This window comes from Thermogladius calderae 1633 (assembly GCF_000264495.1).
Classification (GTDB): domain Archaea; phylum Thermoproteota; class Thermoprotei_A; order Sulfolobales; family Desulfurococcaceae; genus Thermogladius; species Thermogladius calderae.
The window spans coordinates 228267-340381 of the sequence record NC_017954.1; the positions used below are offsets into that span (position 1 = coordinate 228267).

The window sequence follows — 112115 nt, forward strand, 5'->3', positions numbered from 1 at the left end:
ACAGTCCTCAACTCGAGGTACTCCTTCCACTCGTTGGGAGGGAGCCTGGTCTTCACCGTGTAGACCACGTACCTCGCCAGGTAACCCTGCTCAGCCAGCTCGCCGGGCGTCTTGTAGTACACTACTCCCCCGAGTAGCGGGAACAGCTCTTCGTGCCTCCCGTCCTCCCTGTATGGTGTAGCCGACAAGCCCATCCTGTAGGGCGCTACGGCGTGGACGGCGATGAACCTGAACTTGTCCGCGGGCAGGTGGTGCACCTCGTCTACTATTAAGAGGCTGTACTGCGGTGCTATCTCCTTGATCATCCTGAAGCCTGTTTGGTAGGTTGTTATCGTGATGGGTGCTATCCTCTTCTCCTCGCTGTAGAGCAGGCCTACCATGTGGCTGGGCGTGTTCGTGTACTTCAGTATCGTCTCTCTCCATTGGACAGCCTGCTCTTTCGTGTAGGTAACAATGAGGGTCCTCTCGGAGATCTTCGTGATGGCCGCCACCCCTATGACCGTCTTCCCGGACCCCGTCGGCAGGGCTATAATACCGGTGCCCTTGTTCTCGAGCCACTTCGCGAGAGCCTCTTCCTGGTAGTCTCTCAGCTTTACGTTGACGAGCTCGGGCTTGAAGGGTAGTTCCTTCTTGGCGGTCAAAGCTTGCCTGTCCTCGATGGATAAACCCGACGCCTCCACGACCATCCGGGCTGTATGTAGCATGTAGGGGGGTAGCCTGTACACGACAAGCCCGTTCTGCACGCCGAGTCTCCTAGCACCTATCTCCCTCAGCTTGTCCTTGATCCTGCCCACGACCCCCAGCGGTACTCGAAACAGGACGTAGCCGGACAACGAGTCGTAATCCACCGATACACGGAACTTATCGAACTCGCGTTTCAGCTCCTCTATGGATCCCTCGACCTCTAGCTGGAGGTCGTTGACCAGGTTGAGGACGTCCTCGAAAGTGTAGCCGTTCGATACCGCCTTGTCCACGTCGATCTCGAAGGAGACGCTGCCCCCCGTTCTACCGATATAGTTAGCTACCTTGAGTAGCTCCTGGAAGTCCTCTTCGCTGAGCCACTTGCTCGCTCTGACTAAGACCACTACTCCCTCCCGCCCTCGATAAATTCTCTCTCCTCAAATAACGCCTCTTCGACTCTTATATCAGAGGGCTCTTTGTCCCCGCAGAGCATGAGCCGCGCCGGCTTGGCGAATTCGGGGGTGAGGTAGAAGTACACTCTACTGCCCTTTTTCACGATGGTCCGCGAAAGCGCGAAGAGCCTCTCGACCAGCTTATCGAATGGGTGCTGTTCGCTCACCGAGACTCTAGCCCCCCTCACGCCGACCTCGAAGTAGTCGCCCTGGAAAGTTATCGAGGAGACCACGCAGTACTCCCACTCGCTACAGGAGCCGCAGACGAGGACGTAGTCCAGCCCTTCTAGTACGCTCTCAAGGAACTTCTCGTATACCGTCTCGACCCTGATACCGAGCTCTGTAAACGCCTCGTCGAACTTTAACTCGACCAGTTCAACCCACCGGTCGTAGCGTGGGTTTCTCCTCATCAAGGTCGGTACTTAAGACCCCACTCATCCCACTTTGAATAAGTTTTTATTTAGCCGTATTAAAGTTATCATAGACGAGAAGGTCGGTAGCATGGTCAGGAGTTCGATAACCTCGATAGTCGTGAGAAAACCCCTCGACAGCGAAGTATCTCAAATGATGAGCAACATTAACAGAGTCTACGGTACAACGAAGGCCAACAGGATGAAGATCAGGCTATTAGCTAACGAGATGCTACGACTCCTGAAGATCAACCTGTCCTACAAGGACCTCTCCATGCTCACGGGCATACCGGAATCCGTTCTCTGCAGGTACGTGAGAGGGAACATAATACCCAGCTACGAGCAGGCCGTCAACATACTCTCGAAGCTGACTCTCTCGATAGACATAAACCACCTACTACGAGAGCTGGTAGAACACGAGAAGAGCACCCTCATAGACTTGTCGAGGGTCCTCAAAGACCCCTACGTCATCAGGCTGCTCTCCATCGTCCTACTACTAGAGCTGGTCCCGACGAACATCACTAAGATCGTCGTGACGGCCGAGTCCGTGCTACCTCTAGGCACACTCCTGGGGATGGAGCTGGGGGCGCCCATTATACTGGTCAAAAGGAGGAGCTACCCGGGCGTCCAGTACTTCAGCTCTATAGTCGTGAGGAGCCCGAAGGAGGCCGAGGCCCTCTACCTGGACAAGGACATGCTGAGTAGGAAAGACTTCGTCCTCATACTGGCCGACGTCGTCTACTCGGGTAAGACCATGAGGGCTGTAATAGACATGCTCGAGAAGGCGAGGGTGACCATATCGGACATAATAGTGATACTAGGGCTAGGCGAGATGTGGAAAGAGAGGCTCAAAGACTACCCGGTTAAAACTCTCACTATAATACCTCCTCCCATCAGCTAGCCCCTGAGGCAACACTTTTATACCCAGCGTGAGGTAAGATCTCCGCAGGGACTTCCACAGTTGACGATCGAGATTCTGAACCTGCACAAGTCTTTTGGGCGCAAAAAGGTTCTCGAGGACGTGTCTTTCAAAGTATCCAATGGCGAAGTAGTCGGGTACGTCGGCCTCAATGGGGCCGGTAAGACGACCACTATTAGAATAGCTGTCGGGGTGCTGCCGCCCGACTCCGGGGACGTCGTTGTAGACGGCTACTCCGTGACCAAGGAGAAGAGGGCCGCCTCTAGGAGAGTCGGCTGGGTTCCCGAGCTACCTATCTTCGAGACGGATTTCAGGGCGCTAGACTACTTCGTCTACCTCGCGGGCTACTACGGGATTACTGGCACAGAGGCTAGGAAGCTCGGCAGAGAGCTCCTCGAGGAGTTCGGGTTGGGTAACGCCCTCTACACGAAGCTGTCCTCCTACTCCCAGGGGATGAAGAAGAGGTTTGCCCTAGCCGTGTCTATGATAAACGACCCACCTAACTTCATACTCGACGAGGTCTTGAACGGCCTAGACCCGCAGGGGATCGCCTTCTTCAGGGAGTTGACTAAGGAGTTCAGGAAGAAGGGTAAAGCAGTCCTCTTCTCATCCCACATACTGAGCGAGGTTGAAGACATAGCAGACCGAGTCGTCTTCATACACAAGGGTAGGATAATAGGCGTACACGCGATGGAGGAGATCAAGAGCAAGGCTAGCCCGGGAATCTACCTGGCCTTAAGTAGAGTGGACGAAAACACGCTCAGGATACTCGGCAGGTTCGGCGAGCCCGTCGTCCTGGAAGGGGGTAGGATCCTCGTTAGGAGGCCCTCGGGTAGCGTGGAAGAGGTCGTCGCCGAGCTCGTCAAGAACGGTGTCGGCGTTTTGGAGGTTAGGAGGGAGGAGAGGAGTCTCGAAGACTTCTTCTTCAGCTTGATTAAGGAGGCCGAGAGTCCGTGAACCCCGTGCTCTACGACTTCAAGAGAGGTCTTCTAAGACTATCCGTAGTAGTGGCACTATCATTGTTTGTCCTAGCCGGGGTAGGGCTCGCCTACTTAACCTCCAGCACCCTGGCCACTACGCCCGGGACTACTTACGTCGCGCTATATTCGTATGTAAGCCCCGCTAGAAATCAGTTCTACCTCGAGGCGCTACTGCTGACGCCCGATCTCAAATTGACGGAGGGGGGTATATTCTACGAGCTGGGTAATTTCACGTTTTCCAAGCCTAATACGCCACCCGAGACCACTGTCTTAGATAGCGGCGTGGTCACTGGGTACGGCAAGATCTCCGTGTTCAAAAACTTGACTAGCCCGATCGGCCAGTTTGACAAGCAGTCTAGCCTGTACTTAAAGGTAGATGTCACGACTAAGACGGGTAGCTACTCTTTCACCACATCGTATAGTAGACCATTCACTCTCGACAACGACACCGTCTACGTGGCGAGCTCAATCCCGTTCAGCCCCCCAGCCAACTGGGCGTTCTACTGCCTGAACGAGACTTCGATCCCTATTAAGGAGTTAATACCCCAAACGAGACCTCCTGGGGTAATAATTCTGACTCCACTACAAGGCAGGACGTTGTCGGACAAGTACCTTGATACAGCCTTCTTACTGGTGAGTCACGGACAGGGCAGGTACGAGCTTGTATCTGTGGTCCTTCTACTAGACAGGGACAACTTAACCTACGAGCTCTACCTGGTACCGAACTCCACAAGTCTCCCAGACAAAGTTGACTACGGCAACCTCGCCTCCTACCTGATACCCCTCGGCGAAGTCGCGCCAGGCCTGAACTTGGTCAGGTTTAATGTTGGGAACTCTAGCGAGCTCGAGAAAATAGTGTGGGATTTCCGGAGCGTCACGACGACTACTGGCGAGGACATAGTTGGGTCACTACACGTGTTGTTAGTGGCGCGTAACAGCAGCTGCGTCATAGTCGGCTACGTTAACCCGTTGGTGTCCACGGTGAGGAGTGCGTCTATGAGTAAGATCGTGGCGGGCGTCCTGGCCGGGACGGTAGGGTTGGCCCCGTTCTCGACGTTCTTCCCGATCCTGATGATATACCTAGCCTACGTATACCTGGCTAAGCCCAGGTCGTCGGGCTCCCTCGAGTTCCTCCTAGCGAGGCCTATTACCCGCCTGGACGTCTACATAACGAGGTTTGTAGCGGGCGTACTAGTGGCTCTGGCGTCGTCCCTGCTGTTCTTCGCATCAACAATGCTAACGCTGCACGCCCTGATTGGGGTTTACTTCGACCTGTACTCCTACCTCTTGCTCTTCGCCGGGCTGGCCGCTTCCCTGATAGCGTTCTACAGCCTTTGCTACGCTATCGCGAGCTCTACCAGGGGAGGAGCCTACATCGCGCTAGCCGTGGCAGCGTACTTGCTATTCACTATACTCTACCAGATCATAGTGTTCGTGGTGACCCAAATGCAGGGGATAGGGCCTGGCCTCTACGAGAGGCTCCGGGTGAACACGTACATATCGTACTACCTCTCGCCTCTGGGCCCGACATCTTTCTCCCAGTACTACTTCGGGATCCACAACGGTCTCAGCATCGAGCCTAAAAGCGTTGGGTCCGTCGTTAACCCGTTACTGGTCGTAGTCTCGGCAGTGTTGTGGATCGTTGTGCCCTTCGTAATAGGCTGGTTAAAGTTCAGGAAAGCCAATTTGCTCGGATGATTAACAGTCTTTTCATCGTTCTAAACAATAGCTCGACCGCTAGTCCGGTAGGAGGATGTGGAAGTCTGGGTGGCGAAACACCGACCAGTTTCCAAGGGCGTTAACCCTGTAGAAAGCCACAGCTCTGGATAGCAGTTTGTTTGCTATAGCTTATAAAAGGCGTTTACAAATTAAACAAGTAGCAAAGGGGGTCTCGTGAATGGTTAAGATAGAGGAGCTTGTCCGTGTAGACTCCAAAGGCAGGATCACGATACCCTTGACAATTAGAGAGGCGCTCGACATACGGGAGGGCATGTTCGTGGTGGTGGTCGGGGACAGAGACAAGAAGGAGATAGTCATAACACCCCTCCCGGTGTCGGCGAAACTGGTTAGACTAATGATGAGGATAGAGGACAGGCCTGGAGTGCTGGCCGAGATAACGAAGTACCTGGCGGACTACGGTGCCGATATTGTGATGACCAAGTGTGTCGTGATCAAGAGGGGCGATATCGCTGAGTGCGAGATCATAGTCGACGTCTCCAAGACGGACATAAAGCAGCCGAGCTTGATAGCGGATAAACTGAAGATGTTGGAGTCCGTCAAGAACATCGAGGCCGTGTGGTTCACAGGGTAAACCGTGATGGTAGTCAAGGTAGGCTGTTGCGGGTTCCCTAAAGCGAGGAAGAAGTACTACGAGTCCCTGAGCCTAGTCGAGCTCCAGAACACTTTCTACGACCTCCCCACCGTCGAGTGGGCGGAGAACCTCAGGAGCGAGGCTCCGAGAGACTTCGAGTTCACCGTGAAAGCCTGGCAGGCTATAACACACCCCCCGACCTCACCCACGTGGAAGAGGATGAAGAAGAAGCCGAGGGGCGACCTCGCGAACTACGGCTTGTTAAAGCCGACAAAGGAGAACCTCGAGGCGCTAGAGGAGACCCTGAGAGTCGCGGAGGCCCTTGGGGCCAAGGTCGTAGTTTTACAGACCCCGCCAAGCCTCCCCTTCAACGAGGAGTCCGTGAGGTGGGTCAAGGAGTTCTTCAGTGAAGCGAGCGAGGTCTCTCAGGGCTTCGTTTTAGGCTGGGAGCCGAGAGGAGAGTGGGTCCACTCGGACGAGCTACGCAGGATCTTCGAGGAGTTCGGTATAGTGCACGTGGTAGACCCCTTTAGAAACAGGCCGATTTCAGAGAATACAGACGTGGTCTACTTCAGGCTCCACGGTATCGGTCCTGGTGAAGTTAATTACAGGTACAAGTACACCGACAGCGACCTGGAGAAGCTGAAGAACATTGTATCCGAGTACAGAGACAGGGAGGTCTACGTACTATTCAACAACGTCTACATGTTCGACGACGCTCTCAGGTTCAAGAAGGTACTCCATGAAAGTGGGTTGTAGAGCTCTCAGCCACCGTTGTCAGACAGGGTTCGTTAGTCTTCATCCTGGCGCGTCGTTGGATAGGGCGCTCATCACTAGTTCATAGTCTCCGCCTACGCCTTAATAGAGATTACCTCTCACGCCAGGCTCCTAACGTAAGAAGATAGGACTTCAAGGCTCTTGCCTATCGAGGTTATTAGCTTGTCGAAGCCTTCTCTCTCAGTACACACGGTGAAAATAGAGGAGGGAGGGCTCACGAGGTCTCTCAACGACCCTCTCAAGGCAACTCTGACCAAGACTCCTTTAGGGCTACATCTAATGTAGAGCTGCGTCCCTTCTATGGTATCCGAACACGCGACCCAGTCTCCCACCTTAACGAGGGGTTTGTTACACGGGCACTTTGACGCCCTGGCCCAATACTCAAGGCACACACTCCTAACGTACTCGGTTGAGCCCGCGGACTTCACCTTGTATATCACGTCGTGAACCGCCCCGATCTCCGCGGACAGCAGTGCTATTAAAGAGACGGGTGGAAGTACTTCGACTCTAAAACCCTTCTCTCTCAGAGCACGGGCTAGCTTGGGGAGCGCGACCTCGCTTACAGCGTCCATGTAGAGTTTGACTAGAAGCGTCGCCCCCAAACGCTACACCCTATCAGGCAGGGATAACCTCCTCACCGATCAGGGCTCCCTTATCATCACCAAAGTTACTTTCACTAGTAGACCACTTAAATTGGTTACCGGGTTTCAGAAACACGAGCCGTCTTCACTAATCCGATAAGTGGCGACTCATCATCACAACCTAATATTACTATCCAAATTTATTAATCTACCAGCCAATAGTGTTCTTAGCGTGTCCGCGATGATGGGCCAGCCCAAGAGGCACGTCAGCATCCTGATCAACGCCGTCAGCATAATAGTCATAGCCCTCTTGACAACCCTGCTACCGGCGTACAGTCTACTGATATTCTTCGTCTTCTACATGTTCGTCTTATTCATCGTCTACAGGTTCACAATGAAAACTGGTAAAATGCCCCCGCCGAGCGAGCTTGGGACCCCCTTATACAAAGAGTCTAACGCCATGAAGGTCGCGGTCTCAGACCCGGGCCTAAACAAAGACCTAGGACAGCAATTCAAGTTCCTCATGGTAACTATCGCAATCTCTATACTGGCGATCTTCCTGTACTCGCTTTACAACGGGCTAGCCGGCGTAGAGTTGGTGAGCCTCCTTCTTACTGTGACGGGGAGTAGGTTGCTTTCCAATTTCCTGAACTATGTTACGATGTACGCCTTCATCTTCGTCATACTTTACTCGTTGAGGTGGGCCGTCACGAGGAAGATGACCTACGTGAACTTGATCATACCCTATAGCTTCGCAGTATATAGGAAGGGTATCGTGATAAACAACAAGAACTTTATAGCACTAGACCACAACCTCTGCCTTATTTTCAACAAGCAGAGGAGGTTCATCGAACTACTAGACCCTCGATCCAAGTCCTCTAGGATCAGGCTCTACACCGAGACTCCTACAACCTTATACGAGAGGCTAGTCGAGGTGGGTTTCAACGAGTGTAAAGCATAAGTGTGTCGTGTGTGGAAGGCCTTTCCCGGAAGGGCAGGGTATTGTAGTACAGTACGGCGACCTGAAACTCGAGTTCCACAGTAGCAAGTGTGCCAGTAAGTTCTTCAAGAGCTTGTTAGAGAGAGTAGAGCCGCGTGTCTTGTCTCCGTATATCAAGAGGCTAGTCGAGGAGTATACCGAGGTAGTCGAGTCGAAGGCCAGGAAAAGGATAAAAGTGATCTAGAGGCGTCAGATCGCGGTAATTTCGTCATCCATGCGTCGTCTGGGGGCAAGTGTCTTCATCCAGGCTATACCTTTGCAACCAAGCCTTTAAACGCGTCTTCACCTGTCGGCCAGGTATAGGATGACGTCGAGTAGGCTGAGGAAGTACAGCATTGCGTTCTCTCTGCACTTCGAGGGTATCTTAAGGTTCACAACCCTCTTCTCTCCAACCGACACTTCAAGCAACCTAACCCCGCCTGGTTCCGAGACTAGCCCTGGCTCGCCTGTGTATGGCTGGCCAGGTTTCACACCGGCGTAGTGGTATGGTGCCGTGTAGAAGCCTGTCGCGTATACTTCTTGGCAACCTTCTTCTACAACTCCTAGACGGATCTCGATGTTCTGGTCTAGGCTAATCCCCCCGCAGTTGTTCTCCAGTACGCACTCCTGGAGAGCCTCGGCGACTGCTAGTAGAGTCCTCGTGCTAACCCACTTCAGGTCCAGCCACGTGTCCCTGGCTGTGACGTAGGCTACAGGGGTCTTCGAGAGCGTCTCCGGTAGAGTTGCGGGGTCCACGCCGCTTATGACAATGGCGAAGGGGGGTATGGCTACATCGACTACCCTCTCGCCTAGGCGCGCTAGTATGACGCCTGGTCTAGTCGTAACGCCAACTCTACTCTGGTCATCTACACTCTTGAGAAGGGCCACCAGCTCTCGTACAGTTAGCCTCCAGGTCTCCAAGACCACGCTGCCCGCTAGTACACGTGGCAACATACCACCGTTGTTTTAATACAGGGTTGGCTAATCCCATGACTCGTGGGGTAATTATGGACGAGCAGAGAGTTAAATTCCTCAAAAAAAGAGACTTCTTGTCGTATATAGCCCTTTGCTTAGACCGCAGAGAGCCCCTGAACATAGGGGAGGCGGTCGATATACTGAAAGACAGGTTTTGCCTACCTAACAAGACCGCTTTGAGCATAGTGAGGAAGCTGGTTAAGAGGAACCTGCTCGTTAAAGCCGGGGACTTGGAGTACCGGTGTGTAGACCCCCTTGTTTACCTCAGGGGGCTCGTCGAGAAGTATTCGGCCATGAGGAGGAGGCGGTCGAAGATGGCCTGTTAATGGGCACTCGTTAAAAATAGTGTTTACTAACTATGTCGTATAACCGGTCCTTTACTCCTTTACCTTGATCTTGATCTCGATGATGCTGACCCTGCTCTCCTTGCCCTGAGGGTTGGTCACTGTCTGGCTGCCGATCTTTATCTCCTCTACGTCGACCTTGCCTGGCAGGAACCTGTTCCTCACTATCTCGACTGTGTCTACAGCCTTGCTAATGGCTCTACCGCGGGCTTTCACGTATATCTCTTTGATACCCTGGTGTACTAGGGTTAGTACGGCTATTACGTAGTTCATTACGGGCTTCTTACCTACCAACACGGTGTTGGCACTTTGTGGTTGGACTGCCATTTCCTTCACCCTTTTCTGACTTAGGTATATAGCTGAAATCTATAACATTATGAGAACCGTATAAAAGCTTTACTATCTACGCGGAGGAACCACAGTAATACGGCACCACGCCTCTTTAAACGAATCCTTCTAGCGGTATAACCACATAGGGGCATTAAAGCAAATGCTGAAGTTAAACCCACTGTACTCGTCTTCTTGCCCTGTTTGCGGCGGAGACGCTTATTCTGAGGAACTCGAGACTACTGGTGTTTGCAGGCTGTGCTCTAGGCGGGAAGGCCTGGAGGGTAGTCTAGAAGCCTTCTTGAGCAGCGAGTTAGAGGACTTCAACGGTTTCTTCGAAAAGGCAGTAGGGTCTCCGATGTGGGGTGGTCAAAGAGCGTGGGCGATGAGGCTACTGAGCGGAGAAAATACGGCGATAATAGCTCCAACAGGGCTAGGGAAAACGACCCTACTCGCCGTTTTCGCAGTGTACTCTTCCACCGTGTACAAGAAAAAAGTCTTGTTCTTGGTACCGACGAGGGCCCTAGTCAGCCAGGTGTACAATAAACTAGTGGAGGTTTCCGAGAAGTCGAAGACCGAACTGAGAGTAGTGGCCTACGACTCGAAAATGTCGAAGAAGGCGCGCGAGAGTTTATTAAGTGACATAGCGAACGGCTCCTTCGACATACTGGTAGCGACCAACAGCTTCTTCTCGAGGTACGAGAGCGTCCTACGTGGCTCTCGTGTAGACGTCGTGATAGTAGACGACGTCGACAGCCTCCTCAGAAGCCAGAAGAACATCGTGAGGCTCCTCAGGATCGTCGGCTTCGACGAGGACGTGGTGGCCTTAGTGAAAGCTAAGATGAGCCTTCTTTGGAAGCTCCTCGTCTCGAGGGCTCTTGGAGACGACGAGGGATACATGAAGCTAGCAGGCGAGCTGGTCGAGCTCGAGAAGAGAGTAAACGAAGCCTATAACAAGGTGGGTGGTAAGCAGGTCGTGTTCTCGTCTGCGACTGGGCGGATGAAGGGGTTGTACTCCAGGATCTTGAGAGAGCTACTGAGAGTTGACATATCGGGCGTGACTGTGTACGGGAGAGACGTAACCGACTCCTACCTCCCCGTGGTGTCGTGCAAGGAGATAGTTGACATCGTAAGTAGGCTGGGTAGAGGCGGTATCGTCTACGTCAGCCCCAGACACCCGCTCAGGGGCTTTTTCGACGAGTGCGTCGGGAACCTGAAGCAGGGGGCAGCCGCTGGTCTAAAGGTCGAGGAGGCCTCTCCCGCGTCGATCGAGAAGCTCAGGAGAGGAGAGGTCGACTTGATCTACGGTAGCGCGAACTACTACGGCGTCAGTGTTAGGGGCGTGGACGCCCCAGAGGCGATCAAGTACATAGTCTTCCTGGGCACGCCACTGTTCACGATGAAGCTGGAGGACTACGCCTCTAGTCTGAACGGCCTACTCCGGCTCGCCATACTTGCACGGGACAAAGGGGTAGATGCTGGAAGTGTGATACAGGAGTTGAGAGCCTACGTGTTAAAACTCTCCCCGAGCGAGCTGAGGCTGGTCTCCCAAGTACTCAAGGGTAAAGTTGACCCCGACTCGCTGAGCGACTACTTGAGAAACATAGTCTCGAGGCTCATCGAGATAAAGAAAAAGCTAGTAGAGGTTGTTCACGAGATTGTAGCCAAGAGCGGGGTGGTCGAAGCAGGTTCCCTCACTCTCACTTACACAGAAAACGGTGTCCTCGTACTCATACCAGACCTGATGACGTACATTCAAGCCACAGGTAGGGCTAGTAGGATGCTCAAAGGCCGCATGACACACGGCTTATCGGTGATATTCGAGCACGCCCAGCTGGTGAACGTGGTTAGAGGGCTGGAGGCACGCCTTAAAAGTATATCGAACGACGCTCTCTCGATCAAGAGGCTGGACCAGCTAGACCTAGGAAGAGAGCTCCAGTTGATTGACTCCTCGCGGAGAGGGGAGGGTGGGGAGTTCGGCTTCAAGAGCATACTGGTTGTTGTCGAGTCACCTACCAAGGCAAAGACGATAGCGAGCTTCTTCGGCAGGCCGTTGAAGAGAGTGGTGGGCAGGACGCCTGTGTACGAGATCCCGTTTATAAAAGATGGGCGTGTAACCCACTTAGTCATAATGGCTACCAGAGGACACCTGTACGACCTCACAACCAACCCAGAGCGAGGTCTACACGGTATCGTCTTTTACGGGGACGCCATATCCCCCGTCTACGAGACGATCAAGAAGTGTTTAATATGCGGGACCCAGTTCACCTACGGGGACTCTTGCCCTAAGTGCGGGAGCAGGGTGTATAGCGACGCCTCGGAGACCATAGCATCGCTGAGGAAAGTCGCACGGGAGGTGGATGAGGTGTACATAGCGACCGACCCAGATGAGGAGGGGGAGAAAATAGCGTACGACGTGTACCTGTCGATAAGGTATCTCGGGAAGAAGGTGTACAGGGTTGAGATGCACGAGATAACTCTAAGAGAGTTCTTCAGAGCCCTAGAAAACAAGAGGAGCGTCGAGAAGAGACTCGTCGAGGCTGAGATGTATAGGAGAGCCTTGGACAGACTCGTCGGCTTCAGCCTCAGCACTCACTTGTGGGAGAAGTACAACGCCAGGTATCTCGGGGCCGGGCGCGTACAGACACCTGTTCTTGGTTTCATCATACAGAGAATGAGGGAGTACAACGAGTCAAAGTGCTGGAAGGTGTCACTTCAACTAGACCTCCAAGGCGGACTGTGGGTCAACGCCTGTCTCGACGAAAGGGAGGTCGCTGAGAGAGTGGCCTCTGCTAGGTCTGCTACACTGGTAAGGAGGTCTAGTGCTGTACAGGTCTTCAACCCCCCACCACCTTTCACGACAGACGACTACCTGGCCGCAGTGTCGAAAATCGGTATAACTGCCGGGATCGCGATGAGAGTTGCCCAAGACCTGTTCGAGATGGGTTTGATCACATACCACAGGACCGACTCAACGCACGTGTCGTCGACTGGTATTGGCTTGGCCTTGAAGTACCTTGAGTCTAGGAACATGTCTCACCTGGCCAACCCGAGTAGCTGGGGCAGTAGTGGCGCCCACGAGGCGATAAGGCCGACAAGGCCTCTCGACGTCGACATGTTGGAGAGGTCGATCTCGGAGGGCGTCATTGTGTTGACGAGGCCCATCACGAGACTCCACCTAAGGATCTACGACCTCATATTCAGACGGTTTATCGCGAGCCAGATGAAGCCCTTCAAGGCTGTTGTGTCGGAGTACGCTGTTATCCTGGACGGTCTCACCTTGTCGGAGCTGAGACTCATAGAAGAGGTGGTAGAGGAAGGCTTCAACCTGATTCAACAGCCCAGGCTAGTCAAGGTCGGTGCCGACGTAGCCACTGTAGGGGTAGCCTCGTCGAGCGTTGTTAGGGGGAGTCGAGTCGCGCTGTATAGCGAGGGCGACGTCGTCTCCTTGATGAAGAAGACTGGGATTGGGAGACCCAGCACCTACGCGAAGATAATCGAGAGTATCAAGCGTCACGGCTACGTCGTAGAGACGAAGAAGAAAAAGAGGCTTGTGCCAACGAAGTTAGGCGTAGAGGTCTACGAGTACCTGTCATCGGAGTACCCGTCTCTGGTGAGCGTCGATATGACCAGGAGGATGGAGAGGACTATCGACGACATAGTCAAGGGGTCCACCTACGCCTCCCTCGAGATCAGTAGAGTTGTCGACGAGCTGGAGAAGCACAACCTGATACGACGCCAGCTAAAACCAGCATACGAGGCCGCCACCATAGCCTAACCTGGACAGGCGACCCAGTCGAAGCAATGGGGGCGAACCGCCGGTTCCCCCCTATTCTCCCCATACGTTCCATCATAAACACCTCAAACACCCAACACTGGAGGGCTGGATCATTGATAGCTAAACATTTACTTACTAGATTTCAGTCTCGACTGTACTATCGCTTCTTAATTTTCTTTTGTCTTACTTTATACAAACTTATAATACTGGTCGTTTCAAAGACAGCACTTCCTGCAGTTGAATTATAGGGGTGGGTGAGCTGGCCAGGTGATCCACTTGACACAGACCTGTAAAACCACAGGTTTCCACAGTGGATCGGCCGACGAGTACAGTGGTTGTAGTAGAAGAGGAGGGGTAGAACCACCGGTTCACAGCTACGACTATCCTTTCAGCAAAATATATAATACAGGGGTGTCTAAAGCTAACTCAAGATAAGGTGACCTGGCGTGTCTGCCGGCCAAGTTAACAAGGTTATCAATGTGAGGAGGGGTAGTATAGACGACTACGTTATAGAGGCTATAGTAGGCTTCCAGGAAGGGCCTGGCCTCGTTTTACTGAAAGGTAGGGGCCCATACATCTCGAAAGCCGTGGACGTGTACAACGAGCTGGTTCACAGGCTTGGAGACGGGCTCGAGCTGGTGAAGGTGGAGATAGGGAGCGAGAGGGTTAAGGGGAGGGTGTTCTCCTACATAACCATATCCTTAAAGAAGAAGTTCTAGTAGCATAAGCTTAAGGGGTCTAGAGCAAAGTAGAATTGTGGGGCCGGGGAGCCCGCTTCGCCCCGTGAGGGGTGAGGAAACACCGTCCACCGGGCGACACCGCGGCTCCGCAAGGAGCACGGGTAGAACCCGTGGCTACGGCACAGAAACGACACGGCCACCGCTCTCATGGCGATGGGGCCGCGTGAGGCCCCCGGCGACGGGGGTCTGGTAACCGGCCGAGGACGGCGGTGGATGCGTTGAAACGGCCGTCCCGCGGGGTGTAAGGCCTGGGGCCGGTGTGACCTGTCGCCGGACCGGTACAGGCCGCTTAGTCCAATGCGGGCGAGAGACAGAAGACGGGTTAATCCCCGGCCCCGTCAACAGGGGTTGACGCCCCAGTACTCGACGACGACTTTCCCTAGTTCGGCAGGTGTACTGGCCCTCGAGTACTCCTCTAGTAGCTCCTTGTTGAGCTCGTGGAACGTGTGCATCCACTTGAACAACCCCAGTAGCTTCACGTAGTCCTCCTTGAAACCCGTTATGTAGAGCGCTGCCGCGACTGCCTCTACACTGGATAGCACACAGGGCTTTCCGTAGTTTACGGGGTTTGCTGCCAGGAGAGGAGGTAGTTTCACGTGTATTCCACGTATCCCTCTGAAGACGTCCGGGTGTAGCTTCTTCCAGCTCGCGTCGACGACGACAACACCACCGGCCTCCACTTCACCCCTCAGCCAGGCCCCTAGTACATCCTTCGAGAACGGGTCTAGAACGACACCCCTCCTAACCGAGCCAGGTCTAACTCTCTCTGCGAGCCCTTTCCTCACCATTTTAATGGACGTATTCTTCCTCGGGTCGTCCTCTCTCTTGTAGATCACGAGTATTCTAGGCAAGGTTTTCAACGACAGATATTTATTTTACAACAGGATTTTTATAAAATGGGGGTGTGAAATGCCCAAGGCGACCGCGATAGTATTAATTCAGACCGAGATCGGAGCAGAGTCGCGTGTCCTAGACGAGCTTTACAAGATCCCGGAGGTTACTGAGGCTTACATTGTTTATGGGACTTACGACGTAGTGGTGAAGATTGAGTCGGAGTCCCTAGAGAAGATAAGGGAGATAGTCACAAACAAGATAAGGAAACTACCCGACATAAGGACCACAATTACAATGATCGTGGTCGAGGAGAGACTCAAGAGTAAGAGTAGCCAAGGTTAGCTCAAATAAGGCACTCTAACAGTTTTTCCCAGCCAAACCTGTATTTGTATACTGTTGTAAAGGACACGCCCACTTCCTGAACAGTTAAGTGGAGTGGACCGGCCGGGACTTGAACCCGGGACCTCCGCCTCTCCTGCGACCTCGGTTGAAGCTAAGGCCTTGCAAGGGCGGCGCTCTTCCAGGCTGAGCTACCGGCCCGCTATTATTTTAATGGATTTCTATATGGATTTTAAACTCTCACCTTGTCACCTTTGCGTGCCTCAACTCTTCGAGTAGAGCGACAGCCTCCCCGCTACTGAACAACCTCCTCCTAATGTCCTCTAAGAGCTTGTTGAGGCTCTGCGCGGTGGCCTTCTTTAAGTCCAGCGGGTGTAGCTTGCCCTCGACGTAGGCCCTCTCCAGCTCGTAATAGTCGTTGTAGACAACAGTCCCTCCGTACTTCTCCGGTCTTTCGACGACGAGTCTGAAGCCCTCCTGCTGGAATAGGAGGTACTTGTTCAACTCCATTACAGGGTTGAACTCGACCACCCTCGGTGGGCAGTAGGCTCTCATCACCTTTGACTCGACCTCCTCAGGACTGTCGTGGATGAATATGGCTGTCTCGGGTTTGCTCTTGCTCATTTTAGCGTCGGCTAACACGTCGTCTACTTCAAGCCCCTCCATTCTCCGCCCCGGCCCGCTGAGGCCGGTCAGAATCGGTGTGTGGACGGCTATCGGCTTCTTGAAACCCAGCTTCTCCGCGATGTCGCGTGCGAGCATGTGGGCCTTCCTCTGGTCCATCCCGCCCAGAGCTATGTCGACTCCCAGGTAGAAGATGTCTGTGACCTGCATTAACGGGTATATGACCTTGGAGGAGTCCAGCTCGGCCTCCTCGGCTCTACGCCCCATGATTGTGAGTGCCCTCTTCACCCTAGCGAGACTCGTCGCCTTAGCTGCCTTGAGCAACAACCCCCAGTAACTCTCGTTGGAGACCAGCTCCTCTGCGTCTACGAACCTGATATTGGACTCGACTCCAACAGCCCTCAGGACGTGCCGAACGAACCTGGCGGCCTTTCTTATCATGTCCATGTCTCCTCCCAACTTGTCGTTGATGTACGCGTGCCACGTGGCCTCTAGCACCGTGAAGTCCACGCCTATGCTCGTCAAGTCCCTTACTTTGAACATCCATATGAGCCACCCTACATGGACTAGCCCGCTCGGCTCGAAGCCCAGGTAGCCCGTCACCCTCTGCCCGCTTTCCAACTTCTGCGAAAGTTCCTCGGGCAAGACTACTTCGAGAGTGTTCCTGACGGCTATATCGAACCTGCTCTTGGACAAAGCTGTACACCACTATTCTATAACTCGACTATACTGCGTCAACTTAAATAAGCTAGCAAGGAGACAGTGTCCACTTGGTGATGACGAGACCTAGAAGCCGACTCGTGACGACCCACGCAGGATCTGATGAAAGCGAATGTACCCCGCCCCTGACACCCGTGCTCACTAGACCTCTACGGGTCTTTTACACGGGCTCTTTAGGCGGGGCTACTTAATAGTATTGCTGAAAACCTTTTTATCCGAGGCTCTCTACGGGTACTGTAACTCGTCGCCTGGCCTCAAGACTACTACTCTAGAGGGCGTCGTAGCCTCAACGAGCTCCTTGAACCTGGCGGGGTCTTCCTTTATGACGGGGAAGGTGTTGTAGTGCATAGGCACGACGACCCTGGGCCTTATTAGTTCGACTGCTTTAACAGCCTCCCTGACACCCATCGTGAAGTGACCGCCTATAGGTAGCATAGCTACATCCGGGCTGTACAACTCGCCGATGAGGCTCATCTCGCAGAACAACCCGGTGTCGCCTGCGTGGTAGAACGACACGTCCTGCCCTTTCACGACGAAGCCGACAGGTGTACCCTTGGAAGAGGAGTGCGTGGCGGGCGTCATGACTACGAGGAGGTCTCCGATTTTCAATGGGCCACCTATGTTCCCCCCTATCGACTTAAAACCCCTAGACTCTGCTTCCTCGGCCAGCTCGTAAACGCCGACTATAGTCGCCCCTGTAACCTCGGCGATCTCGAAGGCGTTCCCTAAGTGGTCGCCGTGGTCGTGCGTAACCAGGATGTAGTCGACCTTCTTGCCCTTGAAGTAGTCTAGCCTAACAGGGCTCAAGGGGTTGTCGATCCACGGGTCTACGAGCACGGTCTTCTCCTTACCGTCTAGGCCTTTCAAAACCACTTCAAAGGCGCTGTGGCCTAGGTACTTGATGCGGGCCATGAGAACCCCCATGTATAAAATATCTTCTGTTACGACATAAAATGTTCAAGGTGGTTAAATGGACGAAGAGGAAGTAAGGAGCTACATAAAGGCCGGGGAGATCGCCAGGAGAGTCAGAGAGAAGGCGGAGAAGATGGTGAGGCCAGGTATAGGGGTTCTCGAGCTGGCCCGAGAGCTCGAGAGGGAGATCGTCGAGCTGGGCGGCCAGCCGGCGTTCCCGGTGAACATAGGGATTAACGAGGTAGCGGCTCACTACACCCCTACTCCCGAGGACACGGGTGTCATACCAGACGGCTCCGTAGTCAAGGTGGACCTGGGGGTTCACGTCAACGGTTACATAGCCGACACGGCCACCACTGTGTGCTTTAACCCGGCTCTCGAGGGTCTTGTCGAGGCTACCAGGAGGGCCCTAGAGGAGGTGGTCAAAGTCTTCAAGCCGGGTGTGAGGGCGAGGGAGATAGGCAGAGTCGTGGAGAGGGTTGTGAAGTCCGCCGGCTATAAGCCGATAGTCAACTTGAGTGGTCACAGCATGGACCTCTACCTAATCCACAGTGGTAAGACCATCCCCAACTACGACGACTTGACAGCTCTGTGGAGGATAGGGGAAGGGGCTTTCGCGGTCGAGCCGTTCGCGACAGACGGCTCGGGCCTCGTGAGGGAGGGTAGCGAAGTCACTATCTACGCTCTGAGACCTGTTAGGCGCGTGGAGCTAACCGCCCCCGAGGGGGACTTCTACAGGCGAGTCTACGGGGAGAGGAGGACTCTCCCCTTCACCTTTAGGTGGTACCCGGACTATTACGGCCAGTCGCAGCGCATACTGGGCTCGCTGAGCGGTAGGGGGCTGCTCGTGAAGTATCCCGTCCTGGTCGAGAAGACGAACAGGCCGGTAGCGCAGTTCGAGCACACGTTCCTCGTCCTGGGAAAGGACGTCATTGTAACGACGATGTGACGCGCCCGGCTTAGTCGGCTTTATCTTAAAAACTCTCTTAAAGAATAGTGTTCTTAAGTCAGTTGATGCCGAATGAACGGAGACACGATTTCCCTGATAACCCAGATAATCTGGCTGATAATATTCATACTGTTGATCACCGGGCTAAACACGAAAATCCAGATGAGAATCTGGGCAATGGATATTAGGAACAAATTGAACCTGATCAAGAGGATCATTGACGAGGACAGGGTCCGAGTCGAGAAGATGATCTCGAACCTTGGTTACCAGACGCCCTCGGCCCTCGTAGGGAGGGTCCTGGACTTCTTCACGATAGAGCCCGTTAGTATCGAGCCAGTGGACATCATAAAGAGACTGGACCACATGATAAGAACCAGTGAGGCGACCGTAAGGAGGTTTGTCGAGAGCTCTCTACCAAACACTGGTAAATTCGAGAGGAGCCTTGTCGAGACCAGCATCGAGGTGTTAGCGGGTCTAAACCTTATATACAAGGTGATAAGGCACTACCTCTTAACTGGAGAGAAAGAGAACAACTGGGTTCTTCTAATGCAACTAGAACTCCTAATGCCTACGATTATGAGGTACGTTGAGACCTACCATATGGCCCTAGACCCGTTCATGTCCGGGAAGCCCGTTGGAGACTCTGTCGGCCCCCTCGTAGTCTACAATCTACTCGAGAAGTCGAAGGTCGTGTCGAAGAGGGTTATCGAAGACACCAGCGTGTTCGAGACTTGGCTAGAGGACAGGAGGGTCTTCTTCGTGAAGGCCGAGGGGCCGGGTAGCAACGTCGGCCACCCAGGGGCGGTAATAAGAAAACTGGTGGAGGAGCTCAAGGGCAACGTGGACTTGATCGTGACGATAGACGCCGCCCTAAAACTAGAGGGAGAGGAGACAGGCTCAATAGCGGAGGGTGTGGGTGCTGCCATCGGAGACCCCGGCCCCGAGAAGATCGCGATCGAGAGGGCCGCGGCAGAGTACGGGATACCCTTGAGAGCGCTAATCGTAAAGATGGACTACAGGGAGGCTCTCACCGTTATGAAGAAGGAGATATTCGAGGCTTCTAGGAAGGCCGTTGACTACGTCCTCAAGCTTATCAAGGAGGAGACCAAGCCGAATGCCACCGTTATAGTAGCGGGTATAGGCAACACCATAGGGGTGCCTATGTGATGAACACGCTGGATCCATACACTTTGTTCATGATCGTGCTCACAGTACTATTAATAGTCTACATGTACCTGGAGACCAGGAAGAGGCCTACTAGGACAGAGTACGTTACGCGTGAACTACTAGTCTGCGAGGGCTGCGGGTTCCAAGTAGAGAGGGACTTCGAGCCAGGCGACTTCATAGGGCTCGTTAAGGGTAAGTGCCCAAGGTGCGGGAGGGAGCTTAAGATTAAGGGGATTTACTCGGTCGATAAAAGTAAGGTTTTAAAAGCCAGCTAGCCATCAGAATTAGACAGCCCGACCCGGCCATAGCGGTTGGGCAACACCCGGTCTCATATCGAACCCGGAAGTTAAGCCAACCGCGTCAAGGTGGCCGTGAGGTCCGAGAGGCCTCGCAGCCACCTTGAGCCGGGATCGGGCCTCTCAGCCTTAACGCTTCTTCTAGAGGAGCGTGACACCGCGGCTAGGAGTCTCACCGACGTGGTAGGGGAGGGCCTTAGAGGCCTCTCCAGCTACCTAGTAGAAGTAAAATGTCGCCGCGTCAAACCCCCTCTCTCCGTGCGGGATTGAAGCCGCCCCGGGCCCCACGGGGTCTCGTCCAGCCACCGCAGAGCCTAGCTCGTCAATAAGAGCGTTTCTCCTGCCCTAGACGAACCAAGAACTCAGCAGACCTCGAAGAGCCGAGGGGCCTGGGCAAACCTATTCTAACGTGTTTCGAGGAAGTCTCATATAGCCGGGATGACTGGGAGGAGGGACTTGGCTGGGAGGCTCTACGGCTCGCTTGCCGCACCAGCCATAGCAGTCTTCAACAGCGCCTACACTGTGGGAACTCGCCACCCCTTCCAAACAGTGTACGTTGTAAGGGTCTCGTGGTTTATAGGAAGACCCTGGTACTTCAAGCCATGCGACTAGGCTCTACGGCTCGCTATCCCTGGAAGCGCTTCAACAATTCTCAGCGGCATCGCTACTGGGCCTACTACGAGCATAAGCCCGTCGAAAAGCGTCGACTCCCCCCTTCTTCAGCAAATACCACTATACCCTACCGTCTCCCCACATCGGGCTTAAGCAGAACGAGGATTGCTTAGAAAAAACGCTCCGCTACGCCCACTACTAGTGTTGGAATCGCCACTCAAACAGCTTGCCGAATAGTGCTGGACAGGCATTGCACTTGGCCGGGTTCACGTCTCTCGTGGCTACGTAGTGTATTCCACACGCGTACTTCTTGTACAAAACGTAAAAAGTGAGGTTTAAGAGCTCAGTGTAGGCGTCTAGGCCGCACTTTCGCCCCGAGGCTACCTCCTCGGCGAGCTTGTCCAGTCTCTCGTCGACGTCCTTAATTCTCGTGAAGTCGTGTAAGCCCCGCTCGCCCTTAATGTACCTCGTTAAGAGGGCTGGCGAAATGCCTAAGCACGTGCTCACCTTGCCCCGGTCGACTCCTCTGGCCAGGAGCTTGATTGCGAGGCTCCTCTTTAGCGAGGGCTCTACGTGCCTGGCGGCGAACTCTAGTATGCTCTTCATTCTATAGCACCAGGATCTTCTTCTTGACCTCCTCGGGGTTGTTCACGACGTCCGTCAAGTCTTCAACTATCTCTAGTGTCCCGAGTAGCTTTCCTTCCCAGTTCTTGACGGGCGCGATTAAGACCCTTATCATCCTGTCTCCCAGCCTCGTCCAGAACTCTCCGTACTTGAACTGCCCCTTCTTCAAGGCCTCGACGTTTGTCATGACGTACTTCTCGAGCCTCGGTGGGTGGCAGAACGGTATCCTCCTCCCCAGTATGGTCTTCGTCCTCACAAAGCCGCCGGCTATCTCGCTCTCCGAGAAGAACCTGACTCTGTCGTTTACGTCGCCGTACGTTACTTCGAGTGGTAGCGCCCTGAAAATGCCTTCAATCTCCTCCGGTGCCAAGAAGCCTGTTTCGAGCTCGAGGTCCCCCTCCCTCTTAACGATGTAAGTGTCTGGGTATTTCGCTATGACGAGTTCATAGTGACCGTTATGCTACCCTAGAAAGCAAGCGACGAATCGTCTTTTTGCTTTGTGTTACAGTACTCAATGCAAGCAAAGGGTTCTCGACCATAAACTCGCCCCAGTTACTGCGGGTTCGTAGAGGAGACGTAGCGGGGAAAAAGTAAATCAGACAAAGCTAAGATCCGAGCCGCCAGCTATAGCTATTGCTCCACAAAAGGACGGCCATCGTGACGTTCGTGCTGTCACCGGTGTTCAGCTCCATGTACATCGAGTGATATACCACCATTGGCGGGTATCCACCAGGCTTGTTGGGGTCTAAGTATCCAAAGCTGCTCGGCACGACCGTAAATAACACATCGTTCAGCCGGCCCTCAGGCCACCCCCCTCTTTCAACTATGTGTCTCACTCTGACCTTACCTAAAGGCGGGTCTGTTAAGTCCATCCACGTATAGTATGGCGCGTTTGGCTCTGTAAAACCTGTCGAGTATTCAATAGTAGCAGAGAAGCCTATAACTGATGAGACGGTGTAGGTTATTACCCTCTGCGAGCCGACGTTCTTGGGACCCCAGTCGTCCAGTACTTGACCGGATAGGCGTCAGTCTTCCAGTGTATTACGGTTTCAAATACTCTTGGGTAGTGGTTAATTGTAGACCGCCCACAAGTGGTCTGGTAACCCTTACCCGAGTGAACAGCATATGCGTAAAACACGTGGTACAGAGTGCCGGTGGCCGACGTAAAGTTCCCGTAGTAATATCGGATGTAAAATGACTGGTAGCCTGTGAGTTCTCCACACACTCTCCCCCTCGTGTAGCTTGCGATCCAGCCAACGGTGCCCAGCAAGACCATGCCGCTAGGCCCCTCCTTAATCGACGTTGATGGAACAAGGTCTCTAGGCAAGAGAGGCGCGAGCCTGGTGAACACGCTGTCGGGTAAGTGGGCTTTCAATACGAAGACCACCACGCTGGCTGCGTTGTTTTCGTCCAGGTTTTCGACTACTACAGTGCCCGGGGGCCTCGTGTAGTAGGCCACGGCATCCGCGCTAACTACTGCTGGGTGTAGTCTGCAACCACCGGGCTTCTCGCCTTCTCTAGGTTGCCATAGAGTCTCGTCGCTTGGGTCGCACACCATTACCGGTTGGTAGGTCTTGCCGTAGACCTGTGAGAGTACTTTGAAGACTGATGTGTGAGCGTCTAGCACTAAATGGTCCCGCGCCTTTGGATCCTTGTTGACGAGCACGATTATGTAGTTGGAGGCTTTGTCGAGCAACCTTGTAAGCACGTAGTAGTAGTTTAGGAGCTTGAGTCCCGCATCCCGCGTATTGATTACTACGACTGAGTTGTCCTCAAGCTTAGTCGCTCTTGCTAAGCCTTCTTCTAGCGGTATGTAGGTGAGCTGTATGCCCAATGACTCGAAGAGTCGCTGTACACTACTCGGGATGCTTCCAACAACGTAGAACTTAACTAGGCTGTTTATCCCCGACAAGTCGTAAGACCGCGACTCTCCAGCAACCACGCTACTAAACGTTTGAAAGTGGTACCCGTAAAGTACTGAGACGATTACGAGAACGGAGAGCAGCAACGCTACCGCTAGCGCTACGTGCTCGGCCGGCTTTTTCAAACGCGTACACCTCTCTTACACTTTATATACTATCTTTTTTCCTAGAAAAACTTTGTTCAACCTCTACCACAAATTTCCGCGCACCTATTACTAATTTTAGATTAAGGTGTCTCTAAGCGGCGCGCTGAAGAATAAGTCCTGTGGTGGGTAGTGCACTAGGGCGTTTCGTTCCTGCGTACTGGGGATGGGCCACTCAATCCGCAACGCCATTCACGGGCGGTTGAGCAGGAGGTACTCTGTGAGACTTGAGAATTTCGTGGCATTCCGCCTCATGGGTTTTTCGCTATAACGAGTTCATAGTGACTGTTAAGCTGTCTCAGAATACTAGTGACGGAAACGCTAGGGAGCCCACGCGAACTTGAAGAAAGAGCTAGAGAGCGTGAAGCCCGAGCTCGTGCCGAAGCTCGGCGAGGAAGAGCTGGCTGAGCCCATTTGGCCCGCTGGCATGCTTAGCCAGAGGGCGGCGAGGAGACGGGGGCTAGCAAGGGACTTTCACAGAATAGACGTCGCAGCTCTAAAGAGCCCCTGAGTAGCGGTAAGTTCGGAGAAGCCTGGAGCACGCTCGTGGAGGTGCCCAGCGCGGGGTCTACAACCGCTGATGTAGTGCTCTTGGTGTAATACAGCGCCCCCGCGTCCCCTGGGTACGCAAATAGCCTGGATAACGAGGATATTGGGCTACGGCTACGAGGCTGTGAGGAAGTCCTGGATCCTCTTTCTTAGCTCCTCAATTTTCTTGATCGTGTTGAAGAGGGGCCTGTGAGCTAGGATACTCACTGATGCGGCTACAGCTGTCGTCAGCGCGAGGAAGCCTATGACGAAGATGTAGCCGGTGCTCACGAGAGTTGAGGCTGCCTTGCTGGCTTGTGCTATGACAGGGTTTTCAACGGTGTTTGTCTGGGTCACCGTCATCGTCTGCGTGAGCGTTGAGTTGTGCCTGACCGTGATGGTCTGTGTCAGGGTGCTGTTCTGTAACACCGTTGTGGTCACTGTGCTTGTGAAGGTGTTGTTGACGTAGATGGTCTGCGTCAGGGTAGACGTCACCGTAGATGTCAGTGTGGTTGTGGCGGTCGTCGTCTTTGTGACCGTGACGTATACTGTAGTCGTAGTGTTAGTGCTAGTGACCGTGGACGTGGTAGTAGTCGGAGGGGGCGTGACGATGTTCCCGGTGGGCGGGTTTACTGTGACCCCTTGGTAGCACGTCCTCGGCGGGGGGTCTAGCATGACTTGGCGTATTGTACTGTTGTAACCCGTGTTCGACTGGGGGTCGTAGACAACGATCCAGATACTCGAGGTGTTGGTGACGACCGGGAGTGTTAGCGTGGTGTACAGGTCACCGTAGGCTCCAGTCCCTAATACTGCGAGGTGAAGGGGGTTGCCCGGTATGTTGGGGTATACGGCGAGTATCTCGTAGATCTTGAAGGGGGCGAGCCCCCTGGCGTACACGTATATCTGGGGTGGTGATGCCACCTGGTTGGTTATTATGCTCGGCATAACCGATACCGTCACGTTACCCACCGTGTTGTTGCTCCATAAGTCGACAGCCCAATTGTAGCCGCTTATAAAGACATTTCCCGACGCGAGTGTGCAGGCGTAGACGAGTTTATTGTCGCTCATGAGCGAGACTACTATGGAGTAGGTGTTGGTGGTGTATATAGTGTACCCGGACAAGTCTGACGACAAGTAAAAGGGTGCCGTGCTATTCGGGTATATGACCTTTGTGTCGCTGTAGACCGCAACGCCGTTGAAAACGAGCGTGACGTTTAGCAAGCCGCCGATGTCGTTGTAGTTGAGGACAACGCCTTCTATCGAGACGTAGGGTCTCCACAGGTATATGTCGGAGCCGTTGAAGAACCCTACAAGGCTACCCGTGATAGTGTATATACCCTCAAAGCACAGGCTCTGGGAGACCGCGTGCCAGGTGGAGCTGAGCGTGAAGGCTAGCGCTAAAGCTATGAAAACGATCGCGGGAAACCTCCCCATGCTACCACGTTTCAGCGCGGCAAACACTAGGTAATTAATGTATAAGGGGGTTACTTAAATAAGATTCCTACGTGTGGCGGGTTTGAAAACGAAGATCATTGTGACTCTTGGCCCGGCTACTAAGTCCTACGACATCATAAAAAGGCTGATTAAAGAGGGCGTGTCCGGGTTCAGAATTAACTTCAGCCACGGCGACACGAGCGAGTGGGATTTATTTGTCAAACTAGTCAGGGAGGCGGCGAGCGAGCTCGATCAGCCGACCTCGCTTATAGGGGACCTGAGAGGCCCGCAGATCAGGATAGGCGTCTTAGACCAGGGGGTTCTCAAAGTAGAGCGAGACCAGGTTTTGAGGTTTGTCTTCGGGGAGAAAGCCGGGGAGAAAGAAATCCCGGTAAGGTCTAAGAGCCTCTTCGAGACCGTAGAGGTTGGTGACACGATACTGGTTGGAGACGGCGAGTGCATCCTACGAGTCGTCGAGGTAGGAGACGACTATTTCCAGGCGAGAGCTCTCTACGACGGAGTTATAGGGTCGGGCAAGAAGATTGTTGCGAGAGGCAAGGAGCCCAACGTGCCTCTCCTGTCAAGCGAAGACGTCTCGTTGGTCAAGTATGCTGTGGACCGCGAGTTCACGTTCATAGGGGTTAGCTATGTTAGGAGCGGGCACGACATCAATGTCGTGAGGAACCTTATCGAGGGTATGAAGGGCTCTACGGGGATAATAGCGAAAATAGAGACTCCCACAGCGTATAGGAACCTAGCCGAGATCGTCAGCTCGAGCGACATGGTACTCATCGCGAGAGGAGACCTCGGCCTACACTTCGACCTAGAGAAGCTCCCCACTATACAGAAGGAGGTGATCATCTCCTCCGTCAGCTACGGGAGGCCCGTCATAGTAGCGACCCAGATCCTCGAGTCGATGGTAGAGCAACCTAGGCCGAGTAGGAGCGAGGTAGTAGACGTCTATAGCGCTGTCCAAGACATGGTCGACGCCCTTATGTTGACGAACGAGACGGCTGTCGGAAAGTACCCTCTCGAGACTGTTAGGTGGTTGAAGAAGATAATCGAGTCGGCCGAGGCCAACATCAAAGTAGAGCAGGCCAAGAGTATCAGGGATTCGCTGGCCAAGAGGTCTCTCAAGGACAAGTACGTCCACGGCCTGTTGTCTTTAGCTGAGAGCGTGGAGGGTAAAGTGCTCGTCTTCTCCAAAACCGGCTCTGTACCCCCGCTGATAGCCAGGATGAGGCCCCAAGTCCCCGTGATAGTCGGCACGCCCGACAGAAGACTGGCCGAGAGGCTAACGCTATTCTACGGTCTCAAAGTGTACGACATGAGCAAGAATGTTCAGGGCGATGTCAGTTATGAAGAGGGGATTAGGTTGCTGGAAAGTCTCGCCAGGAGTAGAGGAGAGCTCTCAATCGGGGACGTCGTGGCGGAGTCTTTCGCTAGGCCAGGCGAAGACATGCACGAGATCCTAATCAAAAGGATACTGTTTTAAGCCGCCGGCGGGATTTGAACCCGCGTCCACCGGCTCTCCCGACCTCGGCTACACCGTAGCCATACGAGGCCGGCGCTCTACCCGGCTGAGCTACGGCGGCTCCGCACCGGAATTAATAAATTCTCACGCGGATTTTATAGGTTTCACTACTGGCCGGTGACGGCTTTAAGAGCGCTTACAGCCATGTCCCTTATAACTGAGTAGGGGTCTTTCGCCTTCACGATCGCCGACGCGACTAGAACGCCGCTCGTCCCGTACCTTATAGCCGAGTACACGTCTTGCCCGTCCGTTATGCCGGCGCCCGTCAAGATCACTACTCTACTATTGACTCTCCTGATGAGTTCAACACTCCTAATAATGACTTCTGGTTTAGCCTTACTCACACTAATACCCGTGCCTATAAGCTCAGGTGGCTCGACAGCGACGTAGTTGGGTTCGAGAGCGGCCACGGCAGCGCCCGTCTCGGGCTCGTCGGCGCAGACAAGCGTCTCCAGCCCGAGCTTAGCGGCCTTCTTGACCAGTGAGTTGATGTCCGCAAGTTTGAGCCTGTGCTCGCTGTGGTTAAGTATGACTCCGCTCACACCCGCCTCTTTGAGACCCTCGAGCGGCATGAAACCCGTAACAGCTCCAGGCTCCACGGGGTCGGCGTGTTGTGCGAAGACCCTAACACCAGACCCTGTTACCTCTTCGACGACCCTCCGTATTTCAGTGTAGGGCGGGGCCAGAACGATCTCGACTCCACCGCCCAGTTCTTTCATTACTCTAACCGCGTCCCGAGCAATCCTTAAAGCATGCTCACCGAAGCTCTGGGGGTAGTAGGCCTTGTAGTTTACGACTATAATAGGCTTCAGACGCCCCCACCCCTAGGTGGAGTGATCAACGCCTAGAGGAGTAAAAAATTAGTCGTGTTCCCCGCTTAACATCTCGCTGTGTCTCTTCACGACCTTAACTTCCTCGGTCTTGACGAACCTGTTCTTGAGTCTCTCAAGCACCTCTGGTAGAGTAGTGTACTCCATCTCCTCCGGTCCGAGCCTGTGCGGCATGAAGGGCCCGTGCCTACGCATGTACTCGGCTATCTGTAGAGCCAGCCTCCTAGTCTCGTCGAACGCCACGTCGTCGAACAGGTCGGCCGGGCCTATCAACCTGCCTTTGCTGATGTTCCAACCGAGCGCTAGTACCCTGGGCGGCCCGTCGAACCTCGTCACCCTGGCGTACCTCATGGAAACCGGTACTAGGGGGCCGTGGTGGCTGCCCCTCATCCAGCCAGCGACCAGGTGAGGGAACGCGAACGCCTCGAGTATCTCGCCCACGGCTGGTAGCCCGGATTGCGCTCTAACGATCGCCACGGGGTCGTCCTTGCCAACGTACTGGCCCGCTACCAGGTTCAGCCTCTCGACACTTACAACGGCAGCGAGTAGGTTGTCTTCTTTCCTATAGACCCTCCTAACAATGTACCTGCCGGGGGTGCCTATCAGCGCGAGCAGGTCGTAGGACTCCTCAGGCGTCTTTAGCAGGACGCTCTTGCCCTCGTATACGTCGAACACCTCGAAGACGAAACCGGCATGCATCCTGGGGTCGATGACAAGCCCGGCGGTGTTGAAGGGGTCGGCGAAGATCCTGTACATGGGTAGGTTGAAGGCGCCGGGCTCCGTCTTGTCGGCGTGGAAAGTGATGACCGGCTCGGCTTTCCTCTCCTCCATCTCGAGCTCGGCAACACCCGGCCCAAGCCCTCTAACGTTGCCGCTGAAGGCGTCGCTCAGTAGGTCCTGGCCTGCGGCGTAGAGTTTGAGCTCCTTGGCCACCTTGGTAGCGGCCTGGAACGCGTCCCAGGCGAGCCCGTGTATGTCCGGGTGGTCTGGTCCCTTGGTGTGGGTCATAATTAGCTGTATGTCGTCTCCAACGTGGGTGACGTAGAAGTCTATTAGCAGCCCCTTCTGCTTGGCCTCCGACAGGACTTTGGTCGCAGCTGCGAGCTGGTCGGGGTGCGGCATGTAGTGACCAGATATGCTACCAACGTCCGCCTTTATAACAGATAGTGTAATCTTATCTGCCATGGTACCACCTTGTTTAATTGAGTGCGTCAGGTGGGTAATAAAAGTAATCTCCCTTTGCCACACCTAATTATTTAAACACTTGTTTAAATTAGTCTGGCAGGTAGTACTCGCCTCTGGTTTTCTGCTCCCTGTCGAGGTAGGAACCCGGCTTGTTTATCCTGGGCCTACCAGTCTCCGGGTCTCTTCTAACAGTTACATCAAGTTGCTTAAGGAGGTTGTTGAAGCCAGTCCTGATATCAGACGGCCTTAACGCGACGCCTTCAACGCTAGGCTTACCCGTGAATACCATAATCTTGTCGCTCACGTAGTTCTGGAACAGGAGGTCGTGTTCGACCACTATAGCGGCCTTCCTCTTCTCCTCGACCACCCTCCTTATCAGCCTAGCAACACTGACCCTCTCCTCGACGTCTAAGTACGCGGACGGCTCGTCTAGCAGGTAGACGTCGGCTTCTCTAGCCAGCGTAACGGCCACGGCCAGTTTTTGTAGTTCTCCCCCACTCAGCTCTGTCACCTTCCTGTCTAGCATCTTGTTCAAGCCCAATCTCCTTGTCAACTCGTCGTAGAGCCAGCTAGTGGGGTCTACAGCGTCCTTACTAGCGTCTGCCAGGTTCTCCTTAACGGTCTCAAAGCGGAATATAGAGGGAGAGACTTCCTGGGGCTTATAGCTAATCTTATCAGTACCTATGAGGATCTCCCCTTCGTCCGGTTTAACCACGTCCGCGAGCATGTTTATGAAAGTAGACTTACCTATCCCGTTCGGGCCGAGTATCCCTAGTACTTCTCCGGGGTGCATCTCGCCTTCCTCAACGCTGAGTCTGAAGCCGCTACTCGGGTAGACCTTGTAGAGGTTACTCCACTTGAGTATAGGATACTCCTCGGGCAGCTTACTTCTGTCAGCTACTGTTACCCTGAACCTGATCTGCTCCTTCCTGATCCTAACGTTCTCCGCTGGCAGGTAGCCCTCCAGGTAGAAGTTGATACCGTTCCTAACGCCGTACGGCTTGCTCACTATACCGTACACCCCGGGCTCACCGTACAAGACCGCTACGTAGTCGCTCACGTAGTCGAGTATCATGAGGTCGTGTTCGACCACCATGACGTAGACCTTCGACGGGTTTAGGAACTCCCTGATAGCAGAGGCCACTCTTACCCTCTCTCTGACGTCCAAGTACGAGAAGGGCTCGTCGAAGAAGTACGCGTCGGCGTTCTTGACCAGGACAGCCGAAATAAGGAACTTTTGTAGCTCGCCGCCGCTAAGGTCTCTAACGTTCCTGTCCATAACCCCAGAGAGCCCCATCTTATCGGCGAGCTCCCTGAACAAACCTCTCTCGTCGGCCTTCTCTAGGAGTTCCCTGACACTTCCCTTCAGTACCCTTCTCGCCGCCTCTATGTACTGTGGTTTAACGGCGGCTCTAAGATTGCCGTTGGCGAGTTTTTGGAGATAGGCGTTTATCTCAGTACCTCGAAACGTCCTCAGTATCTCGTTCCAGTCGGGGGGGTTGGAGTAGTTCCCCAGGTTAGGCTTCACCTGGCCGGACAGTATCTTAACGCTCGTCGTCTTCCCGCTACCGTTCCTCCCGATAACCCCGAGTATCCCGCCGAGTGTTAGTGGTGGTAGCCCGTACAACTTGAACATGTTCTCGCCGTACCTGTGTACAGTAAACTTCTCCAGCTCGTCGGGTAGGTTCACAATGGAGAGAGCGTTAAACGGGCACTTCCTCACACATATACCGCACCCTATACACGTTACCTCGTTTATTACAACGTGTTTACCGTCCTGGCTCAGCTCTATAGCCTTTACTTTCTTGCCCCTGTTAACCGGGCAAAACCTTATACACTCCAGCGTGCACTTGTCGGGTTTGCAGAAGGCCCTGTCTACTATTGCTACTCTGACCAACGGCTCTCACCCTAATCGCTTATTAGCGAGTTAAGCATGATCCAAGTCTGATAGTAAGGAACACGGGTTTAATATGATGAGTGGTGACGGCTCGGATAAGTGAAGAGTCGCGCTAGTCTGACTCCTCTTCCTCGACTTCCTCCTCCCTCATGCTCTCGAGTAAAACCTCGTAGTACTCCTGTAACATCTCCCTCTCATCGGGCGTCAGAGCCGTGGCCTTAGCCTCGGTAGCCTTAGCTGTAATCGTCCTCTTACTGGAATCCACGACGTACTTGATACCGTACTTCTCGAGGTCTTTCTGCGAAGCCCTCTCTTCGTAGCCGCACCTAGGGCACTTCAATACGTAGTACTCCTCTTTTCCCTCTCTCTTCTTAATAGGCATCATTGTTGCGCCGCATCTAGGACAGAACTTGACCAAGCCTTACACCTAACGTTAGTTAATCTTCTATCACTTACTTAAGGAACCTTATTAAATGCTATCACCGGCAGTTGCGTTGGACTCCATCGAGCTGTTGCACGTACAGCACGCCCTCATTTTTACGACTTTCTCGCCGAACCGTTTTACTTAAATATCCTTACTCCACAAATACTTCTAAGACGTAAGGTGGAAGACATGTTGTGGCTCGAGGAAGAGTGGGAAGAGTGGGAGGAAGAAGAAGAGGAGTGGGAAGAGGAGGAGTGGGAAGAGGAGTGGTGAGCCTACAAGAGATCTAGCACAACAGCAACGTTTTTTACAATGTTCGTGATGTCCTTTGCGAAATCGGTCTCATGGATCTCGTAGTCCGAGCAGTTTGGGGGCCTAGGGAAACCACCTGTAGCCGCAACTATGAAATAACGCTCTGACTGCGAGTAGGAGACTCTAAGGTTCTCTAGTAGGTCCTTCAACTGCTTAAAGCCTGTAACCAGTGTAGCGAGTAGTAGACCCTTGTGCCTTATACGTGTGAGCAGGTTTTTGTTCATGTAGTAGTGCGCTACCCCTTGAATCAACTGTACGTCGCTCTCGATTAGTTTAGAAGGGATTAGAGCCACAGGTAGGTCTGGTGCTAGACCTAAGTCTTGGAGCTCTGCGTCTACGTCCTTGTTTTTCTTCCAGCATTGGTAGATCCGCGCTTCAAACTCCTTACCGAAATACCTAACTAGCAGGATACCGGGCTTTGGGGAGTAGACCTCGAATACCATTAACACAACCTAGGCTGAGCAAATAATACCGAAGTCTCTAGCCTGCTTTACGAGACAGGCTCTTCGACGGTTTCTACCCTCTTTTCTCTACTCCTTACAGCCACGAGGTGAGTTATGTAGCCTGCGATCTGGTTTCTCAGCTTTTTGGACCTTGTAGAGATGAGCTTCGACACAACTTGCTTATTGGACTCGAAGTCCCGTGTGAACAACTGAGGGTAGCTGTCCAGAAGCTGCCTAGCCACCCTCTTCACCAGCCTTATCCTGACTTTCCCCACGCTGAGCACCTCTCCTCAGGTACTGTCTAACAGGGAATACGTTAGGGTGTTTTAAATTTTAAAGCAAGAGCCGATGACCCTTTGAAACCCCGGCCAACCAGGGTGTTATACGCGATTCATTAATATTCACCGGGTTGCATAATGAAGTCCCGGTGTTCCGGTTTGAAAGGCAGAGTCAAGGACTTGAGTCTAGCCGAGCAGGGCAGGCTAAAGCTCGAGTGGGCAATGAAGCACATGCCTGTCCTGATGAGACTCAGAGAGGAGGGTAGGGATAAGAGACCCCTAGCAGGTCTGAGGATAGGAGCGGTTCTCCACGTTACCAAGGAGACCGGGGTTTTAATGATGGCCTTGAAAGACTCCGGTGCCGAGGAGGTGGTCTTGGCCGCCAGCAACCCGTTGTCCACACAAGACGACGTGGCGGCCGCTCTCGTAGAGTACGGCATAAGAGTGTACGCCTGGAGAGGCCAGTCTAGTGAAGAGTACTACTGGTGTATAAGGCAGGTGGCCGAGAGCAGACCGGACATTGTTCTAGACGACGGCGGAGACCTCCACGCTATGCTCCACAGCGAGTACAAGAAGCTGGCGGGCGAGATAACGGGAGGCACCGAGGAGACGACTACCGGTGTTATAAGATTAAAGTCGCTCGAGAGAGAAGGGCTCTTACTATACCCCGTCGTGGCCGTGAACAACGCGTACACCAAGTTCTTGTTCGACAACCGCTATGGCACTGGTCAGAGCACTTTTGACGGGATAATGAGGGCGACCAACATCCTAGTGGCGGGGAAGAACGTCGTTGTCGCAGGCTATGGTTGGGTCGGTAAAGGGATCGCGCTGAGGGCGAGAGGGTTGGGGGCTAGGAGAGTCATAGTAACGGAGGTCGACCCTATTAGAGCGCTCGAGGCGGTGTTCGACGGCTTCGAGGTTATGCCCATGTCCGAGGCGGCTGGTATAGGGGACATATTCGTGACAGCCACAGGCAACAAGGCTGTTATAAGGAGAGAGCACTTCGAGAAGATGAAGGACGGAGCCATCTTGGCAAACGCCGGTCACTTCAACGTCGAAGTATGGATACCAGACCTGGAGAGCTTGTCGGTCAGGAAGAGAGTGATCAGGGAGAACGTGACAGAGTACACTCTACGAGACGGGCGTAAGCTGTACTTGTTGGCCGAGGGAAGGCTTGTCAATCTAGTAGCGGCAGAGGGGCACCCGAGCGAGGTGATGGACATGAGCTTCGCGAACCAATACCTCGCTGTGAAGTACCTACACGAGAACAAGGGGAGACTCGAGAAGAAGGTCTACAACCCGCCGAGAGAGCTAGACGAGATGGTGGCCAGGCTAAAACTAGAGACCATGGGTATCAAGATAGACGAGCTAACCCCCGAGCAAGCGGAGTACTTGAAGTCCTGGTCGTATGGAACCTAGAGAACGTGAAAGAGGTGGGCCCGGGGGGATTCGAACCCCCGACCACCCGGTTATGAGCCGGGCGCTCTACCGGGCTGAGCTACGGGCCCACGGTTCTAATCAATCAAAGTATTTATTCGGGGTTTAATAGCTTTAAATCCGTTGCCCTCTACTCACGTTTTCTTCACTGACAAGATGTACTTGAACGCAGCGTCAGCCGCTATAGCCCCGTCGGCGGCAGCGGTTATTATCTGCTCGAACCTGTACTTGTAGGGCCCACCAGCCGCGTCGCCGGCCACGAACACGCCTTCCAAGTTTGTCGACCTGTCAACTTTGACGACAGCATGCCCTGTTTCGTCTACCTCTAGCCCGATCTTCTCGAAGAACTCGCGTGGGGGCTTTAACCCTATCTCGACGAAGACCCCGTCTACCTCGATCACTTTCTCCTCTCCGGTAGCCCTGTTCTCTATTCTCACCGCGCGTACACGAGTGTCACCAATTATCTCTTTAACTACGCTGTTCTTCAAGATCTCTATCTTAGGGTTGTTCATGGCCTTCTCCACATAAACCTTGAAAGCCCTGAACTCGTCTCTCCTGTGGATTATGTATACCTTTGAGGCCAGCGAGGCGAGGTATATCGCTGACGTCAGCGCCGAGTTACCCCCACCAACCACTGCCACGACCTTGTCCTTGAACAAAGGGCCGTCGCACGTGGCGCAGTAGGACACTCCTCTACCACTGAACTCCTCCTCTCCCTTCACGTTAAGCTTCCTCTTCTCGCTACCCACCGCTATAATCACGGCGTACCCGCACAGCTCTTTCTCACTGACCGTCTTTACACACCATAGCTTGTCCTTCCTGTACATGTCTACGACTTCGTCTTGAATGATCGGGACGTTGTACTTCTTCACGTGGTTAACAAACTTGTTTACTAGCTCTTCTCCCGGTATGTCGGGTAGTCCGGGGTAGTCGTCGACGATAGTCGCCTCGGTAACGTATCCGCCCACTAGTTTTGTTACAACCACGGTCTTTAGTTCGTACCTAGCCGAGTAGAGAGCAGCCGTTAAACCGGCGGGGCCCCCGCCTACGACCACAACGTCGTACACCTCTTCTCTAGTGGGTGCTTTAATGGGCACGATCTTGAGCTTGAAGCTCATGTTAAGCACCTCTTTGTCTTAACATGAGAGAAGAGTGGTTTAAAGCTTGATTTAGGATTAATACGACATGGTGCTAGTCCTCATGGAGTACGTGGAACTCGGCTGGAGCGACCTTAAAATATCCAGGGTAGGCCTCGGCACGTGGCAGTTCAGCGAGACCTGGGGGCTCGTCGACTACGAGAAAGCAAAAGCGGTAGTAGCTAAGGCTATAGAGCTTGGCATAAACTTCTTCGACACGGCCATGGTATACGGGAGAGGCATGAGCGAGACGTTCCTAGGCAAGGCCCTTAAAGAACTTGGCGCTAAGAGGGACGACGTGGTGATAGCGACAAAAATTCCTGGAGAGTTTTTACAACCTGAAGACGTGTTTAAGGCTGTGGACAGGTCGCTTAAGAGACTAGAAGTCTCATACATCGACTTACTCCAGATACACCACCCGCCTACCCACCACAACTTCCCGACCTCAAAGTACGCTAAGGCCCTCGAGAGGCTCGTGGTACAGGGGGTTGTAAGGTACCTCGGTGTCAGCAACTACCCGTTAGCACTGATAGAGGACCTCAGGTCTAGCTTGTCGGTAACGGACATCGTGAGCATGCAGTATAGGTTCAACCTCGTCGAGAGGTGGTCCGAGGAGGAGCTGATACCCTACGCCGAGGCAAACGACCTGACATTCATCCCCTGGAGCCCGCTCGCTAAAGGCGCGCTCTCGGGCAAGTACAACTCGGAGAACATCAAGCAGTTCACAGACTTGAGGAAGAACGAGCCGGTCTTCTACGAGGAGAACTTCGTGAAGGTAATGCCTCTTGTCAACCTCTTAATCGAAATAGGTAAGAAGTACGGTAAAACACCATCCCAGGTAGCCCTGAACTGGTTGATCAACTACAGTCCGGTTATCGTGCCAATACCAGGCGCTAAGACCCCTGAACAGGTCGCAGAGAACGCGGGGGCTGTTGGCTGGAAGCTCAGTTACGAGGACTGGAGGACCATCGACGAGTTGAGTAGGAGTATAAAGATCACCTACGTGACCTGGTAGAATACTTTATACATGAATATAGACAGCAAGGCTAATGCTGGTAGTTGAGAAGGGACGTCCTTTAACCTGACGAGCTTCAGCCCGGTCAGCTCTTTTTTGCTCGGCTCGCTTTCACCCGACGGGAATACTATCAGCAGGTTTCCGTTCTGGACTTGGCGTATCTGGGGCGCGTCTAGTTCGGCTCCTTCATCGCTATAAAAGTACGCTTCGCTTGGTCTTAGGAGCTCTAGCGCGTCGCCGAGCTCGGGGAAGACCATGAAAGGCTTGTTAAGCTTAACCGATACCTTGAACGCCTCGGGAATCCCTATTTGGGCGGCTGCCCCAATAGGCTTGACTATAACGGGCGCTATCTGTGCTTTTTGCGAAAACGCGTAGACCGTCTTCACGAAGTCGACCACTCTCTGAACACTCGTGGGACTGTACAGTCCTACGTAGACCATCGCCAACCCCGAGCTACCTCCGCATCTCTTGTTTACCTGGAAAATCATGTGTTAGTTGTTTTTAATAATCTGCCGTGCTTCTTATAGCTCCCGGAGTATGTCATAGACGAACAGGGCGATCGCCCTGGATAACGGGATTGGTACGGCCTCGCCTACCTGGTTGTACTGCTCGTCTCTACCCCCGTAGAAGACGAAGTGGTCTGGAAACCCCATAAGCCTCGCCTGCTCTCTTACGGTCAACAGCCTGTTCTCGAAGGGGTGTATGAAGCGAGAAGAGCCGAGAACCGTCGGGGCGATCTCGTAGGGGTCGAGCCTGATTAAGTTGGGAATCTCTCCCACAGCGCCCTGAAAGTAGATGAGGGCCTTACCGTGCTTCAGTTTCGCCACTTTTTTAAGTTTCCTCCAGCTCAGCTCAGGGGGCGGGTCGTGGTTTGGGAGAGAACTTCCGGGCGGCGGCATCCCTCTCAGCGCGTCTATAACTCTCACCTTTTCGTTCGACTTCGGGGGTTTTATCTCGACGTTCGATATGAAGACCCTCCGCCTCCTACTCGGGTTAGAGTAGTCCTCGGCGTTCAGTACATTGAAATATAACTTGTGATAACCAATACGCTTAAACTCGCGAGTTAAGGCCTCTCTCAGACCGCCCTCCATTATCGCAGGCACGTTCTCCATTATGAAGACTCTCGGCTTCAACAACCCGACAATCCTTATGAAATGTAGAGTTAGTTGTCCCTGGGGGTCGACGTACAGTCGGTTAATCGGGTCTCTCTCCCTCCTCGGGTTGGCACCAGTGAATGGCTCACATGGCGGGCTACCAATGACGAGGGGGACTTCCAGATCCCCGAGCACGTTTTTCAGCGTTGGGTAGTCTACGTCTTTGATGTCCTCTACTAGGACCACAGGGTCCGGTATGTTAGCCTTGTAAGTTAGGGCTGCGGGCTTGAAGTTGTCTACTGCTAGAACTGGTTTGTAGAGCCCCGTCTCGTAGAAGCCCCAGGCGAACCCTCCCGCCCCAGAGAATAGGTCGACGAATTCTACTTTATGTCTCAAAATCCATCACTGTGTATGTAGTCCAGGAGTTTGTCGAGAGACTTTAGCTTCTCTCTCAGAAGGGCGAGCTCGCCTTCCTTGTCTACTTCCATTAACAGGGAGTTGTCGTTGGGACAGTGAAAGTCGTTTATGAGGGCCTCCTCGTATCTGAACCTCCTGTGGCATGTCGGGCAAATGAAAAAGGTGTTCTCCTCGAGCTCTCTTATTCTGGTCGTCAGCTTCTCCTTAGACTTTCTCAGCCTTGAGATTATGAAATTGGCTAGCGCCTCTCTGTTTAATACCCACCCGTGCAAAACCTTGTCTTTGTCTTTTACCTTGACCGGTACAACTACAGCCTCGTCTGACAGCTTCTGGAGTATCTTCCTCACTATGTTCGACTTTGTGTTCAGGTCTTTACCAGCCGTCTCCTCGATTATCAAGCCGTTGTTCGCCAGCATGAACTCCAGTATTTTCCTGCCCTCCTCGCCCATCATCTTCTCGACTATCAAAATCGTTATTTCAACGAGCTTGTCCTCCCTGGGCGCCCCGCTCACGGCTCTCTCTGTCGCCAATTCTTAACACCTTTTTGCCTCTAGGGGTCGGTACTACTGTTAGTTTTGCTCCACTAAATTTCCTATGTAGTTCTTCTCCCTTATAATACCTATCTAGGAACACGGCGAGTGCGGCGACCTCGGAGTGCGGCTGGTGACCTATAGCCACGTTGTAGTCGGCAAGCTCGTAGAATATTCTTGGGACTTTCTCGGCGCCTACCACGACCAACAGGTCTTTACCCGACCCCCTGATCTCGTCTATAACGTTGTCGACGTGTAAACCGTACATTGTCAAATGAACTACAATCCCCCGTGACTTCCACTTCTTAACGTACTCAACAGAGTTCACGCCCATGATGACTTCAAAAGGGCCGCCCCACAGATCCACTACTTTTCTAAGAGACCTCGCAACACTTTCGTCTACAACGTCACCAATAACTATCCCGTTAGCCCCGAAAGACCTCGCGACAAGACCCACGTGCGTAGTGACTCTTTTGTCTCTCCCGGGCCTGTGGCCTAGTCTCAGCACGTAGATCTCGACCATTTCTCACGTACCTTTAAAGACACCCACTATCTCGCGCTTAAGAGCGTCCAAGTTGATTCTTTTCTCGGCCGAGATAGGAACAATCCTGGTCGCATTCACCGCCGATTTAGACAGCTCTCTAACTAGCTCTTCAACCCCGTTTACGTTGATTAGGTCTATCTTGTTCAAAGCAATAATGATAGGCTTACCGTGGACGCCTATATCGTTGAATATTTTCAATGAGGAGTCAACTTCGCTAATAACTCTCTTTAAAGGCTTTGATGAGTCCACGACAAGGACGATCAAGTCGGCGGCTGTTACCTCTTCGAGTGTTGCGTAGAACGCCTCGGTGATCTCGGGCGGCAGATCCCTTATGAAACCGACGGTATCCGTCACAACCATGTGAACCCCGTCAATATCCAGTTTCGCGGTCTTCGGGCTCAGAGTGGTGAAAGGTTCGGGTCCTACGGGCATGTTCTTCCCGGTTAAGGCGTTGAATAGAGTGGTCTTACCAGCACACGTATAGCCTGCAATCGCTACGTGGGGGACTCCCTCTCTTACCCTCCTCTCTCTCCTGACCTCTCTCACCCTCCTGATCTCCTCGATCTCTCTTCTTATACGGCCCTCCCTTCTTCTGAGAAAAGTGTAATACTTCTCGTAGCCGTACCTGCCAGGTCCAAGATACCCGGCTAGCTCGCCCAGCTTGGACTTCCTGATGAAGTCTCTCACGAGTGGGAGCATGTGTTTGATCCTCGCGAGCTCTATCTGTAGGAGAGCCTCTCTACTGCCGGCGTGTTGAGCGAATACCTCGAGTATTAGTAGAACTCTGTCGACAACCTCCGTCTTCACCTCTCTAAGTATGTTCGTCACCTGGCTTGGCCTCAGTATGTCCATGACCACGAGCTTGTCGGGCGGGTTCTCTGCTAGTTCCTTGAGCTTGTCTTGTTGAATGTAAGTCCTAGGGTTGGGCCTCTTGACGAAGTGGACCTGGTCTACGACTCCATAGACAGTCTTGACGAGGCTCAGCTCTTCATCAACGAAGTCGCGGTATTTACTGGGTATAAAGACGGCTACTTTCCCCGTCTTCACTTCTTGCTCACTCTAATGAGGTCACCTACGGTAAAGTAGTCTTCATCCCCCTTTCCTGTTTGCAACGGCTCCTCGGCAGTTCTCTCGATCAATTTGATACCCAGCACCTTCTCCAGTCTCCTGGCTAGTTCTAAGCTGGGTTTAAGCCTGCCCGACTCTATTCTCTTAATAGTGTTCTCGCTCTCTTTTATCTTAGAGGCTAGCACAGCCTGCGTCCAGCCGAGTCTCTCGCGAGCCTCCCTGATCCTCTTGGCATAGTCCTCTACGATCTCGAACTCCTCTCCAAACCCTCTACTAGCCCCTGTCACAACTCTCTTACTCTGGGAAGTAACGACCAGCGGCTTCTTACTCTCTTCAACATAGGGTTTTGCCTTACCACTACTGACAAGCTTGCGGTAGCAGTCGGGGCAGACATGTAAGATAGAGCCCTCGATAACGACCTTTCTGCAGTCTCTCTCATTTAGTACTTCTCTCCCGCATATCTCGCAGTAACAAGGCATTTAGATAACCTTAAGACTTCTCTCCCTGAAGGCTCTTAAATACTATTGAGTCCGGGTTTTAAAGACCTTCTTAAAACCGATAAAAGGAAAGGGAATTTTCATGCTTAGTGAAGACGTTCGAGAAGACGCTACAGAAGCCAGGCTACCCGATGAAGACTATATTCGCTACCTAGAGAGCAGGTTAAAGCAACTGGAGAGCGAAGTCAAGAAGCTCAGTATGAAGGTCAATTACTACAAAGCTGAGATCGAGAGGCTATTGGCTCCCCCCCTGATAGAAGGCGTTCTCTTGTATTTGATCGATGGAAACAAAGCCGTCGTAAGGAGCACTACTGGCCCCAACCTTATCGTCCACATCTCGGAGAACGTGCCCCGTGAGAGGCTTGTTCCCGGCGCACGTGTTGCCTTAAACCAGAGAGGCTCGACGATAGTGGATGTCCTCCCCGAGTACGAGGACCCATACGTGCAGTCCTTCGAGGTAATCGAGAGACCAGAGGTGACCTACAACGACATAGGCGGTCTAAAAGAGCAGATCAGAGAGTTGAGAGAAGTCGTTGAGCTACCGTTGAAAAACCCTGACTTGTTTAGAGAAGTAGGAATAGAGCCCCCGAAAGGAGTCCTACTCTACGGTCCACCCGGGTGCGGTAAGACCCTCCTAGCTAAGGCCGTAGCTAGAGAGGCGGAGGCGGCATTCATCAGTATTGTAGGTAGCGAGCTCGTACAGAAGTTCATAGGGGAGGGAGCCAGGATCGTCAAAGAAGTATTCAGTATGGCTAGGAAAAAGGCTCCCGCTATAGTCTTCATAGACGAGATAGACGCGATTGCGGCTAAGAGAATAGACATCGGTACTAGCGGGGAGAGGGAGGTTCAGAGAACCCTGATGCAGTTGCTGGCAGAGATAGACGGCTTTAGGCCCCTAGACAGGGTCAAGGTGATAGCGGCAACGAACAGAATCGACGTACTAGACCCCGCTATACTCAGACCAGGCCGGCTAGACAGGCTTATAGAAATCCCGTTGCCCGACAAGCAGGGGAGATACGAGATTTTCAAAGTTCACACGAGAAGGATGAAACTAGCAGACGACGTCGACTTACACGAGCTGGCGAGCAAGACCGAGGGCTTGTCTGGAGCCGAGATCAAGGCGATCGTAACGGAGGCCGGCTACAACGCTATCAGGTCGGGTAGGAAGTTTGTAACGAGGGAAGACTTCGAACTCGCAGTGAAGAAGATCGCGGCGAAGAAGAACGTTAGGAGGGGTATTGTAGAGGAGAGGAACAACAGCATCCACGTTATCTTCTGAGAACCGTACAACTGAAGTTTTTAACAGGAACTAAAACGATCCTTAAATCATCATAGTACCTAACGTGACGGCTCATGATCAGAAGGAGGCTTAGCGACCAGGAACTAGAGGAGTTGAGGTACATAGCCGCCTTACAGTTCGGAGTGAGCGGCGAGTTCATTCCTGAGGAAGCCAAGGGCGAGTTTAGTAAAAACACCTTGAAGCTTAGGAGGGTGATCGTCGACGATAAACCTTACCTGTCCGTCAGAGCCTCGGACTACAGGTTTAACCTCCACATTCCTTCAGGACTGGTTTTAAACCGGCTACTCCCACACCCCCGCTTACGGGTTTACGTAATGGAGAGGTACTCGGAGTTTGTGGCCAGAGGTGGTAATGTGTTCTGTAAACACGTGATGATGGCCGATCCCGATATAAGGCCTGAGGATGAGGTCTTGGTCGTCGACGAGAAAGGCAATCTACTGGCAGTTGGTCGCGCGGTTAAGCCTGGCTGGGAGATGGTTTTTTATAAGTGGGGTGAAGCAGTTAGAATAAGGCAGGGTGTTCGGGAGTGAATATCGTACTGTTTGATAACATAGCCGACGAAGACCTGCAGGACTCGATATTCATAACGGGTTTCCAAGGGTTCGGCATGGTGGGTTATTTGACAAGCAGACACCTTGTTTTAGAGTTGAAGTTGAAGAGGATAGGCTTCGTTAAGACGAAGTACTACCCGGAGACCACCATATACACGAGGGAGATAGGTGTAATCTACCCGTTCGAGCTGTACTACGGCGTTGTGAATGGTAAAAAGCTCCTTGTGCTCTTGAACAACGGGACACCGATTATACGTGATAGGACTAACTACGCTGACCTGGTCGCCAGGTGGGTTAAGGAAAAGAAGGTATCGTCCGCAATACTCGTAGGAGGCTTGGACCCTAGCCTCAGAGAAAGCGAGGAAGAGAAGTACAGGTGGATCCCTGTAGGCGGCTACGAGGGTAAGCTAAACGCGCAACTACTCGAAAACAGGCATATTATCGGGCCTCTAGCCCTCTTGATAATGTTCATGGACGCTTACAAGGTACCTGGTGTAGCAATCTTCGCCTTTACAGAGCTCTACAGACCAGACCCGAGGGCTAGCGCGGCCGCTGTTGAGGTCATAGGCGAGATGCTAGGTTTCAAGATTGACACTACGAGGCTACTCGAAGAGGCTAAGATCATAGAGTCGATCGAGGCGGAGCGAGAGAGGATGTTAAAGACGATCGAGATGGAGGAGTCGGAGAGGAAGGGCCACCCAATATACCTGTAAACTCTAGTGTGCCGCCCCGGCTTCTCCTAACGCTAGTACGTTGATCTGTACTTCTACGCCAGAGCCTTTTAACAAGCCCTCTATTAACCTGGCGAGCCTGAGCTCTACGTTGCTCGAGTTCTCTAAAACACCTATTTCAACCCTGGCTATCTTCTTGCCTTTGACTAGTTCGAGGACTTTGGCTGAGACCTCCTCTAGTACCTTGTTACCTAAACCGTCCAACACTCCTTCCTCGTGTTGGAAGTAGGGGTACGTGTTGGCAAGTTGAATTGGGAATAGACCTAGGACAGGATGTACTATGAACACTTTATCGCGGCCCCACCTCTTCAACGAGTATTCTCTTAGACTTCCGAAATCTTTGCCAGCAGCCACCAATAGGACTATACTGTCGCTCACGAGTACCTTCTCAACTAGCTGCAAGCTCTTCGACTCGACAACTCTAATTCTCGGGTTGTAGTAGGAGTCCTCGTCTAGGATCAGAAGGGCTGGGGCGTCTGGTTTGGAGACAGGGTTGAACTTGAGTAGTACGTCGGCGTGTCTCTTGACTACTTCAAACGCTCTACGTAGGCTAGGGTGCGTCTTACTCCTCTCTTCCAGTAACTCCCAGAGCCTCCCCTCTCTAATGCTCTCCTTTACAGTGTTAAGCTCCTTCTTCAAAGTGTACAGGTTGTGGAGCGCGATAAGTCTCGTACGCTCTTCGCTAGGTAGCTCTAGAAGATCCTTGGGGGTGTACCTCGAGCAGACCGGGCAGTTGCAGGGCAGGTATGTCAGTTCCTCGACCCTCTTAGTCCCACCGGGTAGCATGTACCTTCCTTCCCGCGCGTAGAGGATGTAGCTTGCGGAGTCGAAGAGGTCTGCCCCCAGCGCGACGAGGAATGGTATGATCATCGGGTGTCCTACACCAAACACGTGTATTGGTTTACCTGGGGGTAGGACTCTCTTGGCTAGACCGACATACTCTAGGAGAGGGCTGTAATCGTACTTCTCTAGTAGTACTGTAGGCGAGCCGAAAGCGAATATATGGTAGGGTGTCCTCCAAGCTCTCACAGCGGACTTCTTGAGTAGGTCGGGGTAAGGCGAGCCTTGTATAGGTAGAGCCCATAACTGGTCACTGTCCATTATAAGGGGGAGTGCCTGGAGAGCTCTTCTCCAGGTCTCTTCCACAGCACTGTACGCTTCACTCCACGTCATTTTAGTCCCTGTCGGCACGTCGAGTATGACCGCTATGTCGCTACCAATACCCTTCTGATAGCTCACGATAGTCGGATTGTCTATCTCCACGTCGCCGTATACGAGTACTTGATAACCCCCGGAGTCGGTCATTATCGTGTTGCTCCACTTCAGCTCTTCGTGTATGTCCTTGACGACGCCTTTGTTCCTCTTGTAGAACAGGTAGGCGTTGGTTATGATCGCGTTGAAACCGATCCCCAGGATTGTGTCTAGGTCGACGTCCTGTCTCACCGGGTCTACAACAGGAAAAATATATGGTGTCTCGATAGTCCCGCGCCTTGTTCTCAGTCTACCGATTCTCCCCGCTAAGTCGTACTCTCTCACGTCGAAGTACTCCAATACTATTCTCCCTTTATCATCTTACGCCTCGTCTCGAGGTACTGCTCTAGCAGCCTGTACAAGGTCTCTGCTATGGGTCCAGTGCCCTCGACACCCCTCTCGCTCACCCTATAGCGTCCCTGGACTTCTACGACTCTGGCCTCGGGTATGATCTTCACGAGGTGTTCAGGCAGCTTCATCTCCTTGATGATGATGTTCTTAAACTCCTCTGGGTCGAACAAGGGTATCTCGAGCACTATTATCTCGCTCAACCTCTCGCCTCTCACGATCACCTTGGGGTACCTGTTCCCTTTGTCGTCCACCGCGTTCTGTAGAAGGATGTTCAGGGAAGGCGTGTCGAACCCCACGAGCCTACCCTCGTAGGACCTCCCGTCGGCCAGGACTATTTTAACTCTCTTGTCGATCAAGCTCGTCAGCTCGCTTGTAAGCCTCCTCGACGCGTCCAGCACGCTCATAAGACCACCTTCAGGCACTTTAACCTATGTCAAAGTGGTTATTTTGAATATTTCTCACCCTGACACCCTAATAAGCGTCCTTTCAGCGTTGACGCTGGGTTAATACTTAAAAATATCTCAACGACTTAAATAGAGCATGGTCTTAGTCCATTAGACCAAACCGTGGCCTGGTACTATGCTTCAGAGATATACTTGCTCAGTAGAGGACATCGAGAGGCTGAGGTATCCCGGCGTATACAGGGTCAAGTTCAGATGTGGGGATGTGTCGATAGAGCTAGAGTTCCACGAGAAAGTTATGCCACCTCTAAAGAAGGGGGGTAACGCCACAATAGTTCTGACAGACAGCAGAGAGGAGTGCCTACAGCACTACTTCTGCGGTAAAGGTAGCGTCGTGTCCTACAGAAGCATAGGTGAGACGTACAGAGCCGTCGTCTCGATAGGGGGCTTCCTACTCGTGTTGAAGTCGAGTCAACAACTAGACCTCAAACCCCTCGACGAGGTCTACACAGGGGTCTCTGTCAGTTAGCGGTTGTTCTTGAAACTTTCGGTTGTCACCCTCAGCCAATACATGCTCCTACTTCAAGGGGATGGTTTTTGAAGTACTACGTCTTGAGGCTATACAAGTATATGGGCTCCAAGGAAGAGCTTGTCGAAGACGAGCTGAGGAAGCTAGGCGAGCTCATAAGGAGTAGAGTTAGGAGGAATAGGTCAGCAAAGTATATAACAATGAGTGTACTCGGGAGGAACAGAGCTGACGGGATGTTGATCATAGGGGTGAACGAAGGCGAAGAAACGGAGATACAGTTCATAAGCGACTACATAAAGTCCAACTTCAAGCACATAACCGTAGGGGAGGTAAAGGAGTTCGGGCGGGGAGACTCACGTAGTGTACTTGAGATGCTCGTAAATTTTTGAAGAGGAGGGAGAGCGTAGGGGTAATATACCCCACGTCGCTAGGGGTGATCCCGAAATACCCGGTCCAGGAGCCCGTGAAGACTAGAGAAGTATCAAGTGAAGAGTGTATCGTCTTAGGAGAGGTAGTGAACTCTATCCCCCCAGTTGACGCGTGCGTCCCCGTAGAAGACTTGAACAAGCATATACTGGTAACCGGTGCGACGGGCTCGGGTAAGACGTTCACGGTCGCTACACTGGTCAACCGGCTAACTACTAGAGAATACCCGTTTAACTACAGGCCGCTCGTACTCGACTGGCATGGGGAGTACGGCCGCTTGCTGAAAAACCCCAAGGTCGTAGACCCGTTTCAGCTACCAGTCCCCCTCTTCGGAGACGAAGACCCTAACGCCTCCGTAGACTTCGCTAGTCAGGTGCTCGCCTTAACACCTGCTCAGGAGTACGTCTTGCTCAAGGCCTTCGAGAACCTTAGGGGTTGGGACCACCTAGACTTAACAGGCGTTATCGAGACGCTCGAGAAGATGGTAGACGAGTCTGGGTGGTTCAGGGAAAGCCGTCTCTCGCTCATGAGAAAGTTGAGGAGGCTCGTTGTAGGTAAGTACAGAGGCCTGTTTAAGGAGACGAGGATTGGGTTCCTCGATAACGCGAGGAGCCCCCTAGTAATAGACCTGTCCAGAGTGGGAGATCTGACCATCAGGAGGGTCTACGTGGCCGCTCTCCTCAAGAAGATCTTCGATTTGGCTGTCCGTGGCGAGTTCGGGGTCAGCAAGCTACTCGTAGTCGTGGAGGAGGCTAGGAACCTCCTAGGGAAGGAGAACCATGTGGACGTGTTGGTAAAAATGCTAGACGAAGTGCGAAAGTTCGGGGTTGGTCTTGTAGTGGTCTCTCAGTCACCCTCGTCACTTGTGGAGGACGTGATGGTGAACACCTCTACTAAGATCGTGCACTCGGTGAAGTCCGCAGTGGACTTGGAGGTGTTGGATAAAGCGACTAATATGCCGGTCGAACTGAGAGAGGTGATACCTTACCTGGACAAAGGAGAAGCGGTTTTATTCTCGGGTCTGTACAAAAAACCTCTATTGGTAAAAGTGGTTTAGTCTTCCTCTTTCTTCTCTTCCTCGCCGGGCTTCTTGCCGGTCTCGGCGCCCTTCTCTTTCGCCTTACTGGCAGCTATCACGTCGTCGATTCTCAGTATTATCGTAGCAGCCTCTGTACCCGCCTTTATCGCGTTGGCTATGACACTCAACGGCTCTATTACGCCTCTCTCCATCATGTTGACGAGGTCACCGCTGTTAAGGTCCACGCCAGTCCAGGTTCCCTCCTCCCTCTCGTGAGAGGCCCTCAGTTTCATAATTATGTCTACTGGGTCTAGACCCGCGTTCTCGACGAGCGTGACAACCAGCCCTTCTAGAGCCTTCGCGAAAGCCTCCACGGCAAGTTGCTCCTTACCGCCAACCTTTGTGGCGAACCTCCTAATGTGTTTCGCTAGTTCAGCCTCTACCGCTCCGCCTCCCGCAACGATCTTGCCGTCCCTTATAACGTCCGCAACCGCGGACAGGGCGTCCCTCATACTCCTCTCGGCTTCGTCTACGAGCCTCTCTAGACCTCCCCTTATCACGATGCTGACAGACCTCGGGTTCTTGCAGCCCTCTACGAACACCATCTTGTCCTCTCCGATCTTCCTCTCTTCTACGAGCGCGGCGTAGCCTAGGTCTTCGGGCTTCAGGTCGTCGATGTTACTAACTATCCTCCCACCAGTAGCTCTCTCGAGCTTCTCGAGGTCGCTCCTCTTCACCCTCCTGACTGCTAGTATACCCTTCTTAGCAAGGAAGTGCTGGGCAACCTCGTCAATACCCTTCTGAGTAATAACAACGTTAGCACCGGTAGTGGCGATCTTATCCACCATCTTCTGGAGGATGTTCTCCTCCTGCTCTAGGAAAGCCCTTAGCTGGTTGGGGTCGCTAATTCTTATCTCGGCGTCTATCTCGGGCTTCTCTATCTCGAGTGGGGCGTCTAGTAGCGCGATCTTCGCGTTCTCCACTCTCCTAGGCATACCAGGGTGTACGACCTCCTTGTCGAGGACAATACCGTAGACGAGCGTCGAGTCTAGTAGAGCCCCGCCGTACTTCTTGATTATCTGGACGTTGTCTAGGTCGATGTAGTACTTGTCACCCCTCTTCTCGACGATCTGCCTTACCGCTTTCACCGCCATCTCGGCGAAGTAGTCTCTGGCGTCGTGTACGGCTTTACTTGTTAGAGACGTCTTTGCCACTTTCTTCAGGAGCTCCTCGTTGTTTATGTCTATCGGGACTGCTATCTGGTCTAGTAGCTTCAAAGTCTCTTCCATGGCCTTCCTATAACCGCTCACGATCACCGTCGGGTGTATGTTCTTAGCCAACAACTCCTCAGCCTGTTTTAGTAGCTCGCCAGCGAAGACCACAGCCCTCTTAGTCCCGTCTCCGACCTCGTTGTCCTGGCTCTTAGCTACCTGGACGAGCATCTTGGCAGCGGGGTGCTGTATCTCGGCCTTGTCTAGGATCGTAGCGCCGTCGTTTGTGATCGTGACGTCTCCGAGAGCGTCGACGAGCATCTTGTCCATACCCTTGGGTCCATAGGTCGTCTTGACCATCTCGGCAACTGCCCTAGCAGCCATTATGTTTGTACGGAGCGCGTCTCTACCGGCTGTCCTCTGAGTTCCCTCCTTCAATATTAACACGGGTATACCGGTTGGCTCAATTGTCATCTACTCCACCTGCGAGGAACACGATCCTAGAGGAGATGATGATAAGACTTCTATATAAACTTAACTTCGGTCAGCGAGGAGTTAACGAGTACTGCCCAGCTAACGCCTCACTCTTGTACTCCTCCACGCTCCACGTCTGGACCCTGTAATACTCGTTTATCACCGGGTCTTCAACCACTACTTTAGGGTCTACATCGTCGTCTAGTAAGACGATAATATTCATCCCTACCACACGCGCTCCCTTGACCCCCCTAATCTTGAACAAGTGTATTAATGCCGTCGCTATACAGCCGGGGCATCCAACGCTTTTGATCCTCATTACAAGCCTCTTCATATCGTTCACCAGGGTGTATTCATGTCTTAAGACATTTGAAGCAACTGATTAAACTTACCCTATTTGCCTACAGTGAACTTGTCCTACCGCTCTCCAAACTCTCTCCTGTACTTGTCTGCCAGGGTCTGGCTCCAGTTACCCACGTCTCTTAGTCTGCCAAGGAAGAACCTGAGGACGGGCGGCTCGTAAACCCACTCGAGCCCCTTGACTACGTCTCTGTTCTCGTAGAGCCATACAAGCCTGTCCACGAGGTACTCTACGTGGCTTCTCAAGTAAGTCTTCCTCGGGAATGCTAGTCTCATTAGCTCGAGGGCTGGGTACTCCTCTCTCCCGTCAGGTAGCCTGTCGTTGGATATAGCACCTCGCTCCATCCCCCTGATGCCGGACGCTATGTAGAAGGCGGCCGTTAAAGCCCCCGCGGGGTACCTATTGCGGGGGACGTTCTCTAGGAACTTCAACGCGTCAACGTGGATGCCGAGACCGCCTGGTGGTTTAACAACGGGTACACCCGCCTTATCTAGCTCCCTTACACCGTATCTTATGAGCTCTATCTCGGACCCTATCAACTCTTCTTCGGTTAGCTGCCTTAGACCCATTGCGAGAGCTGCGATCTCCTTGACAGACATACCGCCGTAGGATAGGAAGCCCTCGAAAACCGGGAGTAGTACGGCTATTTTCTCGTAGAGCTCTCTATTGTTTGTAGCAAGTAGACCCCCTCTAACCGAGCCCGCTTTACGTGCACTCATGTAGAATACGTCGGCGTGACTGGCGAACTCTTTAATTATCTTGCCGAGAGGCCAAGACCCTAGTTCGCGTTCCTTTACGAAGTAGGAGTTCCAGTCTATCATACTACCGTCTATAACTAGTGGTACACCATACCTCTCGCAGATCTCTTTGACCAGCTTAATGTTCTCCATCGAAACAGGCTGACCGCCTAGGAGGTTCGCGAGCGCCTCGACTCTGACGAACGCCGTCCTCTCGTGGTTACGTGCCAGGAACTCCTCTAGCCTCACGGTATCCATGTTGCCCTTGAACGGGTGTTCGCTGGACGCGTCGAGCGCCTCCGGGATGGGCAGCTCCACTAGAACCCCTCCCGCGAGCTCGACGTGGGCTCTGGTCGTAGTGAAGTGGAAGTTGGTGACCACGAAACTACCCTGTCTTACGAGCGTCCTCGCTATCAAGTGCTCGGCGGCCCGGCCCTGGTGGACCGGTAGTGTGTACTTGAAGCCGAGCACTTCCTCCACCGCCCTCGCAAGCTCCTCGTAGGTGTTGCTACCGGCGTACGCGTCTTGGGCACTTACCATGCCGGCCAGCTGCTCAACGGTCATAGCGTTAACTCCGCTGTCTGTCAACATGTCTAGGAACACGTCGTCGGCTTTCAGTAAGAAGGTGTTAAACCCTGCTTCTCTAATAGCGAGCAGTCTTTCTTCCAAGGATGGGAACCTAATCTTCTCTACGACGCGTACTCTGAACCCTTCTACCCGAATGTAACCCCCGTTCCTCGATCTTACCTGTATAAATACGCATCACCGAAATATGGTACACTATTATGTTTGAGTATATAACTGTTACGCTACATATGGGGGAGGCAAGCCCTACGCGCTAAAGACGTCTTCCGGCGTTGGTAGCTCCTTCCTCACTTTCTCGAGTAACCTCAAGTAGTACCCAAGGTCTATGTCCTCGGCGCCGGCCTCCTCGTCGTAGACGGCGAGACCACTCTTCAGCGCGATTAACTGGTGTGCCGCGCCGTCTCCTTCCAGGACGTACCTGGGCGGCCTCTTGTAGGAGCCTCTCGCACGCCTAGACCTAGTCATGAGGAGGAGCCTAACGTCGACGTTCTCTAACAGCCTCCTCTCATAGTCCTTCACGACGTCGTAGGCGGCGCTAAGAGCCTCGGCCATGCTCGAGGGGTCTCTCGCCTCGGTCAACTTACTGAACGCTTCAAGCTCTGCCTGTCTCACGATCTCGGGGGTATCCCTCCTGACGGCTAGTACACCCTTTATCTTCAAGCCCCCCTCGTGGAGTAACCCGTAGTACCTGTTGGCTACGCCCCTGCTACCGTTTAGTTCTCTGGGGAGGTACAGCCACACGTAGTAGGCCTCTACCTTAGTCTTGTAACCAGTAGCCCTCTCTATGGCCGTGGCCAGCTCCGCGCAGTACTCCGCGTCGGCTACACCACCTATGAACAGGCTGTCTACAATGGCGTGCACTACTTTGTAGCCCCTCTTGGCGACTTCCTCCGAGGCTCTCTTCATTATCTCTCTACTCGTAGCCGTGACAGCTTCGTGCGCCATTATAGAGCCGAACAAGCTGTTCCTGTAGCCTAGATAGCCGAAGCTGGCCACAAGAAGCCACTTAACAGCACTCCTCCTTTCATAGTACAGTTCGTCGCCTGTAGCCTCGTAGAGCTGCTCGTAGAGCTCTTTCAGCTCTAGCAGTCTCTCCAGGCTCATAGGAACGACCCCTCTCCTGTCCACGCATACCTCTTTGGCGGCGTAGTCTAGGCTTATTCTGCTACCGCAACCAGGGTCGTTCACAGTCTCGCCCGAGATGTTCAGTTTGGCAATAATAGACGGGTAGAGACTCTTGAAATCGACCTGGCACACCCCCCAGTAAAGGCCCGGCCTAGGCTTAAACACCACGCCTCCGCGGTCGAGTAACATCAGGTCTGTTATCCGCCTAAAATACTCCGGCCTAGAGTGGTCTTTCCTGACAATGTACCTCAAGTCTCTAGACACGAGCACCTCGATGGTAGTGAGCAGTCTACCTATCGTAACGTTGTTCATGAGGCTTAGTGGTGTGAAAGACAGCCTAGACCACTCGAAGTACTCGTGGGGGCTGAAAGCGCCTCCTAGAACCCACTTCCCAACAGACTTATTCACCTCCGGGTACGTCGATACAAGCCTGAGATAAACACTGGGCTCCGTGAACACTAGTAGTGGCTGGTACTCGGCTATGTAGACAGCCAGGTCCCTCACAGTATGGAACTTAACGGGGGTCTTACCGCCGATTAGGTAGGCCCCGTTCCTGACGTCCACGACCAAACTCCTGAGACCAGGGTCTCTCTCGCTAGGCCTCCAAGCTGTGGTAAAACCCTTGCTGGTCTCGCAGACCCTGGTTAGAGGTCTAACACCCCTCTTGTACAGGGACTCGACCAACGGGTGAGGGTACTTGTTGACCGGTCTCAAGCCCCTCTTCTCGGCGGTACTCGTGATCCTTCTCAGCTCGTGTAAGCTCTTGACAGAGAAGACCACTATCTCCTCTCTATCCCTGTAGTAGGGTGGTGTAAACCACTCCTCGACCCACGCGTTCTCTACGATACCCTCGTAGACAAGCTCCCTGGATACAGCGTACGGGTCGGGTGCCTCTATGTAACCGTAGAAGCGCAGGCCGACTGGCAGCTCTCTGACCACGCCAGAGCTTTCGTCGAATAGCTCTAGGACGACGCCTCCACTAGGCGATGGTCTCGCGTCTAGGATCCATAGCCCTCTCTCTTTGTTGTTACACTCACTTACACTGTTTACCTTCATACTCCGCCTTTAGCTCCGCTATTACGAGTAAAAGATGGAAAACGAGAGGCTCTAGGGGGTCCACGACGCCCTTGTACGACAATAGGGAGGCCGAATAATCAGCCCTCTCGAGAACCTCCTTGACCGCGGCCCTAGTACAGGGGTCTAGTAGTGGTAGTAGGCTAGACCACCTCTCCAGGTACTTGTTGACGAGCTCCTTGAGAGAAGGGGTTGTCCTACCCAATCAGCCCACTCTCACCCAGTTCAGTAAGCTAACAGTGTCGACGGGGGCGGTCTTCTCCTTGAGTAGCTCGACTCTGAAAAGCCTCCTCAGGCCAGTGGGCTTCGCGGGGTGTTTTACGAGCTCTGCTACCACGCTCCTTCCCAGCCTCTCGACTCTGAGTATAACCTCGACTACATGGTGGTGCATACTACCGCCCTCCGGCATCCTCGATCCAAACCTCGTTGTAGTGTTAAAGATGAGAACGGTGTTCTCTGCCGATACCCTGTTTATAAGCCCCGATATCTCGGTAGCCTCGTAGTAGGTCGAGGGGTCGTCTCCTAGGAAGTTGTAGGGGTATAGAAGGATGACCGTAGAGTCTCTTACACCTGTCAGGCTCTCTAGTATGCGTACGACGTCTCTTGATTTGAAAGCCCTGCTAATACTTACAGCTGTCAGCCTACAGTCGAAGACCCTACAAAACGCCTCTACGAGGTCTGTCCTGATACCTCCGAACTCTAGAGAGACGACTACATAGACCTGGCCTCGCCTACTCTGTATTGCTATAGACCTGTGAAACAGGTAATCTAGAACGTAAGAGTCCCCGTAGAACTCTATACTCCAGTACCTGCCAACCGGGTTCAAGAGGTCGTCTACCGGCCTCAAGCCTGTTATAATCACTTTCGATGACCTCACTATACTCGGCTTTAATAAAGAGGGGTAGAGACGGCCGAAACTTTCACTCTGTCCGAAGCTAAACGTTATTTCTTAGCGTCTACAATACTGATAGTTGGTGGTCTTGTTGGAGGACCTCGTGAGGCTTTTCCAGGAGTACTCCGAGGTAGAGAAGAGGTACGCCGAGGAGCTCAAGTCCATAACGAGCAAGTTCAGGCACCCGCTTCTTAAGGCCTTGATAGAGAGCGTCGCGCAAGACTCCCTGAAACACTCGCTGATGTACCAGGCTCTAGCGGAGATAGCAAGGGGTGGGCTACCACTCTTAACGGAAGAGGAGCTGGAGTACATTAGGGAGGGCATCGTCAAGCACATACAAGCCGAGGCAGAGATGATCGCGAAGACTAAGAAGCTCCTGGAGGAGAGTAAGGAGCCCTACTCTAAGCTGATACTGGCGGCAATACTCGACGACGAGAAGAGGCACCATACACTCCTACTCGATATACACGACAAGGTGGCGGTGAAGGAGAAGTTCGGCGAAGAGGAGTTGTGGGACGCGGTATGGAAGGACAGCCCGTGGCACGGGACGCCGGGTGGGTGAAGTCTTAACTTAGAGGAGAAGTTACACCCGTGTTTTAGTCTATCCAGTCGCCACCCTCTATCTTACTCGGTATGTACGTATCCGCGAGGAATTTCAGACCCTTACTGGCCATCGCCTCTATCTCGAGCTTGTTAAGGGTCTTGAAGAATATACAGAGTTCTCTGACCCAGTCCGGAGTTCTAAACCACGGGTAGCCCGTAAGACCCTCCTTCTTTTTGAGCTTAGACCTGAGCTCGGAGCTTTCTACGCACTTGTCAGCTACATCGTACCCCACGAGCTCCACCGCGCGCTCGACGTCGCGTTGTTTCGCCTTTATAACGTAGTTCCTCCTCTCGCTCTCCGACAAGTAGGGCTTCTTCTTGAGCTTGCCCAGAGTAGTTCTAGTGAACCCGCCTACCTCCTTGACTTCGTCTAGAACCTTGCGGAAGACCTCGTCACCGAAGACGTCCGTCATAGAGACGCCTATAAACCTAGCATTAGGAGTAGCGAGCCTCTCGCTCTCGTAGGAGAGGGTTATAGAACCTATCTTGAAGACGCTGTAGATGTAGAAACCGTAGGGGTCGCTGTCCGTCAACACGTAGACAGGCAATTTTAGCTCCTCGTTGAGCCTCCTAACAAACCTCCTCGTGGCCCTGTCGGGTTGCCCGGCGCTCGTGACTAGTATGGCTCTGTACTTCCGCCAGAACCCGTACCTGTGGAGTTGCTGGAATACAGCGTCCTTCTCGACTACCAGCACGTACTCTGCGTCCACGTCTTTGAATTCCACCAGGTCGGGGGTGGGCTCGATCGAGTAGGCCCCGTGCCCCATTTTGCTCAAGTCTATCGTGTCATCGCCGCTCCTGATCACGAGGTTCCCTACTACCTTCCCTTTTTCCTTGCTTAGGATGAGCATCTCCTCTCTCAGGACGTTCATGAAGACCTCCAGGTCTCTTATGACGCTGTCGGACTCCTTCTGCTCGTCCCAGGTGTTCTCGTGCACCATCTTCCCGTCTACGTCTCTGTACCCTATACTGTGCTTACCCCTGTAGTACAAGTCACGTATAGTGGGGTACTCGTTGTTGACTAGTGCCTCGTATATTATGGAGGCCATTAAGAGGGTCTGCATGAACTTCCTAGCCTCGTTTACGTCGATGAGCGACCTCCTAAGCACGTCGGGGCCCAGGAGGAGCATTTTGTTCTTCTCGTCGTAGATCGTGTTGGACAGGACCCTCTTGGGCATGACTAGAATCGGCTTCTCGCCTCTCTGTATCTGGTCTAGTATGATCTTGAACTTCTCCTTCAACACACCTATAGCGTTCATCCTCGCCTTAACGTCTACACTCGACATAGATGCCCCTCCTAAGCACCTATCTCGACGCCCCTGATTACCTCGTTGATCTTGTTCTCTGGTATACCTGTTTTAGCCGATATAATCCCTACGAGCTTCTTTACGAGGGTGCCCTTGTCAAACCCGTCCCCGGAGAATATTACCTCGAGAGACCTAGCGATCTCCGGTATGTACTTGGCTAAGTGCACTACCTTCCTCTGCGTCTCCAGCTCTTTCTGCTTAGCCGTTAAGTACCCTCTGAGCCTCCTGGCGACCTCCGAGATGGCGAGCTTGATCTCCCTACGGACTTCGGGTACGTCTGCTATGCTCTCCTTGCCGACGCCCTTAAACGGCACTTTCGTGCTACAAACGTGTACCAGTAGCACTAGCTGGGCTGGGAAAGCCACCATGTAGTTGTCCCATGCGATGTCCTCCTTAACAACGCTAGTTATCACGTCGCTACCCTCGTCGTAGAGTAGCGGTATTTTGTTCGCGTACCTCAGTAGAATCGGTTTGTCGGCCTCGCTGAGCGGGACTTTACCGCCGTAGGCTATCCCCGCCTCTACTATGAACGGGTGTCCTTCGTAGGTCGACGGCTTCCTTGTTACAGCGTCCACGAACTCCGGCTCGAACATCCTTGTAAGCCCGGCTTTTATGACCTCAACACCCAGGGGTGATATAGCCGAGCTTGACGGGGGTTTAAACTGGTTGTACGACTTCATCGTGTTGATCAGCCTGAGGAGGTCGTCTTCCTTCAAGTTCCTCGGGTTCGAGGAAGGGTCTATGCCCGCCTTCGACAAGAGGTCTTTAGCAGTTACTTCACCAACGCTCTGAAAGTTCTCGACTAGCACTTCGAGTATCGTCGGCTCCTTGCCGGACTCTATGATCATCTTCAGCATCTCCAAGTCCACACCGTAGGGGTGCGGCTTGACCTCCTTCGGGGGTCTGGGCATGGTCTCTATGACCCTCTTATACAGGGTTACCTCGTTGTCGGGAGTGTACATGACTATGTTAGCGTAGGGCGTCACAGTAGCAGTCCTGTTGATGTACTCCTTTATCCTAGCCTTGGCCTTTCCCCAGTCCCCCTCGATCGTGAGGGACACTATCGTGCCGTGCCAGTCCCTCTGCTTCCTCCAACTACCTCTCTCCAGTACCACGGGCTCGTTCTTGTTGATGTCTATCCTTATCTTAAAGAAGTAGATCCTCCTGTACTCCCTCTTGCTCGTGATCACCTCGATCGGTCTGCCGGTAGTCATCTGCCCGTATAGGACGGCCATCTTGACGCCCAGTCCGTACATGCCTCTCGTTTGTCTCAGGACGTACTTCGAGCTGAACAGAACCCTGCCGAAAGCGTTTGGCACTATATCGGGCGGTATACCTATACCGTTGTCCTCGACGGTTACTCTGTAGAACTCCTGAACCGGGTCTGCCCTCTGGATCACGACCTTTATATCGGGCAGTATCCCGTGGGAGTCGGTGGCGTCGAGAGCGTTCTCGACCAGCTCCCTGACTGTCTGGTAGAGTGCTCTAGCAGGGTTGGCGAAGCCGGCTATCTCCTTGTACTTGTAGAAGAACTCCGCTGGGCTGATTGCCTTGTACTTCTCGACGGTCTCGCCCGACAAAACATCTCACCTTACTTCCTTTCCGTAAATCCACCAATAGACGTCTTTAAACTAGGGGACTAAGGGGGTTAGTTTCGCTGTACCCCGCGACCACCCGGTTATTTAAAACTATTCTTAACAACCTGTTTAAAGTCACCCCTTTTCGACTAGGGTGTACAGGCTTGAAGGGCGTAGAAGGTCTCGTAGCGGCGGCCCTACTACTAGTGATAACGGTGGCTGGGGGGCTACTAATATACAACTACGTAATGAACTACCTGTCGCTTCCTCAGCAATACGTTAGCTTGAAGGTGGTGTCCGCAAAGATAGTAGTGCTAGACTCGACATCTATGCTGACACTACAGGTTAGCAATCTAGGCAATATACCCGCGAACATAACAGGCGTTACTGTGTACACGAGTGGTGGCACCTACTCGGTCTCCCTATCGAACCAGGTGCCGGCTGGAAGCACGATCGCCATCAACGTCGGCTTAAACAGCACCGTTACAAGCGCTGTTGCGGCCTCCAGCCAGGTCTACATTTCCGTGAACTATACTTCTAATGGGAATAGTGGGGTAACAGACCTAGTTAAGGTGCCCGTGTACTACTAGGTGTTTTTTCCATGTTCAAAAACCTCCTCGCACTTGGTATGTTCTCGCAAGCGACCTACAAGCAGAAGAACTTCTTTTCTAAGCTTGTACAAGACTATCTTTCTAGTACCATATACGACAAAGTAGAAGTAAACAAGGTTTTCGAGGAGTACACTGTCGGCGGCGTGGTCAAGGTTCTGGTCGCGGAGGGGGGAGACGGGTTCCTCTACTACCTCGTGGAAGAGCCGCCTCTGGACGAGACTGAGGTTGAAGTACTCGGCCACGTGCTCTCCAAAGGCGTCGAGTGCGTAGACGTGGAGTGTTTGACGACAGAGGTCAACGGTAAACTAAAGGGGCTCTCGAAGGAGTCTGTGAGTAGAGTCTACTACCATTATGCGAAAATAGTAACGGGTTACGGACCCTTGTACCCTATACTCCTCGACCCCTTGGTTGAAGAGGTTGCTCTCAACTCTCTCGACAGGAGAGTCTGGGTGATTCACAGGACAATCAGCCACTACGGCTGGGTTAAGACGAACCTGCTTGTCAGAGAAGGCTTTGTCGACAAAGTCGCGTTAAGCCTGTCCAGGAAGGTCAAGAAGCACGTGAGCTTAGCGTCTCCGATCGCCGAGGGGCTGACCAAGGAAGGCTACAGGGTTAGCGTCATCTTCGGCGGGGACGTCTCTAGGAAGGGTAGTAGCGTCGTCATCAGGAAGAGGCCCGAGAAACCCTGGACATTGACACAGCTCATCAACCAAGGCGTGCTCAACAGCCTTATAGCGGCGTACCTCTGGCTTGTGATAGAGTTGAAGGGCTGGGTCATCGTAGCCGGAGGCGTGGGAGCAGGTAAAACCACCCTACTACAGGGCTTGCTCAACCTCATACCATACAACAGGAGAGTCGTCACTATCGAGGACACGCCTGAGCTATTCCTATCGAGCGAGCAGTGGGACCCGCTCGTAGAGAGAGTGTCGGTGATAGACCCTGGCACGAACATCGACATGTATGGTTTGCTAAAGGCGAGTCTGAGGAGGAGGCCTGACTACATAGTGGTGGGTGAGGTGAGGGGAGTGGAGGCCAGGGTCCTAGTCCAGGCGTCGAGGCTCGGGCACGGAGTCCTTAACACCATTCACGGCGACAGCCCAGACTCCGTCTTGAAGAGGCTCACAGCGTACCCTATATCGATACCGAAGAACCTCCTCGGCAACATATGGTCGATAGTCATAGTCGAACAGACAGGCTACGGGAGGAGAGTCACGAGGGTGTCCGAGATAACCGAGAAAGTCGACGTGGTCGACGTAGCGTGGTTTGAGAGGGGGGTGTTTAAGCCCCTCGATGTAGGGGAGATGGCATCCAGGTCCCTGAGACTCGAGGATAGGATGGGAGCAAGGGGTCTCGTGAAGGAGCTGACCGAGAGAAGTCTCTTTCTAGAGAGGCTCGTGTCGAACGGCGTCTTCGAGGAAACCAAGCTCGCGCGGATGATCAACGAGTTTTACCGTAGTAGGGGCCTACTCGGCGGGAACTAGCGTTATGAAAATCAGGAAAGCCAGGGCTCTCTTAACGACCACATCTAAAGTGTCCGAGCTAGAGTTCATGGAGTTCTTGACTCTCCTCCTCGCGTTTGAGACCAGCGGTCTTAGACTACCCAGGTTGCTAGTAGAGATTGCCGAGGGGAGAGTTGAGGCCAGTGGTTACATCAAGGAACTAGCGAACAAGTTCAAGGTCCTCGAAAAGACAATGATGGAGGACTACAGCGCTCTAAGGAAACTGGCAGAGCTAGCAGGCTCTCAAATGGTCGCGGACTTCCTGAGGGGCTACAGCGAGGTGGCTACAACGAGTGGCGAGACGTCGAGGTTCGTCGAGTCGTACCTGGAGAGAGTTTCGTCGTATCTAAAGTCTAGGCTTGAGGGCATGCTCAAGTTCATGGAGGGCGTATACGAGGGTTTAATGCTAGCGGTCTTCGGCTTGATAGCTCTATCGGTAGTACCGATATCGGGGATTGACCCGAAGCTGTTGACTTCCGCTATCATACTGGCTGCCCTGGCCTCGTACTTGATAGTATTGAAGGTCTCGGAGAACGTTCTAACACTCTCGAGAACAGAGCACATGGCCACGATAACTCTAATGGGCCTTACGCTCGTCACGGAACTAGGGGCCGTGTGGACTCTGGTTCACATGTTGTTGCTCGCCTCGGCGTTAGTCCTGGTGATCCCAGTTGCCAGGAGGGCGGTGGAGGTCGAGAAGAACGTCGTGGACTTCCTGGAAGAGGCGTTCTCAATGACGAGGCACGGGATACCCCTCGAGCATGTCTTCCACCATGTCGAGTTCAGGAGCGACCCTCTGAAGCTCCTCAAGAGAGTACTGTTACTTGGGTACGACTACGCTCAACTACTGGGAGCACTACCCGACTTGGCGCGGAGGGCGATGTACCAGTTACTGGCACCGTTGCAATACACCTCGAGACACGAGAGAATCTCGTCTTACGTGCTCAGGTTTGTAGAGCTAGTATCCGACGCTAGAGCACGGCTCGAGAGAAGGGGGTTGACCTACATGGTCTACTCTTACATTTTCCCCGCAGTAGTATACGTCTCCTACATACTCGTGCACTCGATGTCCAAGACTATCGGGGGAGTGTTGGACTTCGGCCAAGCGAAAGTCATCGCCTACTCCACTTTCTTCAACACTTTTACACTAGCAGTAAGCATATCGGGTATAGGCTTGTTCAGGAGCAGAAAAATCGGGTTGTTGCTCTTTGGAAGCCTTCTAGCGATCGTGTTGCTACCTAGCCCTTAACTACGCCGATAGGCCTCAGCCTGACAACAGGGCTAGCTATCCCTACCTTCTGGGCCACCAAGACCACGCGGTCGACGTCCTTGTAAGCCTCAGGCGCCTCCTCGCTGACAACGCGCTTGGTAGCAGCTCTGACAGCTATCCCCTTCTTCGCCAACTCGTTTATTACTCGGTCAGGGCTGTAAGACCTGATGGCCTCCCCTCTGCTCAGCCACCTCCCAGCCCCATGTGGGGCACTGTACCACGTCCTGTACCCCTCCGGCACGCCAACGAGTATATAGCTCGCCGTCCCCATGCTTCCAGGTATCAGGACTGGTTGTCCGATGTTCCTGTACTTGGCCGGTAGGTCAGGGTGTCCTGGAGGGAAAGCCCTCGTGGCCCCTTTCCTGTGAACGACCACCTTGTACCTCTTGTTGTTTATCACGTGCTCCTCTATTTTCGCGATGTTGTGTGCCACGTCGTAGACTATGTGCAGCCCGAGCTCTTCAGGGTCTTTCTTGAACACCTCCTTGAAACTCTCGCGTGTCCAGTGGGTTATCAACTGCCTGTTAGTCCAGGCGAAGTTCGCAGCAGCTGCCATTGCCTTGAAGTAGTCCTGCCCCTCGTTACTCTTGAACGGCACAGCTGCCAGTTCTCTGTCGGGGACAGAGATGCCGTACCGTCTCATGGCCCTCTCCATGATGATGAGGTAGTCGCTGGCCACCTGATGTCCAAGCCCTCTACTACCTGTGTGTATCATTACAGCAACTTGACCAACGTGGTCGAAACCGAGTACTTTGGCTATGTCGGGGTTGTAGATGTGGTCTACCACCTGTATCTCTAAGAAGTGGTTGCCAGCTCCAAGAGTGCCGAGTTGCTCGTGCCCTCTCTGTTTTGCTACATTGCTCACTTTACTTGAGTCTGCCATCCTCCAGCTCCCGTGCTCTTCAATGTACTCCATGTCCTCCTTCCAGCCGAATCCTTTCTCTACAGCCCACTCGACCCCGCGGTTCAGGACTTCGTCCAGCTCTCTCGTGCTAAGCCTTATTTTACCTGTGGAGCCAACACCGCTCGGTACGTTCCTGAATAGTGCGTCTACCAGCTCCTTGAGTCTACCCCTCACGTCCTCCTCGTCAAGGTCGGTTCTGAGTACCCTGACACCACAGTTAATGTCGTACCCGATACCACCAGGGCTAATCACGCCCTCTTCTAGGTCAAAGCCGGCCACGCCACCAATTGGGAAGCCGTAGCCTTGGTGGCCGTCGGGCATGACGTAGGCGTACTCCTGTATACCAGGAAGGCAAGCTACGTTAGCCGCCTGTTCCAGTGTTAAGTCCTCGTTCATCTTCTCTAGCAGAAACTCGTCAGCGAACACTATAGAGTCTGTTCTCATACAGGGCTTGTAAGACCTCGGTATCCTCCACTCGTAGTTGCTTATCTTCTCCACGTAAACTTTGGGCATGTAGAAACACCGTTACGAGACCTGCTTGATAGGATTCTAATTCGAACCTAATAAAGCTAGGTTGAACCAGGCTTGGTAGCGTAGGTGTCTATGTAGTCTTCGATCGACTTCAACGGTACTTCTTCCTGTCTCTTCTTGTTTAGATCTCTAACCGTCACCTTGCCATCCTTAAACTCCCTCTCGCCAATTATCAGAGCTAGGTCGACCCCCGTTCTACTAGACACTCTAAGCGCCTTGTCGAGGTTCTTTGTCGCCAGAACAGTGAGCGAGGCGAATTTGCTACCAAGCCTCTTGGCTAACCCGTACCCTACACTCAAAGGTATGTTCTCGGACAAGACCACTATAACACCTGATAGCCCTCTTTTCACGAGAAGTCTGTCTTTCAAGTCCATCAAGATTAGCGCGATCCTGTCCAGCCCTAGTGCCAGACCCGTGGAATACTCGTAGACATTGCTGTAAACACTCGTGAGCCCGTCGTATCTACCACCGCCCCCTATGCTCTGCTCTAAGCCTCTCGTCGCCTTGTACTCCCATATAAGACCAGTGTAGTACGCCAGCCCTCTCACGAGTCTGGGGCTGAACTCCACCTTGTAGCCTAGGTCTGACAGGGTCTTAGAGAAATCTTCAAGCCTCCTCGTTTCTTTCATCACCTTATTGTACTCGTCTCCCAGCTCCTTCTTGAACTCCTCCACGAGGCTTATTACGCTGTCGAGGGTACCCCTCATCAACTTGATCACGACCTCTCTCACCGTGCTACCATACCTATCTAGCAACTCCTTCTCCAACTGGTCGTCCATCTCTTTGTCTACCAAGTGGAGTATGTGGTCTTGTTCTTCACTGGGGATCTTGAACATGTTCATGAAGGCCCTGTATATCGCCACGTTCCCAACCAGGTATTTGTGGTCTAGACTCAACTTGTCGAGAAACCTTGAGGCGGTATAGGCCGCGGACACGTCTGCGTTGACGGTCTCGTCTCCTATGATCTCGAGGCCTCCCTGCCAGAACTCTCTGTACCTAGCTTTCTGCGGCTCCTCATACCTGAAGCATTGAGAGATATAGTACAGCTTGATGGGTTTAGGTCTAGCCCTCATCTCCTTGAGGTACACTCTTATCACGCTGGCGGTCACTTCTGGTCTTAGAGCTAGTAGTCTACCGGCTTTGTCTTCGAAGACGTACATGCTCTTCCTAATTTCTTCGCCGCTCTTGGCCTCAAACAACCTGTAGTACTCTACAGTCGGGGTTATTATGGGCTCGAAACCGTTCTCCGAGGCGGTCTCCGAGAAAAGGCTGAACAGGGTGTAGTACAGCTTGGCCTCGTCGCCGGTAATGTCCCTCATGCCTCTTGGGGGGTTTAGGGTCTCTGCCTCCATGTAGATCCCTGGTCTTCACATGTTAATTGGGATACTCACTGATAAAACTACGTCAAACAGCTTGACTCTGGTACAGCCCCCTCCTCTCTATACGGGCTCGATCTTATGGACCTCGTAGTACGTTACCTCCCCTTGGAGGCTCACCACGGCGACGATAGGGGACACGTTGTTCCTAGTGGACTTCTCTGCGAATTCGAGTATGTCCTTGACTCCTAGCCTGCTCTTCTCCTCTAGGACTAAGACTAGTCTAATGTCACCGTGCTTGTCTTTCATCATGAAAGTATTCTTGTCAACTATCCTGACTCTTCTACCTCTGTCTCTTAGGTCTTTGTAAACGACCAGGTTAGACCAAGAGTAGTCCTTAAAGCACTCCGCAGACGTCTTCATGAGGTCTTCGAGGCTCCTCACGACCTTACCTTCGACATCGGCGACGGCTCTCCCGGTGAGCAGCAGGTAGGATAGTTCAATAACGTTCAGGACTAGGACGTCACCGCTTTTCTCTCCAAACCACTTCTCCTCGAGCTCTTGAACGTTACTGTCCTCTACAATACCTGTACAAGAGCTCTTGTCTACCCTTACAACTACGCTCATTGAGCATACCTTAAAATAGTCTTCTTGAAATCACTTACACTTAACAAGGTGTTATAATGTATACGTACAAGTACCCTCTAACAGTCAAGGCTGTGTGGTGGGACGAGACCAAGCGTGAGGTTTGCTGGATAAACACTCTGAAACTCCCGTTCGAGGAAGAGGTTATATGTAGTAACGACCCCGTAAGAGTGGCCAAGGCTATCGTCGAGATGGAAGTAAGGGGTGCTCCAGCAATAGGCGTCATAGCCGCTCTCGCTGTAGCGGCGTACGCCAATAAGCTGGCCTCGGAAAACAGTCCTAATGTCGTGGAAAAGCTGAACGAGGCCATCGACCTGCTGTGGAGAACTAGGCCGACAGCTTACAACTTGTTCTGGGCTCTCGAGAGGATGAGGAAGAGGCTTGTGGCCTCGGCTGGGTTGAGCCCACGTAGTCTGGCGGGCGACCTCACGGAGGAGGCCTTGAGCATTCTAAACGAGGATATCGAGGCAAACATAAAAATCGGCGAGTACGGGGCGGATCTAGTGCCGGAAGGAGCAACTATACTCACACACTGTAACGCCGGCGCCCTAGCCACGTCGGCTTTCGGGACGGCAGAGGCGATAATGCGCGTTGCGTGGTATAGGGGGAAGAAGATAAAGGTGATAGCGACCGAGACAAGACCTCTACTCCAGGGAGCACGGCTGACCGTCTGGGAACTGGTGAAGGAGGGTATACCCGTTACGCTGATAACAGACAACATGGCCGGCTACGTTATACGAAAAGGGCTGGTAGACCTAGTGATAGTCGGGGCAGACAGGATAACTCGCGAGGGCTACGTGGTGAACAAAATAGGCACCTACATGATTGCTCTCGCCGCGAAGAGGAACAACGTGCCCTTCTACGTCGCCGCCCCGACTAGCACGATAGACTTGAAGTCGGGTATCAGAGATGTAGTGATCGAGGAGAGGAACCCCATGGAAGTGAAAACAGTTATGGGGAGACTCATAACACTCGAGAACGTCAAAGCGTTGAACTACGCCTTCGACGTAACGGACCCCGACCTCGTAACAGCTATTATAACCGAGAAGGGTGTTGTGTACCCGCCTTTCGAAGAGAACCTGAGGAAAACAGTAGAGAGGTAACTCCTAGAGGCATGTTCATAGCTAGACCCCCTAGGGCTTTACTACTACTGGCCACCGAGCTCTCCCTAGTGGCTTTCTACGTATACTACTTTTATAAAACAGGGTTATCGGGAGGGCACCTGGCTCTCCTCCAGGTCGTTACACTGGCCCCCGTTGTAGCCGTAGTTGTTGCTGTTGTATACGGCTTGATCGCCTCGATACTCTACACATCAGTAGTACTCGGCGCCCTCAATAGCGTTTGGCTCTACTTCCTAGTAGTGTACTCTACGAGCAGTGCCGAACACGCGTCATTAGATAACTTGGTGTACCTAGCGACCGGGGCGGGTATCTCCCTGTACTTCGTCTACTATAAGCTGCTACACGTTGACGTCTTGAAGTACCTTCCGGGCTCTCTAAGTGCTATCAGCTACGTTGGAAAGCGTGGTTGGGCTGTCTTCGTAGAACCTCTTCCTATGTACTTCTACTCGTTAGCCGTCTTCAACATAGTGAGCTTCTACGCTTCTGTTATCACAGGCCTCCCCCTGAATGTTCTGCCCATACTACCAGCTAATATCGTCCTAGGAGTTATCACGGCCTGCATCTATAACGCCGTCCACGCGGAAGGTTACGGGGGTGTTCAGCTGGCTAAATCGATGGAGCTAGCCGCTGTGTCGTCCTCGGGGCTATTGGCACCCCCAATTCTGTTAACCGACTTCCTCTACAGCCTCTCGGTTAACGTGGGCTACAGATTTAGGGGTGTGAGCGGACTGGTGAGCGAGAACGGCCTTAACCTAGGGACCGGGCTAGGCGTGGCACGTAGAGGCAGGAGGATATGCCCCGTGGAGCTAAAGGGGTTCGAAGAACCTGCAGAAGACTGGTACTGGGCCTGTTTAGGAGCCCCTCTCAAGCTGGATCCTGGAAAACTCGTTAACTCTCACATGATAGTGGTCGGGTCCTCGGGTATGGGTAAGACCACGTTTGTCAAAGGGTTCATAAAAGATATCGCTAGTCGAGGACACGTAGACGTGCTAATATTCGACCCTCACAACGAGTACGTAGACCTGCTCGAGACCCTGGGAGCTAGAAGTATTAATCCTAGGCAGATGGGGATAAACATCCTCTACCTGGGCCTTAGCCCCCCTAGAGAGAGGGCGCGTAGACTGGCGGACGTAGTTTCCAGCTTCTTTAATTTGGGCCCACTCCAGCGCAGAGCGCTCGAGGAATTGATAGTAAAGGCGTACGAGAGGAAGGGTATAGTTGACGAGGACGAGAGAACTTGGACAAGGGAGCCACCCTCGTTAAGAGACCTAGTCGAGATTTGCGAGTCCGAGTCCTTTGAAAAACCCTCCTGCTCATCTATACTCCCATACGTGAAGACCCTAGAGGAGGCCTTCTCCCGACCACACACAGCACGCGGGGGTTCGTGGACGCTTGAAGGGAGCGCGGTCATAAACTTATCAGATATACCAGACGATTACACTAGGTTCATCTACGTGGACACCATCCTCCAGCTTGTATTGAGCGAGATGTACTCTAGGTCTGTAAAACGAAGGCTAGCCATAGTTCTCGACGAGGCGGCTCTGTTAATGAGGAGCAGGGCCGTCGAAGACGTAATGTCGAGACTGTACATGGAGAGCAGGAAGTTTGGCTTCAGCGTGATATTGGTTGTTCAAAACCCATACTTGCTACCGGAGTCCATAATAGTCAACTCGGGTATAAGAGTGGTGTTTGGTCTCGGCGAGCCGAGGAGTGTTAGTTACGCTGCTAGAATCCTGTCACCTGGTGGGCCGCCAGGTAGGAGTAGGCTAGTCGAGAAGACTCTAGTCAATCTTAAGCCCGGATACTACCTGGTAGGGCTACTAGGGAGTGAAAATATATTCCTTGTATCTAGATATAAACCAACTTGCTGAGGTGTGGCTCATGATCTACGAGGAGGAGAGCGAAGAGCTTACCGAAGCAACGGAGCCGGCTACCGAAGAGTTAGCGGAAGAGGAGGCCGAGGAAGTCGAAGTAACGCCTAGTAAGATAGCAATGCTAGAGCAGTTAGTCGATATCACGCGTAAGTGGGAGCGAGTAATAGCCGGGGAGGAGAGCTTAGAGTCGTTGAAGTCAGTTGCTAGCCTACCGGTGGTTACGAAGACCGTGAGAAAGAAAAAAGCCAAGAAGAAGAAAGCAGCCACGCCCAAGAAAAGCAGAAAAGTGGAGAGCAAGAAGAAAAAGACGAGGACTAAGCGTAAGGGTAAGAAAGGAGAGTCTAGTTCTTAGATGCTCTGTCTTTCTATAGTTACGTCAACGTAGCCTATCTTCCCTAGTGCCTCTTTTATAAGTTCTATCCTGGTCCTCCGATCGAATACTATCTCGACGTATTCGCCCCCGTTCTTAGTCAGCCTCAGCTTCTGAACTACGGTGTACCCTCTCAGAGACTCCGCGGGGTCTTTAGGGGGGAATACGAACTCCTCGAACCTCTTCCTGCTTAACCTGTAGTACTCCTCGAAGTTGCTCACAATTCTAATAGACTCTGATAGGTTCCTCGAAGGGCCCATAGCCTCGGCTAGTGTGCTCAGCAATCGTATAGCGCTCTCCTTGTCTAGAACCACGTGTGGTGACCCCGCGAAGTCGACTACGACTTTGATCTGCATTGTTTACTACCCTTACTAGGCTTGCGGATGCCTGCTTTTAATGCAAGCTTATAACAATACTGGAGTTTATAATTTAGTGAAGGTGCGCTACTTGTTTAGGGCGACATACCCGTCTGGTAGCAAATTCAAGTCTATAGCCTCGGCGATAGTCAAGATCACGGATGAAGCGCCTTTCTACATTAAACCTGAGGCTCTCGAGGTAAAGGTGTTCAGTCCTGACAAAACAGCAATGATCATAGTTAAGATACCGAGCGTGGCTTTCGAGGAGTACAATTTCGAAGTAGAAGACTACTTCGTCGTGTCCTCAACGGATCTTAACAGAGTTCTCAGGAGAGGGAGTAGAACAGATATCTTAGTACTGGAACTCGATAAATCGGTTGGTGTACTGAAGACGATCTTCAGGAACAAAAAGACTGGCGTGGAGAGGACGTTTTTCGTAGAGCTTAAGCAGAGTATACCAGAGGAGGTGCCAGACCTCGACATCGAGTTAGGAGTCACAGTGACAATGTTGGCCAGCGACTTCAAGCTACTCATACGAGACTTGAAAACCGTGGGCGATTACGCCACTTTCCACTTTAGAGAAAACAAGCTCCACGTGTATTCGGGCGAGCAACAAAAGGAGTACAGGGCAATACTCGAGGAAGGCTCCCCCCTCATCTCTGTGGCTTCGACCGTGGAGGAAGCGAAAGCCAGCTACAGCATCGACCTACTGAGGCTAGCTACCAGGGCGGCCTCGGCGTCTAAGAATATCACGTTCTCATTCGACAACGACAAGCCCATGAAGATAGTCTTCGAGCTTGAAGGAGGAGGGTCCATCACATACTGGTTGACCCCCAGAGTCGAGTAGAGCTACTTTCCTTCTTCAAGCTTGGAGAGTAGGTCTAGTAGAGCCTCCTTACCCGCGGTCTTGCGCGAGGGTCTCGTTGCGGGCCTCAGCTCGAAGGCGAACTTCCACACGGGGTTGGGGCAAACAGACCTATTCATGCAGGCAAGGCAACAATGCGGGCAGACATAGTTGCCGGGAAACATTGTGCACTCTCTAGTGGCGTTGTGCTGCCCGCAGAAGTCACACCTTTCCCAGTAAATGGTCAACTAGACCACCACTCGTTCACCTTTACAACTATAGGAACTCAGTGTAATAAAGAGTGGTACCCTTGTAGATAAGCACAAATGCATACGTTTGAAACATAGAACATTATACGCGTATATAAGATTTTTAATGCTGGCGAGACATGGTTCTTCATTGGTGGACTAATGCTTGAAATAGTGTTTATAGGACGAGGGGGGCAAGGAGCTGTAACAGCTGCCAACATTCTCGTCGAGGCCGCTATGATAGAAGGCCTACACGCTCAGGGCTTTCCCTTTTTCGGGGCCGAGAGAAGAGGGGCCCCGGTGGCAGCTTATGCGAGGGTAGATAAGAAGCCGATTTTGAGGCACGGCATGTTCAACACGGCGGACGTCGTGGTGGTACTGGATGGCAAGCTTGTCCAGCAGGACTACGCATCACAGTTCACCCTTAGGGATAAGGGAGTTCTCGTGTTGAACTCCCCGCACACCCAAATACCCAGAGACCTCAAGCTACGCTTCGAAGGAGACTACTCCATATACGTTGTAAACGCTACAGAGATCGCGGTTAAAAACAAGTTAGTTATAGCTGGCTGGCCCGTAGTCAATACGGGTATGTTGGGGGCGCTCTCTAGGGCTATAGGAGTAGTGTCTAAGAACGCGGTGGTGGAGGCTGTGAAGAGGTACTTCGGGGGGAGGGTAGGCGAGGTCAACGCGAAGGCCTCGGAGGATGCTTATGAACAGACTGTTAGGGTGGTCTGATGAAGGTCATAGTTGAGCCTTCGAAGTACAGGTTGCCCATCGCGAGACCTCTTGTCGGGGTAGCGGGGAAGACGGGTACTTGGAGGCTCGAGAGACCAGTAGTAGACAATAACAAGTGCACGAGGTGCTACCTGTGCGAAATACATTGCCCTGTCAACGTTATTAGGGTCGAACCCGACGCTGGAGTCTCGATCGACTACGACTACTGTAAGGGGTGTGGTCTGTGCGCGGATGTCTGTCCTGTTCTCGCGATTAAAATGGTCCCGGAGGAGTGAGGACCGTGGGGTTGAAACTAGTCTTAACAGGCAACTACGCCTTGGCGTACGCGGCCAAAGTTGCTAGAGTAAACGTCGTGGCAGCCTACCCTATCACGCCTCAGACGAGCGTGGTAGAGAAGTTGGCAGAGTTCATAGAGGAGGGCGAGCTAGACGCCGTAATGATAAGGGTCGAGTCGGAGCACTCAGCACTAGCCGCCTGTTTCGGGGCGGCCCTTGCCGGGGCGAGGGTATTTACAGCCACGAGTAGTCAGGGACTCTTGTACATGCACGAGGTGGTCCACTGGGCTTCGAGGGCCCGCGCCCCCATTGTCATGGGTATTGTTACGAGGACACTAGGCCCCCCGTGGAACATTTGGCCCGACCACACGGACTACATGGATCAGAGGGACACAGGCTGGATTATGAGCTTCGCGATGGATAATCAGGAAGCCTTCGACTTAACGTTGCAGGCTTTCAAGGTCAGTGAAGATCCTAGAGTCTACTTGCCGGTCATGGTCGGGATTGAGGGGTTTATACTGGGCCACACCTCCATGCCGGTCGAGATACCGGAGCAAAACTTGGTTGACGAGTGGCTCGGGCCCAGGAGGCAACCGTACGTTGTGGACGGCAGTGAGTACATGGCAATAGGCAACCTCGCCCTGCCGGAGGACACCGAGGAGTTCTTTATGGACATACAGAACGCCATGGAGGAGGCTAGGAAAGTCGTAGTGGAGGTAGAAGAGGAGTATTCTAAGATCACCGGGAGGCCCTTCAAAGGGCCTGTGGAGTGCTTTAAGTGCGAGGACGCCAAGTACGTCGCTATCAGTATGGGAGCCTGGTCAGGGGACTTGATGGAGTCCGTATCACAGTTGCGCGACGAGGGGTACAGCGTCGGTCTGCTGAGGATCAGGTACTACAGGCCCTTCCCTGGCGACTATATATTCGAGAAGGCTAACTCGACGAAAGGCGTCTTGGTGTTCGATAGGGCCATTAGCTTCGGGTCTTACGGCCCGATCTTCCTAGACACTGCTGCCTCATTCTTAAAACACACGAGAAAAACCCCCTACATTAAGAATGTGGTCGCTGGGATCGGCGGTGTCAATATAACGTCGGACGATTTCTCAAGGATATTGAAGAGGTTTGTCCACGAAGTGGAGTCTGACGGCGTAAATGTATTCGAGTGGTACCACAAGGGTAAGGTGGTCAGATGAGCAGGCCACCCTTGCCCTACAAGACCAGAGACGTAGTGTTGCCGGGCGACGCGGCCTGTCCGGGGTGCCCTATACCGATAGCGTGGAAGGTTCTCTCCGCGGTGTTCGGAGATAAGATGATACTCGTTATACCAGCGAGCTGCTCGTCGGTCGTCGTAGGGATGTACCCCGGTAACTCCTTGAGGGCCAGCGTGATACACGTACCATTCGCTTCTGCAGCGGCAGTAGCCTCGGGCGTTTCGGAGGCCCTCAAAAAGCGGGGTGTTACGGACGTCCAGGTCATAGCCTGGGCCGGCGACGGCGGTACAGCTGACATAGGGATGGCATCCTTGAGCGGTGCGGCCGAGCGTAACCACGACTTTATATACATAATGTACGACAACGAGGCTTACATGAACACGGGTATCCAGAGGAGTTCCTCGACGCCTAGAGGGGCGTGGACAACAACTACACCAATAATAGGGAAGAGCGAGGAGAAGAAGGACGTGGCCAAGATCATGATAGCGCACGGCGTGCCATACGTGGCTACAGCTAGCGTAGGCTACGTCCACGACTTCTACAACAAGCTTGTTAGGGCCAGTAAAATCAGGGGCTTCAGGTTCATAAGTCTGCACGCTCCATGCCCGATAGGGTGGAGGTTCGACCCGAGGTATACTGTCAAGATCGCGAGGCTGGCTGTAGAGTCAGGGCTCTGGGTACTCTACGAGTACTACGATGGAAAGATCCACCTTTCGGGCCCGAGCAGACCTTACGTGGACCCGTCGAAGAGGAAGCCTGTCGAGGAGTACTTAAAGTTGCAGGGCAGGTTTAGGAGGATCGACGACGAATTACTAAAGAGTATACAGGAGTACGTGGAGAAGAACTGGGAGTGGGTCAAGAAGCACATGTGAGCCTAGCGCTACGTCAGTACAAGGGGTATACTTTCTGTAACACGATCACCGCTATACTTACGGCTAGAGCTAGTATTATAAGTAGGTGAGGTTTTACCTTGATACCCACATCGGACTCCTCGTAGAACCTGACGAGCCCGGCTGCTGTCAGGGGAGCCGCTACCTCCCTTCTTCTCTTTCTAGCTCTACTCACTCCCTCCACCGCAAGTCTTTATTTGAGCGTGTCTTTATAAGCCTGAAGCTGGGTGCGCTGGTATTGGAGCTGAGAGAAGCGCAAGAGCTGATAAGGAGAGTCTACTACGAGAGAGACCACGCCAGAGGACTCTACGCAACCTTCACGTGGCTCGTCGAAGAGGTTGGGGAGCTTGCGAGGGCGCTTCTCGAGATGAACCCTGAGAACCTGCGCGAGGAGATAGCAGACGTGTTTGCTTGGCTCCTCAGCGTAGCGAACTTGCTAAACATAGACCTGGAAGAGGCGTTCAAGGAGAAATACGTCGAAGCTAGCGGCTCTTGATCCCTCTAATGATTGAGACCGCTTTCTCGTAGTCTTCTTCTACAATATTACCAGTCACTATAATGTCGGCCCCTGCTTTAGCGAGGCTCCTGGCTACCTCAGGTGAGCGCACGCCCCCTCCCACGATCACTGTTAGACTAGTGCTCCTCTTTATCAGGCTTGGGAAGGCTTCCGGGACGTGTCTGCTAGCCCCACTACCAGCCTCGAGATATATGTACTTGAAGCCCATCATCTCGGCTGCGAGTGCGTAGGCCAGCCCGATCTCAGGCTTCTCCGGGGGTATGGGTTGTATTCTACCTACGTGAGCGACAGCGGTCTCGCCGTATAGGACGAGGTAGCCTGTCGGGAGGGCCTCTAGACCGTACTTTCTTACTAAAGGAGCTGCCTGGACCTGCGCTTGCACCAAGTAGTACGGCTCTAGGCTGTTCATTAAGACCATGAACAACACGGCATCGGCCTTAGGCGTGAGACAATTGATATTCCCCGGGAAGATTATCACGGGTAGACCAGTCGCCTTTTTCAAAATACTCGATACGTCCCCCGCCTCCTCTGGCGTAACACCAAGACTACCACCAACCAGGAAGGCGTCAGTACCAGCCTCATGCAGCCTAAGCGCAACCTTCTCGAGCTCGCTGTAGTCTACTTTCTTAGCAGGGTCGATCAAGGTGAAGTGAAGCTTCTCTCCTTTCTCAAGTTTCTCCTTCAGGTAGTTGCTGACCTTCCCCAAGCCCGCTCCCTTCGCCAGGCTTCCTCGTCTCAACTTTGATGCTGCCTTCTAAATATAAGTCCAGGAACTTGGCGTAGACGTCGACGGCCTGGAGTATCTCGGGGACTGGTTGCGGGTACTCTGCGTACAGCCCGCAGGAGCCGCAGGATATTATAGCTCTCTTGAATCCAGGCGTATCGAGTTTCTCGAACTTTATACTGAGGGTCTTGGCTCCGCACCTAGGGCACTGGAATACTGTTGGTATTTTAGGGATCCTTTTAACGACCCTCTTATACTTCTTCCTTCTTTTACCCATTTTCTCTACCTCGTGTACAATTTCTTTCTCAAGGTAGATGTTAAATTCTGTGTAAAAACCTCGTTTAATATCTTAACGTACTCGTCGAACGAGCCGAGGTCCACCACCCTGTAGAGCCCCCTCTTCTCCGACAGCACTTGTTCAACGAGGTGCTTACAGTAACACTTCTCTCTCCTCCCCACTACCCTGATAGTGAAGTCACTACAGCTACAGAAGACTCCTGGGACTATGACGTAGTCACCGCTGGGGCCCATGTAAACCCACGTGTTTAAGTCCGCGCCTTGAACGTTGACTTTGACAAACCTCCTTAGAGCCTGCTCATCGACCACCCCGACTGTTTTAGAGACCTCGAGGACTTTCCTGATAGAATCCCTTGCGGAGCAGTAGCCAGCCGTAGACAAGACATAGCACCATGTAAGTGGGCCCGCGGGGATTTGAACCCCGGGTCACGGGGACCCGAACCCCGCATCCTAACCAGGCTAGACCACGGGCCCTATCTGATAGTCTTAAGTTAAAAGGGTTTAAAGGATTTCCAGATAACTGGTGCCTTTGTACGCTTGTTCCGGGAAACAGCATGAGTTTACCTGAATGTTTAAGACAGTTAGGCTATAGGGAGTTTACGAGTTTACAAAAAGAGTCTTTTAAAAAGATAGTTAGAGAGCGGAGCAACGTAATCGTGGTCGCGCCCACGGGCTCGGGAAAGACGGAGGCTGCGGTAATACCGGTTTTCTACGTCTTGTCGAGGTTGAACGCGAAGCCTATTTCCTGCGTTTACATTACACCCCTCCGAGCGCTGAACAGGGATATAGTGAACAGGATTAGTAGGCTGGCTGGGTGTTTTAATGTCACCGTAGCTCTCAGACACGGCGACACGCCGTACAGCGCGAGAAAGGCTATACAAAAGAGCCCTCCACAAGTGCTCGTTACGACCCCGGAGACGTTCACTTATGTTCTATTGAACGCGGAGTTGTTGAGACAGCTTTCTAACCTAAGGTTCGTGATACTGGACGAGCTACACGAGCTCGTCGAGAGCAAGAGAGGTCTCTTGCTACTGACAACCCTATACTTGGTGGTCAACCACCTGAGGATAAGGCCTGTCGTGATAGGGTTGTCGGCTACGGTAAGCAACGAAAATGCCGTTAGCGAATTGATCTCATCTATTAACAGGCTCCCCACAGAGGTCGTTAAGGACACAGGTGGTAAAGAACTAGAGATCAGCGTCGAGGCCCCGTCTTGCGACGACGAGTGTAGAGAAGCCGTCGGCGGTACCGTGGACGAGCGTGTTGCCGGGAGAGCATACTACATTATCAGGAAGATAAACGAGAGCAGGAGCGTCCTGGTCTTCACGAATACGAGGACGATGGCAGAGTACATGAGTAGCCTGCTGAAAAACCTCAGCGAAAGGCTCGGGCTCGACCTCCAGATAAGCGTACACCACGGGAGCTTGTCGAAGGAACACCGCGAGGAAGTAGAGAGGAGGTTTAGAAGCGGGGAGATCAAGGCTGTAGTAGCGACCTCCAGCCTCGAACTAGGTATCGACATAGGTAGCGTCGACTACGTTATACAGTACTTGTCCCCCAGGCAAGTAACGAGGCTCGTGCAGAGAATTGGGAGGAGCGGGCACAGGCTAGGAGGCGTTTCTAAGGGAAGTATCGTGTCGACCAGCAACCTGCTTCATTACCTAGAGTCAGTCGTGATAGCCAGGAGGGCTTTAGCGGGGGAGCTGGAGAAGGAGACTATACATGACTCTCCTCTAGATGTGTTGTCCTACTCTATCGCCGTGTACACGTTAATCAACCCCCACGGTGTAGACGTCAACAGGCTGTACGCTAGTATAGTTCAAAACGCGCTATACAAAAACCTCTCCTTCCAGGACTTCATGGACGTCGTGTCTTACCTTGATTACAGTAGGATAGTGAAACTGGAGTCAGGCCTTCTGAAGCCTACTCGGAAGACGAGGCTACACGTCTACAAGACTTCTATGATACCCTCGACTAGGGAGATAACAGTTGTAGACGTAGCCAGTAGTAACAGGGTCGGGAGTCTAGACGAAGACTACGTGATTTTAAACGTTCAACAAGGGGACTACCTAGTTCTAGCGGGAAGTGTCTGGAGAGTAGTTTCGTATGCCGAGAGCGAGGGTAGGCTGTACGTTGAGAGAGCAGAAGCTCCGTCCGAAGAGGCCGTCATACCGTCTTGGGAAGGAGAGAACATACCCGTAGAGTACAAGGTGGCCAGGGAAGTAGGTAGCGTGATAAGGAGGCTCAAAGAGGGCCGAATAGAAGGCGCGAGAAGAGAGTACGGGCTTAAGATCGACGTCACTACGAGAGGACTAGATCTCTTCGGGGACGACAAGACCATCGTTGTAGACTACGTCAAACCCCTGAGGGCCATCATCATAAACGTCTTCGGAGGCTCAAAAGTGAACTCGATGCTCAAAGACCTGCTTCACTACTACGTCAAAAGGATCTACCCGTTGGGAAACATCAAGACGTACTCTACACCTTACGCCGTAGTGCTGAGGGCTTCTAACGTGGACCCCGAGCTACTACGCGAAAACGTGGTCAAGTTCTTCAACTCGCTCGACAAATTTGTTGAAGAGAGCTTTCTACAAAACGCTGCACAAGAGAGTAAGACTCTCCTCTGGCGGATATACCAGGTAGCTCAAAGGTTTGGTGCCATATCCCCTGAGGCGGAGAGAGTTAGTAACGCCATGTTACAGGCCTTCGTGGATACTGTAATAGGCAGAGAGGCGTTCAAAGAGGTGCTGACCAGAGACTACGACATTACTTCGGCTAGAGAGCTCGCGAGGCTTGTCGTAACAGGTGTTGTCAAGGTAGTGGATAGAGTTTCAGAAAACCTCAGCGACTTCCACAAGGAGGTACTAGAGTACATAGAGGTTCCACTGGTCAGAGGACTGGTCTTCGACCAGGAGGCGTACCTCGCGAAACTCCTCTCGCGTAAGGTGACATTACTGTGCCTCAGTTGCGGGTACCACGAGTCCGGTAGCGTAGCGGACTTCTTGAAGTGGAGCGGGTTCGGATGCCCGAAGTGTGGGAGAGCCACTCTTACACTCGTCAAGGGGCACAACATATCTAACGAGCTCGAGATTGTTAAGAAACTCAAGAATAAACTGAAACTGACAGACGAAGAAAACAAGATTCTCGACGAGCTGAGCAGGAGAGCTGTCCTGCTCTATAGGTTCAAGAGGGACGCGTTGCTGGCGCTGTCCGCGAGAGGTGTGGGGTCGGCAGAGGCTGTGAAGATACTAAACAACGTTATGAGAGGCAGAGACCTCGTCCAGGAGATCTACGAGAGCGAGAAGAAGTTCCTCATGGTGAAAGAGCTCATAAGGCGGGACTGACCCTGTCGCCCCGTAGCCTGTACATCTTTGTGAACACCTGGATTATATCTGTCCCATGCCTCCTCGAGCTACGCTTAAACGCCTTCGGATTACCTAGAATAAGCGGGATAACCACTTTCTCGACTAGTTGGTCAGCCAGCGGGCACGTGTCAATACACAGCTTGCAGGAGGGACACGGAACAAGCGGTAACGGGCCTTTAGGGGTCATTTTAACCCTGTTAAGTGGGCACCAGAGTACACAACTGGCACATTTAGCACAAGACCTCGTTCGGTAAACCACTTTCAAGACGTCTGCCAGGTCTTCCACGTTCTCGTCTTTGTCGAAGGGCTCTACTCTAAGAGTATTGCGGGCGATCTTAATGCGTGTATTCTTGGCCTCCACGAGTATAGAGTCGCCCTCCCTCCAGACCTTGAACGAGAGCATTCTAATGTTCTCGGCGAATGTTTGTTGCGCCTCGTCTTCCACCACGTCGTCGTTAAACGTTACTTCGAGCGAGTTAGCATCCTTCTTCACGTGTAGGGGTGCGAGTCGAGCCTCGCTATTGAGAAGTCTCAGAGTGTACTCTTTTCTCCAGTCTAGGACGTAGCCAGGTATTTTCCTAGCAACCCTCTTCTTAGCTGCTGCTGGCGTGAGCCACCTCCACAAACCGTACTTGACCCACTCCGGGGGCTGGTTCAGTTTCTCTCTCCAACGCTCTAAGACGTTGAGCCACCTCTCCCACAAGCAGGGGTAGTGAGTCGACACGTCCTTGAACTCGGCTAGGTAACTAGAGGGGCAGAGGTAGCAGCCTAGCCTGTCGAACCCGGTATCGTACAGTCTGTTGTATGGTAGCTTGTTGGCGTAGATGTATAGCCAGACCGAGAGCTGGCTCCAGTCCTGTATGGGCGTGGTAGAGACCACGTGGGGGATCCATTTGTTCCTCCACACCACGGGGCTTTTCGCTCTGTCCAGGGACTCGTACGCCCTCTGCCCCACTATATTGAGCGCTCCACTAGGCCACTTTGCTCTACTAGTCTTTGCTATAGGCACCAGCTTGATTATCTTGCAGCACCACCGGTAGTCTTTCCCAGGCGGTCCAAAGGCCTCAACAGCTGTCCAGAAGAAGTTGCCAGCGGATGCCGTGACCAAGTCGAGGCTGTAAGCTTTAGAAACCTCCTCGACGTTCTTGAGAGTCTCCGGTAGCTCGATACCTGTATCGTTGAACAGCATGTCAACACCTCCAAAGGCCTTGACAGCGAGATGGAGGCTGACGAGGCTGTCTTTACCGCCAGAATAAGAGACTACAGGCTTGTAGTTGTATTTCTCGTGAACCTTTATGAGGTGCCTGATAGCCCTCCCTTCCAGCGTTAGAAGGCCCTCCTTGTTCTTCTTTATCACGTCCTGGAGAGTGCTCGGTCTTCTACTCGTCTCCACAGGTGGCCTATAGTCGTGGAATGTCTTAGTTATAACAAACTTGTCGCCGACGTTCTCGGCTATAGCCCTGATTCTACCCTTGTAGTCAAGTACGACGAGACTTTGCTGGCTTGAAGAGGACGGGCTGATTGCCATACCATTATAGAAGTACTTGGAGTCAACCTTGACGTGGTCGACCAACCCCTTGTCCAGTGCCTCGTAAGCCCCGTGGTAGCTCAGCCTGAACTTCCAAGTGTCAGCAAAAGGGTCGAAGTAGAGCTGGCCCCACACGTTGCCCGAGGACGCCACCTCATACATGAGGTCCCAGTGAGGCACCTTGTTGAACAATACCACTCTATTCTCAAAGAGTTCTCTGAATAGTTTATCGCTACCGAACCCCCTTACGATGCTGTCTCTCAACCTCTGGTAATCCCCCGGTCTAGCTGGTCTCGCGTCGCCTGGCTCGGTGAGCCTCAAAACGTAGTACAAGTCGATCTCGTCCTGTCTAGGCTGTATTACGGGTACGTCGTCATAGGGGTCCCAGTACACCTTTGCGACCTTCGGCCAGGTTCTCGGCATACAGCTCAGTCTCGTAACTGGTGATTAGAGATTTCATAATCATAGACAGTGTTCAGGCATATCCCCTCTAATATAGCCTCGCTGGACAACACTTTCGCCTCAGTCTCATGGTTGTTAGGGCAAGCTTTAGACGGGTTTGGTCATGGGGTTAGTAGAGTTCGTCAGAGACGTTACAGCCCAGGTCGTCGTAGTAGCCTGGGCTCTCTTCTTCTTGTCTTGGGTTGTAGGTTGGGCTCTCAAAGGTCTCCCCATACCGCTCACGAGGGTCAAGAAGATAGGCGAGAGGATACTGGAGGACGGTGTTTGGGCAGCCTTTTGGCTAGCTGTGGGTAGTAGCGTGTTCGCGCTCGTGTCGTACATAGCGTCCTCGGTGTACCAGCCCCTGCCTCCACCGCCCAGCCCGTAGGTGTCTAAATGGACCTACTGTACCTAGCATACTACCTCTCGGTCTTGACGTACTTCATAGGTGCCGCGTTGAAGGGTCTCCCCATACCACTGTCCTCCGTCAAGAAGGTCGGGCAAAGACTCATGGTTGACGGAGTGTTCTCGGCTTTCATGGTCTTTAGCTACAAGGCGCTAGTCTTCAGCATCTCCTACCTCAGCACGGTCATCGGGGCAGACTGGAGGCTGTTGAACGAGTGGTATGTTGCGGAGTCAGCCTCGTTAATGTCCCTCTTCGTGTTACTGAAGACCATAGGCTTCCTGTACAGCAAAGTAGGGCTCGGGTTCTTAGCCTCGGGCCTAATATCCCCCATGGTTAGCCTACTCGTAGACGTCCTCGTCACGATCACCGTCTTCTACCTGGCTGTAAAGGCGATATATCTCACGGCTAAGACGATGATCGCCGTCGGCATTCTGCTATACTCTATACCTTTTAGGCTGACGAGACCGGCAGGAGCCGTACTCATATCCCTCCCGATAGTGTTTACAGTTGGTGCCCCCCTCCTCCCAAACTTCGTTGCGATGTTCTCGACCTTCAACCCGCCAGACAACTTTGTCCAGGCTCAGCCAGCGTACATAAGACTGTTCGACTACCTAAACCAGCCTATCGCTTACTACGTCGTAAACGCGAGCGACGCTAACGGCGACCAGCTCTACATGTACTTGAGCGATTCGAGCGGTCTCGTCAACGCTACTTCCATGGAGAGGTGGATCCCTCCGGGATACCAGAGGCTCGACTTCTTGTTGCCGGGCTCGAAGTATTCTGAAGAGGCCAACGTCACGAGTAGCGGGGGTATAGTGAACCTGACCTTCCGGGTCCCAAACATTATAAAAATAGACATGAACACTCTAGTCTACTATAATAATGATGAAGCGGTCGTCGAGTCTGTTGATAGGGCGGGCAACACCTTCACCGTGTTATTCAACGTGTTGTACAATACGAAGATCTACCTTGTTTACGAGTCGTCTAGTACGCTACATGTGTGGTTCGATAACGCTACTGGCCAGGGCTACACTGTTTCATTTTATTGGTTCAACGTCGGTTTCAAGGCACTAGTGATAAGTCTCAACCCAGGACTACATAATCTCACCATTCAAGTGGTTAACGTAGTGGCGTCGAAGCCTAATGTAAGTGAGGTGTACTACTTCGAGAAAGTCGCTGAGAGCGGTTCAACCCTCTCCTTGGCCATCGGCGCTGTCTCTGTAAAGTTCTTCACTCTCCTAGTCCTACCCGTTGTGTACATATTTGTACTCGTGACAGCCACCCTCGGTTTAGCCAGGATACTCGGTGGGGTTGAGGCCAGGATATCCAGGCTATTGGTGCTAGGGCCTTGAGGAGGCTAGAAGGCGCCCTAGTGATAATGACCCTCCTAGTCCTTCTCATGAGCCTAGTAGAGGAGCCTGTCCTCCCCAGTTTACTGGTCTATCTAGGCGTGGTAATACTCGTAGCCTTGTTGGTGTTTATCTTTGGTAGGTCTGAGAGGAATTAGAGGCCTGTTCAGCAGGCAGTCTAATAACCGGGAGGTACGTGTCGACCCACCAGACGTGTACTTCGTTAGCAGGGACAAGGTCGTCGGGTTCAGGTACCTAGTAGCGGACGAGATGGACTTCGACGTAAGGGGCTTGAGCCCCTCAAGGCTTTACGACAATGTCGAGAGGCTAGCCTCAGTCATCGATAAGCTACCCCACGGTAGCGAAGTAAAGCTGGTAAAGACGCAGCTCGACTTGTCCTCGTATGCTAGAAAAATTGAGAACGAGATGGCTAACTTGAGAGCGTCGTTGGAGTTGACGAGCGAGCCGCACATAAAGGCGAGGCTTGAGACCAGGTTGGAGACTCTCAGCGAGCTCTACAGGCTGATCGTGGAGGGTAGACCTCTTCTAAGGCTGTCTCTCGTAGTGAAGATACGCGTGGAGGTGAAGTCCATCGAGGAGGCTAGGCAAATACTATCCTACCACTCCTCCATGGTATCGAACATTCTCCGCTCTAGCCTGGGCCTGAAAGTCAGGGAGGCTAAGAGAGAGATCGAGAAGATACTAGCTTACGAGACCGGGTCGACGAGTGAGCTGAGTATACGAACGTTTGTTGGGCCTATGAGCGCAGTGGCCCCTATACTCCCTATACCGGCTGTCAAGAGGCCCAAGTTAGACTACGACAACGCCGTGGTTCTTGGAGTAGAAATCGAGGAGAACACCCCGGTGCTCGTGCCTACCGACTTGCTTACTAAACACATGCTAGTTATCGGTCCCACGGGCCGAGGTAAGACGACACTCTTGGCCAACCTGCTCCAGGTATTCGCCTCCCTGGGAACCGGTATCTTCCTTGGAGTGGACTTCAAGGGAGATCTGGCCTCGTACTTAGAGGGGGGAATCGCTAAGGTAGTCGAGCCCAGGGAGTACCCCCTCTCTATTAGGAGCCTAGCTAGTGGGGGTCTAGAGGTCAAGAGCCTTATAACCGATATCTTGTCCTCGTCGCTACAAGTACCGAGGGACAGTCTCGTCGAGTCGGTGGAGTACGTCTACTCTCTCTTGACAGACGACCGTTTAGAGGGCGGTATCAGGGCGGACGTACTGCCGCTAATCGAGTTACTTAGGGGCGAGGCGTCCAGCAGTAATCTACGCGAGTTGATCCTGGGAGACAATGTCCTCGTAAATCTGGGTGGTTATGGCTACGCGTACCAGACAGCTTACGGTCTCTCACTCTTGTACCTGGCCAAGGACGCGCTCTTTAAGAGAACCACAAGCGAGCTGAGACTGCTCGTCGTCGACGAGGCGTGGAGGGTAAGCAGGTCCAGACTCGTAGTAGAGCTGTTCAAAGAGGGGAGGAGTAGAAGTGTTGGCGTAGTTCTATCCACTCAGAACCCCGGGGACATCCCCAGGGAGGTCTTCGAGAACGCTCACCTAATAGTAGTCTTTGGGTCACCTAACGAGAAGTACGCTCGAACCGTCGCGGAACTCCTCGGGCTAGAGTACGACGCCCTGTCTAAGAAGCTTGGTCGGCTCGGTGTCGGCGAAGCGGTGCTTCTAAATACCTTAGACCCTCACCCGGTAGTATTTAAGGTCAGAAACCCGGTGCAGAAAAACAGTAGTGATGAGCGGCGAGCATCCTGAGTAGTGATGTGTGCGGTCGTATCTGACGGTAAAAGGGTTTAATAGGCGACTCTGCGTGTCTCTCTAGCTTGGGTGATACAGGTGGGAGGTAAGCAGAGGACTACCATATTTATGACTAAAGAGAGGAAGTCGTCGAGCGAGAAGAAGCCCAAGCCCGAGGAGAAACCTGAGAAGGGTAAAGAGAAGGGTAAGTAGGTTTGGGGAATGCTGTTCACGTCGTTCTTCCCTCGAGTGTTTTAACAGTAGAACCCCCTGGGCTGTCTAGGCTTCTCAAAGCCTACCAGATACTGAGGTACACCTCGATATTCGGTGTGGAGAAGGCGGTTTTCTTCAAAGACTTCTCGACCAGCGAAAGAGACCACGGGACTGCGAGGGCCTTTATAGAGAAGGTCTGGAACTACTATAAGACACCCCCTTATCTGAGAAGGAAACTGATCCCGATCGACAGGGATCTGAGAGGCGTGGGGATATTACCGCCTCTTAGGTTGGAGTCCTTTCACGTGTCCAAGAGACCGTATACAGGGCAGGTGAGACCCGCGCTAGTCAAGCGTTCAGCGGATGGCTGTTTTGCCGACATAGGAGTCGGAGAGGACTTCGCCGTCGAAGGAGAGTGTAGAGAGGGAGTTCGGCAGGTGAGAGTAGTAGACCCAGTTAAAAAGGTAGTGGAGTTGACGGAGACAAAACTCTACACGGGTCCAGAGACCGCTTTTAAAAACTCACTGAGGGAAGTATTAGAGGAGTACGCTGGAAAGAGCTTTCTACTCGCTACCGACAGGAGAGGACGGGTACCGTCCCTAGTAACCGATGCTAAGAGAATGTCGGGTAAAAAAGTCGTAGTCCTACTCGGGTCTCCGAGCCACGACCTCTTCGAAATGTCTGTGGCCGAAGGCTTCAACCTGAGGATGTTCGTCGACGACGTGTGGAACACGATACCTGGCCAGAAAGTTGTTACCGTGAGAACAGAGGAGGCTCTAATCATAACCCTTGGAATAGTCAATATGCTATTGGCCTCGACCACGTGACGCCCAGATGGTGGTCCTGACCTAGCTCGCTAGGAGGTCATCTTTAAAACCTTGTCTAAGTGTTTACATTGAGTAGCCTGGGGTATGCTTAATGGGTCATAGAAAACTAGAAGCGCCGAGACACGGGAGCCTAGGTGTAAGGCCGAGGAAGAGGGCTAGCGAGCTATCAGTACGTGTAAGGACTTGGCCCGCCAAGACGTGGATCGAGCTACTCGAGGAAAGATACGGGAGCGAAGTCGAGAAACTCAATGTCGTTAAAAGACCCACGCTACTAGCGTTCCCTGTATACAAGGCCGGTATGACCCATGCTATGGTCGTAGAGGACAGGCCCCACACGCCTTTAACAGGTAAACCCGTCTTTACACCTGTCACAGCATTAGACGCCCCGCCTATAGTGGTTTTAGGTCTGAGGACATACGTCTCCGAGAACGGCTCTTTGAAGACCTACGGAGAGGCGTGGAGAAGCCCTGTTAACGCTGTTGCCGAAGTCTTCGAGAAGTTTTACAAGGACAACCCGTTCTTCAAGGACGCGGCAACCAAGGACATTGTGAGAAAGTACCTCTCTGGTTTAAGGAAGGTCAACCACGGCCTAGTCAAACCGGACCCGAGCGGTGAGTACGGGTTTAAGTTTATTGAGACGGACTACGAGAGCAGGTTGAAGCAGATCTTGACGGGTGACGTGAAGGCCGTCAGCCTGATCGTCTCGACTATACCGGTTCTCTCGGGAATCGGCAAGAAGAAGCCCGAGATCTTCGAGATCAGAGTAGGGGGTGGGAAGATCGACGAGATAACCTCGTACGCCGAAAAGGTAACCGGAGGGTACGTGAGCGTCACAGACGTCTTCATCGAGGGCCAGCTCGTCGACGTTATAGGCGTAACTAAGGGGAAGGGCTTCCAGGGCGTTATAAAGAGGTTTGGTGTAAAGGAGCTACCCAGGTGGCACAAACACAGGAAGGGTAGTAGAAAGATCGGTGCCAGGAGCCCGGGCTTCGGCACGATGAGCGAGCCGCCTCAAGCAGGCCAAACGGGGTTCCACAGGAGGACGGAGTTGAATAAGCGGATACTCAAGATCGGCGCGAGCGGTCTCGAGGTAGTGCCGAAGGGCGGGTTCCTACACTACGGCCTGATCTACGGCCCATACATATTAATCGATGGTAGCGTCATAGGGACTGTTAAGAGAGCCCTGTTGCTGAGACACCCCGTTAGGCCGCCTGCTGGCTGGATACCTTTAACACCCCCGCAAATAACATACCTGAGCCTTGAAAGCAAGCAGGGTGTGTAGCGGTGACCTGGCAACTACTAGTCAGAGTTTCCTCGTCGGAGAGAAAAAAGGTGGGTGTGCTAGACGAGAACGCTAACAAAGTAGGCGAGATAGAGCTACCTCCAGTATTCAACGTCCCTGTTAGAGCAGACCTGGTCAGGAGAGCATTCCTAGCGGCCTTCACAGCGAGACTCCAACCCAAGGGTAGGGATCCTCTAGCAGGCAAGAGAACTACTGCCTACAGCTGGGGTGTAGGGTACGGTATAGCGAGGGTTCCTAGAAACCCTAACGGGAGAGCGAGGTTTGTTGTTAGCGCTAGAGGTGGGCGCGCAGCATTCCCGCCGACCCCTGATAGGGTGCTGAGAGAGGAGATCAACAAGAAGGAGAAGGCCCTCGCTCTCGCAAGCGCTTTGGCAGCGACAAGCGATGTCGGGCTGGTCAGGAGAAGAGGGCACATATTCGGTGTGAACCAGCTACCAGTCGTTTTAGCCGATAGTGTCGAAGACTCTGTCGACTCGACTCAAAAAGCTAGAGAGTTGTTGGTCAAGCTTGGTCTATGGAGCGACGTGGAGAGGAGCCGGGACGGAACCGGGATAAGGGCTGGTAAAGGGAAGATGAGGGGCAGAAGGTATGTGGAGCCCAAGAGCATCCTATTCGTTGTGTCCAGTACTGAGAAGCTGTTTGCTAAGGCTGTAAGGAACTTGCCGGGAGTCGACGTAGCTACGCCCAAAGACCTAAGCGTCCTTCACCTCGCCCCGGGTGGCGTACCAGGAAGGCTCACCGTCTTCACGAAGAGCGCTCTTGAGGAGATAGGAAGGCGGTTCGAGGTGATATCCCTGTGAGCGAGCAGGACAGGTTGGCTAAAGTCATCATCAGGCCCGTCCACAGCGAGAAGGCCTTGACACTCATAGACAAGAACAATACACTAGTATTCATAGTCGACAGAACCGCTAATAAGACTCTCATAAAAGAGGCCGTTGAAAAGCTCTTCAACGTTAAAGTAGTTAGGGTTAATACGGTGATCACGCCTAGAGGTGAAAAGAAGGCTTACGTCAAGCTGGCCAGCGAGTACAAGGCTAGCGATGTAGCCACCCAATTAGGCTTACTGTGAGGTGGGTTGTATGGGTAAGAGGATTCTCACCCAGAGAATGGGTAGGGGCTCACCTACATTCAGGAGTCCGGGACACTTACATATCGCCCCTGCTAAGTATCCCCAACTACCCGTAGACAAGACCTTTAAAGGGAAAGTCGTAGACCTAGTTCACGACCCTGGCAGGTGGGTGCCACTCGCTAGAGTAGTACTAGAGACGGGTGAAGAGTTCTATATTCCAGCAGTAGAGGGGATGTACGTAGGACAGGTGATCGAGGTAGGTCCTGAGGCCAAGATCGAGAACGGTAACATCCTACCAGTAGGTAAGATACCCGAGGGTACTCAAGTCGCCAACATAGAGAAAAACCCTGGTGATGGAGGGAGGTATGCTAGGGCTGGCGGGACGTATGCTGTGGTTGTGGGGAGGTCGGGGAACAGGACGCAGATACAGTTGCCTAGCGGGCGTGTAGTCGAGGTATCTAACGAGGCTAGGGCCACTATAGGCGTGATAGCTGGAGGAGGTAGGGTCGAGAAGCCGCTCTTGAAGGCTGGTGCTTCCTACTACAAGTGGAAGGCAAAGGCCCACAAGTGGCCTAGAGTACGCGGTCTCGCGATGAACCCCGTCTCGCACCCACATGGAGGCGGTAGGCACGTAGGTAGGCCTACTACGGTCGCTAGGAACACCCCGCCCGGTAGGAAGGTCGGTCACATAGCGGCGAGAAGGACTGGGAGAAGAAAGGGTAAATAACCTTTTTACACAATGCTGTTCTGGAAAAAGAGCTCACACCTGCTCATAGGTCTCGGTCGAGATGGCAATTAACGGCGATAAAGCCACTGACCCGATAGTAAGTAAAGTCCGTGAGATCTACTCCCAGACTATCCGGAAGTACCCGGTGATAAGAAACCCGCCCGATATTATCAGGTATCTTAGGGAGCACTTCAAGCTCATAGTTAAACCGTATATAGTGTATATCACAGTGGCGGCGTTCTTAAACAACAGACCTGTCCTGTTCGAGGGGCCGCCTGGTACCGGGAAAACAGAAATAGGAGAGGCGATTTTAAGCCTCTGGAGCGGCAAGTCGGCGTTCATCCTGCCCTGTAGCGAAAACTACGACGAGTACCGTGTCATAGGGGACTTTCACCCCGCGATGGCGATGAGCAAGGGCTTCAACGAGGAGAGCTTTATACCGAGACCCCTACTAGCAGCCATGATACTTGGCACAGGGGTCTTAATAGACGACATAAGGAGGAGTAGCGAAGAGTTCCAGAACCTCTTGCTGGATATAATAGATAAGAGGAGGATCATAATCCCGGAGCTGAAGCGGGTGTACTACCAGAAGGATGACGGCTTTCAGATCATTCTCACGAGCAACCCCTACGACATAGCACAGGGTGAGCTGAGCGACGCTTTTCTGAGGCGGGTTGTCAGGGTGGAGTTCAAGTACCCGACCCTCGAGGAGGAGTTCGAGGTGATAAAGTTGAGGCTAGGAGACCTGGTTAATAGACTAGAGCCCAGGCTGATCGAGGAGGCTCTTCAAATAGTCAGGACCCTTCGCCAGAAAGCCGTGTACAAGCCGGGTATTTCAGATAGCGTCATGTGGCTTACGCTAGCCTCCCTACTCGCAGAGGCGCGGGGGCTAGACAAGGCTGGCAGAAACGAGTTAGCAGATGCAGGTAGGGCAGTACTGCTCAAGAACGTCGAGGACGAGGCGTTGTTGAATGAGCTACTACCAACACGTGAGTGACGGGTTCAACAGCCTAGTAAACAAGGTCCTCGACGAACTATACGAGAAGGTGAAGAGTGCGGAGAGAATCCCAACGGGACAGCTCGAGGACTTAGCGAGGATAAGGTTGACGCTCGAGCTCTTAAACTACGAGAAGGGCGCGGTAAAGAGCGAGGTAATAGAGGAGTTCTACAAGTCCAACCTTGCGGAGCAAGAGCTAGCAGGCTATGGGGGCTGGCTCTATATACCGGGTAAAGAGAGTATTCACAGAGTCCTGTCCAACAAGGGTAGGAGGCTGAGGCTAGGCGATGTCATCAGGGAGGGCACAGCAGAGGAGGTTCTTAACTACGTGTGGTTCAGGGCGAACAAAGTCCTTTACAGAGACAAGAGCGGTAAGCTCGTCATGGACAGGAATGGAGCCTATAGGGCCTTTGCGGAGGAGAGACCAATAACGGCTAGGGACGTACTTAAGTACCTGAAAGAAGTTCCAAGTAGGTACTGGGCCAGTGTGATAACGAGCGACCTACTCACGTCGTTGGACTATGACGAGATCGAAGAGCTTGTAAGATATTATTACGGTCACAATAAGACTGTGGACAAGAGAGTCCTAGACTTTGTGTTAACAAAAGCTAGTGGGACCGGTGGTAAGGACGATAAGCTAGGCGTTGTACTGCGTCTGTCAAAAAAGCTGGGTAAGCAGGCGTCTAACAAGATGAGGACGCTGGTAGACGAGCTAGTGTCTACAACCGACTTGAAAGACATAGAGAAACAACCCCTCGCAGAGAGGTGGAGCATCGTGTCTAGCCTCTACAGGGATAGCAGGCTCAGGAGCAGAATGTCTACGCTCTCACCACTATCTCTAGCCGGTTTGACGAGCGTAGAGAAACTAGACGACATCACAAGAAACAAGGCCCTGCTCGGCAAGGCTCTTAGACACTACTTAAACTACGTAGTGACCAGTGACCAGGCCGAGAGACAAGCCGCCTTGTACTACGCAGGAAAAATAGAGCCCTCTGCCCTTGAGCCACAATACAGAGCGATTCTAGAGAGGATACTGAGCGACGACCAGAGGCTTCTACTTCACCTGGTCTCGAAACTCTATCCAGACGACACCTTGGAGCTGATTTCAATGAAATTGTCGGACGTTTCCTCAACGAGAGGCCTCGACTACGCTGTACTAGAAAGGGCAATAAAACTGGGTTGCCGGGTCTTCGAGAGGGCGCGGCGCGGTTTACCGATCGGGGGCAGAAAAGTCAGGTCCGCCAAGGGGAGGCTCGATGTCAGGTCAACAGTATTCAACTACACTAGGTTTAACTACAAAATGGTATTCGAGGATTCGCCTAGGAAGAAGAGCATTACGGCCGTTGTAGACGTCAGTGGTAGTATGCTTAGGTACAGTATGTGGACGCTGGTAGCGCTGGCTAGCGTAATAGAGCTTGTAGACAAGATAGTCTTGTTCTGGGATAGAACCGAGGTCGTGAAACCTCCTGTGAAGAAGACAAGGCCCCTCATCTACAGGTTCCTTGAGAGAGTCTACACGCAGAGGTTCAAGGGGTATACGAATATCAGCCAGGCTATTAGAGTGGCGGTAAGTAGACACCCCGGGAGGGTGGTAGTTCTCGTGTCCGATCTTCAGCAGACCGTAAGAGACGTAGATCCCTGGCTGGAAGTGCGGAACCTGGTCGATAGAGGCATTAGAGTAGTCGTGGTCGCGCCGCCGAGGCACAATAGAGATGTCTTGAGGAGGCTCGAGAGTATAGGTTGCGAGACGGTAATCGTTAAAAATCCCAGCAAGATACCCATTTACCTTAAAAAGAGGTTAAACATTAAAATCTAGACGCAGGCATATCAGGATCGAGTGCTTACAGGTGTGTTAGTGTGTCTTTGGACTTGAAGGAGATGCCGCCCGAGTGGAAGAAGTTCAGGTACAGGGGGAAGACCCTCGAGGAGCTACTGTCAATGCCGATGGACGAGCTGATCGAGCTGTTGCCAGCCAGGGCTAGGAGGAGCCTGAAGAGAGGGTTCACGAAGGCCCAGATCAGATTGCTCGCGAAGATAAGGAAGATCAGACAGAACCCCGATCTCGCGAAGAAAGCCGTTATAAAAACCCACGTGAGGGACATGGTCGTGTTACCCGAGATGGTGGGATTGACGATAGCCGTTTACAACGGAAAAGAGTTCGTCCCAGTGAAGGTGACCCCCGAGATGATAGGACACTACCTTGGCGAGTTCAGCCCGACGACCAAGAAGGTCGTCCACGGAGAGCCGGGTCTTAAGGCGACCCGGAGCAGTATGTTCGTAGCCCTGAAGACGTAGGGTGGTCCTATGCCGACTTGGCACTACTCATTACAGTTGAGAGACGAGTCGAAAATCGCAAAGGCTGTTAGGTACGATATACCAGTCTCTATAAAGTACATGAGAGAAGTTGTTTCAGTCCTCAGAGGGATGAAACTAAAGGACGCCAAGACACTTCTGGAAAACGTCGTCAAACTAAAAGAGCCGATCCCGTTCAGGAGGTACCACGGCAAAGTCAGCCATAAGAGAGGGCTGGCCGACAAGTACGGTTGGCCTGCCGGCAGGTACCCGGTTAAGGCGGCGAAGTTCCTCCTCGAACTCCTCGAGAACGTGGAGGCAAATGCCGAAAACAAGGGGTTAGACAAGGACAAGCTGGTAATAATACACATAGCAGCACACAAAGGGATCACGCTTAAGAGGTACATGCCCAGGGCTTTTGGTAGGGCAACTCCCAAGTTCCGTAGAACAACTAATGTGGAGGTCATAGTTAGAGAGGCGAGCTGACATGGTGGGCTCGAGGGTAAAACAGTACTTCATAAACCTTGGGCTGAAGAAGACGATGATCGACCAGTTCCTAGCGAGCTACTTCGTTGACGCGGGCTACGCAGGAGTAGAGCTCTACAAGACCCCCACAGGGCACAGAGTTGTGATATACGCTGAGTACCCTGGGAGGCTGATCGGTAGGGGAGGCTCGGTGATCAGGAAGCTCACAGCGATCTTCCAGACGAGGTTCGGGCTGGAGAACGTAAACATCACGGTTTCCCCAGTGACGGACGCAGACCTGAACGCCAGAGTCGTCGCGTTCCGCATAGTTAGAGCCCTCGAGAAAGAGATACCTTACAGAAGAGTTATGATGGCCATGCTAAAGAGGATTATGGACGCGGGAGCGCTCGGGGCCGAGATCGTGATCAGCGGTAAACTCAGAGGCGAGAGAGCAACATACGAGAAGATGAGAACCGGGAAAATCTACAAGGCGGGGGACCTAGTCGACTACATAGTGGACAGGGCTGTTGCCAAGACTCTACTAAAGCCTGGTATATTCGGTGTCGAGGTAATCATAGTCAAACCGTCTATCCCGCTACCGGACCAGGTCGAGCTGAAACAGCTGAAACCCGAGGAGTTGCAAGAACTGGCGCAGCCCCAGGTCAAAGGGGAGGCACCAGTAGGGGGTGGTAGTAGTGAAGGCCAGTGAAATAAGGAAAATGCCGCCCGAGGAGAGAGTCAGGAAACTCATAGAGCTCAGGATAGAGCTGGTCAAGCTGAAAATGCAGTCGAGGGTGGGGACTCTCACCAATACTAGTAGAATTAGGAACATTAAGAGGGACATTGCCAGAATCCTCACGGTTATGAGAGAGGAAGCCTCGAGAGAGAGCTCTGTAGAAGAGACCACTAGAGAGAGGACTAGTGAAGGTAGTCCAGCAGTTGAGAATAAACAGTAAGAACATTCTTTTCCACGAGATAATAGGCCTAAGAGTGAGGGTCTTATCCTATACTGACACCAACCTCAACGGGCTCGAAGGAGTAGTGATAGATGAGACCTTGAAAACTCTTCTCATAGAGACCGCGGAGGGCAGAAGGATCAGGGTTTTTAAACCGAGCGGTGTATTTGAATTCAAGCTCCCACACGGCGAGGTAGTGGTTATAAAGGGGGATTTAATTTTAGGTAGACCAGCTGAAAGGCTTAAGAGGTTGAAGAGGCGGTTAAAGTGAGCGCTGCGCAGGTCCGGGACGTGGGTATAAGGGGCGTGGAGCCTCCCAGCGAGACTTGTAATGACCCTAAATGTCCATGGCACGGTCACCTGAAAGTCCGCGGCGTTATTTTGACTGGTGTTGTTAAGAGCGCGAAGATGCAGAAGACGGTTGTTGTAAGGCACGACTACTTGTACTACGACCCGAAGTACAAAAGATACGAGAGGAGGCATAAACACATCCACGCACACCTACCACCCTGTATTAAAGTCAGAGAAGGAGATGTTGTAGTAATCGGCGAGACAAGGCCTTTAGCCAAGAGCGTATCTTTCGTAGTCCTAGGTGTTGTGAAGAAAGGTGGTTGAGATGGGCGCGAAGAGAGCAGTAGCAGGTAAGCCCGCCTTCTCGCGGCGTAAGGTAAATACTGGTCTTCAGGTTGGGTCGAGAGTCGTTGTGACCGATAACAGTGGTGGAAAAGAAGCGATGATCATAGGAGTGCCAGGGTATAAGGGTAGGCTGAGAAGAGTGCCGCCTGCTGGAGTAGGAGACCTAGTAGTAGTGACCGTGAAGAAGGGGAGTCCGAGCGTAAGGAAGCAGGTCTTCAAGGCCATTGTAGTCAGGCAGAGAAGACCTTACAGAAGACCGAATGGCGTGTGGGTGGCATTCGAGGACAACGCCGTGGTCCTGTTAACACCCGAGGGTACTCCTAAAGGCAGTGAAATCAGAGGCCCAGTCGCTAGGGAGGCAGCGGAGAGGTGGCCTCAGATAGCGAACCTTGCGACGATGATAGTCTAGGTGGTATGAATGGCCTTAACCAGGTCCAAGAAGCCGTCTAAACAGAGAAAGGCCCTTTACAACGCGCCACTCCACGTAAGGCACAAGTTCATGACAGCTAAACTTAGCGACGAGTTGGCAGAGAAGTACGGGGTTAAAAGACTGCCTGTACGCAAGGGGGACACCGTTAAGATCCTGAGGGGTGACTGGAGAGGCCACGAGGGTAAAGTAGTCGACGTCGACCTAAAGAGGGGGCGCATCTTTGTCGAGGGCGTTCAAGTTAAGAAGGCAGACGGTACACTAGTGTACTACCCTATACACCCCAGCAAGGTCGTCATCACTAAACTAGACCTGAGCGACAAATACAGAACGAGGATCATAGAGCGACGGAAGGAGGGTGAGAGCAAGTGACAGGCTCTAGGCACTTAAAAGCTCTTGCGGCACCATACTACTGGCCTATCCTGAGGAAAGAGTACAAGTGGACGGTAAGGCCCTCCCCAGGCCCACACCCCACCGAGTACTCGCTACCCCTACTAATAGTCGTCAGGAATGTCTTAGGCTACGCAGAGACGGCGAGAGAGGCTCGGAGACTTATCTCCGAGGGGCACTTCGAGATCGACGGACGCGTTGTCCGGGACTACAAGTTCCCGGTAGGGTTCATGGACGTCCTCCGCATTAAACCAACCGACGAGTACTACAGGGTGGTACCAGTCCCCACGAAAGTAATAGGCTTCGTGAAGATCCCCAAGGAAGAAGCAGCGTTCAAGTTGTGCCGGATACAGAACAAGACCACCGTGAAAGGCGGTCATATACAGTTGAACCTACACGACGGTAGAAATGTGTTGATTAGAGTGAACGACCCGAGAAACCCGGTAGAGGACGTTTACGAGACGCTGGGGACAGTCCAGTTGTCTTTAGCAGACAACAAGATCGTGGATTACGTTCCGCTCGCCGAGAATAACCTGGTAATAATATCGGGCGGAAGGAACGTGGGGAGGGTCGGCTTACTGAAAAAGGTACATAGAGGTATGGGAGTGAAGAGGAGTGTAGCTGTCATTGAAGACAAAAACGGGAACTTGTTCCAGACTAGCCTGAGCTACGTCTTCGTAATAGGCAGAGACAAACCACTAATAACACTCCCCGAGGCGGTGTGGAAATGAGCACCGGGCTCGCCGTAGACGAAGAAAAGATTTTGTCAAAGTGGAACAGTAACCCCATGCTCAAGCCAAGGATAGTCAAAGTAACCGTCAACATCTCGGTCGGCTCGGAGACCGAGAGACTAGGCAAAGCCATAAAGGTTCTCGAAGAGTTGACGGGTGCGAAGCCTGTACCCCGGAGAGCGAAGAGGTCCATCAGGGACTTCGGTATCAGGAAAGGAGAGAACATAGCGGCGATCGTCACGCTACGGGGAGGAGAGGCCATAGACTTTCTTAGGAAAGCATTCGAGGCCGTAGGGTACAGGCTGAAGGAGTCCAGCTTCGACGACTACGGTAATGTTTGCTTCGGGATCAAAGAGCACATCCACATACCCGGCGTTAAGTACGACCCGGAGGTGGGCATCTTCGGAATGGACGTCTGTATCACAATTGAGAGACCGGGTTACAGGGTCATGAGGAGGAGAAGAGTTAGAAAAAGGAGAGTGCCCAGGAGACACAGGGTCTCGAAAGAGGAGGCGATGGTATTGCTTAAGCGAGAGCTCGGAGTCGAGATAGTCCCAGAGTAGGTGGTGGCGGTGGGGAAGTACAGGCCACCTAAGGAGAGGAGCTACGGGAAGGGGAGTAGAAGGTGCCAGAGGTGCGGGGCGAGAGACGCTGTGATACAGGCCTACGGCCTCTACTTGTGCAGGCAGTGCTTCAGAGAACTAGCCTACTCGATAGGGTTCAAAAAATATGGTTAAATAAGTCTTTTAACCCGATATAAAGGAGAGGTGTTGCTTATGGTGATGATGGACACGCTCGCTAACGCCCTCGCGGCAATACAGAACGCGTCGATGAGGTCGAAGAGCGAAGTGCTCATCATGCCCGCCTCCAAGCTCATACTCAACGTCTTGAAAGTCCTCCAGAAGGAGGGGTACATTGGCGAGTTCGAGTACATCGACGACGGGAGATGGGGTAAAATTAAGGTACAGCTACTCGGCAGGATTAACAAGATCGGTGTCATAAAGCCGAGGTACAGTGTGACATATAGGGAGCTATCAGAGTTCCCGGACTGGTTGAAGAGGTACCTCCCGGCGTACAACATAGGTATCTTGATAGTGAGCACGTCGAAGGGGGTCATGAGCCACAGGGAGGCGGTGGAGAAACACGTTGGTGGCATACTACTAGCGTACGTCTACTAGGTGGTGGCAATGGTCAAAATGATACACTATAGTTCGACAGTTGAAGTGCCAGAAGGGGTAAGTGTTCAGGTAGACGGGATGAGGGTCAAGGTAAGAGGTCCTCTCGGCGAGCTAGAGAGAGACTTTAGCCACGCGAGGGGTATTGTCATCAGGGTTGAGGACGGCAAAGTAATCGTAGAAGGCTTTTACGTGGACAGAAAGAAAAAGGCGCTCGTCGGCACTATTGCGGCGCATATCAGCAACATGATCACAGGTGTCACAAAGGGCTTCACGTATAAGCTGAAGATAATCTACTCGCACTTCCCAATAACCGTACAGGTAGACGAGAAAAACCGCGTTGTCAGGATAAAGAACTTCCTCGGCGAGAAGGCTGACAGAATTGCTGAAATCTTCGGTGAGAAGGTGAAAGTAAAGGTGTCAGGCGAAGACATAATAGTTACAGGTATAGACATAGAGGAGGTTGGGCAGACAGCAGCCAATATAGAAAGGGCTACTAGGATCAAGGACTTAGACCGGAGGATATTTGCTGACGGGATCTACATATACGAGCGGGGTGTGGGGATTGAAAAGTAGAATAGAACGCTTACTCGAGTTGAGAAGGAAGATCAAGGAGAAGAAGCCAGAGTTCCTCAGGTATCTCTGGTGGAAGAAACCGAAGTTCGAGAACGACCTAAAGTGGCGCAAGCCTAAGGGTATCGACAACAAGGTCAGGAGGAAGTTGAAGGGATACCCGCCGCTGGTGTCGGTGGGTTACGGTGGTCCAGCTGAAGTAAGAGGGTACCATCCTTCGGGGTTAATACCAGTAACAGTTTCGAATGTGGACGAGATCGATAAACTAGACCCTTCGAAGAACATCATATATATTAGCGCGACTACGGGATTGAAGAAGAAGATTGAGATATACAGGGCAGCGGTAGCAAAAGGCTTTAAGGTAGCAAACCCGCCGGCGGTGGCCGAGGGGATGCGGTAATGGTGGACCTAAGCCTCCAGAAAAGACTTGCCTCGGAAATACTAGGTGTAGGGGTCTCGAGAGTTAGAGTCGACCCCGCTAGAGTAGAGGATGTAGCCGACGCCATTACGAGAGAGGAGATCAAGAGGCTCATCAAAGACGGGGCCATATACGCGGAGCCCGCACGCGGGAACACGGGTTATAGCAGTAAAGTTAGGCGTGAGCAGAGGAGGAAAGGTAGGAGAAGAGGGCATGGTAAGAGGAAAGGAGTCAGAACGGCGAGGACCGACGAGAAGGAGGTGTGGATGAGCAAGATCAGGAAGATCAGAAGGTATCTACGGTATCTCAGAGACAACAAGATCATAGACAGGAAGACGTACAGAAGGCTCTACAGGCTTGCTAAGGGTGGTTTCTTCAAGTCTTTCAACTCCCTCAGAACCTATCTAATCGAGCACGGGTACTTGAAGCGGTAGGGTGTTAAACATGGCAAGAGGACCTAGGTATAAAGTCCCGAGGAGAAGAAGGAGAGAGGGTAAAACGAACTACTACAAGAGGTACAAGATGGTCTTATCGGGTAAGCCGAGGTTCATCGTGAGAAAGACCCTAAACTACATATGGGTGCAGGTGGCAGTGGCCAGACCAGAGGGCGACCATATAATAGCGGCAGCCCACTCGTACGAGCTCGTGAAGAAGTACGGCTGGAAGGGTGGTACAGCGAACACGCCGTCCGCTTACTTGACTGGTCTACTGGCTGGCTTAAGAGCCCTAAAGAAAGGTATTAAAGAGGCGATTCTCGATATAGGGCTTCACTCGCCGACAAGAGGTGGTATAGTGTTTGCGGCGGCTAAAGGAGGCATAGACGCTGGTCTGCAGATCCCGGTGGGTGAAGGGGTGTTCCCCAGCGAGGAGAGGATTAAGGGCGAGCACATAGCCGCGTGGTCTAAGACCCTCAGGGAGAAAGGGCTTTTAGAGAGGTACTTCTCAAGGTATTTAGCTAGAGGTCTTAACCCGGAGGAGTTGCCCCAACACTTCGAGGAGGTAAGGAAGAAGATTATTGTGGAGTACGGTGGTTGATATGAGTATGAGTGCTGTGGATAAAGGGGCTTTGGAGAAGTGGGTTCCAAGGACGAAAGTCGGTAAGATGGTACTAGAGGGCAAGATCACCTCTCTTAAGGAGATATTCGACAAGAACCTGCCATTACTAGAGCCGGAGATAGTCGACTACCTCTTACCCAATCTCAAGTACGAGAGGATAGACGCGGGCCTCGTACAGAAGATGACCGACGCTGGTAGGAGGACTAGGTTCAGGGTTGTGGTAGTAGTGGGTAACGAGGACGGTTTTGTCGGGGTAGGACTAGGTAAAGCCAAACAGTACGTGGAAGCACTGAACAAAGCGATAAGAGACGCCAAGTTGAACATCACCCCCGTCAAGAGAGGTTGCGGTAGCTGGGAGTGTAGGTGCGGAGAACCCCACAGCGTCCCGTTCACAGTCGTCGGGAAGAGTGGTAGTGTCAGGATCGTGATTAAGCCTGCGCCTAAGGGTACAGGTCTTGTTGCCGGCGAGGTTGCTAAAGTCGTGTTGAGACTCGCGGGCATAAGGGACGCCTGGACGGAGACTTTCGGCGAGACGAGGACGTCGGTCAACTTCGCCAAGGCGACTCTAAACGCCCTCAGGAACACCTACAAGTTTGTTACTTCGCTCGACTGGCTGAGAGGCTAGGGGTTGAGCGATGCCAGTGCTCTACGCAATAATCAGGATTAGAGGTGTTCCAGACACCCCGCCCGACGTCGAGCACACACTAAAGTTGCTGAGGTTGAGAAGAAAGTACCACATGGTAGTATACCCAAAGGACCTACCGGGCCTCGAGGGGATGTTGAGGGTAGTAAAGGACTGGGTAACCTGGGGCGAGATCGACGAGGAGACGCTCGCGCAAGTCCTGGAGAAGAGGGGTAGGGTCGTAGGCGGCTCCAAGCTAACCACTGAGCTGCTGAAGAAGTACTTCAACGCGGGCAGCTACGAGGAGATGGCGAGGAAGATCTTCGCAGGCAAGGTCCTCCTCCACAAACAGGAGGTCATAAAACCCGTTTTCAGGCTACACCCGCCGAGAGGTGGGTTTAAGGGTAGTATTAAAAAGCCTGTTGGAGATCATGGCGAACTAGGTTACCGCGGGCCCGCGATCAACGAACTAATCAAAAGAATGCTGTGAGGTGTCGGAGATGGCGGTTAGGAAGAGGAAGAAGAGCAGGAAGCTACGGGGTAGGACACGTACAATGGGTTGGGGTAGGGTAGGACAGCACAGGAAGAGTGGTTCGCGGGGTGGCTTCGGCGCGGTTGGGATGCACAAGCACAAATGGGTCTGGATGTTGAAGTACGCGCCTGACTGGTACGGGAAACACGGCTTTGTCAACCCGACTAGTAAGACAGTGGACATCCGCGAGATCAACGTGGGGTTACTAGACGAGATAGCAGAAAAACTAGTCAGGGAGGGGAAGGCTGTCGTCGAGGGAGACCTGATAGTCATCGACGTTACTAAACTCGGGTTTAACAAAGTGACAGGTTCAGGGAAGGTCACCAGGAGAATGAAGATCATCGCAGAGTACATAACAGAGAACGCTAAGAAGAAAGTAGAGGAAGCTGGCGGGCTGGTTCAACTCCTCGAGTGACGTTAACGTTCTCAACGGATAAGTTTTATTAAGCTACTTGATATGTCTAACCCAGATAGCCTGGTTTACGGCAGTAACCCGCTGGTGTCCACGATGGGAGCCTTGGACGTAATGGCGAGAATAGCAGACTATTTGCCTGCTGCTAAAAAGCCGGATAGGAAACCGTCCTTGTACGAGAGGTTGTTCTGGACCGCTATGGCGTTGATAGTGTACCTAGTACTCGCTAACACACCGCTATACGGTATCCCTATCCAGCCGGCCTCGCAACAACAGATACTGCTAATACAGGTGATCTTCGCGTCTAATAGGGGGACGCTAATGGAGCTAGGCATAGGCCCGATTGTGACTGCGGGCCTGATAATGCAGATCCTGGTTGGAGCTAAGCTGGTCGACCTCGACCTTACAGACCCAGACGACAGGAAGAAGTTTACCTCAGCCCAGAAGACGCTGGCAATCATCCTGGCCGTCTTCGAGGCCGCGATGTACGTCTTGTCGTGTAGGTATTGGGTAGTCACGGGGCCCAACCCCTTCACTGCGTGTACTGCCTCGTGGTCTACTAGGTTGATAGTGGGGCTCCAGATCTTCGCGGGAGCTTACATCGCGATACTACTCGACGAGATGATACAGAAGGGGTGGGGTATAGGGTCGGGTGTCAGCCTCTTCATCCTATCCGGTGTAGCAACTATCATCTTCTGGAATATATTCAGCCCAGTTGTGATAAACGGCACAGCTGTCGGGTTGATACCCTACATCATACAGGCTATTTCTACTGGTAGTAGCCTGTCGAGTATAATGATTAGACCCGGCGGGAGGGACCTAGTCGGTCTCATAGCTACGATCGTTGTAGCGGTTCTTGTGATCTACTTAAGTAACATGAGGGTCAACATCCCCATTACAACACCGAGACTTCAGTCAATTAAAACACGGATACCCCTACAGTTCCTTTACGTTTCGAACATTCCTGTCCTGTTTGTGGGTATATTGTACGCGGATATTCTAGTGTTCGCGTCGTTGTTCAGGACATACGGGGGAGGCTTGATACCCCAGTGGCTGGTCAACACGCTCGCGACGTACGACCAGAACGGCAACCTTGTGGGCGGGATCGCATATTACCTGAACTCCCCGCTCGGAGTGTATAGCGCCTATGCTGACCCCGTTAAGACCGTTGTCTACATCGTGGTACTCGTACTTTTATCGGTGGTCTTCGGCTACATGTGGGTCGAGGTCTCTGGGCTAAACGCGGCCGCTCAAGCACAACAACTAGTTGATAGCGGGCTGGAAGTCCCCGGTATGAGGAGGAACCCCAAGGTCTTGGAGAAGATGCTCGACAAGTACATAACACCTCTAACAGTGTTGTCCAGTATTATAGTGGGTGTTATAGCAGCGCTATCAGACGTGCTCGGTGTTTACGGCGGAGGAATGGGCCTCTTACTGGCAATCGGTATCGTACAGCAGTACTACATGCTTATAGCGTACGAGAGAGCGCTCGAGGCGTACCCGTTACTGAAGAGAATCATAGGGGAGTAGAAGGATTTATTAGTCTCCGAGCCGATTTTCAGGATAACACGATAACGCTTACGGGGGTCGACAGCGTTGCCTAGACCGATGTACAGGACTAGGAGCTGGAGAAGGGTTGTGGTGAGGACGCCCGGCGGCGAGCTTAGAGTCCACTACGAGAAGAGAAGACCCTCCCCTGCTCACTGTGCTATATGTGGACGACCGCTCAATGGTGTTCCGAGGCTCAGGCCGAGTCAGTTGAGGAAACTTGCTAAGACTGAGAAGAGGCCCGAGAGGATCTACGGCGGGGTTATTTGCCCGAGTTGTCTTGCCAAGCTTATCAGGCGGTCTGTGAGGGCTGCCAGCTAGATAGTCTACTTTTGTGGTGCTGAAGTTGGTAAGGATAGCTGTAAGCGGCCCTCCTGGGAGTGGGAAGACTACACACGCTAAGAGGATCGCGGACACATACGACCTGGTCTACTACTCCGCTGGTGGTATTTTCAGAGAGCTGGCCAGAAGCAGGGGGTTGTCGCTGGAGGAGTTATCTCTCATAGCGCTGAAAGACCCAAGCATCGACCTAGAGATAGACAAGAGGACGTTCCAATTAGCGCACGAAGACAACGTAGTGCTAGACGGGCACCTGACAGCGTGGATCGCGAGCGACATCGTAGACTTTAAGATCTACATAACAGCCCCTCTAAAAGTCCGAGTAGCCCGGATCGCGGCAAGGGATAACAAGCCTTTCGAGGACGCTTTACGCGAGACAATAGTACGCGAGAGTGTCCAGCGGAGGAGGTTCATAGAGTTCTACGGGATAGACCCGCTTGATCTGTCGGTTTTCGACCTAGTCATAGACACGTCAAAGCTGGGTGTTGAGGAGACGTTTGCGATCATAAAGTATAGTATAGACAAGTTTTTAAAAACACATAAAACTGCTAATCTTTGAGAGAGAGGGTGTGGATTATGCCGGCTATTGAAATAGGCAGGGTCTGCGTCAAGGTGTCGGGTAGAGAGGCAGGTAGGAAGTGCGTCATAGTCGACATAATAGACGACAGCTTCGTCCTGATTACAGGCCCGAAGAGCCTTACAGGTGTGAAGCGGAGGAGGGTCAACATAAAGCACATAGAGCCTCTAGACAAGAAAATAGCGATATCGAGAGGGGCGAGCGACGAGGAGGTACTGAAGGCCATTGGCGAAAGCGGGTTAACGGATTTCATGAAAGAGAGAGTAAAGGTCTCAACCAGCGTCGTCTAGACAGCGGTATCCACCTGAACACAGCAGACCTGCACGGCTATTTTAGTATAGGTTTTCAGCTCATCGCCTCATCCTTATCGGGTATTAAGGTCCTTAATAGGTGCTGACTCGTGCATTAAAGACTTAGGGTGACACTGCCCGATGGGTCTAGTAGAGAGAGGGCTGGAATTCCTAGACCACATAACGGAGAGAGCCGGCTACAAAAACGACTGGATAGTAGTGAGAGAAGCCGACACGTCGAGCGATTACGGTAGACTTCCCTACGAGAGGCCGATCAAGGAGCACATAGTCAACGGAGTGATAAACTTAGACAAACCACCAGGGCCTACAAGCCACGAAGTAGTAGCATGGGTTAAAAAACTGGTAGGGGTTAGCAAGGCAGGACACGGGGGTACCCTAGAGCCCCTGTAGATGGGGCGGGGATACCCCAAAGTAACAGGTGTCCTGCCAGTAGGTCTAGAGAACGCCACTAAAGTGATCGGCAACGTAATTCACACGGTCAAGGAGTATGTCATGGTGATTCAGCTCCACGACGTAGTCAATGAAGAGAGTTTAAGGAGGGCAGTCGAGTACTTTAAAGGCGAGATCTACCAGAGACCGCCCTTGAGATCGAGCGTGAAGAGGACTTTGAGGAAAAGGAATGTCTACGAGATCGAGTTGCTCGAGTACAGGGACAAGTTTGCCTTAGTCCGCGTACTCTCCGACCCCGGTACTTACATGAGGAAGATAGCTCACGACATAGGGTTAATCCTGGGTGTAGGGGCCCACATGAGGGAGCTCAGGAGGACTAGGACAGGGCCGTTCAAAGAGGACGAGACTCTGTCTACAATGCAGGAGGTCATGGAAGCGGTCACTCTATGGAGAGAGAAAGGAGACGAGAGACTACTCAGGAGGGTGGTACAACCCGTCGAAGTCTCGGTTGTACACCTACCTAAAGTAATGGTACTGGACACGGCTGTTGACGCTATAGCCCACGGGGCGAATCTCGCCGCGCCAGGTGTGGCGAGTGTCACGAGCGACGTGAGGAGAGGGTTCGCGGTGGCGGTTTTTACACTAAAGGGCGAGCTGGTATCACTGGGCGTGTCCCAGCACGACGCCGCCGAGATCAAAAACATGAACAAAGGTATCGTAGTTAAGACTAAGAGAGTATACATGCAACCAGGCATATACCCACAAGCCTGGAAAAGGCAGGTCTCGAAGAGTTGACCCACTACTTTAAGAAGGGCACTACGGGGGATAAAGTAGTAGTAACTTACGTCTACAAGGGTGTGCCTCTTCAGTTCGTCTCGTACACGAGCCTGTTCTCCGGCAGCGAGGTCGACGAGGGCACTCGCCTATTACTCGAACACCTAAGGATACCCGAGGAGGGGGAAGTGCTAGATGTCGGATGCGGTTTTGGCGTCATAGGTATAGCGGTCGCAAGCGTTGCACCTCGTCTGAAAGTGTACATGGTGGATGTAAACCCGCTCGCAGTTAAGGTCTCAAAGCTAAACGCTAAACTGAATAAGGTGGAGGATAGGGTAGTAGTGGTCTTGGGAGATGCCTACGAGCCTTTCAAAGGAAAGAACTTTGATGCGATATACTCAAACCCCCCTCTCGCGGTGGGTATGGAGGTGGTGGAAAAGATAGTACTGGGGGCTGTCCAATACCTGAAAAGCGGTGGATGGGCTCAGTTCGTGCTAGCTAAGGGTGGAGAGAGGATTCTTAGCAAGGCGAGAGATGTATACAAGCGTGTTGAAAAAATTAGTAAGAAAGGGTACACTCTAATATACGCGGAACCGTAGTATTCCAACTTTTCATGGTAAGGAAACTTTGTAAAAGGCCGTCTTCAGCGGTCTGCTGTTAGATTAATAAAGGTTTCTATTTCATACTCATGATTATGTCTAGAACAGACAGGTGCCATGGAGCAGTAATGCTAACAGTAGTCCATCAACTTTAGGGTGTTTCTATGATTCAATCGCTAATTGTCTACTGGCTTAACATCTTCTTGGTCACCGTTATGACGGGTTACGTTCTGAGCGGGGTTATTAGAAAAATGGTCGTTGAATGGCACAAGAAGCCGCCGAGAGTCCTGGAGGTAGTCTACAGGTGCTTAGACCGCATAGGCCTAGACACTACTAACAAGTCCTTCACCGACTACGCTAAAGACTTACTGTTTTTCAATTTCATCTTAATAGCCATCGACACAGTGCTACTCGCTAAACAGGGACTATTCTTCGGCGGAGCCGACCTTTCTTGGGACCTGGCTTTCAATACAGCAGTATCCTTTGCTACGAACACGAATCTCCAGCACTACATCGGCGAGACGACTCTCACGAACATGGCTCAGAGCGTAGTCATTGGCTCGACAATGTTTTTGGCTCCCGCTACAGGTATAGCAGTCTCGCTAGCCTTCCTCCGGTCGCTGATTGGGGAGAGCGCAGGTAACTTCTATCGCGACTTGGTAATGGCAGTAGGACTACTGTTGCTACCATTATCCATTGTCAGCGCAGTACTGTTGTCCGTCCTAGGCGTCCCGCAAACCTTCAACGAGTGGATTCGAGTAGACAACCCGTATTCCGGGTCCTTTATGTTGAGATTAGGCCCAGTAGCCTCGTTCGAGGCGATAAAACTCCTGGGTACTAACGGCGGTGGTTTCTACGGGTCGAACTCCGCCTACCCTCTCGAAAACCCGAGCGGGCTCACAAACTTCATAGAGTCTGTTTTAATGCTCCTCATACCCACGAGTATGCTCTTTGCTTTCGGTAGGGTTTTAGGGAAGCGAAGAGGTCTCTCTCTGTTCGCCGTAGCTTACGTAACGGCTTTCATAATCGTCGGCGTCTCCGTAGCAAGCGGTGTGCCCCCTCTAAACAGCCTGGTAGAGCCGAGGCTCGGCTACCCTGGCTCCCTAGTTTTCAACACGGCCTCTCTTTTATCGGATACAGGGGCTACAGCTTCGAGTCTGCTAGCCATGAAGCCCTCGGCCATAGTCGCCTTCCTCACCGCTATGTTCATACAGGCTGTCCCCGGGGCCGATGGAGTAGGACTACTGTATCTGCTCGTCTACGTCTTCATAATAATTTTCATCGGTTCGTTAATGGTAGGTAAGACTCCGAGATTCATTAACATCCCTATATCTCCTAGAGTGGTCAAGCTATCTACAGTGATATTCCTGATACACCCCGCAATCATTCTCGTGCCAACCTCCATAGCTCTAGTACTAAGGCAGTACACAGCTTTTTCGAATAGATTGGACCCTCTCACGTACACAATGGTCTTGTACGAGTACACCTCGGCGGCGGCCAACAACGGTTCCGGCTACCTAGGGCCTCTCGGTAACACGGTCTTCTGGAACCTGTCGACAGCTATAGTCATGCTCTTGGGCAGGTATCTACCTATTTTCCTTTTCCTACTGATAGCCGATGACATCAGTAAAGCCAAGAGAAGCGTTGCCGAGGAGCCCGTCGAAACTCAGGGGTTGCTGTTCGTAGTATTCTCTGTGGTTATGATCCTAATTCTGACAGCGTTAACGTTTTTCCCGTTCCTAGCGATAGGCCCCCTGCTCATGGGTGGGTAAGTTGAGCGAGTTTAAAGTAGAATGGACTAGCGTTTTAACCGAGTCTGTCAAAAGGCTAAACCCCCTCTACCTACTGAAGACAAGCCCGATAATGTTCATTGTAGAGCTGGGAGCGTTCTTCGAGTTACCCCTCGTGTTATACCCCTCGCCTTATTTGGGCACGTGGTTCTATGTAGGCGTCTTCGCCATTCTACTAATCACAGTATGGTTCTCGACGCTGTCGGAGTCCTTCTCGGAGCACGAGGCGAAGGCTAGGGTTGACTTCCTGAAACGGTTCGAGAAAGAGATTGTCGCACATAAACTGGTCGGCGACAAGGTGGTCGACGTCAAGTCTAGTGAGCTGAGGATCGGGGACTATGTAGTGGTAGAACAGAACGAGTACATCCCTCAGGACGGCTTTGTAGTCGAGGGGGAGGCCTTCGTCGACGAGTCGATGCTCACAGGAGAGTCGGAGCCCGCCTTCAAGGGTAAGGGCGACAGAGTCATATCTGGAACCAGAGTGGTAACGGGCAAGATCGTTGTAGAGGTCGCTGCTGAACCGGGCAAGAGCTACCTCGACAAAATGATAGCCCTGATCTCGGGGGCCAAAAGAGCGAGGATGAGGAGCGAGGTAATGTTGTCGATGCTACTACTCGGCCTCTCGCTGATCTTCCTGGTAGTAGTGGCGTCACTCTACTTCGTATTGGGCGCCTTCGGTAATTACCCAGACCCGTCTCTTATGATATCACTACTAGTGGCCTTAATGCCGACAACTATAGGGGGGCTACTGCCTGCGATAGGGATATCGGGTGTACTGAGGCTCGCGAGCCACAACGTTATCGCCAAGTCGGGTAAGGCGGTGGAGGCAGCGGGCGACGTAGACGTCGTGATCTTCGATAAGACTGGCACTATTACCGAGGGTATCAGGAGCGCCGTCGAATACATCCCGCTGAACAACTATAGCGAGAGAGACGTCGCGATCGCAGCGTACCTGTCTTCTGTAGGCGACTCCACTCACGAGGCGAAGTCGATAATCGAGCTGGCTGAAGACAAAGGTTACGTCCCAGCCAAAGTACTGGTGGAAGAGGCGATGGTCGCGTCGAGGATAAACTACACTCCTAGTAAGAGGTACGGCGGTATAGTATTCGCGTGGCGGGGAGGTAAGAGAATGTTCGGGGAGCCGGAGGGTCAACCACTGTCCAGGATTGAGAAGGAGATTTTAGCCATGAGGAGTCTCGGCGAGGAGGTAAGGATAGTAAAAGGAGCTCCAGACGCCATATTAAGACTCCTGGGCATCGACAAAGACCCTAGGATAGAGGACATTGTGAAGACTATAGGATCTCATGGGGACACCCCACTACTAGTGGCCTTCAACGACGTCCTAGTTGGCTTCGTCGTGTTGAGGGACAGGTTGAAGAAGGGCATCAGAGAAAAGATCCACGAGCTGAAGCTAATGGGTATAAAAACGGTCATGATCACGGGTGACAACCCGTATACTGCGGCTAGTATCGCAAAAGAGGCCGGTATCGAGGACTTCTACGCCCAGGCTAAGCCCGAGGACAAGTTGCTGCTGGTAGAGAGAGAAGAGAAACAGGGGCATGTTGTGGCGGTTATGGGCGACGGAACAAATGACGCCCCGGCGCTCGCGAGGGCTGACGTTGGTGTTGCAATGCACACGGGTACAAGGCCCGCTAAAGAGGCTGCCAATATGATAGACCTCAACTCCAACCCCGCCAGGATAGTCGACATTATCAAGCTCGGCAGGTCTATACTGACGACCAGGGGCGCTCTAACGACTTTCAGTATAATGAACGACATAGCCAAGTACTTCACTATACTCCCGTTCATCATCTCAACAGTTGTCCCCCAGGCGAGTTTCCTAAACTTCCTCAACCTGTACAACACCGTGACAGCGGTTTTAGCGACCATGATTTTCAACGCCATCATAATCCCGTTGTTAATACCGCTCGCAGTAAGAGGGGCTGGTTTCAAGGTCTCCACTTTCAAGAAGCTCCTGGTGCGGAACCTTATCGTGTACGGTATCACCGGGGCTATTATACCGTTTGTCGCGATCAAGTTGATCGATACTGCGGTCGCATGGTCTATTTACGGGGTGGTCCACTGGTGAACGTCTCCAAGGCTGTGGTTAGGCTCGCTGGTCTGGTGGCTCTCCTCTTAATTCTAATGATCGTGTTGGGGTTCGTGTACCCGGCCGTAGTATGGCTGGTCTCACATGCGATAGCACCATGGCAAGCTGAGGGAAGTCTACACGTGGCTTGCGAGAGGGTTATAGCCTCCTCTCTAGTGGCGCACTACAACGAGTCGAGCCCTCTGTTCCACCCCTTCAGTACTAATATGACCTCTTCAGGTGCGGACCCGTACGTACCACTAAACTACGCGTTGGAGCAGGTAGATAGAGTGTCTAATGAAACAGGTTTACCACGTCATCTACTCGTGAAGCTCCTACTAGAAAATGCCGCAAAGAACAACGTAGCGAACCTGCACTTGTTTTCCCCAGGTTACAACATAGTCAATGTAGAAGAGGTCAACTTAGAGATTTTACAAATCCTCAACAAGACCTGTGGGTGGTGAAAGTGAGTGTACAGGTGGCCCTCTTCGTGGTGTTCCTTCTGTTCTCAGCGGTAGTTTTGTTGGTTGCGCTGGCAAAAGAGGGATAAGGGTGAGGAGGACGTGTTTGAGCCGAATGCGGCGGCCGGGATTTGAACCCGGGATCTCCGGCTTGGGGGGCCGGCGTCCTATTCCAGGCTAGACGACCGCCGCGTCCAAGAATATCATCTACACTGCATTGTTTTATAAACCTATAAGCCCAGGTCTACGCGTAGCGTGGATTAGTAAAAAAGCGATTATTGTGGGGAGGACTGTAATACAGCTACGAGAGAGACCTTTCCTCCTCGGGTTCGCCGCGTTTTTTGCTCCCGGATCTTATCACCCTTACGACGTAGTCTATGAAGGCTCTGACCTCGTCAAGCTCCTCCTCTGGTATGTCCTTTATCTTGTGGTTCTTGTTCTTATTAGTCAGTAACTTGAGAAGTAGCAGTCTCCCTATAGCGGTTTTAGTCGTTATCTTCCCCTCGTTCCAGTCCCTCCAGATCGCGTTGGCAATACCGTAGAACTCTGGTATGCTGTCTAAACCAGGGTCACCTACATCTATGACTTCTTTACCCAAATACTTGAAACGTTCTTCTTTCTCGCTTTCCGAGAACTCTTTAGTCTTTTCCTTTATGTACTGATGGACCACAATTACACCAGTATATCTTAAGGTGCCTCATTGTAATAAGTTTTTCAGGAAACTCTATCCCAGAGGAGGATTAGCGGGGCGTGATAGCAAACTGTTTTAAAAGACTACTACTGTAATTAAGAAGTGCTGGATGATGAGAAGAGGGTCTCATGAACCGTGATGTGAGCCGGAAATGCTGATCATAGCTCTCCTTTAAGGACGTTTGAGATGAGGTTAGACGCCTCCTCCAAGTCTTTGTGTGTGTCTATAGCCCTCCAAAACACGTTGTCGTACCTCACAACGCCTAGGACGCCCTCCTCAGCCATCTTAGGGAACGCGGTTTTCTCTAGATCCCCCTTCTCGGGGAAGTACCTTAAACTCTCGGGTCTCAAAGCGTATATACCGGCGTTAATCCAGTAGTCGGATATAATAGGCTTCTCCACGAAACCTACCACTCTGTCCCCCTCAATCCTCAACACCCCGTAAGGGCTGGGCAACGGTATCGACGCGATGACTCCCAGGAGCTTCCTGTCTTCCTCGAGTTTGACTACGAGCTTCTTGGGGTCTAGGTTTGTGAGTATATCCCCGTTTACCACTATGAAGACGTCGTTTTTAGACAAAACATGCTCGGCGTTCTTTATAGCCCCGCCTGTGCCCAGCGGCTCGTCTTCGATAACGTAAGTTATCTTGACACCATGTCTACCCCCGCTACCCAGGTGCTCTATGAGTCTCTCCTTCTTGTAGCCGGCAAGTATCACGAGCTCCCTCACACCGTGCTTCTTCAACCACTTGATCTGCCAGTCTATGATGGCCTCCCCCGCTACTTGGACCAGGGGTTTGGGGACGTCTTCTGTGAAGGGCCTCAACCTCTTCCCGAAACCCCCCGCTAATATGGCCGCGATCAAGATCCTACCCCACGCAACGAGAAAGCTGTGCAAATCTATTTTATTCGTTGTTAAAGTATTAAAATCCCCCATGCGTGATTCAGATTATGCAGAGGCCGCCGTAGCTCAGCTGGGAGAGCGCCCGGCTGAAGACCGGGATGTCCGGGGTTCAAGTCCCCGCGGCGGCATTTTGACTCCTAAGGTGGTCGATTGCCTAAGCTCTACATTATCCCTTTAACTCAAGCGGGCGTCGTCGAATATCTCGACACCATAATTGGCATGATTCGCGAGAGTTACAGCAAGGCTGGTGTGGATTTTGAGGTATACAGCTGGCCAGAGGTTCTTAAGCCCAGTTTGAAGTGCTACGACTGGGACAGGATGCAGTATCGAGCTGGCTGTATAATAGAGGACTTGTACAGGGGGGTCTCGAGTCTAGACGAAGGGGGTTATTTCGTCGGGGTGGGAATGATAGACGGCTACGAGCCTGGCTTAAACTTTGTATTCGGACTCGCGGAGCCTCGTAAGAGGACGGGAGTGGTCTTCACTAAGAGGTTGAAGGAGGAGTTCTACGGGAGGCCGGCCAAGTTCGACCTCTACGTAGAACGGGTGGCGAAGGAGGTAGTGCACGAGTTGGGACACCTACTCGGCCTACCCCACTGCCACAATAAGAGGTGTGTAATGAGCTTCAGTAACAGTATAGTCGATGTAGACTCCAAGGAGAGGTTCTTCTGCGACGAGTGCTCACTTACTCTTAAAAAGCTAGTTTTACACTAGATGTCGAGAACGAAGTAAGCAGTCCATTTGTCGTCTTTCAAGATCCTCATCAAACTGTACGTGACGGCTTTGACCTCTACTCGGCCTTCGTGTAGCGTGGGATCGAAGACTTCCCCCACGCACCTACCGCTAACTCTATAGTTGAGCTCGTTATCCCTCCTCTCAATCTCTAACTTGTGTACCTCGAGGTCTCCACACATAATTCTCTCGGAGTAGTAGACTGTGAGGAGAGCCTCGAGCCACCTGTACAGCAAGTTCTCTAAGTCGAACCCTTCAGCGCTAACACCTCTCTCTAATACCGGTCTAACGCTCTTAGTGTCCACCATGCTCTCGAAAAGCGCTATTCCCGCGTTCTCGAGAAGCTCCAGTATGTCGCCCCCTACCGCCTTAACGTATATGTCACCCGTGTGTTCCAGGAAGTAGAATCTCCCCTCCGGATCCGCGTATACAATTTTTTCCTCAACCAATTTGGGTACCCTCAAACTTATTGGTTTTCCCAAGGTTGGAGATTTAATCGTGAAATAACCCAAAATATTCTTTGAGTGAGGGATCGTCTTGACTAAGGAGGGCTTCGAACCATACCCCGAGTATGTCGACAAAAAATACCAGCCAGACCCTGATACTCACGTGATAGTCACTTTCAGAGTCAAGCCGGCCTCCGGGTTTACTGTAGAGGACGCGGCAGGCGGGGTAGCGGCGGAGAGTAGCACTGGCACTTGGACCACGCTGTTCAGTTGGTACGATGTCTCGAGGGTTAAGAAGTTAAGTGGTAGAGCCTACTACTTCAAGGACTTGAAGGACGGTTCCTACATTGTCAGAGTAGCCTACCCTGTCGAGCTGTTCGAGGAAGGGAACATGCCGGCATTCTTGGCAAGTGTCGCTGGCAACATCTTCGGTATGAGGAGAGTTGAGGGTCTGAGAGTGGAGGATATCTACCTGCCGAAGCAGTTCCTCCAGTACTTCAAAGGCCCCTTCAAGGGCGTTAAAGGGGTAAGAGAGATATTCAAAGTCCACGACAGACCCATTGTAGGGACTGTGCCTAAGCCTAAAGTGGGCTATACTCCCGAGGAGGTCGAGAAGCTAGCGCTCGAGCTTCTAATGGGAGGAATGGACTACATAAAAGACGACGAGAACCTGGCCAGCCCTAGCTTCTGCCGGTTCGAGGCTAGGGCAAAGTCGATCATGAAGATCATCGACAAAGTCGAGAAAGAGACAGGTGAGAGGAAAGCTTGGTTCGCCAATATAACTGCCGACGTGAGAGAGATGGAGAAGAGGCTTAAGCTGGTGGCAGACTACGGTAACCCCTATATAATGGTCGACGTTGTCGTCACGGGCTGGTCGGCTCTAACCTACATTAGAGACCTCGCGGAGGAGTACAAGCTAGCGATTCACGCTCACAGAGCGATGCACGCTGCTATTACGAGAAACCCCTACCACGGTATTTCAATGTTCGCACTCGCTAAGCTGTACAGGTTCATAGGTATGGACCAACTACACATAGGTACGGCGGGGGCGGGCAAGCTCGAGGGCGCCAAGTTAGACGTGGTCAGGATAGCCAAGATGCTCAGGGCGGAGGACTACCAGCCCGATCCCGACGACGACTTCCACCTACCTCAGAAGATGTACCACATCAAGCCAATGATGCCCGTGTCTTCTGGCGGCCTACATCCCGGTAATCTACCAATAGTGATCGAAGCCCTTGGTACAGACCTCGTCTTGCAGATAGGTGGAGGTACAATAGGGCACCCAGACGGCCCCAGGGCGGGAGCTACTGCAGTTAGGCAGGCTCTTGATGCGATAATAAAGGGGATACCCCTAGAAGAGTACGCGAAAGACCACAAAGAACTCGCGAGAGCCTTGGAGAAGTGGGGCTTCGCCAAGCCTATATAACCCGCACTCCTAACCCTCGTAGGCCACATACTTTTTTTACCCTACCTAGACACGCTTAATTACAAGGCTCATTATAGTTAAAGGGCTGGTGCTAGCTATGGTAGAAACTAGTCTCAAACTAGTTTACTCGCTAGCGCTCTTTGGAGCATTGTCTGCGGCAGTCTTGTTGGGGCTTCTGAGAGGTCTAGACTACTATGTCTACGAGCGACTAAGGTTTGACAACGTCGTGGTTGTTGCGATATCTAGTACGGCGAGCATAGTTTTTCTCGGCGTGGTCTGGATCGCAATGGCTGTTATAGACCTTGTCCGCTCAAGGGGGCTCAGAGTGCATACTTACGAGGTGGCGGTTCTACTGATGTTGTCCGTCTTGCTCGACGCAACCCTCAAGCTGATCTTCAGAGTCCCGCGACCTGGCTTGAGCGGTCTAGTTCAACCAGTGTCTGCGTTGATGTCAGTGGAGTACTACAGTTACCCGTCCGGTCACGCCACGAGAGCAGTAGCGCTAGCGCTGTACGCTGGTAAGAGATCGAGTACCGCGTGGAGCCTGGCTATATACACCTGGGCGTTCGCAGTCTGCCTGTCAAGGATACTCCTGGGTGTCCACTGGACATCAGACGTCTTAGGGGGGTTTGCGGCAGGTCTAATCACGTTGTATGCCTCGGAACTACTAAAAGACCCCTTAAAGAAAGTTCTCGAGGCGTTACGGCTCGGGTTCGTTTTGAAGTAGTGAGCACGGTTTAAAGACCTTGAAAAAGGATAAAGATAAGTAGAGCCGGGGTGCCCGAGCGGCCTAAGGGGCTGGCCTTGAGAGCCAGTGGGCTTACGCCCGCGCGGGTTCGAATCCCGCCCCCGGCGTTCACGAGACAGTTTCGTACATCGCCAAGTAGGTTCCACCGCGGTTTGTTTTTGACATATTCCTAGTGTTGTCTCCGTAGATAATGTAGAAGAAACGCTAGACCCCCCTTCTCCGACTTTTTCGTATAGCTCAAGACCCTGGTTCACAGCTTCAACGATAAGTGTTGGAACTCATAGTAGACCTGTCCACGGGTTACCGGTGTTTCCAGTAACTTGCTTGAACCCCAACGATCTCACCGGGATCGGGTCTACACACTCTCCCTACTCCCACGAAGTAGAGCAAGCTTCAATATAAAGGATCGGGTTATCGGTCGCCCTTAACCGTGGTAGTCGAGGTGTCCCTAGTAACCTCTTGTCATACCCAGCAAGACTTACTGGGCCAAAACCTCCTCCCCGAAGCGCCGGTGGCCCCGCCTATCGAGGTACTTCGGATAAACGAGCCGGAGCATAAAGATCACTATACCTCCTAGTACTGGTGCAGCGCGGGTCTGTGTCTCTCGATGCTATGGGAGGGGCTTTCGCGCCTTTAGGCTAGTGACGTATTTTAGAACTTCTGTGTTAGAGGTTTGATAGAGACGGTGTTTAAATGAGGATAGACCGCAAGAGAGCAGGATACCTAGAGGGCGTAGTCTCGATAGTAGTCAACACCGCTCTCTTCGTGGTTAAATACTACTATGGTGTACTCTTCAACTCGATCGCAGTCATAGCAGACTCTGTTCACACGCTCTCCGACAGCTTGACCTCTGCGGTCGTAGTCGTGGGGTTCAGGGTGGCAT

The 112115-nt window shown here is 52.6% G+C and carries 131 protein-coding genes, 7 tRNA genes, 1 rRNA gene and 1 other RNA gene (2 of these 140 cut by a window edge); 87 read left to right on the forward strand and 53 right to left on the reverse strand.

Annotated elements, in window-relative coordinates; all coding sequences use genetic code 11:
* Both TCELL_RS01225 and TCELL_RS01230 read right to left on the reverse strand, forming a co-directional pair.
* Positions 1–1085: the 5' portion of a DEAD/DEAH box helicase gene (locus tag TCELL_RS01225; protein ID WP_014736910.1), read on the reverse strand. The gene continues 553 nt to the left of window position 1, outside the view; 1085 of the gene's 1638 nt are visible here — the first part of the coding sequence; its start codon is at positions 1083–1085; its stop codon lies off the left edge, out of view.
* Entirely contained in the window at positions 1085–1543 is a 459-nt protein-coding gene (locus tag TCELL_RS01230) for a hypothetical protein (protein WP_014736911.1), read from the reverse strand. The genes TCELL_RS01225 and TCELL_RS01230 overlap by 1 nt, the downstream gene beginning before the upstream one ends.
* Before the next feature lie 91 nt (positions 1544–1634).
* Here TCELL_RS01230 and TCELL_RS01235 point away from each other — a divergent pair, with 91 nt between their 5' ends.
* The 5 genes from TCELL_RS01235 (at position 1635) to TCELL_RS01255 (ending at position 6512) form a co-directional block, all read left to right on the forward strand.
* A complete protein-coding gene (locus TCELL_RS01235) occupies positions 1635–2444 on the forward strand; it encodes a phosphoribosyltransferase (protein ID WP_048163528.1) in 810 nt (269 codons plus the stop codon).
* 60 nt (positions 2445–2504) lie between these two features.
* Positions 2505–3419, forward strand: a complete 915-nt coding sequence (locus TCELL_RS01240; protein ID WP_014736913.1) for an ABC transporter ATP-binding protein — start codon at positions 2505–2507, stop codon at positions 3417–3419.
* Positions 3416–5140, forward strand: coding sequence for an ABC transporter permease (locus TCELL_RS07285; RefSeq protein WP_014736914.1), 1725 nt, complete (start codon positions 3416–3418; stop codon positions 5138–5140). The genes TCELL_RS01240 and TCELL_RS07285 overlap by 4 nt, the downstream gene beginning before the upstream one ends.
* A gap of 199 nt (positions 5141–5339) precedes the next feature.
* Positions 5340–5753 (forward strand): ACT domain-containing protein, encoded by a 414-nt coding sequence (locus TCELL_RS01250; RefSeq protein ID WP_014736915.1) that lies wholly within the window; start codon positions 5340–5342, stop codon positions 5751–5753.
* Between the two features lie 6 nt (positions 5754–5759).
* Complete coding sequence (locus tag TCELL_RS01255) at positions 5760–6512, forward strand: DUF72 domain-containing protein (RefSeq protein WP_014736916.1); 753 nt, start codon at positions 5760–5762, stop codon at positions 6510–6512.
* A 116-nt stretch (positions 6513–6628) separates the two neighbouring features.
* On the opposite strand, the gene TCELL_RS01260 is transcribed toward TCELL_RS01255, so the two are convergent.
* A complete protein-coding gene (locus TCELL_RS01260) occupies positions 6629–7132 on the reverse strand; it encodes a hypothetical protein (RefSeq protein WP_014736917.1) in 504 nt (167 codons plus the stop codon).
* Positions 7133–7352: 220 nt separating this feature from the next.
* Between TCELL_RS01260 and TCELL_RS01265 the strand changes: the two genes are divergently transcribed.
* On the forward strand, positions 7353–8072 hold the full coding sequence (locus TCELL_RS01265) for a DUF2208 domain-containing protein (protein WP_014736918.1): 720 nt from the start codon (positions 7353–7355) through the stop codon (positions 8070–8072).
* Between the two features lie 7 nt (positions 8073–8079).
* Complete coding sequence (locus TCELL_RS01270; RefSeq protein WP_014736919.1) at positions 8080–8295, forward strand: hypothetical protein; 216 nt, start codon at positions 8080–8082, stop codon at positions 8293–8295.
* A 98-nt stretch (positions 8296–8393) separates the two neighbouring features.
* On the opposite strand, the gene TCELL_RS01275 is transcribed toward TCELL_RS01270, so the two are convergent.
* Positions 8394–9041: a hypothetical protein gene (locus TCELL_RS01275; RefSeq protein WP_048162865.1), complete on the reverse strand. Its 648-nt coding sequence runs from the start codon at positions 9039–9041 to the stop codon at positions 8394–8396.
* Positions 9042–9097: 56 nt separating this feature from the next.
* On the opposite strand from TCELL_RS01275, the gene TCELL_RS01280 reads away from it, so the two are divergent.
* Positions 9098–9391 (forward strand): hypothetical protein, encoded by a 294-nt coding sequence (locus TCELL_RS01280; RefSeq protein WP_014736921.1) that lies wholly within the window; start codon positions 9098–9100, stop codon positions 9389–9391.
* Positions 9392–9442: 51 nt separating this feature from the next.
* On the opposite strand, the gene albA is transcribed toward TCELL_RS01280, so the two are convergent.
* A complete protein-coding gene (gene albA, locus TCELL_RS01285) occupies positions 9443–9736 on the reverse strand; it encodes a DNA-binding protein Alba (protein ID WP_048162867.1) in 294 nt (97 codons plus the stop codon).
* Between the two features lie 163 nt (positions 9737–9899).
* Between albA and rgy the strand changes: the two genes are divergently transcribed.
* The 3 genes from rgy to rnpB all read left to right on the forward strand — a co-directional run bounded on the left by rgy (position 9900) and on the right by rnpB (position 14591).
* Entirely contained in the window at positions 9900–13514 is a 3615-nt protein-coding gene (gene rgy / locus TCELL_RS01290; RefSeq protein WP_014736923.1) for a reverse gyrase, read from the forward strand.
* Between the two features lie 446 nt (positions 13515–13960).
* Entirely contained in the window at positions 13961–14233 is a 273-nt protein-coding gene (locus TCELL_RS01295; protein ID WP_048162869.1) for a DNA-binding protein, read from the forward strand.
* A 39-nt stretch (positions 14234–14272) separates the two neighbouring features.
* Positions 14273–14591: RNase P RNA component (gene rnpB / locus TCELL_RS07375), an RNA gene on the forward strand.
* Between the two features lies 1 nt (position 14592).
* On the opposite strand, the gene TCELL_RS01300 is transcribed toward rnpB, so the two are convergent.
* Positions 14593–15114 (reverse strand): DUF367 family protein, encoded by a 522-nt coding sequence (locus TCELL_RS01300; RefSeq protein WP_157864676.1) that lies wholly within the window; start codon positions 15112–15114, stop codon positions 14593–14595.
* A gap of 49 nt (positions 15115–15163) precedes the next feature.
* Here TCELL_RS01300 and TCELL_RS01305 point away from each other — a divergent pair, with 49 nt between their 5' ends.
* Positions 15164–15430 (forward strand): Lrp/AsnC family transcriptional regulator, encoded by a 267-nt coding sequence (locus TCELL_RS01305; RefSeq protein WP_014736926.1) that lies wholly within the window; start codon positions 15164–15166, stop codon positions 15428–15430.
* Positions 15431–15524: 94 nt separating this feature from the next.
* Here TCELL_RS01305 and TCELL_RS01310 read toward each other — a convergent pair.
* The 3 genes from TCELL_RS01310 to TCELL_RS01320 form a co-directional block, all read right to left on the reverse strand.
* Positions 15525–15628 (reverse strand) — tRNA-Ala (locus tag TCELL_RS01310).
* A 39-nt stretch (positions 15629–15667) separates the two neighbouring features.
* Positions 15668–16747, reverse strand: coding sequence for a tyrosine--tRNA ligase (locus TCELL_RS01315; protein ID WP_014736927.1), 1080 nt, complete (start codon positions 16745–16747; stop codon positions 15668–15670).
* A gap of 249 nt (positions 16748–16996) precedes the next feature.
* Complete coding sequence (locus TCELL_RS01320; RefSeq protein ID WP_048162871.1) at positions 16997–17683, reverse strand: metal-dependent hydrolase; 687 nt, start codon at positions 17681–17683, stop codon at positions 16997–16999.
* A gap of 58 nt (positions 17684–17741) precedes the next feature.
* On the opposite strand from TCELL_RS01320, the gene map reads away from it, so the two are divergent.
* From map to TCELL_RS07460, 5 genes are all read left to right on the forward strand, one after another.
* Positions 17742–18632: a type II methionyl aminopeptidase gene (gene map / locus TCELL_RS01325; RefSeq protein WP_014736929.1), complete on the forward strand. Its 891-nt coding sequence runs from the start codon at positions 17742–17744 to the stop codon at positions 18630–18632.
* Between the two features lie 72 nt (positions 18633–18704).
* Positions 18705–19799, forward strand: coding sequence for a DUF1512 domain-containing protein (locus TCELL_RS01330; RefSeq protein ID WP_014736930.1), 1095 nt, complete (start codon positions 18705–18707; stop codon positions 19797–19799).
* Positions 19799–20074 carry a hypothetical protein gene (locus TCELL_RS01335; protein WP_014736931.1) on the forward strand — a complete coding sequence of 92 codons (276 nt, stop codon included), beginning with the start codon at positions 19799–19801 and terminating at the stop codon, positions 20072–20074. The genes TCELL_RS01330 and TCELL_RS01335 overlap by 1 nt, the downstream gene beginning before the upstream one ends.
* Positions 20075–20093: 19 nt before the next feature.
* Positions 20094–20212: ribosomal RNA gene (gene rrf / locus TCELL_RS01340) — 5S ribosomal RNA — on the forward strand.
* A gap of 321 nt (positions 20213–20533) precedes the next feature.
* Positions 20534–20707, forward strand: coding sequence for a hypothetical protein (locus TCELL_RS07460; RefSeq protein ID WP_162097820.1), 174 nt, complete (start codon positions 20534–20536; stop codon positions 20705–20707).
* A gap of 198 nt (positions 20708–20905) precedes the next feature.
* Here TCELL_RS07460 and TCELL_RS01345 read toward each other — a convergent pair whose 3' ends face one another.
* The 3 genes from TCELL_RS01345 to TCELL_RS01355 all read right to left on the reverse strand — a co-directional run bounded on the left by TCELL_RS01345 (position 20906) and on the right by TCELL_RS01355 (position 23378).
* Entirely contained in the window at positions 20906–21313 is a 408-nt protein-coding gene (locus TCELL_RS01345; RefSeq protein ID WP_014736932.1) for a transcriptional regulator, read from the reverse strand.
* A 1-nt stretch (position 21314) separates the two neighbouring features.
* Positions 21315–21701 carry a PAS domain-containing protein gene (locus TCELL_RS01350; protein WP_014736933.1) on the reverse strand — a complete coding sequence of 129 codons (387 nt, stop codon included), beginning with the start codon at positions 21699–21701 and terminating at the stop codon, positions 21315–21317.
* 594 nt (positions 21702–22295) lie between these two features.
* Complete coding sequence (locus tag TCELL_RS01355; protein WP_014736934.1) at positions 22296–23378, reverse strand: hypothetical protein; 1083 nt, start codon at positions 23376–23378, stop codon at positions 22296–22298.
* Between the two features lie 358 nt (positions 23379–23736).
* Here TCELL_RS01355 and TCELL_RS07465 point away from each other — a divergent pair, with 358 nt between their 5' ends.
* Positions 23737–23907: a hypothetical protein gene (locus tag TCELL_RS07465; protein WP_014736935.1), complete on the forward strand. Its 171-nt coding sequence runs from the start codon at positions 23737–23739 to the stop codon at positions 23905–23907.
* A gap of 152 nt (positions 23908–24059) precedes the next feature.
* Here TCELL_RS07465 and TCELL_RS01360 read toward each other — a convergent pair whose 3' ends face one another.
* A complete protein-coding gene (locus TCELL_RS01360) occupies positions 24060–25385 on the reverse strand; it encodes a hypothetical protein (protein WP_238529027.1) in 1326 nt (441 codons plus the stop codon).
* 46 nt (positions 25386–25431) lie between these two features.
* Between TCELL_RS01360 and pyk the strand changes: the two genes are divergently transcribed.
* Entirely contained in the window at positions 25432–26853 is a 1422-nt protein-coding gene (gene pyk, locus TCELL_RS01365) for a pyruvate kinase (protein ID WP_014736937.1), read from the forward strand.
* Here pyk and TCELL_RS01370 read toward each other — a convergent pair.
* From TCELL_RS01370 to TCELL_RS01400, 7 genes are all read right to left on the reverse strand, one after another.
* Positions 26853–26953, reverse strand: a tRNA-Thr gene (locus tag TCELL_RS01370). The genes pyk and TCELL_RS01370 overlap by 1 nt on opposite strands.
* 46 nt (positions 26954–26999) lie before the next feature.
* Complete coding sequence (tpiA, locus tag TCELL_RS01375; RefSeq protein WP_048162873.1) at positions 27000–27704, reverse strand: triose-phosphate isomerase; 705 nt, start codon at positions 27702–27704, stop codon at positions 27000–27002.
* Positions 27705–27752: 48 nt separating this feature from the next.
* Positions 27753–28907 carry a fructose-1,6-bisphosphate aldolase/phosphatase gene (fbp, locus tag TCELL_RS01380; protein WP_014736939.1) on the reverse strand — a complete coding sequence of 385 codons (1155 nt, stop codon included), beginning with the start codon at positions 28905–28907 and terminating at the stop codon, positions 27753–27755.
* Positions 28908–28995: 88 nt separating this feature from the next.
* Positions 28996–30804: a ribosome biogenesis/translation initiation ATPase RLI gene (locus TCELL_RS01385; protein WP_014736940.1), complete on the reverse strand. Its 1809-nt coding sequence runs from the start codon at positions 30802–30804 to the stop codon at positions 28996–28998.
* A 112-nt stretch (positions 30805–30916) separates the two neighbouring features.
* Positions 30917–31189: a hypothetical protein gene (locus tag TCELL_RS01390; protein WP_014736941.1), complete on the reverse strand. Its 273-nt coding sequence runs from the start codon at positions 31187–31189 to the stop codon at positions 30917–30919.
* Between the two features lie 314 nt (positions 31190–31503).
* Positions 31504–31983, reverse strand: a complete 480-nt coding sequence (locus TCELL_RS01395; RefSeq protein ID WP_014736942.1) for a hypothetical protein — start codon at positions 31981–31983, stop codon at positions 31504–31506.
* Positions 31984–32030: 47 nt separating this feature from the next.
* Positions 32031–32258 carry a 30S ribosomal protein S17e gene (locus TCELL_RS01400; protein WP_048162879.1) on the reverse strand — a complete coding sequence of 76 codons (228 nt, stop codon included), beginning with the start codon at positions 32256–32258 and terminating at the stop codon, positions 32031–32033.
* A 162-nt stretch (positions 32259–32420) separates the two neighbouring features.
* On the opposite strand from TCELL_RS01400, the gene ahcY reads away from it, so the two are divergent.
* Positions 32421–33680: an adenosylhomocysteinase gene (gene ahcY, locus TCELL_RS01405; protein ID WP_014736944.1), complete on the forward strand. Its 1260-nt coding sequence runs from the start codon at positions 32421–32423 to the stop codon at positions 33678–33680.
* Positions 33681–33695: 15 nt separating this feature from the next.
* On the opposite strand, the gene TCELL_RS01410 is transcribed toward ahcY, so the two are convergent.
* A tRNA-Ile gene (locus TCELL_RS01410) sits at positions 33696–33769 on the reverse strand.
* A 63-nt stretch (positions 33770–33832) separates the two neighbouring features.
* Entirely contained in the window at positions 33833–34816 is a 984-nt protein-coding gene (gene trxB, locus TCELL_RS01415) for a thioredoxin-disulfide reductase (RefSeq protein WP_048162881.1), read from the reverse strand.
* An 82-nt stretch (positions 34817–34898) separates the two neighbouring features.
* On the opposite strand from trxB, the gene TCELL_RS01420 reads away from it, so the two are divergent.
* Positions 34899–35849 carry an aldo/keto reductase gene (locus tag TCELL_RS01420; protein ID WP_048162883.1) on the forward strand — a complete coding sequence of 317 codons (951 nt, stop codon included), beginning with the start codon at positions 34899–34901 and terminating at the stop codon, positions 35847–35849.
* On the opposite strand, the gene TCELL_RS01425 is transcribed toward TCELL_RS01420, so the two are convergent.
* From TCELL_RS01425 to TCELL_RS01450, 6 genes are all read right to left on the reverse strand, one after another.
* A complete protein-coding gene (locus TCELL_RS01425; protein ID WP_014736947.1) occupies positions 35834–36289 on the reverse strand; it encodes a RecB-family nuclease in 456 nt (151 codons plus the stop codon). The two genes, TCELL_RS01420 and TCELL_RS01425, sit on opposite strands and share 16 nt — an antisense overlap.
* Positions 36290–36370: 81 nt before the next feature.
* Entirely contained in the window at positions 36371–37339 is a 969-nt protein-coding gene (locus TCELL_RS01430) for a DNA cytosine methyltransferase (RefSeq protein ID WP_014736948.1), read from the reverse strand.
* Positions 37336–37890: a hypothetical protein gene (locus TCELL_RS01435; RefSeq protein ID WP_052307197.1), complete on the reverse strand. Its 555-nt coding sequence runs from the start codon at positions 37888–37890 to the stop codon at positions 37336–37338. The genes TCELL_RS01430 and TCELL_RS01435 overlap by 4 nt, the downstream gene beginning before the upstream one ends.
* Entirely contained in the window at positions 37838–38413 is a 576-nt protein-coding gene (locus TCELL_RS01440; RefSeq protein WP_014736950.1) for a tRNA (cytidine(56)-2'-O)-methyltransferase, read from the reverse strand. The genes TCELL_RS01435 and TCELL_RS01440 overlap by 53 nt, the downstream gene beginning before the upstream one ends.
* Before the next feature lie 3 nt (positions 38414–38416).
* The gene (gene hflX, locus TCELL_RS01445) at positions 38417–39481 is read right to left on the reverse strand and encodes a GTPase HflX (RefSeq protein WP_014736951.1); all 1065 of its coding nucleotides are present in this window, start codon (positions 39479–39481) and stop codon (positions 38417–38419) included.
* A complete protein-coding gene (locus tag TCELL_RS01450; RefSeq protein ID WP_014736952.1) occupies positions 39478–39981 on the reverse strand; it encodes a multiprotein bridging factor aMBF1 in 504 nt (167 codons plus the stop codon). Before TCELL_RS01450 ends, hflX begins: the two co-directional genes overlap by 4 nt.
* Before the next feature lie 100 nt (positions 39982–40081).
* Between TCELL_RS01450 and TCELL_RS01455 the strand changes: the two genes are divergently transcribed.
* The 3 genes from TCELL_RS01455 to TCELL_RS01465 all read left to right on the forward strand — a co-directional run bounded on the left by TCELL_RS01455 (position 40082) and on the right by TCELL_RS01465 (position 42563).
* Positions 40082–41278, forward strand: a complete 1197-nt coding sequence (locus TCELL_RS01455) for a proteasome-activating nucleotidase (RefSeq protein ID WP_014736953.1) — start codon at positions 40082–40084, stop codon at positions 41276–41278.
* 74 nt (positions 41279–41352) lie between these two features.
* A complete protein-coding gene (locus TCELL_RS01460) occupies positions 41353–41829 on the forward strand; it encodes a PUA domain-containing protein (protein WP_014736954.1) in 477 nt (158 codons plus the stop codon).
* Positions 41826–42563, forward strand: coding sequence for a proteasome assembly chaperone family protein (locus TCELL_RS01465; RefSeq protein ID WP_014736955.1), 738 nt, complete (start codon positions 41826–41828; stop codon positions 42561–42563). Before TCELL_RS01460 ends, TCELL_RS01465 begins: the two co-directional genes overlap by 4 nt.
* 3 nt (positions 42564–42566) lie before the next feature.
* Here the strand turns inward: TCELL_RS01465 and tgtA are convergent, their stop codons facing one another.
* Together tgtA and TCELL_RS01475 are read right to left on the reverse strand one after the other, a co-directional pair.
* Positions 42567–44132, reverse strand: coding sequence for a tRNA guanosine(15) transglycosylase TgtA (gene tgtA, locus TCELL_RS01470; protein WP_014736956.1), 1566 nt, complete (start codon positions 44130–44132; stop codon positions 42567–42569).
* Positions 44133–44134: 2 nt separating this feature from the next.
* Positions 44135–44587 carry an Lsm family RNA-binding protein gene (locus tag TCELL_RS01475; RefSeq protein ID WP_014736957.1) on the reverse strand — a complete coding sequence of 151 codons (453 nt, stop codon included), beginning with the start codon at positions 44585–44587 and terminating at the stop codon, positions 44135–44137.
* A gap of 175 nt (positions 44588–44762) precedes the next feature.
* On the opposite strand from TCELL_RS01475, the gene TCELL_RS01480 reads away from it, so the two are divergent.
* The 3 genes from TCELL_RS01480 to TCELL_RS01490 all read left to right on the forward strand — a co-directional run bounded on the left by TCELL_RS01480 (position 44763) and on the right by TCELL_RS01490 (position 46596).
* A complete protein-coding gene (locus tag TCELL_RS01480; protein ID WP_014736958.1) occupies positions 44763–45113 on the forward strand; it encodes a DNA-directed RNA polymerase subunit G in 351 nt (116 codons plus the stop codon).
* Between the two features lie 68 nt (positions 45114–45181).
* On the forward strand, positions 45182–45502 hold the full coding sequence (locus tag TCELL_RS01485; protein WP_014736959.1) for a hypothetical protein: 321 nt from the start codon (positions 45182–45184) through the stop codon (positions 45500–45502).
* Entirely contained in the window at positions 45499–46596 is a 1098-nt protein-coding gene (locus TCELL_RS01490) for an ATP-binding protein (protein WP_014736960.1), read from the forward strand. The genes TCELL_RS01485 and TCELL_RS01490 overlap by 4 nt, the downstream gene beginning before the upstream one ends.
* Here TCELL_RS01490 and thsB read toward each other — a convergent pair.
* From thsB to TCELL_RS01520, 6 genes are all read right to left on the reverse strand, one after another.
* Positions 46593–48242, reverse strand: coding sequence for a thermosome subunit beta (gene thsB / locus TCELL_RS01495; protein WP_014736961.1), 1650 nt, complete (start codon positions 48240–48242; stop codon positions 46593–46595). The two genes, TCELL_RS01490 and thsB, sit on opposite strands and share 4 nt — an antisense overlap.
* A 70-nt stretch (positions 48243–48312) precedes the next feature.
* A complete protein-coding gene (locus tag TCELL_RS01500; RefSeq protein ID WP_014736962.1) occupies positions 48313–48576 on the reverse strand; it encodes a hypothetical protein in 264 nt (87 codons plus the stop codon).
* Positions 48577–48659: 83 nt separating this feature from the next.
* A complete protein-coding gene (locus TCELL_RS01505) occupies positions 48660–50093 on the reverse strand; it encodes a tryptophanase (RefSeq protein ID WP_048162885.1) in 1434 nt (477 codons plus the stop codon).
* 78 nt (positions 50094–50171) lie between these two features.
* Positions 50172–52106, reverse strand: coding sequence for a DNA polymerase domain-containing protein (locus TCELL_RS01510; RefSeq protein ID WP_014736964.1), 1935 nt, complete (start codon positions 52104–52106; stop codon positions 50172–50174).
* Positions 52084–52329, reverse strand: a complete 246-nt coding sequence (locus TCELL_RS01515; RefSeq protein WP_014736965.1) for a hypothetical protein — start codon at positions 52327–52329, stop codon at positions 52084–52086. Before TCELL_RS01515 ends, TCELL_RS01510 begins: the two co-directional genes overlap by 23 nt.
* Positions 52330–53001 (reverse strand): hypothetical protein, encoded by a 672-nt coding sequence (locus TCELL_RS01520; protein ID WP_157864679.1) that lies wholly within the window; start codon positions 52999–53001, stop codon positions 52330–52332.
* 97 nt (positions 53002–53098) lie between these two features.
* Here TCELL_RS01520 and TCELL_RS01525 point away from each other — a divergent pair, with 97 nt between their 5' ends.
* Positions 53099–53578, forward strand: a complete 480-nt coding sequence (locus TCELL_RS01525; protein ID WP_014736967.1) for a ferritin family protein — start codon at positions 53099–53101, stop codon at positions 53576–53578.
* 34 nt (positions 53579–53612) lie between these two features.
* Here TCELL_RS01525 and TCELL_RS01530 read toward each other — a convergent pair whose 3' ends face one another.
* Positions 53613–54905, reverse strand: a complete 1293-nt coding sequence (locus TCELL_RS01530) for a DNA topoisomerase IV subunit A (RefSeq protein WP_014736968.1) — start codon at positions 54903–54905, stop codon at positions 53613–53615.
* Between the two features lie 11 nt (positions 54906–54916).
* Positions 54917–56506 (reverse strand): DNA topoisomerase VI subunit B, encoded by a 1590-nt coding sequence (locus TCELL_RS01535; protein WP_014736969.1) that lies wholly within the window; start codon positions 56504–56506, stop codon positions 54917–54919.
* Positions 56507–56667: 161 nt separating this feature from the next.
* On the opposite strand from TCELL_RS01535, the gene TCELL_RS01540 reads away from it, so the two are divergent.
* The 3 genes from TCELL_RS01540 to TCELL_RS01550 are packed head-to-tail and all read left to right on the forward strand — an operon-like array spanning position 56668 to position 59862.
* Positions 56668–57093: a hypothetical protein gene (locus TCELL_RS01540; protein ID WP_014736970.1), complete on the forward strand. Its 426-nt coding sequence runs from the start codon at positions 56668–56670 to the stop codon at positions 57091–57093.
* Positions 57094–57104: 11 nt separating this feature from the next.
* The gene (locus tag TCELL_RS01545) at positions 57105–58595 is read left to right on the forward strand and encodes a type II/IV secretion system ATPase subunit (RefSeq protein ID WP_014736971.1); all 1491 of its coding nucleotides are present in this window, start codon (positions 57105–57107) and stop codon (positions 58593–58595) included.
* Positions 58596–58599: 4 nt separating this feature from the next.
* Entirely contained in the window at positions 58600–59862 is a 1263-nt protein-coding gene (locus tag TCELL_RS01550; RefSeq protein WP_014736972.1) for a hypothetical protein, read from the forward strand.
* Here TCELL_RS01550 and TCELL_RS01555 read toward each other — a convergent pair.
* The 3 genes from TCELL_RS01555 to TCELL_RS01565 form a co-directional block, all read right to left on the reverse strand.
* Positions 59852–61300, reverse strand: a complete 1449-nt coding sequence (locus tag TCELL_RS01555; RefSeq protein ID WP_014736973.1) for an RtcB family protein — start codon at positions 61298–61300, stop codon at positions 59852–59854. The genes TCELL_RS01550 and TCELL_RS01555 overlap by 11 nt on opposite strands.
* Positions 61301–61356: 56 nt before the next feature.
* The gene (gene hisS, locus TCELL_RS01560) at positions 61357–62670 is read right to left on the reverse strand and encodes a histidine--tRNA ligase (protein ID WP_014736974.1); all 1314 of its coding nucleotides are present in this window, start codon (positions 62668–62670) and stop codon (positions 61357–61359) included.
* Positions 62671–62757: 87 nt separating this feature from the next.
* Positions 62758–63261 carry an endonuclease gene (locus TCELL_RS01565; protein ID WP_014736975.1) on the reverse strand — a complete coding sequence of 168 codons (504 nt, stop codon included), beginning with the start codon at positions 63259–63261 and terminating at the stop codon, positions 62758–62760.
* A 56-nt stretch (positions 63262–63317) separates the two neighbouring features.
* Between TCELL_RS01565 and mtnA the strand changes: the two genes are divergently transcribed.
* From mtnA to TCELL_RS01580, 3 genes are read left to right on the forward strand one after another with little or no spacing between them, the layout of a single operon-like run.
* Positions 63318–64382, forward strand: a complete 1065-nt coding sequence (gene mtnA / locus TCELL_RS01570; RefSeq protein ID WP_014736976.1) for an S-methyl-5-thioribose-1-phosphate isomerase — start codon at positions 63318–63320, stop codon at positions 64380–64382.
* An 11-nt stretch (positions 64383–64393) separates the two neighbouring features.
* Positions 64394–66271: an ATP-binding protein gene (locus TCELL_RS01575; protein ID WP_014736977.1), complete on the forward strand. Its 1878-nt coding sequence runs from the start codon at positions 64394–64396 to the stop codon at positions 66269–66271.
* Positions 66272–66281: 10 nt separating this feature from the next.
* Complete coding sequence (locus tag TCELL_RS01580) at positions 66282–66626, forward strand: hypothetical protein (RefSeq protein ID WP_014736978.1); 345 nt, start codon at positions 66282–66284, stop codon at positions 66624–66626.
* Here TCELL_RS01580 and TCELL_RS01585 read toward each other — a convergent pair.
* Positions 66623–67000 (reverse strand): hypothetical protein, encoded by a 378-nt coding sequence (locus tag TCELL_RS01585; RefSeq protein ID WP_014736979.1) that lies wholly within the window; start codon positions 66998–67000, stop codon positions 66623–66625. The two genes, TCELL_RS01580 and TCELL_RS01585, sit on opposite strands and share 4 nt — an antisense overlap.
* Positions 67001–67082: 82 nt before the next feature.
* On the opposite strand from TCELL_RS01585, the gene TCELL_RS01590 reads away from it, so the two are divergent.
* Positions 67083–67847 (forward strand): DNA polymerase sliding clamp, encoded by a 765-nt coding sequence (locus TCELL_RS01590; protein WP_238529028.1) that lies wholly within the window; start codon positions 67083–67085, stop codon positions 67845–67847.
* 2 nt (positions 67848–67849) lie between these two features.
* On the opposite strand, the gene TCELL_RS07595 is transcribed toward TCELL_RS01590, so the two are convergent.
* Entirely contained in the window at positions 67850–67984 is a 135-nt protein-coding gene (locus TCELL_RS07595; protein WP_014736981.1) for a hypothetical protein, read from the reverse strand.
* 270 nt (positions 67985–68254) lie between these two features.
* On the opposite strand from TCELL_RS07595, the gene TCELL_RS01595 reads away from it, so the two are divergent.
* Genes TCELL_RS01595 through TCELL_RS01610 form a run of 4 tightly spaced genes read left to right on the forward strand, consistent with a single transcriptional unit; the run spans position 68255 to position 71185 of the window.
* The gene (locus TCELL_RS01595; RefSeq protein WP_014736982.1) at positions 68255–68827 is read left to right on the forward strand and encodes a 2-oxoacid:acceptor oxidoreductase family protein; all 573 of its coding nucleotides are present in this window, start codon (positions 68255–68257) and stop codon (positions 68825–68827) included.
* Positions 68827–69102 (forward strand): 4Fe-4S binding protein, encoded by a 276-nt coding sequence (locus TCELL_RS01600; RefSeq protein ID WP_014736983.1) that lies wholly within the window; start codon positions 68827–68829, stop codon positions 69100–69102. The genes TCELL_RS01595 and TCELL_RS01600 overlap by 1 nt, the downstream gene beginning before the upstream one ends.
* Positions 69103–69107: 5 nt before the next feature.
* Entirely contained in the window at positions 69108–70295 is a 1188-nt protein-coding gene (locus TCELL_RS01605; protein ID WP_048163543.1) for a pyruvate ferredoxin oxidoreductase, read from the forward strand.
* The gene (locus TCELL_RS01610) at positions 70292–71185 is read left to right on the forward strand and encodes a 3-methyl-2-oxobutanoate dehydrogenase subunit beta (RefSeq protein ID WP_014736985.1); all 894 of its coding nucleotides are present in this window, start codon (positions 70292–70294) and stop codon (positions 71183–71185) included. Before TCELL_RS01605 ends, TCELL_RS01610 begins: the two co-directional genes overlap by 4 nt.
* Before the next feature lie 13 nt (positions 71186–71198).
* On the opposite strand, the gene TCELL_RS01615 is transcribed toward TCELL_RS01610, so the two are convergent.
* Complete coding sequence (locus tag TCELL_RS01615; RefSeq protein ID WP_157864680.1) at positions 71199–71378, reverse strand: preprotein translocase subunit Sec61beta; 180 nt, start codon at positions 71376–71378, stop codon at positions 71199–71201.
* A gap of 63 nt (positions 71379–71441) precedes the next feature.
* Here TCELL_RS01615 and TCELL_RS01620 point away from each other — a divergent pair, with 63 nt between their 5' ends.
* A complete protein-coding gene (locus tag TCELL_RS01620; protein ID WP_014736987.1) occupies positions 71442–71699 on the forward strand; it encodes a MazG nucleotide pyrophosphohydrolase domain-containing protein in 258 nt (85 codons plus the stop codon).
* On the opposite strand, the gene TCELL_RS01625 is transcribed toward TCELL_RS01620, so the two are convergent.
* From TCELL_RS01625 to TCELL_RS01640, 4 genes are all read right to left on the reverse strand, one after another.
* A complete protein-coding gene (locus TCELL_RS01625) occupies positions 71686–72426 on the reverse strand; it encodes a phosphoglycerol geranylgeranyltransferase (protein ID WP_014736988.1) in 741 nt (246 codons plus the stop codon). The genes TCELL_RS01620 and TCELL_RS01625 overlap by 14 nt on opposite strands.
* Positions 72389–72721 (reverse strand): hypothetical protein, encoded by a 333-nt coding sequence (locus tag TCELL_RS01630; RefSeq protein ID WP_014736989.1) that lies wholly within the window; start codon positions 72719–72721, stop codon positions 72389–72391. Before TCELL_RS01630 ends, TCELL_RS01625 begins: the two co-directional genes overlap by 38 nt.
* A gap of 5 nt (positions 72722–72726) precedes the next feature.
* The gene (locus TCELL_RS01635; protein WP_014736990.1) at positions 72727–73122 is read right to left on the reverse strand and encodes a hypothetical protein; all 396 of its coding nucleotides are present in this window, start codon (positions 73120–73122) and stop codon (positions 72727–72729) included.
* An 18-nt stretch (positions 73123–73140) separates the two neighbouring features.
* Positions 73141–73215, reverse strand: a tRNA-Pro gene (locus TCELL_RS01640).
* An 80-nt stretch (positions 73216–73295) separates the two neighbouring features.
* On the opposite strand from TCELL_RS01640, the gene TCELL_RS01645 reads away from it, so the two are divergent.
* Complete coding sequence (locus TCELL_RS01645) at positions 73296–76085, forward strand: DEAD/DEAH box helicase (RefSeq protein WP_014736991.1); 2790 nt, start codon at positions 73296–73298, stop codon at positions 76083–76085.
* Here the strand turns inward: TCELL_RS01645 and TCELL_RS01650 are convergent.
* The gene (locus TCELL_RS01650) at positions 76069–78057 is read right to left on the reverse strand and encodes a phosphoadenosine phosphosulfate reductase domain-containing protein (protein ID WP_014736992.1); all 1989 of its coding nucleotides are present in this window, start codon (positions 78055–78057) and stop codon (positions 76069–76071) included. The two genes, TCELL_RS01645 and TCELL_RS01650, sit on opposite strands and share 17 nt — an antisense overlap.
* Positions 78058–78199: 142 nt before the next feature.
* Here TCELL_RS01650 and cedA1 point away from each other — a divergent pair, with 142 nt between their 5' ends.
* The 40 genes from cedA1 (at position 78200) to TCELL_RS01840 (ending at position 106290) form a co-directional block, all read left to right on the forward strand.
* Positions 78200–78463 carry a DNA import protein CedA1 gene (gene cedA1 / locus TCELL_RS01655; RefSeq protein WP_014736993.1) on the forward strand — a complete coding sequence of 88 codons (264 nt, stop codon included), beginning with the start codon at positions 78200–78202 and terminating at the stop codon, positions 78461–78463.
* Between the two features lie 8 nt (positions 78464–78471).
* On the forward strand, positions 78472–79833 hold the full coding sequence (locus TCELL_RS01660) for a hypothetical protein (protein ID WP_014736994.1): 1362 nt from the start codon (positions 78472–78474) through the stop codon (positions 79831–79833).
* Positions 79830–79988 carry a hypothetical protein gene (locus TCELL_RS07470; RefSeq protein ID WP_014736995.1) on the forward strand — a complete coding sequence of 53 codons (159 nt, stop codon included), beginning with the start codon at positions 79830–79832 and terminating at the stop codon, positions 79986–79988. The genes TCELL_RS01660 and TCELL_RS07470 overlap by 4 nt, the downstream gene beginning before the upstream one ends.
* On the forward strand, positions 79966–81606 hold the full coding sequence (locus tag TCELL_RS01665) for an ATP-binding protein (protein WP_014736996.1): 1641 nt from the start codon (positions 79966–79968) through the stop codon (positions 81604–81606). Before TCELL_RS07470 ends, TCELL_RS01665 begins: the two co-directional genes overlap by 23 nt.
* Positions 81607–81803: 197 nt before the next feature.
* Positions 81804–82628 (forward strand): putative RNA uridine N3 methyltransferase, encoded by an 825-nt coding sequence (locus tag TCELL_RS01670; RefSeq protein WP_014736998.1) that lies wholly within the window; start codon positions 81804–81806, stop codon positions 82626–82628.
* A 91-nt stretch (positions 82629–82719) separates the two neighbouring features.
* Positions 82720–83910: a 50S ribosomal protein L3 gene (locus tag TCELL_RS01675; RefSeq protein ID WP_014736999.1), complete on the forward strand. Its 1191-nt coding sequence runs from the start codon at positions 82720–82722 to the stop codon at positions 83908–83910.
* Positions 83911–83912: 2 nt separating this feature from the next.
* Positions 83913–84731, forward strand: a complete 819-nt coding sequence (gene rpl4p, locus TCELL_RS01680; RefSeq protein ID WP_052307200.1) for a 50S ribosomal protein L4 — start codon at positions 83913–83915, stop codon at positions 84729–84731.
* Positions 84728–85000 (forward strand): 50S ribosomal protein L23, encoded by a 273-nt coding sequence (locus TCELL_RS01685; protein WP_014737001.1) that lies wholly within the window; start codon positions 84728–84730, stop codon positions 84998–85000. The genes rpl4p and TCELL_RS01685 overlap by 4 nt, the downstream gene beginning before the upstream one ends.
* A 10-nt stretch (positions 85001–85010) precedes the next feature.
* Positions 85011–85727: a 50S ribosomal protein L2 gene (locus TCELL_RS01690; RefSeq protein WP_014737002.1), complete on the forward strand. Its 717-nt coding sequence runs from the start codon at positions 85011–85013 to the stop codon at positions 85725–85727.
* Positions 85728–85788: 61 nt separating this feature from the next.
* A complete protein-coding gene (locus TCELL_RS01695) occupies positions 85789–86724 on the forward strand; it encodes an AAA family ATPase (RefSeq protein ID WP_014737003.1) in 936 nt (311 codons plus the stop codon).
* Positions 86699–88540: a vWA domain-containing protein gene (locus TCELL_RS01700; RefSeq protein ID WP_014737004.1), complete on the forward strand. Its 1842-nt coding sequence runs from the start codon at positions 86699–86701 to the stop codon at positions 88538–88540. Before TCELL_RS01695 ends, TCELL_RS01700 begins: the two co-directional genes overlap by 26 nt.
* A gap of 62 nt (positions 88541–88602) precedes the next feature.
* Positions 88603–89019, forward strand: a complete 417-nt coding sequence (locus TCELL_RS01705) for a 30S ribosomal protein S19 (protein ID WP_420834837.1) — start codon at positions 88603–88605, stop codon at positions 89017–89019.
* A 9-nt stretch (positions 89020–89028) separates the two neighbouring features.
* Positions 89029–89502, forward strand: coding sequence for a 50S ribosomal protein L22 (locus TCELL_RS01710; RefSeq protein ID WP_048162893.1), 474 nt, complete (start codon positions 89029–89031; stop codon positions 89500–89502).
* A gap of 1 nt (position 89503) precedes the next feature.
* Complete coding sequence (locus TCELL_RS01715; protein ID WP_014737007.1) at positions 89504–90190, forward strand: 30S ribosomal protein S3; 687 nt, start codon at positions 89504–89506, stop codon at positions 90188–90190.
* Between the two features lie 10 nt (positions 90191–90200).
* Positions 90201–90437, forward strand: coding sequence for a 50S ribosomal protein L29 (gene rpmC / locus TCELL_RS01720; RefSeq protein ID WP_014737008.1), 237 nt, complete (start codon positions 90201–90203; stop codon positions 90435–90437).
* Entirely contained in the window at positions 90403–90708 is a 306-nt protein-coding gene (locus TCELL_RS01725) for a ribonuclease P protein component 1 (protein WP_238529029.1), read from the forward strand. Before rpmC ends, TCELL_RS01725 begins: the two co-directional genes overlap by 35 nt.
* The gene (locus TCELL_RS01730) at positions 90705–91052 is read left to right on the forward strand and encodes a 30S ribosomal protein S17 (protein WP_048162897.1); all 348 of its coding nucleotides are present in this window, start codon (positions 90705–90707) and stop codon (positions 91050–91052) included. The genes TCELL_RS01725 and TCELL_RS01730 overlap by 4 nt, the downstream gene beginning before the upstream one ends.
* Before the next feature lies 1 nt (position 91053).
* Positions 91054–91482, forward strand: coding sequence for a 50S ribosomal protein L14 (locus TCELL_RS01735; RefSeq protein WP_014737011.1), 429 nt, complete (start codon positions 91054–91056; stop codon positions 91480–91482).
* A gap of 9 nt (positions 91483–91491) precedes the next feature.
* The gene (rplX, locus tag TCELL_RS01740; protein ID WP_014737012.1) at positions 91492–91872 is read left to right on the forward strand and encodes a 50S ribosomal protein L24; all 381 of its coding nucleotides are present in this window, start codon (positions 91492–91494) and stop codon (positions 91870–91872) included.
* Positions 91869–92621 (forward strand): 30S ribosomal protein S4e, encoded by a 753-nt coding sequence (locus TCELL_RS01745; protein WP_014737013.1) that lies wholly within the window; start codon positions 91869–91871, stop codon positions 92619–92621. Before rplX ends, TCELL_RS01745 begins: the two co-directional genes overlap by 4 nt.
* On the forward strand, positions 92618–93184 hold the full coding sequence (locus TCELL_RS01750) for a 50S ribosomal protein L5 (RefSeq protein ID WP_014737014.1): 567 nt from the start codon (positions 92618–92620) through the stop codon (positions 93182–93184). Before TCELL_RS01745 ends, TCELL_RS01750 begins: the two co-directional genes overlap by 4 nt.
* 9 nt (positions 93185–93193) lie before the next feature.
* Positions 93194–93358, forward strand: a complete 165-nt coding sequence (locus TCELL_RS01755) for a 30S ribosomal protein S14 (RefSeq protein ID WP_048162899.1) — start codon at positions 93194–93196, stop codon at positions 93356–93358.
* Positions 93359–93397: 39 nt separating this feature from the next.
* Positions 93398–93799, forward strand: a complete 402-nt coding sequence (locus tag TCELL_RS01760) for a 30S ribosomal protein S8 (protein WP_048162900.1) — start codon at positions 93398–93400, stop codon at positions 93797–93799.
* Between the two features lie 9 nt (positions 93800–93808).
* Positions 93809–94372, forward strand: coding sequence for a 50S ribosomal protein L6 (locus TCELL_RS01765; protein WP_048162902.1), 564 nt, complete (start codon positions 93809–93811; stop codon positions 94370–94372).
* The gene (locus TCELL_RS01770) at positions 94353–94769 is read left to right on the forward strand and encodes a 50S ribosomal protein L32e (RefSeq protein WP_014737018.1); all 417 of its coding nucleotides are present in this window, start codon (positions 94353–94355) and stop codon (positions 94767–94769) included. Before TCELL_RS01765 ends, TCELL_RS01770 begins: the two co-directional genes overlap by 20 nt.
* The gene (locus tag TCELL_RS01775; RefSeq protein ID WP_014737019.1) at positions 94769–95221 is read left to right on the forward strand and encodes a 50S ribosomal protein L19e; all 453 of its coding nucleotides are present in this window, start codon (positions 94769–94771) and stop codon (positions 95219–95221) included. The genes TCELL_RS01770 and TCELL_RS01775 overlap by 1 nt, the downstream gene beginning before the upstream one ends.
* A 10-nt stretch (positions 95222–95231) precedes the next feature.
* The gene (locus TCELL_RS01780; protein ID WP_014737020.1) at positions 95232–95822 is read left to right on the forward strand and encodes a 50S ribosomal protein L18; all 591 of its coding nucleotides are present in this window, start codon (positions 95232–95234) and stop codon (positions 95820–95822) included.
* A gap of 1 nt (position 95823) precedes the next feature.
* Positions 95824–96468: a 30S ribosomal protein S5 gene (locus tag TCELL_RS01785; RefSeq protein ID WP_014737021.1), complete on the forward strand. Its 645-nt coding sequence runs from the start codon at positions 95824–95826 to the stop codon at positions 96466–96468.
* Positions 96469–96478: 10 nt separating this feature from the next.
* A complete protein-coding gene (locus tag TCELL_RS01790; protein WP_014737022.1) occupies positions 96479–96955 on the forward strand; it encodes a 50S ribosomal protein L30 in 477 nt (158 codons plus the stop codon).
* Between the two features lie 10 nt (positions 96956–96965).
* Positions 96966–97412, forward strand: coding sequence for an uL15 family ribosomal protein (locus TCELL_RS01795; RefSeq protein ID WP_014737023.1), 447 nt, complete (start codon positions 96966–96968; stop codon positions 97410–97412).
* Positions 97413–97454: 42 nt separating this feature from the next.
* Entirely contained in the window at positions 97455–98939 is a 1485-nt protein-coding gene (gene secY / locus TCELL_RS01800; protein ID WP_014737024.1) for a preprotein translocase subunit SecY, read from the forward strand.
* 66 nt (positions 98940–99005) lie between these two features.
* The gene (locus TCELL_RS01805) at positions 99006–99278 is read left to right on the forward strand and encodes a 50S ribosomal protein L34e (protein WP_048162913.1); all 273 of its coding nucleotides are present in this window, start codon (positions 99006–99008) and stop codon (positions 99276–99278) included.
* A 25-nt stretch (positions 99279–99303) separates the two neighbouring features.
* A complete protein-coding gene (gene cmk, locus TCELL_RS01810; protein WP_048162918.1) occupies positions 99304–99855 on the forward strand; it encodes a (d)CMP kinase in 552 nt (183 codons plus the stop codon).
* 17 nt (positions 99856–99872) lie between these two features.
* A complete protein-coding gene (locus TCELL_RS01815) occupies positions 99873–100163 on the forward strand; it encodes a 50S ribosomal protein L14e (RefSeq protein ID WP_048162920.1) in 291 nt (96 codons plus the stop codon).
* A gap of 141 nt (positions 100164–100304) precedes the next feature.
* A complete protein-coding gene (locus TCELL_RS07585) occupies positions 100305–100574 on the forward strand; it encodes a tRNA pseudouridine synthase A (RefSeq protein WP_014737028.1) in 270 nt (89 codons plus the stop codon).
* On the forward strand, positions 100575–101369 hold the full coding sequence (locus tag TCELL_RS01820) for an RNA-guided pseudouridylation complex pseudouridine synthase subunit Cbf5 (RefSeq protein WP_014737029.1): 795 nt from the start codon (positions 100575–100577) through the stop codon (positions 101367–101369).
* Positions 101366–101947 (forward strand): class I SAM-dependent methyltransferase, encoded by a 582-nt coding sequence (locus tag TCELL_RS01825; protein ID WP_014737030.1) that lies wholly within the window; start codon positions 101366–101368, stop codon positions 101945–101947. The genes TCELL_RS01820 and TCELL_RS01825 overlap by 4 nt, the downstream gene beginning before the upstream one ends.
* Before the next feature lie 164 nt (positions 101948–102111).
* Positions 102112–103719: a potassium-transporting ATPase subunit KdpA gene (locus TCELL_RS01830; RefSeq protein ID WP_014737031.1), complete on the forward strand. Its 1608-nt coding sequence runs from the start codon at positions 102112–102114 to the stop codon at positions 103717–103719.
* Positions 103712–105826, forward strand: a complete 2115-nt coding sequence (locus tag TCELL_RS01835; protein WP_014737032.1) for an HAD-IC family P-type ATPase — start codon at positions 103712–103714, stop codon at positions 105824–105826. Before TCELL_RS01830 ends, TCELL_RS01835 begins: the two co-directional genes overlap by 8 nt.
* Entirely contained in the window at positions 105823–106290 is a 468-nt protein-coding gene (locus TCELL_RS01840) for a potassium-transporting ATPase subunit C (protein WP_202945694.1), read from the forward strand. The genes TCELL_RS01835 and TCELL_RS01840 overlap by 4 nt, the downstream gene beginning before the upstream one ends.
* A gap of 113 nt (positions 106291–106403) precedes the next feature.
* On the opposite strand, the gene TCELL_RS01845 is transcribed toward TCELL_RS01840, so the two are convergent.
* From TCELL_RS01845 to TCELL_RS01855, 3 genes are all read right to left on the reverse strand, one after another.
* Positions 106404–106479: transfer RNA gene (locus tag TCELL_RS01845), tRNA-Gly, on the reverse strand.
* A 109-nt stretch (positions 106480–106588) separates the two neighbouring features.
* The gene (locus TCELL_RS01850) at positions 106589–106957 is read right to left on the reverse strand and encodes a hypothetical protein (RefSeq protein WP_014737034.1); all 369 of its coding nucleotides are present in this window, start codon (positions 106955–106957) and stop codon (positions 106589–106591) included.
* A gap of 179 nt (positions 106958–107136) precedes the next feature.
* Positions 107137–107841 carry a nucleotidyltransferase family protein gene (locus TCELL_RS01855; protein WP_048162922.1) on the reverse strand — a complete coding sequence of 235 codons (705 nt, stop codon included), beginning with the start codon at positions 107839–107841 and terminating at the stop codon, positions 107137–107139.
* Positions 107842–107935: 94 nt separating this feature from the next.
* Here TCELL_RS01855 and TCELL_RS01860 point away from each other — a divergent pair.
* Positions 107936–108008: transfer RNA gene (locus TCELL_RS01860), tRNA-Phe, on the forward strand.
* Between the two features lie 22 nt (positions 108009–108030).
* A complete protein-coding gene (locus tag TCELL_RS01865; RefSeq protein WP_052307201.1) occupies positions 108031–108594 on the forward strand; it encodes an archaemetzincin family Zn-dependent metalloprotease in 564 nt (187 codons plus the stop codon).
* Here TCELL_RS01865 and TCELL_RS01870 read toward each other — a convergent pair.
* Positions 108591–109076, reverse strand: coding sequence for an archease (locus TCELL_RS01870; protein WP_238529030.1), 486 nt, complete (start codon positions 109074–109076; stop codon positions 108591–108593). The genes TCELL_RS01865 and TCELL_RS01870 overlap by 4 nt on opposite strands.
* Before the next feature lie 73 nt (positions 109077–109149).
* Between TCELL_RS01870 and rbcL the strand changes: the two genes are divergently transcribed.
* The 4 genes from rbcL to TCELL_RS01890 all read left to right on the forward strand — a co-directional run.
* Positions 109150–110484 carry a type III ribulose-bisphosphate carboxylase gene (rbcL, locus tag TCELL_RS01875; RefSeq protein WP_014737038.1) on the forward strand — a complete coding sequence of 445 codons (1335 nt, stop codon included), beginning with the start codon at positions 109150–109152 and terminating at the stop codon, positions 110482–110484.
* 97 nt (positions 110485–110581) lie between these two features.
* The gene (locus tag TCELL_RS07290; protein ID WP_014737039.1) at positions 110582–111211 is read left to right on the forward strand and encodes a phosphatase PAP2 family protein; all 630 of its coding nucleotides are present in this window, start codon (positions 110582–110584) and stop codon (positions 111209–111211) included.
* 44 nt (positions 111212–111255) lie between these two features.
* A tRNA-Ser gene (locus TCELL_RS01885) sits at positions 111256–111339 on the forward strand.
* 586 nt (positions 111340–111925) lie between these two features.
* Positions 111926–112115 carry the beginning of a cation diffusion facilitator family transporter gene (locus tag TCELL_RS01890; protein WP_014737040.1) on the forward strand. It continues 704 nt past the right edge of the window, so the window shows 190 of its 894 coding nt (coding positions 1–190); its start codon is at positions 111926–111928; its stop codon lies beyond the right edge, outside the window.

Coding starts and splice junctions, on each gene's coding strand:
- TCELL_RS01230 (WP_014736911.1), bottom strand. CDS start 1,543: ATGAGGAGAAACCCACGCTACGACCGGTGGGTTGAACTGGTCGAGTTA.
- TCELL_RS01235 (WP_048163528.1), top strand. CDS start 1,635: ATGGTCAGGAGTTCGATAACCTCGATAGTCGTGAGAAAACCCCTCGAC.
- TCELL_RS01250 (WP_014736915.1), top strand. CDS start 5,340: ATGGTTAAGATAGAGGAGCTTGTCCGTGTAGACTCCAAAGGCAGGATC.
- TCELL_RS01255 (WP_014736916.1), top strand. CDS start 5,760: ATGGTAGTCAAGGTAGGCTGTTGCGGGTTCCCTAAAGCGAGGAAGAAG.
- TCELL_RS01265 (WP_014736918.1), top strand. CDS start 7,353: ATGATGGGCCAGCCCAAGAGGCACGTCAGCATCCTGATCAACGCCGTC.
- TCELL_RS01280 (WP_014736921.1), top strand. CDS start 9,098: ATGGACGAGCAGAGAGTTAAATTCCTCAAAAAAAGAGACTTCTTGTCG.
- albA (WP_048162867.1), bottom strand. CDS start 9,736: ATGGCAGTCCAACCACAAAGTGCCAACACCGTGTTGGTAGGTAAGAAG.
- rgy (WP_014736923.1), top strand. CDS start 9,900: ATGCTGAAGTTAAACCCACTGTACTCGTCTTCTTGCCCTGTTTGCGGC.
- TCELL_RS01305 (WP_014736926.1), top strand. CDS start 15,164: ATGCCCAAGGCGACCGCGATAGTATTAATTCAGACCGAGATCGGAGCA.
- TCELL_RS01320 (WP_048162871.1), bottom strand. CDS start 17,683: ATGGCCCGCATCAAGTACCTAGGCCACAGCGCCTTTGAAGTGGTTTTG.
- map (WP_014736929.1), top strand. CDS start 17,742: ATGGACGAAGAGGAAGTAAGGAGCTACATAAAGGCCGGGGAGATCGCC.
- TCELL_RS01330 (WP_014736930.1), top strand. CDS start 18,705: ATGAACGGAGACACGATTTCCCTGATAACCCAGATAATCTGGCTGATA.
- TCELL_RS01335 (WP_014736931.1), top strand. CDS start 19,799: ATGAACACGCTGGATCCATACACTTTGTTCATGATCGTGCTCACAGTA.
- TCELL_RS07460 (WP_162097820.1), top strand. CDS start 20,534: ATGACTGGGAGGAGGGACTTGGCTGGGAGGCTCTACGGCTCGCTTGCC.
- TCELL_RS01345 (WP_014736932.1), bottom strand. CDS start 21,313: ATGAAGAGCATACTAGAGTTCGCCGCCAGGCACGTAGAGCCCTCGCTA.
- fbp (WP_014736939.1), bottom strand. CDS start 28,907: ATGGCAGATAAGATTACACTATCTGTTATAAAGGCGGACGTTGGTAGC.
- TCELL_RS01390 (WP_014736941.1), bottom strand. CDS start 31,189: ATGATGCCTATTAAGAAGAGAGAGGGAAAAGAGGAGTACTACGTATTG.
- TCELL_RS01395 (WP_014736942.1), bottom strand. CDS start 31,983: ATGGTATTCGAGGTCTACTCCCCAAAGCCCGGTATCCTGCTAGTTAGG.
- trxB (WP_048162881.1), bottom strand. CDS start 34,816: ATGAGCTTCAAGCTCAAGATCGTGCCCATTAAAGCACCCACTAGAGAA.
- TCELL_RS01420 (WP_048162883.1), top strand. CDS start 34,899: ATGGAGTACGTGGAACTCGGCTGGAGCGACCTTAAAATATCCAGGGTA.
- TCELL_RS01425 (WP_014736947.1), bottom strand. CDS start 36,289: ATGGTCTACGTAGGACTGTACAGTCCCACGAGTGTTCAGAGAGTGGTC.
- TCELL_RS01440 (WP_014736950.1), bottom strand. CDS start 38,413: ATGGTCGAGATCTACGTGCTGAGACTAGGCCACAGGCCCGGGAGAGAC.
- TCELL_RS01450 (WP_014736952.1), bottom strand. CDS start 39,981: ATGCCTTGTTACTGCGAGATATGCGGGAGAGAAGTACTAAATGAGAGA.
- TCELL_RS01455 (WP_014736953.1), top strand. CDS start 40,082: ATGCTTAGTGAAGACGTTCGAGAAGACGCTACAGAAGCCAGGCTACCC.
- TCELL_RS01460 (WP_014736954.1), top strand. CDS start 41,353: ATGATCAGAAGGAGGCTTAGCGACCAGGAACTAGAGGAGTTGAGGTAC.
- TCELL_RS01475 (WP_014736957.1), bottom strand. CDS start 44,587: ATGAGCGTGCTGGACGCGTCGAGGAGGCTTACAAGCGAGCTGACGAGC.
- TCELL_RS01480 (WP_014736958.1), top strand. CDS start 44,763: ATGCTTCAGAGATATACTTGCTCAGTAGAGGACATCGAGAGGCTGAGG.
- thsB (WP_014736961.1), bottom strand. CDS start 48,242: ATGACAATTGAGCCAACCGGTATACCCGTGTTAATATTGAAGGAGGGA.
- TCELL_RS01500 (WP_014736962.1), bottom strand. CDS start 48,576: ATGAAGAGGCTTGTAATGAGGATCAAAAGCGTTGGATGCCCCGGCTGT.
- TCELL_RS01510 (WP_014736964.1), bottom strand. CDS start 52,106: ATGAAGGTAAACAGTGTAAGTGAGTGTAACAACAAAGAGAGAGGGCTA.
- TCELL_RS01530 (WP_014736968.1), bottom strand. CDS start 54,905: ATGTCGAGTGTAGACGTTAAGGCGAGGATGAACGCTATAGGTGTGTTG.
- TCELL_RS01545 (WP_014736971.1), top strand. CDS start 57,105: ATGTTCAAAAACCTCCTCGCACTTGGTATGTTCTCGCAAGCGACCTAC.
- TCELL_RS01550 (WP_014736972.1), top strand. CDS start 58,600: ATGAAAATCAGGAAAGCCAGGGCTCTCTTAACGACCACATCTAAAGTG.
- TCELL_RS01555 (WP_014736973.1), bottom strand. CDS start 61,300: ATGCCCAAAGTTTACGTGGAGAAGATAAGCAACTACGAGTGGAGGATA.
- hisS (WP_014736974.1), bottom strand. CDS start 62,670: ATGGAGGCAGAGACCCTAAACCCCCCAAGAGGCATGAGGGACATTACC.
- TCELL_RS01565 (WP_014736975.1), bottom strand. CDS start 63,261: ATGAGCGTAGTTGTAAGGGTAGACAAGAGCTCTTGTACAGGTATTGTA.
- mtnA (WP_014736976.1), top strand. CDS start 63,318: ATGTATACGTACAAGTACCCTCTAACAGTCAAGGCTGTGTGGTGGGAC.
- TCELL_RS01575 (WP_014736977.1), top strand. CDS start 64,394: ATGTTCATAGCTAGACCCCCTAGGGCTTTACTACTACTGGCCACCGAG.
- TCELL_RS01580 (WP_014736978.1), top strand. CDS start 66,282: ATGATCTACGAGGAGGAGAGCGAAGAGCTTACCGAAGCAACGGAGCCG.
- TCELL_RS01585 (WP_014736979.1), bottom strand. CDS start 67,000: ATGCAGATCAAAGTCGTAGTCGACTTCGCGGGGTCACCACACGTGGTT.
- TCELL_RS07595 (WP_014736981.1), bottom strand. CDS start 67,984: ATGAATAGGTCTGTTTGCCCCAACCCCGTGTGGAAGTTCGCCTTCGAG.
- TCELL_RS01595 (WP_014736982.1), top strand. CDS start 68,255: ATGCTTGAAATAGTGTTTATAGGACGAGGGGGGCAAGGAGCTGTAACA.
- TCELL_RS01600 (WP_014736983.1), top strand. CDS start 68,827: ATGAAGGTCATAGTTGAGCCTTCGAAGTACAGGTTGCCCATCGCGAGA.
- TCELL_RS01610 (WP_014736985.1), top strand. CDS start 70,292: ATGAGCAGGCCACCCTTGCCCTACAAGACCAGAGACGTAGTGTTGCCG.
- TCELL_RS01630 (WP_014736989.1), bottom strand. CDS start 72,721: ATGGGTAAAAGAAGGAAGAAGTATAAGAGGGTCGTTAAAAGGATCCCT.
- TCELL_RS01645 (WP_014736991.1), top strand. CDS start 73,296: ATGAGTTTACCTGAATGTTTAAGACAGTTAGGCTATAGGGAGTTTACG.
- TCELL_RS01650 (WP_014736992.1), bottom strand. CDS start 78,057: ATGCCGAGAACCTGGCCGAAGGTCGCAAAGGTGTACTGGGACCCCTAT.
- cedA1 (WP_014736993.1), top strand. CDS start 78,200: ATGGGGTTAGTAGAGTTCGTCAGAGACGTTACAGCCCAGGTCGTCGTA.
- TCELL_RS01660 (WP_014736994.1), top strand. CDS start 78,472: ATGGACCTACTGTACCTAGCATACTACCTCTCGGTCTTGACGTACTTC.
- TCELL_RS01675 (WP_014736999.1), top strand. CDS start 82,720: ATGGGTCATAGAAAACTAGAAGCGCCGAGACACGGGAGCCTAGGTGTA.
- TCELL_RS01690 (WP_014737002.1), top strand. CDS start 85,011: ATGGGTAAGAGGATTCTCACCCAGAGAATGGGTAGGGGCTCACCTACA.
- TCELL_RS01695 (WP_014737003.1), top strand. CDS start 85,789: ATGGCAATTAACGGCGATAAAGCCACTGACCCGATAGTAAGTAAAGTC.
- TCELL_RS01700 (WP_014737004.1), top strand. CDS start 86,699: ATGAGCTACTACCAACACGTGAGTGACGGGTTCAACAGCCTAGTAAAC.
- TCELL_RS01705 (WP_420834837.1), top strand. CDS start 88,603: ATGCCGCCCGAGTGGAAGAAGTTCAGGTACAGGGGGAAGACCCTCGAG.
- TCELL_RS01710 (WP_048162893.1), top strand. CDS start 89,029: ATGCCGACTTGGCACTACTCATTACAGTTGAGAGACGAGTCGAAAATC.
- TCELL_RS01715 (WP_014737007.1), top strand. CDS start 89,504: ATGGTGGGCTCGAGGGTAAAACAGTACTTCATAAACCTTGGGCTGAAG.
- rpmC (WP_014737008.1), top strand. CDS start 90,201: ATGCCGCCCGAGGAGAGAGTCAGGAAACTCATAGAGCTCAGGATAGAG.
- TCELL_RS01735 (WP_014737011.1), top strand. CDS start 91,054: ATGGGCGCGAAGAGAGCAGTAGCAGGTAAGCCCGCCTTCTCGCGGCGT.
- rplX (WP_014737012.1), top strand. CDS start 91,492: ATGGCCTTAACCAGGTCCAAGAAGCCGTCTAAACAGAGAAAGGCCCTT.
- TCELL_RS01750 (WP_014737014.1), top strand. CDS start 92,618: ATGAGCACCGGGCTCGCCGTAGACGAAGAAAAGATTTTGTCAAAGTGG.
- TCELL_RS01760 (WP_048162900.1), top strand. CDS start 93,398: ATGGTGATGATGGACACGCTCGCTAACGCCCTCGCGGCAATACAGAAC.
- TCELL_RS01765 (WP_048162902.1), top strand. CDS start 93,809: ATGGTCAAAATGATACACTATAGTTCGACAGTTGAAGTGCCAGAAGGG.
- TCELL_RS01775 (WP_014737019.1), top strand. CDS start 94,769: ATGGTGGACCTAAGCCTCCAGAAAAGACTTGCCTCGGAAATACTAGGT.
- TCELL_RS01780 (WP_014737020.1), top strand. CDS start 95,232: ATGGCAAGAGGACCTAGGTATAAAGTCCCGAGGAGAAGAAGGAGAGAG.
- TCELL_RS01785 (WP_014737021.1), top strand. CDS start 95,824: ATGAGTATGAGTGCTGTGGATAAAGGGGCTTTGGAGAAGTGGGTTCCA.
- TCELL_RS01790 (WP_014737022.1), top strand. CDS start 96,479: ATGCCAGTGCTCTACGCAATAATCAGGATTAGAGGTGTTCCAGACACC.
- TCELL_RS01795 (WP_014737023.1), top strand. CDS start 96,966: ATGGCGGTTAGGAAGAGGAAGAAGAGCAGGAAGCTACGGGGTAGGACA.
- secY (WP_014737024.1), top strand. CDS start 97,455: ATGTCTAACCCAGATAGCCTGGTTTACGGCAGTAACCCGCTGGTGTCC.
- TCELL_RS01815 (WP_048162920.1), top strand. CDS start 99,873: ATGCCGGCTATTGAAATAGGCAGGGTCTGCGTCAAGGTGTCGGGTAGA.
- TCELL_RS07585 (WP_014737028.1), top strand. CDS start 100,305: ATGGGTCTAGTAGAGAGAGGGCTGGAATTCCTAGACCACATAACGGAG.
- TCELL_RS01820 (WP_014737029.1), top strand. CDS start 100,575: ATGGGGCGGGGATACCCCAAAGTAACAGGTGTCCTGCCAGTAGGTCTA.
- TCELL_RS01830 (WP_014737031.1), top strand. CDS start 102,112: ATGATTCAATCGCTAATTGTCTACTGGCTTAACATCTTCTTGGTCACC.
- TCELL_RS07290 (WP_014737039.1), top strand. CDS start 110,582: ATGGTAGAAACTAGTCTCAAACTAGTTTACTCGCTAGCGCTCTTTGGA.